Source organism: Flavobacterium sp. PMTSA4, assembly GCF_032098525.1.
Classification (GTDB): Bacteria; Bacteroidota; Bacteroidia; order Flavobacteriales; family Flavobacteriaceae; genus Flavobacterium; species Flavobacterium capsici.
The window spans coordinates 1,384,116-1,499,458 of record NZ_CP134890.1 but is presented as its reverse complement, the minus strand read 5'-3'; the positions used below and the strand labels follow the sequence as shown (position 1 = coordinate 1,499,458).

The window sequence follows — 115,343 nt, the reverse complement described above, 5'->3', positions numbered from 1 at the left end:
AAACCAGTTCATTATTTAACGAATAACGAATTTGCTCAACAAGATTTCCTTCTAAAGCATATTTCTTCATTATCGAATTAACTTCATCAATTGAAGTTTCTCTTCCAAGTTCTAAATTTAAAACTACTAATGAACCATTTGGAACAGGAACACGAATAGCGTTTGAAGTCAATTTACCAGCTAAACTTGGTAAAGCTTTTGCAACAGCACTTCCGGCACCAGTTTCAGTAATAACCATATTTAAAGCTGCCGAACGACCACGACGGTATTTTTTATGCATATTGTCAACCAAGTTTTGGTCGTTTGTATAAGCATGAATTGTTTCGATATGACCTTTAACAACTCCAAGTGTTTCTTCAATTACTGCTAAAACTGGAGTAATTGCATTAGTTGTACATGAAGCAGCAGAATAAATCGTCACATCATCTGGATTGTAATCATTATGATTTACACCATAAACAATATTTGGAACACCTTTTCCAGGAGCAGTCAATAATACTTTTTCAACTCCTTTAGAAGTTAAATGTCTTTTTAAAGCTTCTTCAGTAGTAAAAGCACCAGTATTATCAATCAATAAAGCATCTTCGATACCATATTTTGTATAATCAATTTCTTCTGGAGAATTTGCTGTAATGATATGAACAGTTGTACCATTAATAATCAAAGCATTATTCTCAATATCTGCTTGAACAGAACCTTCAAAATCTCCGTGAACCGAATCGTATCTTAACAATGAAGCTCTTTTTTCCAATAAAACGGCATCGTTTTTATCTCGAGTAACTATTGCACGAAGGCGTAATTGTTGTCCTTTGCCTATTTTACTCATCATTTCACGAGCTAATAATCGGCCAATTCTACCGAAACCATAAAGAACTACATCTTTTGGTTTTAAGTCTTGGAAATTTTTTGCATTTTTTAATTTATCAATTACAAATGCTCTGCTATCATGATATTTTTCATCTTCAAGATGATATTCATAAGTTAATTTTCCGATATCGATTCTTGATGGTGGTAAATCTAAATTTTGAATAGCGCGAGCAACTTCTACAGAATCAAAAACATTAATTGGTTTTTTAACAAATTCAACTGCATATTCATGAAAGTTGATAATGTCGCTGACGTTTCTGTCAATTAATTGATTTCTAAAAAGAACTAATTCAATTGATTTATCATACCATAAATCATTGACGATTTTAATTAATTCTACGCCAGCTTTTCTTCTGTCTGCTTGAAAAGAAAGCTCTTTTTCGTATAAGTTTATTGTACTCATAAAAGGATTAAGTTGTTGTGTTGAAATAATTTTGCCGCAAAAGTAATCATTTGACATATATCACGAAAACGATTTCGCTATTTTTTAACACAAAAAAAACCAGTCCACGAATGAACTGGTTTTAATGAATATTAACCTTTTAAATTTTTTAAATTATGATTTGAATAATTTGACCATTTTTATCAATCATTCTAATATTAGCGCTTCTATTTTCATCTTTTTTGTTCAAGAAAGTTGAAATGGTTTCTACATCAGTAGCTTTAACATTGTCAACCGAAAGAATAATGTTTCCTTTTAATTGATCATAATATGGAGTTAAGTTCTCATTATTGATATCTTTAATTTTTACACCATAATCAATTCGGAATCGTTTTTTATCATTTGCATCAATATTTTCTAATTCTAAACCTTTAAACTCGGTAGTAAATACATCATTTTTAATTAAAGAAACATTCGTAGTTCTTAATTCGCCATCTCTGATAAACGTAACTTTTACTTTGTCGTTTGGTCTTTTTGTACTAATGTATCCAGAAAGTTCCGCGAAAGAACTTATAGATTGATTGTCTAATTTTTTAATGACATCACCCTTTTGTAAGCCAGCTTTTTCTGCACCAGAATTTTTGGTTACTTTATTAATATAGAATCCTTCTGTATCGTTTATACCTAATTCTTTCGAAACTTTACTATTCAACTCTCCACCTTCAACTCCTAAAATTCCACGTTGAACATTACCAAACTCCATGATGTCTTCGATTATTTTACGTGTAATATTGGATGGAACAGCAAAAGAATATCCTGCATAGCTTCCTGTTGGAGAAGAAATCATCGTATTGATTCCAATTAATTGTCCTTTTGTATTAACTAAAGCTCCACCAGAATTCCCAGGATTTACAGCGGCGTCAGTTTGTATGAAAGACTGAATTCCTTTAGTGTCAAAATTTCTAGCTTTTGCAGATACAATTCCTGCAGTAACAGTTGATGTTAGATTATAAGGATTACCAACTGCTAAAACCCATTCACCAACTTTAACTTGGTCTGAATCTGCAAAAGTAGTATAAGGTAATTTTTCATCGGCATCTATTTTTAATAAAGCAATATCCATTTTAGAATCAGTACCAATCAGTTTTGCTTTGTATGATTTATTATTGTTTAAAGTAACTTCCAAATCAGTTGCGTCTTTTATCACGTGATTGTTGGTAACAATATAGCCATCTTCAGAGATGATTACACCAGAACCAGTACCGATTTGCTCTTGTTGTTGTCCGCCGCGCGATCCATAAAAATATTCCATAATTGGATTGTAAACTGTTCTAACAGAAACATTTTTAACGTGAACCACTGTGTGAACTGCGCTTTCGGCAGCTGCTGTAAAATCGATATTTTCAGCGGCTAAACCAACAGTTCTGTTTTGGTTTGGAGTAGCTAATGTTATAATTCCTGATTTATTTTCTTTTTCAAAAAATACTTTGTACGCACCAAGAGTTATTGCACCGCTAAATAAAGAAACTAATAATAAACTTGATATTCTTTTCATATTCATTAAGTATTTATAAAATTATATCATAAAATTAAAATTTTCTATTTATTGAAAAATAGCTTTTAACGGTCGTTTAACAATTTTTAAGTTAATCTTAATAATCGCTATATTTGTGTACTTATTTAAAAAAATGCAACTACAATTTTATAAATACCAAGGAACAGGAAACGACTTTGTAATGATTGATAATCGTCAATTATTTTTTCCAAAAGATGACATCAAGTTGATTGAAAAACTTTGTGACAGAAGGTTTGGAATTGGAGCCGACGGATTGATTCTTTTAGAGAATGATGCCGAAACCGATTTTAAAATGGTTTATTATAATTCTGATGGAAATCAAAGCTCAATGTGTGGTAATGGTGGAAGATGTATTGTAGCTTTTGCAAAACAATTAGGCTTAATTAAAAATCAAACAACTTTCATGGCAATTGATGGTTTACATCATGCTATTATTGATGAAAAACAAATTGTATCACTGCAAATGAAAGATGTGAATGAGGTGAAAATTGAAAGTGACTATATTTTTTTAAATACAGGTTCGCCTCATCATGTTGCTTTAGTAGATGATTTAAAAAATTTCGATGTTAAAAATAGTGGTGCAAAAATTAGATATTCTAATTTATATGGAAAAGAAGGAAGCAATGTCAATTTTGTATACCAAATTAGCGATAATCATTTTGCAGTAAGAACCTATGAACGTGGCGTTGAGGATGAAACTTTTTCCTGTGGAACTGGTGTTACGGCAGTTGCAATTGCTATGAATGCAATTTCGAAAACAAATTCAAACGAAATTGATTTAGACGTTGAAGGAGGAAAATTAAAAGTTTCCTTTTCAAAAGAGAATAGTAGTTTTAAAAATGTTCATTTAATTGGACCAGCAACATTTGTTTTTGAAGGTTTTATTGAAATATGATTACTTTAAAAGGAAATAACATTTATTTACGAGCACTCGAACCAGAAGATTTAGAGTTTATCTATGCAATAGAAAATGATGAAAATATTTGGGAAGTAAGCAATACACAAACTCCATACAGTAAATTCTTGATTCGACAGTATTTAGAAAATGCACACCAAGATATTTATGAAGCCAAACAACTCAGATTAGCAATTTGTAAAAATGAAACTTTAGAAGCTATTGGTTTGATTGATTTATTTGATTTTGATGCAAAAAACAAAAGAGCAGGAATTGGAATTATTATTCAAAATGAAACCGATAGAAACAATGGATTTGGTAGAGAAGCATTATCACTTTTAATCGGTTATTCTTTTAATCAATTGCAGTTACATCAATTATTTGCAAATATTAATACAGAAAACCAACCGAGTATTTCACTTTTTACTACATTTGGTTTTGAAAAAATCGGAATAAAAAAAGACTGGAATTTTACTAACAATTCTTATCAAGACGAAGCGCTTTTTCAACTTATACATAACATAAAATAGTTCTATTTTGAATAGTAAATTAAAGAAAAGTTTAATATTTCTAAGCATAATTGCTTTTTTAGTTGTAGGTTTTCTGTATGTAAAATTTTTTACTAATAATACTAAATTAGACCAAAAAGAGTTTTTTGTAAAAATTCCAACTGGTTCCACTTTTGAAGATGTCAAAAAAATTATTGCTCCTTATGTAAATAATATGAGCAGTTTTGAATTTATGGCAAATCGTCGTTCATATTCAGAAAATGTAAAAGCAGGACGATTTTTGTTCAAACAAGGAATGAGTGCCTTTGACCAAGTTGCTACATTGCGTAGAAATGTACCTGTTGATTTAGCATTCAATAATCAAGAACGACTAGAAAATCTATGTGAACGATTAAGTGCTCAAATTGAACCAGATACAACAAAATTGTTAGCTACGTTTCGTGATACAGTTTTCTTAAAAGAGAATGGTTTTACTAAAGAGAATGTTTTTTCAATGTTTTTACCAAATACGTATCAAGTATATTGGAATATTTCTGCAGAAAAATTCAGAGATAAAATGCTCAAAGAATATAAAAAATTCTGGAATCCAGAACGATTAAATAAAGCAGAATTACTTGATTTGACTCCAGTTCAGGTTATTACTTTAGCATCAATTGTTCATAAAGAAACTGCCAAAAAATCAGAACGTAAAACAGTTGCTGGAGTTTATTTGAATAGATTAAACGAAGGAATGCCTTTGCAAGCCGACCCAACAGTTATTTATGCTTTGAAATTGCGTGACAATGATTTTAATCAAATTATTAAACGTGTTTTGTATAATGATTTGTTTATAAGTTCTCCCTATAATACTTATTTGGTTACTGGTTTACCGCCTGGACCAATTGTAATGCCAGACGTTGATGCCATTGATGCTGTTTTAAATGCCGAAAAGCATAATTATTTATATTTTTGTGCTAGTACTGAGAAATTTGGTTATCACGTATTTGCAGCAACATACGAGCAACATCAAGTGAATGCCAAAAAATATAGCGCTTGGTTAAATAATTTGGGCACTAAAAGATAAAACTTGATTACAGTAAAAAAGATATTTATTCTACTGTTTTTTTGCAGTTTCCAAAACTTATTGGCTCAAAATTCTTTTGAAAATTTTCTAAAACCATCCGATTCATTAAATATAAAAAGAAGAAATGCAGTAGTCATTTCTGAGACGGTTTTAGCTTCTGCAACTTTAGTTGGCTTAAATCAACTTTGGTATGCGGATTATCCAAAATCAAAATTCCATTTTATTAATGATAATGATGAATGGCTTCAAATGGATAAAGTTGGACATGTTTTTTCATCGTATCATTTGGGTAAATTTGGTGCTGATGCTTTAAAATGGTCGGGGGTTTCAAAAAAAAATCAATTGATTTATGGTTCAACTTTAGGGTTAGCTTTTCTAACTACTGTTGAGGTTTTCGATGGTTTTTCATCTAATTGGGGTGCATCTTTTGGAGATGTTTTGGCAAATGTTTCAGGAACTGCCTTATATGTTTCTCAAGAATTGTTATGGAATGAACAAAGAATAACTCCAAAATTTTCCTTTCACAAAACAAAATATGCATCATTTCGACCTGATGTTTTAGGAAGTTCATTAAATGAGCAAATCCCAAAAGATTACAACGGACAAACCTATTGGTTGTCTTTCAATATTCATTCTTTTTTTAAAGGTTCTACTATTCCAAAATGGTTGAATATTGCAGTAGGATATGGCGCAGATGGTATGATTTCAGGTAATGATAACTTTGAAAATTCAGAATTTTATCCAGAAATAGAAAGATATAGACAATTTTACCTCAGTTTTGATGTTGATTTGACTAAAATTGAAACAAAATCACATTTTCTAAAGACTATTTTTACAGTTTTTAATGCAATCAAAATTCCTGCTCCAACGTTTGAAATCAAGGGTTCACAAGGAATCAAACTTCATGCTTTTTACTTTTAAGTGTCTGATAGTCATTGTTATAAAATATTTTGTATATTTGCGCCCGGAAACATCAAGATGGTGACAGCGCTTGGAAATAACAATGAATGATACAAAAAAGTATATTTTACACTTCAATTCTACTAATAGTAGTTTTTATTAGCTCAGGTTTTAAACCATATGATAATCAAATTGACAAATGGTTTGATTTAGATAATACAGATGAAGCATTATACATTTTTCCTTCTCAAAAAAACACAGACTACACTTATTTAAATGCTCCATTCAAAGGGAAGTTTTTTGTTGGCTATAAAGAAGCAATAGGTTTTAAAGAATCTCAAAACAAATATCGAAAAGTAAATACTTTAGGTTATATGGGTAAATATCAGTTTGGTGCTGAAACTTTAAAGTCTATTGGAATTTCAGATAGTTTACATTTTTTAAACAATCCACGATTACAAGAAAAAGCTTTTGTGACTTTGCTTTCTAGAAATAAATTTATACTTCAAGATTATATTAATAAATATGAGGGAAAAGTTATTTCTAATATAAAAATTACCGAATCTGGGATTTTAGCAGCAGCACATCTTGGCGGCGCAGGTTCTGTGATTAAGTTTTTCAAATCTAATGGAGAAAGAAGAGTTAAAGACGAATATGGAACTTCGGTTCGTTCTTATTTGAAAGAATTTGCAGGATATGAAACTAAAAACATTCCAGCCATTAAGAATGCCAAGATTTAAAGATTAAATTTTATGAATAATAAAAATAGTAGGTCGATTGTGTAAATCGACCTTTGTTTTTTTCCAATCAGATATTCTTAAAGTCTTAATATATTCGGTTGGTAATGTAATATCACAAGCAACACAAAGCAATGTGTTTGGTTGTAGAAACTGCAATAAATCATCGATTAATTTATTATTCCGATAAGGTGTTTCAATAAAAAGTTGCGATTGATTTTTAGAAAATGATAACGTTTCAAAATTCTTAATTGCATTCTTTTTTTCTCCTTTATCAATGGGTAAATAACCATTAAATGCAAAACTTTGTCCATTCATTCCGCTTGCCATCATTGCTAAAAGAATTGATGAAGGACCAACTAATGGTACAACTTGAATTCCATTTTCATGAGCAATTTTTACTATTGCCGCTCCAGGATCAGCAACTCCAGGACAACCAGCTTCACTCATTAAACCAATATTTTCACCATTTAAACAAGGTTTAATCATAGCAATTAGTTCAGAATCTTCAGTTCTTTTGTTTAATAACGAAATTTTTAATTCTGCCTGAATTTTTTTTGGTTGAACAGATTTAATGAATTTCCGAGCCGTTTTTTCGTTTTCAACGATATAGGTGTCAATTAATTCTACGGTTCTGTAAACTAAACTAGGTAAAACTTCCTCAGGATTCATTTCACCCATAGTAGTTGGGATTAAGTATAATTTGCCTTTGGGATTCATGAATGTTTTTCAATAAGTTTTTTGGCTAAAATATCACAAGTTTCATCAAGCATTTCATAAACCATATCAAATCCATTTTGTAACCCATAATATGGATCTGGAACATCTACATTATCACCAGGAAATAAATGATTTAATATTAAGTCAACTTTTTCTTTCTGTTGCTCATTTTTTGCTAAACTAATTATATCATCATAGTTAGAATTATCCATAGCAAAGATATAGTCAAACTCTTCAAAATCTCGTGTAGAAAATTGTCTTCCTCTTTGATTTGTTATGTCTAAACCATTTTTTTTAGCAGTTGCAATTGAACGAGAATCGGGTTGTTTATCAATATGATAATTTCCGGTACCTGCGGAATCAACTATGAATTTATCTTTTGGAAGTTTAGATGCCAATAGGCCTTCAGCTAATGGAGAACGACAAATGTTCCCTAAACACACCATTAAAATTTTAACAGCCATTTAAAATATATTTTAAAAAAAAGCGAGTTAAAAAACTCGCTGTTATAAGGATAATTTTTTATGAATATCTTCTACAAATTTTTTAAATTGTTTGTCAGTCGAAACAAGATTGTCTACTGTTTTGCAAGCATGAAGTACAGTTGCATGATCTCTATCTCCAATTTGAGAGCCGATATTTGCCAAAGAAGCTTTAGTGAATTTTTTTGCAAAAAACATAGCTAATTGTCTAGCTTGTACAACGTGGCGTTTTCTGGTTTTAGATTGTAAAGTGTCAATATCTAACTGGAAATAATCTGAAACAACTTTTTGAATGTAATCGATAGAAATTTCGCGTTTGATGTTTTTAACAAATTTCTCAACGATACTTTTTGCCAAATCAAGTGTTACTTCTTTTTTGTTGAAAGAAGATTGAGCTATCAATGAAATAATTGCGCCTTCTAATTCTCTAACGTTTGTCTTGATATTTCTAGCAACATATTCAATAATTTCTTCAGGCATTTCAACTCCATCACGATACAAGATGTTTTTCAAAATTGAAATTCTTGTTTCATAGTCTGGCTGATGTAATTCGGCAGACAAACCCCATTTAAATCGAGACAATAAACGTTGTTCAATGTCTTGCATGTCAACAGGTGCTTTGTCAGATGTTAGAATTACTTGTTTGCCATTTTGATGTAAATAGTTGAAAATATGGAAGAAAACATCTTGCGTTCCTGATTTTCCAGAAAGGAATTGAACATCATCAATAATCAATACATCAATTAATTGATAAAAATGAATGAAATCATTTCTATTATTCTTTTTTACTGAATCAATATATTGCTGGGTGAAAACTTCAGCAGAAATATATAAAACGGTTTTTTCTGGATACTTGTCTTTTATTTCAACACCAATTGCGTGCGCTAAATGCGTTTTTCCTAAACCAACGCCTCCAAAAATTAAAAGTGGATTAAAAGAAGTTCCTCCAGGTTTATTTGCAACAGCCATACCAGCAGAACGAGCCAAACGATTTGAATCTCCTTCTAAGAAATTATCGAAACTATAATTAGGGTTTAATTGAGATTCGATTTTTAAATTTCTAATTCCAGGAATTACAAATGGATTTTTTAATTCAGTACTGATGTTTTTGTATGGTGCATCAACATCTTGAGATTTTATTGGACTTCTGTGCGCACTTGGTAACTGTTCCGTGAAAGGTTGTTTATTACCATAAGTGTTTTCCATTTTGATTTTATAGAGCAACTTTGCGTTCTTACCTAGTTCTTTTGTTAATGCAACTTTCAATAATTTTACATAGTGTTCTTCTAGCCATTCGTAGAAAAATTTGCTAGGAACTTGAATGTAAAGTGCATTGTCTGTAAGTTCAACTGACTTAATCGGTTCAAACCAAGTTTTATACGCTTGTTCTTGAATGTTATCCTTTATGAAGGATAGACAATTTTCCCATACCGATTGCGCAGTTTTGCTCATAAATATTTAATTATAGTATATTTGTTAGGTTATCTTTTACAAAAAAAATCAAGTAGATTTCTATTGCTTTTCGGGGTAACAAATATGTGAATAAATTTCGTTAAAAAAAATTAATTTGGCATTGATTTTTTAAAAATATTATTGTATTGAACGTTTATAAATAGTAAAATTAAAGTAAAAAAATTATGAAAGAACATCAAGTTCAGTTAAGAGTTCGTTATTCAGAAACTGACCAAATGGGAGTGGTTTATCACGGAAGTTATGTGCCTTATTTTGAAATTGGTCGTGTGGAATGGCTTAGAAACAAAGGGATTTCATATAAAGAGCTAGAGGAAAGTGGAATTGCGTTGCCAATAGTTTCCATGCATTTAAATTATAAAAAACCAGCTCGTTATGATGATTTGCTTACCGTAATAACTAGATTCAAAGGACAGAGTTCTGTGAAGGTTGAATTTGATTGTGAAATTCGCAATGAAAATGATGAATTGTTAACAACTGCACATTTTATATTGGTGTTTGTGGATGTAAATTTAGGAAAACCTATTTCGCCACCAAAACACATTATGGAGTTGTTTAATCAAATTTAAATTTTATTAATAGATACTTCAAATAAATTTGAAAAAATGGCGAAAATTATTTCGGCATTTTTTTTCCTAGTTGAAATTATAATTTCACAACTTTCGTTCATTTTTTGAGAAATGTTATCTAAATTTTTTTCTTTAATCACTCGCATCACTTTGTTCATGTTTTTGTAATCAAAAGAAACTTTAAAATTAATATCAATTGTTTTTTCTACTATTTTAGATTCTTCTAATGACATTTGAGCAGCAATTTTATAGGCAGAGATTAATCCTCCAACTCCTAATTTTACACCACCAAAATAGCGAACAATTACAATAAGTATATTAGTCACATCGAATGATTGAATTTGACCATATATTGGCATGCCAGCAGAATTGTTTGGTTCGCCATCATCATTAACTCTATATTGTTTTTCTTCAGTTCCGAGTTGATAAGCATAACAAAAATGTCTTGCACTATGATGTTGTTTTTTTAATTCTTCTAAATATTTTTTAACATCATTTTCTTCAGTAACTGGAAAAGCATATCCAAAAAACTTACTGTTTTTTTCTTTAAAAAGTATTTCAGGTGAAGGTGTGATTATTGTTTTATAGGTATCATCCATAGAAATTGCAAAATACAAAAAACAATAATATTGTATTTTTAATTGATTTTAGAATGGAAATTCTTTTTTCTCAAATAAATCAACAATATCTTCCTGTCCAACTTGCAAATTCCAAACATGCAAACCTAAAGCTGCAGCTGCATCGGTGTTTTCTTTTTTGTCATCTACAAAAAGCGTACGGTTAGGGCTAAGATTGTGTTTATTTATAATAGTTGTAAAAATTTCTTGTTGAGGTTTTCGCATGTGCATTTCATACGAATAATAAACTTTTTCAAAGCAACGATAGAAATCTGAATAAAATGACATCCCAACATTTTCTTCAAAACAATTTATATGTATTGAATCAGTGTTTGTGAGTAAAAAAAGTTGATATTTATTAGAAAGCATTTGTAAAAACTCCAAACGATATAGAGGAAAATCACCAATCAATGAATTCCATGCGGCAATTATTTTTTCATCAGATGCATTTGGAATATATTTTTTAAAACAATCAATAAATTGACTTTCAGAAATATTTCCCTTTTCAAATAAATCATTATGAGCTATTAAATCATCATTTGGACCATCAAGACCTAATTTTTTAAATTCGTCTTTAGATCTTTGTTTCTCTAGATTGATAAAAACATCGCCAAAATCAAAAATAATTGCGTTAATCATGATGGTAAAATGTGGTTAGTTTATCGTTTTTAATATTATTGGTTGCAGATTTTTGTTCAAAAAAAGGAGCTTTGATTCCTTTTTTTATAACCGAACTGCTTTTAAAAACTTTTGCTTCATCCCAAAGATTTGCTTTAATAAAAGTTTCTAAAGTAGTTGTTCCGCCTTCAATAATAACTGATTGAATGTTATGTTTCCATAAAATAGTTGCAATCTTTTCAGCCAGTCTAAAATCAAAGATAGTATTTTCATAAATACAATTTTCACTAGAAGTTAAATTTTCTTGTTCAGTTAATATTATTGTTTTTGTTTGATTATCAAAAACAGAATAATCTTTAGAAATCTTTCCTGTTCTATCTAAAACAATTCGAATTGGGTTTTTTCCTTTCCAATCACGAACATTCAATTTTGGATTGTCTTCTAAAACTGTATTGGTTCCAACTAAAATTGCTTGCTCTTCACTTCTCCATTTATGCACCAATTGCCTCGAAAATTCATTGGTTAGCCAAACTGGTTCTTTTTTTTCTTTTGATATTGGCGCAATAAATCCATCAGCACTTTCTGCCCATTTTAAAATGATATAAGGTCGTTTTTTATTGTAAAAAGTAAAGAAGCGTTTGTTTAATTCCTGACATTCTTTTTCAAGTATACCAACTGTTACTGAAAGATCATTTTCTTCTAATTTTTTCACTCCGTTGCCAGCTACTTTAGGATTTGGGTCAACTGTTCCAATAACTACATTTGGAATTTTGTGTTTGACAATTAAATCTGAACACGGAGGAGTTTTTCCAAAATGACTGCAAGGTTCAAGTGAAACATAAATTGTGGCTTTTGATAATAGTGATTTATCTTTTACGGAATTGATTGCATTGACTTCAGCATGTGCTTCACCAGCTTTTTTATGCCAACCTTCACCAATAATTTTTCCGTTGTAAACAATGACAGAACCAACCAATGGATTTGGATAAGTTGTTCCAAAACCATTTTTAGCTAATTGAATGCAACGTTTTATATAAATTTCGTGTATTTTCACATCACAAAAATAAACTATTACAACGATAATGAGTAAAATCGTAATTAGAGAAATACAATCTAAAGACAACCAGCAAATTGCAGCTGTTATTAGAGAAGTTTTTATTAATGATAATTATCCAAAAACTGGAACTGCTTTTGCTGATAAGCAATTGGATTTTATGTTTGAAACTTACGATAAAGAAAAGGCAATTTATTTTGTAATAGAAAATGATGGAAGAATAATTGGTGGTGCAGGAATTTCTCAACTTGATAATGCTGATTCAAACATTTGCGAATTGCAGAAAATGTATTTCTTAAACGAAGCCAGAGGAAAAGGATTGGGGTTTAAAATTATTCAAATGTGTTTAGAAAAAGCAAAAGAGTTTGGGTTTGAAAAATGCTATTTAGAAACTTTGCCTGAGATGAAAACAGCTCAACATTTGTATCAAAAATCAGGTTTTGAATATATTGATGCACCAATGGGAAATACTTGTCACACAAGTTGTCCTGTTTGGATGATAAAAGATTTAAACGAATAAAATGTTACTCAAAAAATATAAATCAAATTTTATTAAAGAACTTTCATCCATTAATGATGAAATGGAAGCAGAGAGTTTTTTCTATTTAATTTTAGAACATTTTCATCAGCTAAAAAGAATTGATTTAGCAATAAATCCTGATTTTGAAATTTCTGAGAGTGATATGGTTAGATGGGAAAACATACTTGCTGAATTAAAAACTCAAAAACCGATTCAATACATATTAGGCGAAACTGAATTTTATGGATTGAAATTTATGGTTGATGGAAATGTCTTAATTCCAAGACCTGAAACTGAAGAATTGGTTGATTTGATAGTTTCAAGTTTTAAATCACAAACTTCAAAGTTGAGAATTTTGGACATTGGAACTGGTTCGGGTTGTATTCCTATTTCGTTGAAAAAGAATTTACCAAATGCTGAAGTTTTTGCCATTGATGTTTCTGAAAATGCATTAGAAATTGCCAAGAAAAACGCAAAGTTGAATGGAGTAGAAGTGAACTTCATTTTAAAAAATATATTAGAAACAAATGATTTAGAACAACAATTTGATGTTATCGTTTCAAATCCACCGTATGTTAGAATGTTGGAAAAAGAAGAAATTAAGCCTAATGTTTTAGAGTTTGAACCTCATTTGGCGCTTTTTGTTGAAGACAACGATGCGCTGCTTTTTTACAGAAAGATTGCTCAATTGGCAAAGAAAAATTTAACCGAAAACGGAAGTCTTTTTTTTGAAATCAATCAATATTTAGGAAAAGAAACTGTTGAGTTACTAGAAAATTTAGGATTTAAAAATATACTTTTATTGAAAGATATTTACGGAAACGATAGAATGATTAGTTGTGTTATAAACTAATTTTACTCATATCTTAAAGCTTCAATTGGATCTAAATTGGATGCCTTAATGGCTGGATATGAGCCAGAAACAACGGCCACAACAAAGCTAGTTGCAAAAGCTGCGAAAATAGCCATCCAAGGAATTACAAATGTCCATCCAAAAAGCGAGCAAAGTAAATAACCAAAACTTATCCCTAAAATTATTCCCAATATTCCGCCAAGTTGACCAATGATTAAGGTTTCAACAAAAAATTGCCATGCAATAGTAGATTTTTTAGCGCCTAAAGATTTTCTAACACCAATTTCTCGTGTTCTTTCAGTAACAGATACTACCATGATATTCATTAAAGCAATCGATGAACCAAGTATGGTTATGATTCCAATTACCCAAGCGGAAATGTTTAAAACTCCTGTAGTTTCGCCGATTCTATTAATTAAATCATCGCTTCTTGAAATTCCAAAATTATTATCTTCAACTGGATTTAGTTTTCTTATTTGACGCATTGTTATCAATGCTTGGTCTATTGCTGACTCAAGAAATTCTTTGTTTTGTACCATAGAACTTATGGTATAATTAATATTTGGTGCAGAAAACATAGAACGTGCTACTTGAATAGGAATCATCATTCTCAAATCTTGACTGTTGCCAAAAGTGGAACCTTTTTCTTTTAAAACACCAATTACTTTAAATTTTGCACCACGAACAGACAATAATTTTCCGATAGGATTAATATCTTTCAAAAGTCCTTTTGATGCAAAATCAGAACCTACAATACAACTATAAGTATTATTGTCAATGTCAAATTTGTTGAAATTTCTACCTTGTGTAACTTCTAAACCTGAATTTGGAATAAAAAATTCATCAATTCCAACTACAGATATTTCAGGATCGGTTTTTTCGTTTTCAAATTTTACTTCGGCAGCCGATGTTGCATAAAAAGACAACGAAGTGTTAGTAGAGGGAAATTTAAAGTTTTCTTTAAAAGCTTTTGCTTCAGGGTAAGAAATAATAGGGTTTATTTTTTGATTTTCATCACCACCATTTCTTCTGGTGTTAAACTCATACCTATTGATGTTGAAGGTATTTGAACCCATTGAAGCAAAACTCGAATTTAAGTTATACTCTAATGCAGAAACAACACTCAGGATGCAGACCAATGCTGTAATTCCAATTCCGATGATGAAAACCGTCAAAAAAGTTCTCAGTTTTTGGGTTTTGATGGAACTAAAAGCAATTTTAATATTTTCAATAAAAACTCCTCTCATAATTCAATTTGACACGAAAATAATGTTTTTGTTACAAGTTTATCTTAAATCAATTTTAAAAAGGAGTAAAAAATAAGATATTTGCACAGTCAATATCAGATGTTATATGTCAGATGTAATAAATCTAATATCAAACATCTAAAATCTAATGTAAAAAATGGCACAAAAACCAAGTATTCCTAAAGGGACAAGAGATTTTTCACCGATTGAGGTTTCAAAACGTAACTATATTATTGCTGTAATGCGCAAGCATTTTGAAAACTATGGTTATCAACCTATTGAAACACCAAGCTTTGAAAACTCTGATACCTTGATGGGAAAATATGGTGAAGAAGGCGACCGTTTAATTTTTAAAATATTGAATTCTGGTGATTATTTAGATAAAGTTCCTTTTGAAGAACTACAAACAATAAACTACAAACAACTAACCGGTAAAATCTCTGAAAAAGCACTTCGTTATGATTTAACGGTGCCGTTTGCTAGATATGTGGTGCAACACCAAAACGAAATTGAATTTCCGTTTAAACGCTATCAAATTCAACCCGTTTGGCGTGCTGATAGACCTCAAAAAGGACGTTTCAGAGAATTTTATCAATGTGATGCTGATGTGGTTGGTTCTACGTCGTTATGGCAAGAAGTAGAGTTGGTGCAATTATACGACGCTGTTTTTGCCGATTTAGGATTGAAAGGTGTTACCATAAAAATTAATAACCGTAAAATTTTATCTGGAATTGCTGAGGTAATTGGCGCTTCTGATAAGTTGATTGATTTTACGGTGGCATTGGATAAGTTGGACAAAATAGGCGAGGAAGGAGTTAAAAAAGAAATGCTTGAAAAAGGAATATCCGAAACAGCTTTAGAAAAAGTGCAGCCATTGTTTAACTTCACTGGAACAATTGATGAAAAATTAGCAAAACTTTCAGCATTACTTTCTAATTCAAATGAAGGAATGAAAGGAGTTGAAGAGTTGCGATTTATATGTGATAACGTTTCAAAATTAGGTTTACAGCAAGCCAATTTAGACTTAGATGTAACCTTAGCACGCGGGTTAAATTATTATACAGGTGCAATTTTTGAAGTATCTGCACCAAAAGAAGTAGCAATGGGTTCCATTGGTGGTGGTGGAAGATATGATGATTTGACAGGGATTTTTGGTTTAAAAAGCATGAGTGGCGTTGGTATTTCTTTTGGGTTGGATAGAATCTATTTGGTTTTGGAAGAACTGAATTTATTCCCAGAAACAGTTTCAAATACTACGCAAGTTTTGTTTTTAAATTATGGTGAAAAAGAGGCTTTTCAAGCAATGAAAATTATTACTGCCTTAAGGAAGGAAAATATCAAAGCAGAATTATATCCTGATCCTGCAAAAATGGACAAGCAGTTTAAACACGCAGAGCGCAGAGGAATAAAATATGTAGTGAAAGAAACTAATGATTCAATATGTGTTTTAAAAAACCTCCAAAATGGAGAGCAAAAAGAGGTTTCTATTTTAGAATTATCTTCGAGTTTAAAATAAAAAAATCCCTGCCATGGCAGGGATTTTTTAGATTTGGGGCGTCAAAAAAAATTATAAAATACTATTTGATTAGGATTTTCTTGCTAATGTTACCGTTATCGGTAATTACTTTCACGATATAAGTACCAGTGCTCATACCTTTTGTAGAGAATTCAATGTTGTTTTGGTCTTGGTTTTCTACATTCCAAGTTTTTACTTGTTGACCAATCATATTGAATACTAAAACGCTTTTTACAGTTGATTCTAATGAGTTGTTTTTAACGTTAATTGTATTGTTAACAATTGAGTTTGAAACAACAATTTCGCTTGTTTGTTCGTTATCATTAGTTCCTAAAGATGAGCTTCCGTCAGTAAATCTTAAAGAGAAACGATTTTCATATGTTCCAGCAGGAAGATTAATTTGGAAATTTTGATCTTTAATACTGTTGTAAGTGTTAGTCACGTTATCAAAAATGTAAACTTCTTGATTGTTATCTATGTTTATTTTTTGGTCTACCATGAAAGTCACATTTCCAGCTACAGCATTTTTAACTCCTAATGGATAAATGTTGTCAACATTAAAGTAACCTTCACCGCTAATGTTTAATTTATTGGTTCCATTAAGGAAGTACATATCATTTGATAAAGTTTCAATACTTAAAGCATCATATCCATTATCATATCCGCTAGTTGCGTTATCATTCATAAAACCTAATAATATTTGTCTGTGATAGTTGTCAGCAGAGTTATATCCTAATCTGATTTTCATGAATTGCTCTTCTGTGAAATTATCTTCAGAATTATTATTAGCAACATCAGCGTTAGCAAAATTTGTATTATTTGTTCTAAACAAATTAAACGAGTTCGCGTTATCTTCTTTAACAAACAAACGTTGAGAGTTATTGAAAGTAATTGTACCACCAGCTGCAGAACCAGTTACAAAGAAACCTTGTCCAACTGGGATAAATCTTTTAGCAACTTTTGAGCTAGAACCTAATCCGCTTACACCAGCTGGAGCAACTGGAGCAGTTCCGCCTGTTTTGGTATAAGTTGCATATCCTCCTTGATATTCAACTGTATTGTGAGAACTATTTGTACTATAGTGTTCCCAGAAATATAATGTTCCAACAATACTTGAAGCGTTATCATCAATGAATTTATTAGCATCGATTGCAGAAGCATATGGATTACCAGATAGATTCAAGTTATTTGCAGCCACAGGAGAATTTATTGTGCCATTGTTTGGCTTACCAACAAAAGTATAATTTTGGTTAGATGTAGCAGCACTACTTCCTTTTAAAGTATATCCTTGTCCTGCTAATAAACTTCCATTTTGACCTACTGCAGACCAATTTGCATAGTTATTACTGATGTTTTGAAATTTAAAAATCCAGTAACTACTTAATGTGATTGGTGATGTCGCAGAACTATTAATACCAGTTGTCCACAATAAATTTTGAATATTATTTGGGTTTGTACCGTCTTTCATAACACCTGCTACTGTATAACCATGATTGATAGTAGAGTTATTGATTGAACTTACAGGTGAAGACCAATAATTGTAATTAAATTTATTAGATTGACCTTGTTGATCTCTTTCAACAGAACCAGCACTAGTTACATCTAAATCACTATCAGTAGTTTGAACTAATTGAGATTTTCCAACTAAATCAATTTTTCCATCAAGTTTTAAATAATGTGAAACTTCAATTTTAGAGTCATTTGTGGCGCTAATGGTGTTAGAGTTGACTAATAATCCTAATACTACTTTGTTTCCAGATGAATCTAAGTTATGATTTGTTTTTACAATATTCCAATCAATCGGAGTTGTGTTATTAACAATTGATAAACTGTAAGGCATTTGTTGGATACTTCCATTTAACCAACTAGTTGTATCATACCATAATCCGTTAGCAGCGCTTTCATAAGGCTGAGGAGAAGATTGTATAGTGATTGTAGTTTTAGTTGGTAAAAATACATTTCCTCTATTTTTGCTTAGCGAATCATCGTTTATATGAGTTCCTATAAATGAATTCATAGAATAATATGCTTGAAGATTGCTCCAATTTAAAGTACTAACATCATTTTTAGTTATACTATTTGGTATGATTGTTCCTTTAGTAACGCTTCCATCTTGAAGTATTTCTTGATTCATAATAAATCTTACTTCAGTTATTGATAATGCTTTGTTCCAAAGTCTGAATTCATCAATATCACCTTTAAAGTAATTTCTTGTATCAGATTTAGTTCTGTATTCTGCACCAATCGACATATAGTTTGTGTTAGAAGCCGGAGCAGTTGATGCTACAGTTGAATCTAAAACACCATCAATATATAATTTTATTGAACCACTAGAGTAAATGATAGCTACGTTATGCCATTCATTATTTGGTAAAACAGTATTTGAAGTTAATGTTGTTCCACCACTCCAAGAAACGTTTACTTTATTGTTTGATGACAAAAATACTCTATAACCAGTGGTTCCGTTGAATTTTGAAACAATAGTTCTATCATTTGAAAGTGAATTAGCTCCAGTTGGTCTAACCCAAGTCATCATTGTAAAAGGACTGCTTAAATTGTTTACAGCTTCCATTTTCATGATATTTGATGTTCCATCAAATGTTGCATGTCTTGTATATTTACTTTCATGAGCAATTCCAAATGTGAAATATTTGGTTCCATCAAAGTCATAATCAGTTTCTTGTTTAGTACTATTAGTTTTCAAAAATGTCATTTCAAGTCCTGTAGTGAATGAAGCATCGCTAGCAACAACCATTACATAGGCGTCATTTCCAGAAAGAGCAGGTAAATTTGCAAGAGCTGAAGTTAATACTGAAACTTTTGTAGTAGCAACGTCTCCACCAGTTTCAACAATTTTCCATTTTCTGTTTAAAACCTCAGTTGAAGTTGTAACACCTGAAGTACCACCAAATGTGAATATTACTGGAGTTCCTGAATTGTTCATGTTTGCACCATTATCACCCCAAACAAGATATTTTTTATCAGTATCAAATACATTTGTATTTGCTGTATTAGTTGTAGCTACAGTTCCTAATCCAATAGTTACAATTGAATTTGCATTAACACTTTTTGATTGTTTTTGATTAAGCTTTGAAGCATCATCTCTTCCAATTCCGGCAATATCATTGTTAAAACCAGCATTTGTTGATGCATTCCAAATTATAGTTCCATCAGAAGCAAGATAATTCTGTGAAGTACCATTTACTCCTAAAGTTATTCCGTATTTAATTCCTAAATAACTTTCAATTTTAGTTCTTTCAGTTGCATCATTTTTTCTAGAACTGAATGTGATAACTTCAGCAACTCTACCATCTAAACTTCCATCCCAAGCTTCACTTCTTCCTATCCAATATTGACTATCATAAATATTTCTGTGTTTAGAAGCGTTAACTTCAGTAGTTGCAATATTGTTAGAGTTATAATATAACTGCATCCCTGTATTACCGGAATTATTTCTAATGTTAATAATTCCAGGACTATTGTATTGAGTAGTTGTACTAACTTGAGCAGTACCATATGATGTAGTTGTTCCTGAGGTATATGACAATACTTCGTTTGTAAATCTAGTATCAACATTACCATATGAAATTCCAGATTTTGCGTTTTGAGCACATGGTGAACTTTTTCCTCCAAAAACATCCATACTGTTTAATGCAGATGTTACTGTAACATCTGGAATAACCACAACAAAAGTATCTTCTGAATAGTATCCATTAGTTCCTTTTAAATATTGTCTTGAGCTACTTAAATCTGTATAAACTTGAGATGGACTGTTATAAGGGTTTGTAAAATCAACAACGGCATTAAAATTAATATTATAATTTGCATTGTTACGATATACTGGAGCACCAACTGCTGTAGGTTTTATTGCATTTGCACCTTTCGCTTGTGTATACCAAGTTGTTACAGGAGTATTATCGGCAACTGTTGTTGTTCCGTTTAATAAATCTGAACGTAACCATAGTTGTAAATCAGATGTTACTCCACCTGGACCATTTGTAAGAGTAGAAGGTAAAGCATTTACTGGCCATTTAATGATAACTTTTCCATCAGCACCGCGTCCGCCAGTTCCTTGGTTAACACCATTGTTACCATTTCTACGTCCGCCGCCGCCGCCGCCGCCTGGAGCAATTCCTGGAGAACCATCACCATTAGGATTTGTGTATCCATTTCCGCCATTTCCACCACTACATACCGCTATTGCACCTAAACTTGTAACAGCATCAACACCCATATTTTCACCAGCTTCTGCACCAGCACCACCACCACCACCATAAGATCCACTTAAGCCGTTTGCTCCATTTCCACCTCTAGATGTAATATCACCAATAGAACTTGATTCACTACCGCCAATTGCACCTGTTGTAACATTATTAAGTGCAGTTTTCCCCCCTTTTGCTAAAAATGTAGATTGATTAATAAACCATGAATCACCACCGTCCGAAACAGTTGTTGCTCCTAATCCAACATTTACGGTATAAGTATTGCCAGGTATAACTGGTATTGACTTTGCTGAATAAGCGCCACCTCCGCCACCTCCGCCAACGTTACCTATGTTTAATCCATCACCACCTTTTCCACCACCGCCCCAAGCTTCAACAGTAACTTGATAAACACCTGCAGGAACAGTAAATGTGCCAGAAGAAGTAAACGTTTGAGAAGTAATTGCTAAAACTTTAGTAGCTATAGTTGTTGTACATGGTGATGTTCCTGTAGCAGTTAAAGTTAATGTAATACCTCCTTGAGTTAAACTAGTAGTAATATCTGCAGCACTAGGTGTATAAGTACATGCAGTCAATGAATTTGCATTAGTGAAAGTTCCTGTGCCACTTGAAGTCCAAACAATTGAAGTATAATTAGAAGCGCTAGAATTTGCTGTAATATTTACTGTACCACAAGTTGAACAAGTAGCAATATCTGAACCTGCATCAACCATTGGAGCAGATACTAATGTTATTGTTTTAGATGAAGTAATATTTGGACAACTTGAATTTGAAGCTGTAAGAGTAATTATTACACTTCCAGAAGCAATATCAGCTGCACTAGGCGTATAGGTACAAGTTGTCAATGAGTTTTGGTTTGCAAATGTTCCTGTACCATTAGAAGACCAAGTAACTATACTTTGATTTGTTGCACTTGCTCCAGATGTTACATTTATTGATGTATTTGAGGAACATTCTGTAAATGATGCACCAGCAAGGGCAGTCATAGTTTGGTTAATGATTAGATTTTTTGTAGAAGTTGCTGGAGCACAAGGAGCGTTTCCATTAGCAGTAAGTGTTAACGTTACAGTTCCAGCTGAAATATCAGCAGCACTAGGAGTATAGGTACATGTTGTTAATGAATTAGCATTTGAAAATGTGCCTGAACCGTTTGAAGTCCAGATAACTGAATTATAATTTGAAGCACTTGCACCAGTTGTTATATTTACTGCACCACTAGTAGAACAGGTGTTTATAGTTGATCCCGCAATGCTAGTAGGTTGAGAACTAATAGTTAAGGTTTTAGTAGAGGTAGCATCTGCACAACCTGCATTTGAAGCAGTAAGAGTAAAAGAAACACTTCCAACTAAAACATCAGTTGCACTAGGGGTATAAGTACATGCTGTTAAAGAATTTGGATTAGTAAATGTTCCAGAACCATTAGATGTCCAAATAACATTTGTTTGATTGGTAGCACTAGAACCAGTAGTAATATTTATAGAACCTGTTGAATAGCAATTTGAAAAATTTGAACCTGCTATTGCTGTAGGACCAAGATTTATAATTAGGTTTTTAGTTGAACTTACAGAAGTACATGGAGAATTATTGGCTGTAAGTGTTAAAGTCACTATACCCGCTGTAATGTCAGCTGCACTTGGAGTATAGGTACATGCTGTTAAAGAATTAGCATTTGAAAAAGAACCTGTTCCACTAGATGTCCACAAAATAGAAGTATAGTTAGCAGCACTTGAACCTGCTGTTATATTTACAGCACCATTTGTCGAACAAGTATTTATTTGTGTTCCAGCTAGACTTGTAGGAGGAGATTTAATAATAACTGTTTTAGTTGAAGTTGCTTGAGAACATCCTGGGTTTGAAACTGTAAGATAAAAAATTACATTTCCTGTTGATAAATCTGTTGCACTTGGATTGTATGAACAATTATTTAATGAATTAGCATTAATAAAAGTACCAGTTCCGTTTGAAGTCCATGTAACTGATGTATAATTTAATGCAGAAGCGTCAGTAGCAATATTGATATTTCCTGATGTGTAACAAGTTGTAAAATTTGCTCCTGCATACACAACAAGTGGTTGTGTAATGATTAAGTTTTTAGTTGCAGTCACATCTGAACAAGGCGCATTCCCAAAAGCTGTAAGAGTCAAAATAACAGTTCCAACTGAATTATCAGCAGAGCTTGGTGTATAGGTACAATTTGTTAAAGAGGTAGCATTTGTAAAGGTACCTGTTCCATTAGAAGTCCATAAAACAGACGTATAATTAGAAGCACTGGAACCAGCGGTTATGTTAACAGCACCAGAAGATGAACAAGTGTTTATTTGAGCTCCAGCATTAGCTGTAGGAGCTGAAATAATAGTAATAGTTTTATTAACATTTATGTCTGAACAACCTGAATTTGAAGCTGTAAGAGTGAAAGTCACATTGCCTGTTAAAATATCTGTTGCACTTGGAGTGTATGAACAATTATTTAATGAATTAGTATTAATAAAAGTACCTGTGCCATTAGAAGTCCATGTAACAGAAATATAGTTAGATGCAGTTGCATCTGAAGAAATATTAAAATCTCCAGAAGAGTAACAAATTGTGAAATCAGCACCAGCATCAGCTACAATTGGTTGACTAATAGTTAAGTTTTTAGTAGCAGTTATACTTGCACAAGGAGCGTTTCCATAAGTTGTAAGAGTTAAAACAACGCTTCCTGCTGTAATATCATCTGCACTTGGAGTATAAGTACAATCAGTTAAAGAATTAGAGTCAGAAAAAGTACCTGTACCATCAGATGACCATTCAACAGATGAATAGTTGGTTGCATTTGAACCCGCGGTTATATTAACAGCACCATTAGACGCACATGTGTTAATTTCAGTACCTGCATCAACAGTCGGAGATTGGATTATGGTTATAGTTTTAGTAGCATTTACGTCTGAACAACCTGAATTTGAAGCTGTAATTGTAAAAGTTACATTACCTGTTGATATATCAGTTGGACTTGGTGTATATTTACAATTAGTTAATGAATTTTCATTTGTGAATATACCTGTTCCATTTGAAGTCCATATAACTGAAGTATAGTTGGATGCAGTTGCATCAGTTGCAATATTTAAATCCCCAGAAGAGTAACAAGTTGTGTAATCAATACCTGCATCAACTACAACTGGTTGGCTAATAATTAAATTTTTAATAACTGTTGTACTAGCGCAAGGTGAGTTTCCATAAGCAGTTAGAGTTAAAATAACACTTCCTGCTGTAATATCATCAGCACTTGGAGTATAGGTACAATCAGTCAAAGAATTAGAATCAGTAAAACTACCAGTACCATTAGAAGACCATTCAACATAAGAATAGTTAGTTGCATTTGAACCAGCTGTTATGTTAACAGCTCCAGTAGAGGAACATGTGTTAATTTCAGATCCAGCATCAGCTGTTGGAGATGAAATCATAATGACTGTTTTTGTAGAAGTTATGTCTGAACAACCTAAATTTGAAGCTGTAAGAGTAAAAGTTACGTAACCTGTTGAAATATCTGTTACACTTGGTAAATAAGTACAAGTAGTTAATGAATTTTCATTTGTTAGAGTACCTGTCCCATCTGAAGTCCATGTTACTGAAGTGAAGTTAGATGCAGTTGCATCTGTTGCAATGTCAAAATCTCCTGATGTATAACAGGTGTAAAAATTAGCACCAGCATCGGCAACAATAGGTTGACTGATAATTAAATTTTTAGAAGCAGAAGAACTTAAACATGGAGCGTTTCCATAAGCTGTTAGAGTTAAAGTAACACTTCCTGCTGTAATATCATCAGCACTAGGAGTATAAAAACAATCAGATAATGAATTTGAGTTAGTAAAAGTTCCAGTTCCACTTGATGTCCATTCTAAAGATGTATAGTTTGAGGCACTCGAGTTATCAGTTACGTTAATTGATCCGTTCGAAGAACATGTGCTCATTTCTATTCCTGCATTTGCTACAGGTGCATTAACTAAAGTTAAGTTTTTGTTGGATGTTGCATCCGCACAACCTGTGCTTGTAGAAGTCAGAGTTATAGTTATATTCCCAGCAATTATATCATCTGAACTTGGGGTATAGAAACAATTTGTTAATGAATTTGGATTTGTAAAAGTTCCAGTTCCATTTGAAGTCCATGTAACAGAAATATAATTTGAAGCACTTGAACCAGATGTAATTGGAATTAATAAATCTGACGAACAAGCTACTATATTATTTCCTGCATTTGCAGTAGAAGGTAGATTAGCAGTAACACTTGTAGTATTAAATGAATTTATACTGTTACTACAATTTGATGATGAAAGATTAGTAATAGTTATGTTAGTTACACCAATGTTTAAAATAGGAGTAGAAAAAGTACCTGACCCAGGGTTTCCTGCTACGAAATTCATTGTTGAAGTGTTTCCTGTTGAATTTGTAGCTCCACTTAAATTAAAAGTTACCGTGTAAGTTCCTGTTCCTAAATTTGATGAATTTAAATTTACTAATGCAGATGAACCTACACATATAGGACTATTTGATGTCGTTGCATTTGTTAAAGAATATGTTGGACAAGTATAAGTGATAATCATATATCCATTAGCACCATTTCCTCCAGAAGAATTTTTGGTACCACCACCACCACCACCACCATAATTTGTCAATGATGATAAACCAACACCTGTCGGCGAAGTAGTTCCATTACCTCCAGCACCAGCGTTTCCACCTCCAGCACTTCCACCAGTTGGTACAGATCCAATTCCACCATTACCTGAAGTACCAGCAGCTCCACCGCCACCACCACTTCCTTGGCCGTTAAGTCCAGCACCACCAGCACCACCATTAAAAGTAGATCCTGTTCCTCCTGTTCCTCCAGCACCACCATTTGAATAGCCAAATCCACCAATTCCACCGTTTGCAGTAATTGTTGTTGAGCCAAAAGTAGCAGTTGTATTACCACCATTACCACCATTTGGAGACACACTAGATGTAGAACCTAATCCTAATGTACCTATTGTTATAGTGTAGGTTGTTCCGGCTGAAACAGAGATTGAAGTATTTTTTGAAAATCCGCCGCCGCCGCCGCCGCCGCCGCCATCTTTATTTGATGTGCCGCCATATCCGCCGCCGCCGCCAGCTCCATAAGCTTCAACTTGAATTGTACTAACTCCTGCAGGAGGAGTAAAAGTACCTGAAGTTGTGTATATTCTTTGTGTTTGTGTGTATCCAATATTAATTACAAATAATGTAATCAACATTATATACCAATTTTCCAATCTAATTTGCATTTTTTCCATAACTCAAATTTTAAGATATGTTATTTTATTTTGTTTTGACATTTCAAATTTATACAAAACATTAAAAAAATCGACAAAAAGCATTAAAAAATCGATGAAATGCACTTTTAATTAAAATATTTATGATAAATATTACAATAATTAAATATTTTTTTTGAAAGAAATATAGATTAAATGCAAATTTAATCGACAAAATACATCGTTAATGTATTATAATAAGATAAATAGTAAGTAAAAAATGGATATAAAAAAACTCCACCTTAAATTTAAGATGGAGTTTTAATGTAGCGAGAGGGAGATTTGAACTCCCGACCTCAGGGTTATGAATCCTGCGCTCTAACCAACTGAGCTACCTCGCCATTAGTTAGCGGGTGCAAATATAAAATTATTATTAATGGTTGCAAACATTAATTGTGTATTTTTTTTATTTTTAAAAAACGTTTTTTTTTTGATAGATAATTCTATATATTTCCCAAAATTTAAATCAAAGTATGGAAACTAAAATTAGATATGAGTTAGAATTTCCAATAAATTCATCACCTCAATTATTATATCAATATATTTCAAATCCTTCAGGTCTACAAGAATGGTTTGCTGATAAAGTGAATTCGAGAGGAGAATTTTTCACTTTTATATGGGATGATGTTGAAGAATTTGCAAGATTGGCTTCTAAAAAAAGTGGCGAAAAAGTAAAATTTAAATGGGTTGATGAGGATAAAAAAGATACAGACTTTTATTTTGAATTGAGAATATTAGAGGATGAAATTACTAAAGATGTTTCTTTATTGGTTGTTGATTTCGCTCCTGAAGATGAAATTGAGGAAGCAAAATTATTGTGGGAAAATCAAGTTTCCGATTTAAAACACGTGATAGGCTCAAACTAAATTATAAGAATAACTTATATTTGCACCGTTTTGTATTAATTGCAAAGCGGTTTTTTTATGGTAAATTTTAACGGTACATTAGTTGATTCAGATTTTCAAATTTCAAATTCCAATCGTTCTTTTTTATTTGGTGATGGTGTTTTTGAGACGATGAAAGTTGTAAACGGGAAAATACTTTTTTTTGAAGATCATTATTTTAGATTAATGGCTTCAATGAGAATTGTTAGGATGGAAATTCCTATGAGTTTTACATTAGAGTATTTAGAAAATCAGATTATGATTTTAGTGAATGAATTAAATTTGAATAATTCTGCTCGTGTTAGATTCACAGTTTATAGGAATGAAGGAGGTTTTTACAGTCCGCAAACTAACTCAATTTCTTTTGTTATTCAGGCAACTGATTTAGAAAGCAAAGCCTATTTTATTAAAGATAAAAAATTTGAAGTTGATTTATATAAAGATAATCACATTCCAAAACAACTATTATCAACTCTTAAAACTACAAGTAAAATAACTCAAGTTGTTGCTAGCGTTTTTGCTAAGGAAAATGAATTTGATTCTTGTATAATGTTAAACGACGAAAAGAATGTTATTGAAACAATTTCTGGAAATATTTTTATGCTCACTAATTACAGATTAATTACTCCACCAATTTCAGATGGTTGTCTAAATGGAATTATGAGAAAACAAATTATTCAGTTATTGAAATTATTTCCTGAAATTGAATTCAAAGAAGAAAGCATTTCGCCTTTCGATTTGCAAAAGGCAGACGAATTATTTATTACAAATGTGATTGCAGGAATTCAACCTATTTCAAAATATAGAAAAAAAGACTTTGGAAGTGTTTTTTCAGAAAGGCTATTGGAAAAATTAAACCAATCAATATCTATTAATTAAGTATAGGATTTTCTGGAGCATTAGACCATATTAAATAATCACCACCAAGTTCAATAATCTTTTCTTTCCAAAAATCACTAACAGATTTTTTTAAAATTTTGTTTCCGTGATTGTTTTTAATGACAATCCATGAGCTAGCAAGCATTTCATTTTCTAATTGATTGCTTTCCCATCCTGAGTATCCAAGAAAGAAACGGATATTGTGTTTTTTGATTTCGTTGTTGTTGATTAAATTTTTTGTAGTTTCAAAATCACCACCCCAAAATATTCCATTAGAAATTTCAATACTATTGGGTATAAGTTCAGGAACATTATGAATAAAGTACAAATTGTCTTGTTCAACTGGACCACCATTATAAACGGTGAAATTTGAATTTACTTCAGGAATCAAATCATGTATAGAATAATCCAATGGTTTGTTAATGATAAAACCCACAGAGCCATCATTATTATGGTCTGCTAACAATATAACAGAACGATTAAAAGATAAGTCACCAATTATTGAAGGTTCTGATATAAGTAGAGTGCCTTTTTTTAATTTTTCTGAAATCATTTTCCATCAAATTTTGATTAAAATTAGGAAAAAGTATTTGTAAAAGCTAATCAATACCTAAAAAAAACAAAAAAACCACATCAATTGATGTGGTTTTAAAATATTTTTAGTGAAACTAATATTAGTTTACTGCACCATCTAATTCAGCACCAGCTTTAAATTTAACTACATTTTTAGCTTTGATTTTGATAGTTTTTCCAGTTTGTGGATTTCTTCCATCTCTTGCAGCTCTTTTAGATACTGACCATGATCCGAAACCTACTAAAGAAACTCTTCCTCCTTTTTTCAAAGTTCCACTTACATTTCCTAAAAATGATTCTAAAGCCAATTTTGCAGCAGCTTTTGTGATACCAGCGTCAGCTGCAATTGCATCGATTAATTCTGATTTGTTCATAATAATAGTTATTAATTGTTGGTTAAACATTAAGTTATAATAAACAAAATTAATAGGAATTCCTTACCACGCAAGAGATTTGGGGTTTTTTTGACTTTTTTGTTGATAACTTAAAACATTTGTTGATAAACCTATGCTTTTTGTCGATGATTTTGCTTTGACTGCCTTATTTTGCTTGTGCTAGACCAGAAAATTGAATGCCATTTAGCAATTCTGAAGTGTTCATTTTCTTTTTCCCAGGAAATTGTAATGAGTTTATAAAAATAAATCCATTTTTAACGGCAACTTTTATTTCTTTTTTAGATGAAATAATTTTGCCGATTTCTAAATGATGTTTTTCTTCAATATAATTAGCATCATAAATTTTTACGTTCCATTCATTATTTCCATCAACAAAAAAACACCAAGCACATGGATATGGAGATAGTCCTCGAATTAAATTATGAATTTCAGTTCCTGTTTTAGTCCAATCAATTTTACAATTTTCTTTGTTGAGTTTATAAGCAGTTTTTATTCCGACAGTATCTTTTTGAATTGTAGTTTCAATATTTCCATTTTCTATTAATGAAAGTGTTTTTACAACAGCATCACTTCCTAATAACATTAATCTATCATGTAATTCTCCAGCATTTTCATTTGGAGTAATTTCAATTTCTTCTGATAGAATCATTGCGCCAGTATCAATTTTTTCATCAATAAAAAAAGTTGTTACCCCAGTTTTTGTTTCGCCATTAATAATCGCCCAATTTATAGGCGCAGCTCCACGGTAATTTGGCAACAAAGACGCGTGTAAATTAAATGTACCATATTTTGGCATTCTCCAAACTACTTCAGGAAGCATTCTGAAAGCAACAACAACTTGAAGATTTGCATTCAATTTTTTTAATTCTTCCAAAAAACTTTCATCTTTTAGATTTGTTGGTTGCAATAACTTCAAATTATTTTCAAGAGCAAATTCTTTTACGGCTGAGTATTTTATCTTTTGTCCTCGACCAGCAGGTTTGTCAGCAGCAGTAATTACACCAACAACTTCATAATTATTTTTGATGATTGTTTCTAAAATCCCAACAGCAAATTCGGGTGTTCCCATGAAAACTATTCGTAGTTTTTCCATCTATTTCTTTTTTAACGAATATAAATTATTCGGTTTAATCGTTATTATGTCTTCTTCCATTAAAGTTTGTAGTGCAAAAATAACATCATCTTCTTTTGATTTAGTATTCTTTTGAATTTCTCTTGAACTTAAATCATCTTTTTTTAAAAATTCAATGATTTTGGTAATCAAATTTGAATTATCTTTTTTATGGGTTTCTTTGTTTATGCAATAGGAACAAATACCACAATCTTGCTCAACAGTTTCACCAAAATAGGCGAGAAGTGTTTTGTTTTTACATTCTTTATTATTGGTTGCATATTCAATTACAGATTTAAGCTGTTGAATTTTTAAAGAATTAATTTGCTCTAATGATTTGGTAACACGATTAATCGTTCTTTCATCTTCTCTTACTTCATTGAAAGTAATTATTGAATCATTTTTTTTGGAAATTAATTCAATGATGTTTTTTTCTTTTAATTTTTCTAAAAGTCTTAGAACTTTTTCTTCTGATGAATTTGATTTTTTTGAAATCAGTTTAAGATTAAAATTAGTTTGCAGATCATAAATGCCAGGATAGGTTCTTAAAATTGTTAAAATGATTTCTTCATCATTTGAATTCAAACTAATGTATCGAATTAATTCTTTTGAAGATATTAGAAATTGAATTGTTATTTTTTCTGAAAATTCTTGATTGAAAGTAATGATTCCCTGATTGTCTAAAAATTGTAAAGCATTATAAGTTTTCAAAGAAGGTAAATCATATTGGATGCAAAATTGATGAAAATTAAAATTAAATTGTTCATTAATTCCTTCACCATAAGCTATTCTGAGAAAATTGCATAATTTGTTGAAAACCAAATTTAGAAAATCTTTATCCGGTAAAACATAAATGAATTGTGATTCAGCATGAATTAAATCAGATGGGTTTGCTAATAAAACTGCAAATGATTTATCTCCATTTCTGCCTGCACGTCCTGCTTCTTGATAATAATTTTCTAAATTACTTGGTAAATGTAAATGAATTATTGTTTTTACATTGGCTTTGTCAATTCCCATTCCAAAAGCATTTGTAGCAACCATAACTTGAACTTTTTCATTCATCCAAAGTTTCATATGGTTTTCTTTATCTTTTGGAGTTAATCCGCCGTGATAATAGGTAGAAGTAAAACCAAGATTATCTAATTGGTTTGAAATATCAATACATGATTTTCTATTGGTTACATATATAATAGAAGATTCTGGATTTTTTTTTAGGATTTGTTGAGCCAAATATATTTTATCTTCAACTTCAAAAACCATATAAGCCAAATTTTCTCTTGCAAATGATTTTGAAAATATTTGACAATCATTAAGTTCAAGTTTTTCAATAATATCATTTTGAACTCGCTGAGTAGCAGTAGCAGTCAAAGCCAAGAAAGGAATGCTTGGAAAATACTCTTTTAATTGGTTTATTTTTAAATATGCAGGTCTAAAATCATGTCCCCATTGTGAAACGCAATGTGCTTCGTCAATTGCAATTAGATTTAAAGGTAGATTTTTAATGCGTTCCAAAATCCAATCACTTTGCAAACGTTCAGGAGAAATATATAGAAATTTGTAATTTCCATACTGACAATTATCCAGTAATTCTATAATTTCGTTTTCATTTATTCCACCAGTCAAAGCAATTGCTTTTATTCCTTTGTTTTGAAGATTTTGAACTTGGTCTTTCATTAATGCTACCAAAGGAGAAATCACCAAGCATAATCCATCATTAATCATTGCTGGAATTTGAAAACAAATCGATTTTCCTCCGCCAGTTGGCATTAATGCAAAAGTATCTTTTCCTTCAATAACCGAATTGATAATGTCTTCTTGAAGTGGTCTAAAAGAATCGTGTTTCCAATAAAGTTTAAGGATTTCTAATGCTTTAGACATTTATAAAAGATAATTTCTTTGAGTTTATCAAAGCTAATGAAATTTAAAATAAATAAAAGAATAAAATTTAAGACAACTTATTTAAAATAAATTGAATCCTGTCTTCAATAGTGCCGGTTGGGACTTCAATTAATTCGTAGTTGTATTTTTTATAAGTTTCTTTCAGATGGTCGAAAATCAATTTTGCTTGTTCAAAATTTTCATAACGAGCTTCATCACTAATATAAATTTCTTCCCATGGCGGTAACACAAAGATTTTGGAATATTTAATATCAATACAAGCTTGATCAAAAAAAGCTGGGTAACTGTCACCAATATAATGCATATAAGCTAAAATGTCAGGAACACCACGGTCTAAAAAAACAATATCATTTGAATCTTGAATGGCATTTTCAAATTGTTTTTTTCTTCCTTCAAGCAAAAGTTCGCTGAACAAAAGTGGTTTTTCGAGAAATAATTGTTCAATTCCTTGTTTTTTGGCCTCCATAGTAATTTGTCTAGAAATTTCAGGAAAACATGAGTAACCTTGTTCGATTAGTCCATCGATTATAGTTGTTTTTCCAGTTCCTGGTCCGCCAGTAATTACAATAATTTCTTTTTCCAAAATTTTGAAATAAGCCGCAAATTTATTGAAAGTATTTAAAATAACCTTTTTAATACATCGATATATTTTAAAGAAATTAATTTAGGTAAATAATGAGTAATTATTAATTGTAATTCCAAAATAGTATATTTGCGTATAATTACCTCAAATGGATAAGAAAACAGAAGAATTTTACATTAGACTTAAAGAAGAATTAAATAATACTTCCAATTGGCCAAGTGAATATTTATATAAATTTATAGTTCCAACAGATCCCAAAAAAATTGAAGAAGTAGAAAACGCTTTCGATAATATGGGTGCTGTAATACAAACACATCAATCAAAAACTGGAAAATATACAAGTTTATCAGTAAATGTTACAATGAAAACACCTGATGATGTTGTAGAAAAGTATATTGAAGTTTCTAATATTGATGGTATAATTTCACTTTAAAGATGAATCAAAAATATATAAAAGAAAACGCTAATGATGTAGTTCATCATTTAGAATATAATGCAGAACGTCCACATTTAATTATTCCTGAATATGGTCGTCATTTACAAAAATTGATTGATCAGGCAACTGTTATTGAAGATAGAGATGAGCGAAACAAAGCTGCAAATTATATTATTCAGGTAATGGGAAGTTTAAATCCTCATTTACGTGATGTTCCTGATTTTCAACATAAATTATGGGATCAGATATTTATTATGTCTGATTTTAAATTGGATGTAGATTCTCCATATCCAGTTCCAACTCGAGAGGTAATAAATTTAAAGCCTGATAAATTAGATTATCCACAAAAAAACCCAAAATACCGCTTCTATGGTAATAATATTACCTACATGATTGATGTGGCTAACAGTTGGGATGATGGCGATATGAAAAGTGCTTTAATAAAAGTTATTGCAAATCATATGAAAAAATCTTTCCTTAGTTGGAACAAAGATACTGTAACAGATTCAGTGATTTTTGAACACCTTTATGAACTTTCAAAAGGGAAAATAAATCTACTGCAAAGCGATGAAGAATTATTAAATACATCTGATTTGTTGCGAACAAATAAAAAAACTTCTAATAAAAGTAATGTTCAAAATACAAAGAACAAGAATAAAAGTAAAAAACCCTTTCAACGTAAAAACAATTAATAAACTCAGAAATTTTCTTTAAACAAATGGGTACATTCAAAATAGAAGGTGGAATTCAATTAAAAGGTGAAGTACAACCACAAGGAGCAAAAAATGAAGCATTACAGATATTGTGTGCTGTTTTATTAACTCATGAAAAAGTAACAATAAACAATATTCCAGATATTATCGATGTAAATAAATTAATTACATTATTAGGTAATCTTGGAGTAAAAATTCAAAAAAATGGACATGGTTCTTTAACTTTTCAAGCAGATGAAGTAAATGTTGGTTATCTTGAAACAGAAGCTTTCAAAAAAGAAGGCGGAAGTCTTCGCGGTTCTATTATGATTGTTGGACCATTGTTAGCAAGATTTGGAAAAGGTTATATTCCAAAACCTGGTGGAGATAAAATTGGACGTCGTCGCTTAGATACGCATTTTGAAGGTTTTATTAATCTTGGAGCAAAGTTCAGATACGAAAGAGAAGATCATTTTTATGGCGTTGAAAATAAAGGAAGATTAAATGGAACCTACATGTTGCTTGACGAAGCTTCAGTTACTGGAACAGCTAACATTGTTATGGCTGCTGTTTTAGCAGAAGGAACAACAACAATTTATAATGCTGCTTGTGAACCTTATTTGCAACAATTGTGTAAAATGTTGAACTCAATGGGTGCAAACATAAAAGGTGTTGGTTCTAATATGTTAATTATAGAAGGAGTTGAATCACTTGGTGGTTGTACTCACAGAATTTTACCCGATATGATTGAAATTGGTTCTTGGATTGGTCTTGCGGCTATGACAAGAAGTGAGATTACAATTAAAAATGTTTCTTGGGATAATTTAGGAGTTATTCCAAATGTCTTTAGAAAATTAGGTATTACTCTTGAAAGAAGAGATGATGATATTTATATTCCTGCACATACAAAAGGTTATCAAATAAAAACAGATATTGATGGTTCAATTTTAACCATTGCCGATGCACCTTGGCCAGGATTTACACCTGATTTATTGAGCATTGTTTTGGTTGTTGCTACACAAGCTGATGGAGATGTGTTAATTCATCAAAAAATGTTTGAAAGTCGTTTATTCTTCGTGGATAAACTAATCGATATGGGCGCAAAAATTATGCTTTGCGATCCGCACAGAGCTGTGGTTATGGGACATAATTTTAAATCTCAACTAAAAGCAACAGTTATGTCTTCTCCTGATATTAGAGCTGGAATTTCATTATTAATTGCTGCGCTTTCTGCAAAAGGAACATCAACTATTCAAAATATTGAACAAATTGATAGAGGTTACGAACGCATTGATGAAAGACTTCGTGCACTTGGAGCCAACATTGTTAGAGTATAATTATAAAATGTAAAATGTATCTATATCCAAATTTCAATTTAAAGATTGAAATTTGGATTTTTTTTGGACTTTAATAACTTATGGAAACTTACATAATTGTCATTCTTTGTATTGCTTCTTTTTTCTCTGGTTTTGTTGATGCAATTGTTGGCGGCGGCGGATTAATTCAAACTCCAGTAACAATGATTATGCTTCCAAATCTTTCTGTAGCTAATGTAATTGGTAGTTTAAAAATTCCTGCTTTTAGCGGAACTAGTTTTGCAACTTACCAATATTTAAAAAGAGTTGATATAAATTGGCGATTACTTTTATTAATGGCAATTGTATCGTTTTGCTTTGCTTATTTAGGCTCAAATTTACTAACTATTGTAAGCAATGATTTCATGAAGCCTTTGTTGCTGTTAATTTTAGTAGGATTGGCAATTTACACGTTCAGAAAGAAAGATTTTGGACAATTCAGGCATAAAAATTTATCAGCTAATAAACAGTTGTTTTTTGCTTTATTGATAAGCATGCTTGTTGGTTTTTATGATGGATTTATTGGTCCAGGAACCGGTAGTTTCTTAGTGTTAGCTTTTGTTTCTGTTTTAGGCTTCGATTTTCTTCATGCTTCTGCAAATGCCAAAATGGTAAACCTTGCCACTAATTTTGGTTCGATATGTTTATTTGTTTCTAAAGGAAAAATAATTTGGGCAATCGCCATTCCAATGGCTTTTTGCAATGCTTTGGGTGGTTTTTTAGGATCAAAATTAGCCATCAAAAAAGGAAATTCATTTATTAGAATTTTCTTTTTAGCAGTAGTTATTTTGGCATTACTACGATTTGGTTATGATGTTTTCTTTGCTTAAAAACTTAAGCCAAACATAACACCATCACCTTGATAACCGCTTTGATAGGCGCGAATGTAATCAATTCTAAAAATTCTGAATTTACCAAAACCTAGATTACTAAAACCAACTGAAAATTCCTGATATGGATTTCGCTCCGGAATGGCTAGATTTTTAAAGCCAAGCATTAATTTTGATTGGAGTTTGTTTAGCAAAGGAATTTTGTTCATGATATATCCTTTATCATTATGCTCTAAATGAGTTTCAAAATAGCTATCATTAGTACTTGACGAATAATAAGGCAATAAATTGAATGAATTTGTCATATCACCGCGATTAAAATGCGTTTGATTTCCGTTAAAATGTTTATAATCTACAAACGAAATTCCATCGGCATTAAAAAACTTTCCACCTTTAATATTAATCGAAAGTTCGCCTTTGTTACCTAATATTAAGTTTTGAGTAACTCTGGCGGCAATTTTATCAAAATTGTATTGACTTTCATTTCCAGAGAAACCTTTTTCGTAGCCTAAAGAAAGTGTTGGATATTTATCGTTGCTAATGTTGTATTTTCCGTCAGGACGAGTAATGTACTGTTGTCCAAATTTTATTCTCGCACCAACAGTTAGTTTTGCTAAATTATGTTTTTCTAAAGCTGGAATAGAAAAATCAAATGGCAATAAAGGATTGTTTGAAGTATATAAATCATCCGATTTAATTACGGTATAATCGGTTGTGTTATACAGAGGTTTTCGCTCGGAATATTCCAAACCTAAACTCATATTCAACCCATTAAAAACTTCTCTTGAAAAATTAGCAGCAATATAATTTTTCTCATATAATTTCATGAAATTGTTTTTGAAGAAAAGCGTGCTAACTGTATTTACCAATTTAGAAATTGGTTCTTCTCTATTAAATTGTGTAGCAATGTTTCCGCCATAAATAGATAAATACGACTTCGATTTATTGTTTAGTTTAGCAGAAAAATAAGCAGTTGGTCTAAAAGCTTCATCTGAAAAACCATAGGCAACATTTGAACCAAATTGATAATACGTATTTTTATCTTCATTTCTTTTAAAGAACGATAAACCAACACTTGTATTCCAACCTTGAATTGTGTTAAATGAGGTATTCATAATTGGTCCATCATACGTTATTCTCCATTTTTTGAATGAATTTGAATAAGTATATCCATTTAAAACATCCATAAAATGAAACTTATTTCTCTTATCATCAATAGAATCTAAATACACTTGCGATTTCTTTTTTTCTTGTAAAGCATCTTTTTTAGTGTAATCTGTAATTTCTTCTTCGGTTAAAGGAACTGGTCTAATCGTATTCCAAAAAGAATCTTCTTTTTTGTTTGCATTTTCTTCAAAACGCAAAACTTCGGCAGTAAAAGTTTTTTTCTCAAATTTTTCAGGAAACTCAAAATTAGAAAACACATAAGTAAATCTTCCCGATATATTTACACCAAGCATTCCAGCATCAAAATCTAAGGTTTGAGTGTTTTTTGTCCAAATTTTAGTGTTGTTGTTATAACTAAAACTTTGCTTTAGAGTCAAAGTATTCAATGCAGGATTTTGAATTTGCTTTCCAGTAAATGTTACATCAACAGCATAAATTGCATACGAATCATCAACAATATAAATGTATCCAGACATTACAGGTTCTGTAGCTCTTTTTGGAAGTACTTTTATTTTATTAATTTGTTGTCTGTTCTCGGTAAAAAATGAACCTTCAAAAGTATATTTATAATAATTGAAGGCATTATCTGCAATTGGCGATACTACATTGGTGTCAAATTCTAAATAGTTGTCATAAAAATCAAAGTTGGCTGAAGCTGCGTTGTTAAAACTAAAACCATTATCATTTCCACTGACTTTTGAAGCAATAATTACTTCTTTCAATTTGTCTGGTTTTTGAAACGTTACTTTTGAGACAGTTTCTGATAAATACAAAATTCCACTACGAGTTGAATCTATCACTTCATCAAAGAAATCTAATTTTTGACCTAATATTTTTTTAGGCAAATTTTTAACTCTAAAAATTCCTCTTGAATAAAAATCAGCAGTATATCTTGATGCTTTTTCGGTGTTTATCTTTTTATTTTTTATAGCATTTCTAATGATTTCGTCAGCAGGATTAATTCCTTTGTCAATAATAACCTCATTTAGTGTAATGTTTTCTTCAAATAAGGTAACTTCTAAATCAATTGGCATATTTGAAATTTCAACAACTTGCTTTGAAGTTTTGTAACCTAAATATTGGAATAGAATTACATGCTTTCCCGGAGTTTTAATATTTAGTTCAAATCTTCCTAAATCATTAGTAGTTGTTGAATTATATGTGTTTTCTTCAAATATGTTTACAAAAGGCAATGGTTTTCCATCAACGTCTTTAACAACACCTTTTATTTGAGAATGAATAACTAACGAAAAAAAGAAAAGTAATAGCGTAAATTTTAATTTCATATGGCTTTGATTATTTAGATAAACGATTGTAAAGCTAATTCATAACTTTTCATTCCAAAACCAATTATTATTCCTTTAACATTTGGAGATAAAAACGAATGATGTCTAAACTCTTCACGAGCAAAAGTATTTGAAATATGTACTTCAATCACAGGTGTTGTAATTGCTTTCACTGCATCAGCAATACCAACAGAAGTATGAGTATAAGCAGCAGCATTCAATATAATTCCGTCATAACTAAAACCTACTTCTTGAAGTTTATCAATCAGTTCGCCTTCAATATTACTTTGATAATAGTCTAAATCAAATGTGTTATACTTTAATTTCAGTTCTTGATAAAAATCATCAAAAGTTTTGTTTCCATAAATTTCAGGTTCTCTTTTTCCTAATAAATTCAAGTTGGGACCATTGATAATAATTATCTTCATTGTGAGTATTTTTAGTAAAAGTAAAAAACCGCTATCATATTGACAACGGTTTTTAAATTAAAGTATATAAAAGTATGGGGCTAAAATTTGTAACCAACAGAAAATTGTATAACTCTATTGGTAACTTCGGCATCTTTATTAGCTTCAGTCAATCCAAGAACATATCTGCCTTGAACAAAAAAGTGTTCAGTAATATTATAACCTAAACCGCCAGCAAGAGCAAAATCAAACGTTTCACCTTCAAATTGATCCGAAACGCTTTCATTAACTAAGAATGAAAACTGTGGTCCAACTTCTAGACTTAATTTTTTGCTAATTAAATAAAACTTTGCCAAAACCGGAACCGTAAAATAGTTATAATTAATGTCTTTAAATCCTGCCTCATCAATTTTTGTTCCTTGTGATGAATAGAGTAATTCAGGTTGAAGCGATAAGTTTTCTAATAACTTGAGTTCAACTACAGCACCAAAATGAAAACTGGTATAGGTAGAACCACTAATATCATTTCCTTCTAGATTTGAAAAATTGGCACCAGCTTTTAAACCGAACTGAAACATTTGAGCGTTCATGCTTCCAAAGCTAAACACTACTGCTAATAATAAGATTGATTTTTTCATATAGTATTATTTATGTTCTTTAATTAACGTCTCATAGACAATTTTATTGTGATTGTAAATCATAATTAAAGGTTAAAATTGGATTTTTGACTCCAAATCGTTGTGTTTTCTAAAAATAAGGGAATTGTTAATTTAGAGTTGTCTACATGATAAATAATACATTTTCAACAAGATATAAAAACACAATTGTTAATAACCTTGTTAACAACTACAAAAACTGCTATTATTCTCAATAAAGTAAACTTATAACTTTGTTTATATTAATTTTAAAATTAAACAAACATGAAAAAAATTATTTTAACTATGGCAGCGGTATTTGCAATTTCATTTGCAAACGCTCAAGATTCAAAAGAAAGTTCAGAAGGATTTGCTAAAGGAGATTTGTACTTAACAGGTACTGCTGCTTTTGGTTCTGAAAAAACAGGTGATGCAAAAGTAGATGGTTTTACTTTGGCTCCAGGACTTGGTTATTTTTTATCTGAAAATTTAGCTTTAGAAGGTCAATTAATGTTCAATTCTGGTAAAGATGACGACGGCGCAGGTAATGAATTAAAAACTACAGGTTTTGGTATTGCTGCAGGTGTTAAATATTTCTGGACTCCAGCAAGCAAATTTTCTCTTTCTATTGGAGGTAACATTTCTTATATGTCAACTAAAGTTGATAATGGAGCGGGAGATGCAACGTTTAAAGAAATAGGTGTTAATGTACCAGTTGGTTTAAACTACTTCCTTTCAGATAGTTTTGCTTTAACATCTACTTGGGGTGGTTTAGGTTATTCTTCAAATGATAATGGAGGTAACGGAGCTGACAAAACTTCAGGTTTTAGCTTAGGTCTTGATATGTCAACTATTAACTTTGGTTTAATTTACAAATTATAATCTAAAGTAAATTTTTTTAAAACCTCTCAGAAATGAGAGGTTTTTTTGTTGGTATTATTTGTTAATAACCTTGTTAATAACTGCAAAGTGAGTTATTATTCTTATTAAACTAATCTTATAAATTTGTGTTTATAAATTTTAAAATTATAACAAACATGAAAAAAATCATTTTAACAATTGCTGCTGTTTTCGCTTTTGGTGTTGCTAGCGCACAAGATTTAAAGTATGGAGCAAAAGCTGGTCTTGACTTGCTTTCTGCTAAGTATGATGGTGCAGGTAGTGTATCTGCTACAGGTTTCTATGTTGGAGGTTTTGTAGAATTTGGAATAGCTGACAAATTTGCTTTGCAACCAGGGGTTAATTATCATGCAGCTTCAAAAGAGGGAGTTGATTTTAATTATATCAGTATTCCTGTTTTAGCAAAATACAATGTTGCTGAAAAATTCAATTTATTAGCTGGTCCATCTTTATTCTATAGTATGGATTCAGAAGATAATGATAAAACAAGATTTAATTTAGATTTAGGAGCTTCTTATGATATCACTGAAAATCTTTTCGTTGACCCAAGATATTCTTTAGGTTTAACAGGTGATGTTAAAGTTAGTCATTTTTTAATTGGATTAGGATATAGATTTTAATAAAATCTATTATAATTAGTAAAACCTCTCATTTCTGAGAGGTTTTTTTATTGCTTATCATTTTGTTTCTTTGTCAAATGAGTTGGAACAGTTACATCAAAAGTTTTCAAAACTATCTTAAAATTGAACGTGGATTATCAAAAAACACTATTGATAATTACACTTTTGATTTAGAAAAACTGTTATTGTATTTAGAAACAAATTCTATCAATGTTTCCCCAATAAGTATTAGTGACGAAACTATTCAACAATTTATATATTCCATTTCAAAAGTTGTAAATGCTCGTTCTCAAGCAAGAATTATTTCAGGTTTAAAAAGTTTTTTTAATTATTTAATTTTTGAAGATTATAGAAAAGACAATCCTTTAGAGTTGATTGAATCGCCTAGATTAGGTAGAAAGTTACCCGATACATTATCCATTCAGGATATTGATAATTTGATAAAAGCAATCGATTTATCTAAGCCAGAAGGTGAGAGAAATAAAGCCATTATAGAAACACTTTATAGTTGTGGTCTTCGTGTTTCTGAATTAATAAATTTGAAGATTTCTGATTTGTTTTTTGAGGAAGGATTTATCAAAATAACAGGTAAAGGAAACAAGCAAAGATTTGTTCCAATTGCTCCATTGACTCAAAAATTTATTAACTCTTATAAAAATAATATAAGAAACCATTTGCAAATTAACAAAAAATTTGAAGATACTTTATTTTTAAACAGAAGAGGAAATCAACTTACAAGAGCAATGATTTTTACAATCATAAAAGAATTAGCTCTTAAAATTAATCTTCAAAAAAACATTTCACCACACACTCTAAGGCATTCATTTGCAACACATTTGCTCGAAAATGGTGCTGATTTACGTTCAATTCAAATGATGTTAGGACACGAATCAATCACTACTACAGAAATTTATGTTCATTTAGATAGAAGTCATTTGAAAAAAACAATTTATGCATTTCATCCGAGAAAAGTGTAGTTAATCGATATTTTTTATATATTTGGTACGAATTTTACTTTCCCAAAGAGTGAAATTTGAAATTTATAAGATAAACTTAACCATACTATGAAATTATGTTACGAAAACCTTATGAAGAAAAAACCAAGGATATTTCTGGTTTGTTTTTTAAAAAACTAGTTTCAAAAATACCAGATTTATTATTTCAACTTTCGTTGTCACCAAATGGTGATTTGAGTTCACCTTTTTTAAATAAAGCAGTAATTCAATATTTTGAATTATCCAGAGATGAATTAAGAAATTTTGATTTAAGTCAACGTATTCTTGAAAACGACTTTGTTGACTTATTAAATTCAATAAAAAACATTCCTAACGAAACAACTATTTGGACTCATGAATTTAGGGCCATTTTGCCAACAAAAGGACTTCGATGGTTCAAAGCTGTTGCTAACGTTGAAATTGATAGCTTTCAGTTTGTTTCTTTATATGGAAGATTATCTGATATTACTGAAGAGAAACAACGTGAAATTGAACTAAAAATTTCAGAAGAACGTTTTCAATTTGCCATGGAAGCATCGTCTAATGGAGTTTGGGATATCGATATGGTTACCGACAAAGTATTTTATTCTTCTCAATCAATGAAAATGCTAGAATTGGAGGAACAAGATATAATTTCTACACATTTAAAATGGGATGAACGTATTCATCCTGATGATATTGAAGAATATAAATCTCAGTTTCAACTTCATTTAGAAAACAAAACACCATTTTATGAAAATGCGAAACGAATGCTAACCAAATCAGGAAAGTATAAGTGGATTTTAAGTCGTGGAAAGATTATTAAAAGAGATGAAAATGGAAATCCTTTGCGAATAATTGGTACAGATATCGATATTACACATCAAAAAGAAGAAGAGAAAAAACTTTTAAAAAGTTTAGAAATTATAGGTGAACAAAATTCAAGGTTGCTCAATTTTGCGCATATAGTTTCTCATAATTTAAACTCACACACCAGTAATTTTAAGATGCTTTTGGATTTGGTTGAAGATGAGGAAGACGAATGTGTTTTAAAAGAAGTTTTTGGTTATCTACGTACTTCTTCTAACGCATTAAGTCAAACTATTGAACATTTAAAAGAATTAGTTGATGTTAATACAAATATGGTTCACAAAAAGGAAAATTTAAATTTAGATGAATATTTAAATAAAGTTTTAGACATATTGAGCGAAGATATTAATAAAAATAAAGTTAAAATATTTAAGAAAATACCAAGTGAATGTTATATTTCTTTTAACCCATCATACCTTGAAAGTATTTTACTTAATTTTACAACTAACGCTATAAAATATGCGCATCCAGATCGAATTCCTGAAATAAATTATAGTCATTATAACCAAAATGGTTCAACTATACTTGAGATTCAGGATAATGGTTTAGGGATAGATTTAAATAAATATGGAGAAAAATTATTTGGAATGTATAAAACGTTTCATAATAATGAAAACGCACGAGGAATAGGTCTTTTTATCACAAAAAATCAAATTGAATCAATGGGCGGAAGCGTTGAAGTTATGAGTAAAGCAAATCAAGGAACAACTTTTAAAATCTATTTTAATAATGAAGTTTAACGATATTTATGTAGTTGACGATGATAAGGTTTTTCATTTTATTATCAAAAAACTTTTAGAGAACAATAATATAAATGTCAGACCTGATTTTTTTGAAAATGGATTATTGGCTATTAATGGTTTAAAGAAAAAGATAATTCAAGGTGAAAATCTTCCAGATTTAATATTGTTGGATATTAATATGCCAGTTTTAGATGGATGGCAATTTTTAGAAGAATTCAAAGTCCTGAAAAGTAAACTAAATAAAGATGTTATAATTTATATTGTGAGTTCTTCAGATAACAAATCCGATTTAAATAAAGCTAAAACTTTTCAAGATGAGGTAAAAGATTATTATTTGAAACCTATGACTTCCGAAGATTTAAAAGCAATGTTTTCTAATTAAAAAAAGGGATTTCTAATCACAAGAAATCCCTTTTTTTGTATTAATTATTTATTTTATTTCGCAATATTTACTGCTCTAGTTTCACGAATAACAGTAATTTTTACTTGTCCAGGATAAGTCATTTCAGTTTGTATTTTTTGTGAAATTTCAAATGACAGACTTGAAGCCATTTCATCAGATACTTTTTCACTTTCAACAATAACTCTCAATTCTCTTCCTGCTTGAATTGCATAAGCATTTTTCACACCATTGAATCCAAAGGCAATATCTTCTAAATCTTTTAAACGTTGTATGTATGAATCTAAAACTTGACGTCTCGCTCCAGGTCTCGCTCCAGAAATAGCATCACAAACCTGAATAATCGGAGAAATCAAATATTTCATTTCAATTTCATCATGGTGTGCTCCAATTGCGTTGCATACTTCTTCTTTTTCTCCATATTTTTCAGCCCATTGCATTCCTAATAATGCGTGTGGTAAATCGCTTTCTGTATCAGGAACTTTTCCAATATCGTGAAGTAAACCAGCACGTTTAGCTAGTTTGACATTTAAGCCAAGTTCAGCAGCCATAATTCCACAAAGTTTTGCAACTTCTCTCGAGTGTTGTAACAAGTTTTGACCATAAGAAGAACGGAATTTCATTCTTCCCACTACTTTAATCAATTCTGGATGTAAACCGTGAATACCCAAATCAATAACGGTTCTTTTACCAACTTCAGCTATTTCTTCATCAATTTGCTTAGTTGTTTTTGCTACAACTTCTTCAATTCTCGCTGGGTGAATTCTTCCGTCTGTAACCAATTTATGTAATGATAAACGAGCAATTTCTCTTCTAACAGGATCAAAACATGATAAAATAATTGCTTCCGGCGTATCGTCAACAATAATTTCTACTCCAGTTGCAGCTTCAAGTGCACGAATATTTCTTCCTTCGCGACCAATAATTCTTCCTTTTACATCATCAGATTCAATATTGAATACTGACACACAATTTTCGACAGCTTCTTCAGTTCCAACACGTTGAATGGTGTTGATAATTACTTTTTTGGCTTCTTGTTGCGCAGTCAGTTTAGCTTCTTCAATAGTATCTTGAATATGCGCCATTGCTTTAGTTTTAGCTTCAGCTTTTAAGCTTTCTACTAATTGTTCTCTTGCATCGTCAGCAGAAAGACCAGATATGACTTCTAATTGCTCTACTTGACTTTTATGAAGTTTTTCTAGTTCTTGATGCTTTTTATCAAGTAATTCAATTTTGCTTTCGTATTCTTTGGTTTTTGTTTCAAAGTCATCATTTACTTTTTTAGCTTTTGCCAATTCACTTGAAACTTGTGATTCTTTGTCGCGTATTCTTTTTTCTACTTCAGCAATTTTTTTGTCTTTGTTTAAAATCTCTTTTTCGTGCTCAGATTTTAATTCAAGAAACTTTTCTTTTGCTTGCAGAAGCTTATCTTTTTTTATGCTTTCAGCTTCTTGATTTGCTTCTTTTAAAATTGAACTTGCTTCTTTTTTTGCATTTTTAATAAGATTAGAAACATTGCTCTTTTCAAGGAATTTTGCAATTCCAAATCCAGAAGCAATACCAATAATTGCGGCGAGTATAATAAATGTAATTTCCATTTTTTTTGTTATAGTTTAGATATAAAAAAAGCCTACATTAGGTGAATGAATAAACTCGTAAAGACAAGTTTTGAGCTAACTCACTGTTCAAGTTTCCCCGATAAAAGAGGCATGCTTTAGTAGCGATGATTTGCTCATTCTAATTTGTTAGTGTTGAGTTTACCAAATAAAATCTAATGTAGGCAGTGTTTTAATGTTATGTGTAAGAACGTGTTTTTTTATTTTAAGCAAAATCTTTTAATAAATCATTAATTTTTTTCAATTTTTCAAGAGTTTCAGTTCCGTCAATCGTCTTATCCAGTTGTTTTTGTTCTACTTGAGAAGCAAACTGTAAAGCGCACATGGCCAAAACATCTTGTTTATCTCTTACGGCATAGTTTTCCTCGAATTGCTTAATCATTAAATCAATTTTTTTAGAAGCACTTCTCAGTCCTTCTTCTTGCGATGTTTCCACTGTTAGCGGATAAACTCGGTCAGCAATTGATATTTTTATTTTAAGCTTTTCACTCATATTTAATCGGATAGCTGTGCTATGCAGTAATCAATTTCTCTTATTAATGAATTTATTTTAAGCTTTGTATCTCTTTTGTTTTCTTCACTGCCAAGTAATGAATTTGCCATTTTGAGTGATTCGCATTCCTTTTTTAAGGCGTCAATTTCACTTTTTTGATTATTAATGATAGTTTCAGCTTTGTTTAATTCTTCTTTGTGTTGTGCTAAATCATTTTCCAAACTATTTAATTTCTTTAACAGTTTTTCTATTCTAATTTCAACAGAACCAAATATTTCGGCTATTTCACTCATTAAATGATAGAATCCATTTCTTATTTCACAAAGTTAGTATTCTATTTTAGTAATGCAATATTTTTTATTACTTTTTATTTTGAATTAATTAATTGCTTATTATTTAATTAGTTATAAAAATATGATCTTGATGTAAATTTTTACGTACTTTTTATTATTTTAGCTAAAATATTAAGTTATGAAATTTTTTCTTACTTTATTATTGCTGCAAACCTCATTGATCGCTCAGAATAATTATCCAAAAGATTATTTTAAAGCACCACTTGATATTCCATTGCAATTATCTGGAAACTTTGGAGAACTTCGTCCGAATCATTTTCATGCTGGGTTTGATTTGAAAACTCAAAAAAAAGAAGGTTTACTGGTTTTTGCTTCAGCAGATGGATATATTTCCAGAATAAAAATTACTCATGGCGGTTATGGAAAAGCAATTTATATTACTCATCCAAATGGTTTTACAACTGTTTATGGGCATTTGCAATCGGGTTTTGGTAAAATTGAAGAGTTTATAAAAAAAGAACAATACAAGGCAAAATCTTATGAAATAGAAGTTTTTCCATTACCATCAGAATTGATTGTAAAGCAAGGTGAAGTAATTGCTTTGTCTGGAAATACTGGAGGATCAGATGGTCCACATTTGCATTTTGAAATTAGAGATACAAAATCTGAAAAAATAATAAATCCATTATATTTTGGATTTGATTCTGTTATTACCGATACAAAAAAGCCTTTCATAATGGGTTTGTATGCCTATCCAATTGATGAAAATTCAATTATCAATCAAACAAAAAGAACTTTGCTTTTAACATACGATCAATTGCCAAACGGTGATTATGTTGTTGAAAAAATTAATGCAACGGGAAGAATTGGTTTTGGCGTCGTTGTTCAAGATTATGATAATGTTTCTTGGAATACAAATGGTGCTTATAAAATTGAAGCATCGTTAAATGGAAAACTCAGTTTTGGTTATCAATTTGACACTTTTGCATTTGATGAAAGCAAATATGTAAATGCTTTGATTGATTATAAAATGTATAAAACAGAAAGAATAAGAATTCAAAAACTTTTTGCTGTAAATCCATATCCGTTAAGTATTATTAAGTCTGATGAAAATTTTGGTGTAATTAATGTCAATCAAAATGAAAATAAGTCATATAAAATTGAAGTTTCCGATTTTCAAGGTAATATTCTAAAAATTTGTGTTCCCATAAATTACTCTTCTTTGCCAATAAAATTTACAGAATCTCCAAAAACATCAAAATATTTTGTGAAAGCCAATCGTGAAAATATTTTTTCTCTTGAAAATGTAACTGTAACTTTTCCTGAGAATGCTTTTTATGAAGATTTTCCAATGAATTTTGAAGTTAAAAACGGAACAATCTTTTTACATCAAGACATTGTTGCCGTTCAAAATAGTTTCAATTTAAGAATTGAAGATACAATTTCATCAGAAAAAGACAGAGAAAAAATGTTTATTGGGTATTTTGATGGAAAAAAATACATTCATTACACAACAAAAAGGTATAAAAATACGTTCTCTATTTATTCAAAAACTTTAGGTCAATACAAATTGATGAAAGATACTATTTCTCCAAAAATTTCTATTGTAAAAAGTATTGAAGGAAAATGGATTTCCAATCAAAAAAATATTGATTTGACGATTTCAGATGATTTATCAGGTATAAAAACTTATGAAGGTTATCTAAACGGAAATTGGATATTATTTGAATATGAAAGTAAATTGAAACGATTAAGACATTGTTTTGACGACGGAATTGTAGCCGAAGGGAAAAATGATTTAAAAGTAATTGTTACCGATAATGTTGGAAATTCTACTATATTTGAAACACAATTTTACCGAAGTCAAAAACCTTAATGTAATCAATTGAAAACAAAATTTTTAATCTTCTCGCTTTTTATAATTCTAAATAGTTTCTCTGTTTTTTCTCAAAATGCAACTGCAAAAGTTGCTGGAATTGTTTTGGATGAAAACAACAAACCTGTTGAAAATGTCAATGTAAGTTACCAATCAAAATCTTCTATTACTGATAAAAACGGGTTTTATGAAATATCTGTTCCAGCCAACCAAAAAGTCATTTTAATATTTACTCATGTTTCTTTAAAAAGTATCACGGCTTCTATTCAATTAAAAACTAATGAAGAATTTGAGTTTAATGTAATGATGAATGATAAATCAGATCAACTGAATGAAGTTATCATAACAAACGATAAAAGAAGAGTAGAAGGTATTACAATAATTTCTCCCGAATCAATTCGTTTAAATCCTAGCGCAAATGCAGGAATTGAAAGTGTTTTAAAGTCTTTACCTGGTGTAAATTCTAATAGTGAACTAAGTACACAATATGCTGTTCGTGGAGGAAATTATGATGAAAATTTGGTGTATGTCAATGAAATTGAAGTCTATCGTCCTTTTTTAATTCGTTCTGGTCAACAAGAAGGTTTAAGTTTCACCAATACCGAAATGGTTCAGAACGTTGATTTTTCTGCTGGTGGTTTCCAAGCAAAATATGGTGATAAAATGTCTTCAGTTTTAGATATTACTTATCGAACGCCAAAGAAATTTGCATTAGCAGCCGAAGCTAGTTTTCTTGGAGGAAGTTTAACCGCCGATTTTATTTCAAAAAATAAAAAATGGTCAAATATAATAGGAATTCGTTATCGAGATAACTCACTTTTGGTGAATAGTCAGGAAACTCAAACCAACTTTAGACCAACATTTATTGATGTGCAGTCAATAGTCAATTTCAAACCAAATGAAAAATGGTCGTTTAGTTTTTTAGGAAATGCATCCAAAAATAAGTACAATTATCAACCATTAACGCGTCAAACTAATTTTGGAACAATTGATGAACCAATAGCGTTACAAGTTTTTTACGAAGGTCAGGAAAATGACCAATATCAAACTCTTTTTGGTGCTTTTAAAACGGTTTATGAATTGGATAAAAACAATGCGTTCAAGTTTATAAGTTCTATTTATCATACACAAGAACAAGAATATTTTGATATTTATGCACAATATTTTTTAGGCGAAGTTGATACAAATATTGGTTCAGAAACTTTAGGCGAAGTAACTTTTAATCGTGGTATTGGAACTCAATTAAACCATGCTCGAAACGATTTAGATGCTTTGATTGTTAATGCTGAAGTAAAAGGGTCACATGTTTTAAGCAACAAAAAACATTTTATCGATTGGGGAATTAAATACACCAGAGAAAATTTTCGAGATAGAGTAGTAGAATGGGAAGTAATTGATTCAGCAGGATTTTCTATAAATCCACCAATTATTGATATTCCAAACGACCAACCGTATAATCCATATACTGGACCATTGGTACCATATCAAAATATTCGAGCTACAAATTTTGTTGATATCAATAGAATTTCGGGTTATGCACAATGGAGTTTTAAAGATCAGATTGGTTCAGCTGACTATACCTTAAATTTTGGAGTTCGTGCACATAATTGGCAAGTAACAGGAAAAAATATCGCTGATGGAAAAAATCAAACTGTTTTCAGTCCGAGAGCACAATTTTCTTTAAAACCAGATTGGAAAAAAAATATGTTGTTCCGATTATCGCTAGGTTATTATTATCAACCACCATTTTATCGTGAGTTAAGAGATTCGCTTGGTATGGTTCGACCTAATGTAAAAGCACAAAAATCAATACATTATGTTTTAAGTAATGATTTTAAATTTCAAATGTATAATCGTCCGTTTAAGTTAGTGACAGAAGCTTATTATAAATCGATGACTGACGTAAATACGTATACATTAGAAAATGTTAGAATCCGATACCGAGCAGATAATGATGCAGTTGCATATGCTTATGGATTGGATATGCGTTTGAATGGAGAATTTGTTCCTGGAACAGAATCTTGGTTAAGTTTTGGTTATATGCGAACAGAGGAAAACCTGAATGACAAAGGATACATTGCACGTCCAACAGACCAAAGATTAAAATTTGGAGTATTATTTCAAGATTACATGCCAAATCTTCCAAACATGAAATTGTATCTAAATTTGGTTTATAATACAGGTTTGCCTGGCGGTTCGCCTTCTTATGCTAATCCATATGATTATCAGTTGCGTCTTCGCGATTATCGTCGTGCAGATGTTGGTTTTTCATATGTGTTGACAGAAAGAAACAATGAAAGACCTGATGGACATTGGTTGAAAAAATTCAAAGATTTGTCAGTTGGTTTTGAAATCTTCAATTTATTCAACAATCAAAATGCGATTACTAATACTTGGGTTCGCGATGTATATACTAAAAACCAATATGGAATTCCAAATTATATGACTACACGTGTTTTCAATATCAAATTGTCTGCTAGATTGTAGAAATAAATCATTATTTTTGGTATAAATTATTCAAAATGAAAAATTACACTTTATATATTTTGCTTGTTTCAATTGCATTTTTTTCAAGTTGCAAAAAAGAAGAAGAAAAGCCAAAAGTAATTTATGAAACTACCCAAAAAACAACATCTGCAGTGGTTGTTGATACTACAAAAGTTTTAGTTGCTGATTTACCAATTCATATGGATGGAACAAACTATTTGTTGTTTCCAATTGGAGATTTGAATTTTTCAAAACGCATGAATTATGGTTCTAGCTCTAGAAATAATTCCGTGAGTTATACGGTTTCAAATTATGGAGAATATGAAATTACTGGATATTTAAATAACATAAAGTTCAAAGAAATAGGGAAAGACACTATTTATGCTTTAACTGATAAGCCAGTAATTATCCAATCTGCAACCTATTTGAAAGATCATGCTACTAAAAATAAGCAACAATTGTTGGTTTATGTTTTAGAAGATATGGATACTAATAAAGATGCTAAACTTGATGAAAGCGATATAAAATCACTATATATCAGTTCTATTGATGGTAAAAACTTTACCAAATTAAGTACCGATTTTCAAGAACTGATAGACTGGAAATACTTAGAAGCTAACAGTTCAATTTATTTCAGAACAGCTGAAGATACTAATAAAAATGGCGAAATGGATAGTAGCGATAAAATTTACTATTCTAAAGTTAATTTGTTAGACAAAGAATGGAAAGTTGAAACTTATAATCCTGCAGAATAAGCTTTTAATCAAAACTTTGCATCGAAACTAACTTCGAATACATTCCATTTTTAGCTAAAAGTTCTTCGTGCGAACCTTGTTCTACGATTTCTCCTTTTTGCATTACAACAATCACATCTGCTTTCTGAATGGTTGAAAGTCTATGAGCAATTACAACTGAAGTTCTGTTTTGCATCATGTTTTCTAAAGCTATTTGAACCAATCTTTCGCTTTCTGTATCTAAAGCCGAAGTTGCTTCATCCAAAATCATAATAGGTGGATTTTTCAAAACAGCACGAGCAATTGATAAGCGCTGTTTTTGACCACCAGAAAGTTTGTTCCCGCTATCACCAACATTGGTGTTAATTCCTTCAGGTAAATCTTTTACAAATTCATAGGCATTGGCAATTTTCAAGGCATTGATGATTTCTTCATCGGTTGCATCTGGTTTTCCTAATGAAATATTTGCTTTGATAGTATCGTTAAAAAGAATAGAATCCTGAGTAACTAATCCCATCAAATCGCGTAATGACTTCATTTCAATCTCTTTAATGTCAATTCCATCAATAGAAATTTTACCTTCATTAACATCATAAAAACGCGTCAATAGATTTGCAATTGTACTTTTTCCTGAACCAGATTGACCTACCAAAGCAACCGTTTTACCTTTTGGAACTTCTAATGAAAAATTCTTCAAAACATTTTCATCTTCATATCGGAAGTTTATGTTTTCTAAAACAATTTTATCTGTGAATGATTCTTTTTTTAATGCATTAGGATTGTCAGTAATAACATTTTCGACTTCCAAAACTTCAAAAACACGTTCGGCAGCTGCCAAACCATTTTTAACTTGATATGATGCTTTTGAAATTGCTTTTGCTGGAGTTAATATGTTGTATGCTAAGCCTAAATAAACAATAAATAATGCTCCGTTTAATGTTTTATCAACTAAAACTAAATTTCCACCATACCAAAGTAGGATTGCAATAACAACAATTCCCATGAATTCACTCATTGGCGAAGCTAAATTATTTTTTTTACCAATGCTGTTGTCAAGTTTTAATAATCGTGTTATAGAATTGTTGAACAAAGATTTAAAATAGTTTTCGGCATTATAGCTTTTCACCACTTTTAATCCACTTAAAGTTTCTTCTACAACAGAAATTAAATAACCGTTTTCTTGTTGCGCTTTGGTGGATTTTGCTTTTAAACTTTTGCCTATTTTGGATATTACAAATCCAGAAATAGGTATAAAAATAAATACAAAAAGTGTCAACTCAAGACTAATTTTTAACATTGCTATGATAGCAAAAATTATAGTAAGTGGTTCTTTTACAATTAATTCTAAAATTAAAAAGAAAGAATTTTTTACTTCATTTACATCTCCAAGCATTCTTGCCATTACGTCACCTTTTCTTTTTTCAGAATAATAAGAAACAGGTAATTCAATGATTTTTGCAAACATTTTATCTCTCAAATCTTTTAGCACACCATTTTTAATTTTCATTAAATGTTGTGAGGCTAAATAATTGAAAAGATTTTTAAATAAAAATGTGCTGATAACTAATGCAACAGTAAGCAACAAAGCATATTGCGGACCGTTTTCATTAGAAAGTTTAGTGATGTAATATTGTAAATATTGTTTTCCATATTCGCCAATTTTATCAATTCCTGAATAAACAGGAAGCTTTGTAACTGCTTCATTCATCTTGAAAAGTACTTCCATTAAAGGAAATAAAGCAACAAATGATAAGGTTGCAAATAATGCATAAAGCACATTATAAATTACATTCCAAATAATGTGACTTTTAAACTTTAAGGCAAAAGGAATTATTTTTTTGAGATTTTCATCCATTAGTTTAGTTGCATTTCTGCTATTATATTTTCAATTTTTGAATTCAATAAAGTTTCTGCTGACTTTATTTCTTCAACAGAATTAATTTCTGTGTTTATACTAAAGTAGAACTTAATTTTAGGTTCCGTTCCGCTTGGTCGAGCACAAATTTTGCTTCCATCTTCTAAATAATAAATTAGCACATCAGATTTTGGAACAGTCAAATCAAAAGTAATGTTATTCATGAAATCTTTTCCTTCTGACGATTGATAATCTTCCACACAAACCACACGTTGACCATTGATTTCTGAAAGAGGATTTTCTCTTAGATCAATCATCATTTGCTTGATTAAATTGGCGCCTTCGATTCCTTTTTTAGTTAATGAAATTAGATGTTCTTTATAGAATCCGAAATCAACATACATTTGTTGTAAATAATTATATACTGAATTTCCTTTTTCTTTAGCTTGAGCTGCAATTTCACACATTAATAATATTGCGCCTACAGCATCTTTATCTCGAACAGCATCACCAACCATGTATCCAAAACTTTCTTCGCCACCGCCAATAAATTTTAATTCAGGAAAATCTTTGATGAATTTAGCTATCCATTTAAAACCAGTTAATCCAACTTTACATTCTACGTCGTAAGCCGAAGCTAATTCCAACATCATAGGAGTAGAAACAATGGTTGAACCAATGAACTGTTTCCCATCAATTTTTCCAGATTTTTGCCATTGTTCTAATAAAAAATGTGTCATTACTACCATGGTTTGATTTCCATTAAGTAAAATCATTTTTCCTTCATCGTTTCTAACAGCAACACCTAATCGGTCGCTATCAGGATCAGTTCCAAAAACAATATCAGCATTAATTTTATCTGCTAAAGCCAAAGCCATCGTTAAAGCTTCTGGTTCTTCCGGATTTGGAGATACAACTGTTGGAAAATTTCCATCTGGAATAGCTTGTTCAGGAACAATATTTACATCTGAATAACCTGCTTTTTCTAAAACTTTTGGAACCATTTTAATAGATGTTCCATGTAATGATGTATAACAGATTTTTAAATTTTTTCTAGCTTCAGCCGAAGTGTTGAAACTTGCATTTTCAACTGTTGATACTGCAAAAGCTTCGTCAACTGCTAAATCTATATATTCAATCAAGTTCTCGTCTGAATCGAATTTTATTTCGCTGTATTTTAAATTTTCAATAACTTGAATGATTTCAGCATCTTGTGGTGGAACTAATTGTCCGCCATCTTGCCAATACACTTTATAGCCGTTGTATTCTGGCGGATTATGAGAAGCGGTTAAAACAATTCCGGCATGACAATTCAAATATTTTAAAGCAAAAGACAATTCTGGTGTCGGACGCATTTCAGAAAAAAGATAAACTTTAATTCCGTTTGCCGAAAAAACATCGGCAACCACTTTTGCCAAAGTATCACTATTATGACGACAATCGTAAGCAATAACAACTTTTAAATTTTCATTTGGAAAAGATTTTTTCAAATAATCTGAAAGTCCTTGCGTATTTTTCCCTAAAGTATATTTATTAATACGATTGGTTCCAACTCCCATAATTCCTCGCATTCCACCAGTTCCAAATTCAAGATTTTTATAGAAACTCTCTTCCAAATCTTTTGGAGAAGAAGTCATCATTTCTTTAATTGATTCTTGTGTTTTATTGTCAAAAGTTGGTGTTAGCCATTCGTTGACTTTGTCTAAAATGGATTGTTCGATATGCATTTTATATTTTTTAAATGTATTTTTAAACTTCTTTAGAAATTTTATAACGTTCTTCGTTGCTTTTTGTTCTTAGAATAATTTCTCCAAGAAATCCAGCTAAAAACAATTGGGTTCCAATAATCATGGTCGTTAACGCAATATAGAATAATGGATTATTGGTTACTAATATTGTTTGATAACCCGAGTACAATTTTACCAACTTAAATATAATAATTAATGCTGTAGAAATAAAACCTATCAGAAACATTAATACTCCAAATGCGCCAAAAAGATGCATTGGTCTTTTTCCATAACGCGATAAAAACCAAATGGTTATTAAATCTAGAAATCCATTGATAAATCGGCTCATTCCAAATTTTGATTCACCATATTTTCTTGCTTGGTGCTGAACAACTTTTTCGCCAATTTTTCCAAAACCAGCATTTTTTGCTAAAACAGGAATGTATCGGTGCATTTCACCAGATACTTCTATGTTTTTTATAACTATGTTTTTGTAAGCTTTCAAGCCACAATTAAAATCATTCAATTGAACATCAGATGTTTTTCTGGCTGCCCAATTGAATAATTTTGAAGGTAAATTTTTTGATACAACAGAATCGTATCGTTTCTTTTTCCAACCAGAAACTAAATCATAATCTTGATTTATTACCATATTATATAAATCTGGAATTTCATCTGGACTATCTTGTAAATCAGCATCCATAGTAATGATTACATCACCATTTGCTCGGGCAAAACCAGCATGTAATGCTTGAGATTTTCCATAGTTTCTTAAAAAACGAATTCCCTTTACATTTGGATTTTCTTTGGATAATCCATCAATTATGTTCCAAGAATCATCAGTGCTTCCATCATCTATGAAAAGAATTTCATAAGAATAATTGTGAGTTGTCATTACTTTGACAATCCATTGATGTAGTTCGGGTAATGATTCCTGTTCGTTTAATAGAGGAATAACTATGGATAGATTCATTAATAAACTTCTTTATTTTTTGATTTGAAAAATGCAGCCAAAATTAATCCAAAAATTATTGCCCCAACCATTGCTTGCATAATTCCAAATAATTGACCTTTTACAGAAAATTGTGAGCTTTCTTTAATTTTAGTTATGGCTTCATTTATTTGCTCTTGTGGCGTGTTGAATTTCTCCATCATACCAACTTGCATATCTAACATATGTTGTGTTACAACTTCTCTAGCTTCAGTATCAAAAAAGTTAAATAAAAATATGTTAAAAGCTGTAGATATTAAAATTCCAATTACTGCAGAAAGAAAGTAAGTAGTAAAAGCTTCTTTAAAAGTCATACTTCCTTGATTTTCTCTTTTAGATTTTGAAAGTAATAATACTCCAATTATAATCCATACAGCAAGCATTCCAAATCCAATCCACATGTTGACAAATAATTTTAAATCAACTAAATACATTAAAGTAGTTACTGTAATTCCAATTAATCCAGAAATTAATCCAAAATTAATTGCATTTTTTTTAAAGATAGCGTTCATAATTTTATTGGTTTTAATTAATTTTAACAAATATAGTAATTCCGTTATTACTATTACTAAGTAACATTTATTTAAAAAAAGTTACAGTTATACTTGATATTTGAAAAATAGTTGTAAATTTGCACACTTATTTAAAAATAGTAATAACAAAAGCTGTAGCGAGTTGATACCTTTCACAATAAGAAAGCATCAAGACAAACTACTTCAAAAAATAAAAAGATTTACAAAATGAAAAAAGGAATTCACCCAGAAAATTACAGATTAGTAGCTTTCAAAGACATGAGTAACGAAGATGTATTTATTACAAAATCAACAGTAGAAACTAAAGAAACTATTATGCACGAAGGTGTTGAATATCCAGTTTTTAAAATGGAGATTTCAAGAACATCTCATCCTTTTTACACAGGTAAATCTAAACTTATCGATACTGCAGGACGTATTGATAAATTTAAAACAAAATACGCTAAACACGCTAAATAAGAGTTTTCAGTGTTCAAATTTTAGAAAGACCATTCAGTTATTGAATGGTTTTTTTATGCAACAATCTTTCGTAACTTTGGCTCTAAACTTATAACTCAAACCGAAATGAACTATATACTTTTTGACGGGACAGTTCGCAATACATTACTTCCTTTTACTTTTACTCGTCCTGTTGCTGATATTCGAATTGGAATTTTAACTATTCGAGAAAAATGGGAAAAATATTTGGGTTATACAACAACAACATTGACTGAAGAATATTTGTCTGAAAAATTTCCAATGGTTGAGATGGAAGACAATATCATGATTAATGCTTCTTTTTTACCTAATGAGGTTTTATCTGAAATGGTAATCAATTTAGAAAAGAACCAAGCCATATTTAAAGGTGATGAGGTTATTGCTTTTTATACAAATGATGCTCAAGAAGAAGTTGATTTTGATTCCTATGAAATTCTTGAATTTGATGATGAATGTCTAACAGTTCAAAATACTTGGGATATTTTCGCGAAAAATGATGCTGCAATTCGTGAAGATTTTGAATTATTAACAGAAGATAGAAAGTCACAACCAATACCAAAAACAGTTAATGTAATTGCGCCAGAAAATATTTTTATTGAAGAAGGTGCAAAGATGGAGTTTGTGACTTTAAATGCTTCAACTGGACCAATATACATTGGAAAAAATGCAGAAATTATGGAAGGTTCAGTCATTCGCGGTCCATTTGCATTGTGTGAAGAAGCACAAGTTAAGCTAGCAACTAAAATTTATGGAGCTACAACCATTGGTCCACATTGTCGTGTTGGTGGTGAAGTAAATAATTCCGTTATGTTTGGATATTCTAACAAAGGTCATGATGGATTTTTAGGAAATGCTGTTTTAGGCGAATGGTGTAATATTGGTGCCGATTCTAATAATTCAAATTTAAAGAATAATTATGAAGAAGTTCGCCTTTGGAGTTATGAAACAGAAGGTTTTGCAAAAACTGGTTTGCAATTTTGTGGTTTAATGATGGGCGATCATTCAAAATGCGGAATCAATACTATGTTTAATACCGGAACTGTTGTTGGTGTTTCAGCAAACATTTTCGGTTCTGGATTTCCACGTAACTTTGTGCCAAGTTTTTCTTGGGGTGGAAGTTCTGGTTTTACAACTTATTTAACCAAAAAAGCGTTTGAAGTGGCTAAAGTAGTAATGTCACGTCGTCATGTTGAATTTACTGAACAAGATGCTCGAATTTTAGAACATGTCTTTGAAGAAACAAAAAAATGGAGAAAAGAATAATATAATTTTCTAAAATTATTAAGCCATAATTGCAAAAGTAATTGTGGCTTTTTTTATTAACTAATTGTATGTAAATTTGCAATCTCAATTTTTTGACAACGATTTCATCAATTGAGCAAGCTTATGGAAAACAAAAAAAAGGTAGCATTTTACACTTTAGGATGCAAATTAAATTTCTCTGAAACTTCAACTATTGCGAGAAATTTTCAAAACGAAGGATTCGATAGAGTCGACTTTGAAGAAGTAGCTGATATTTATGTAATAAATACATGTTCAGTAACCGAAAATGCAGATAAACAGTTCAAACAAATTGTAAAAAAAGCAATGAAAGTTAATGATAAAGCTTTTGTTGCTGCTGTTGGTTGTTATGCTCAATTAAAACCAGAAGAATTAGCCGCAGTTGATGGTGTTGATTTGGTTCTTGGTGCAACCGAAAAATTCAAAATTACAGATTACATCAATGATTTGTCCAAAAATGATATGGGTGAAGTGCATTCGTGTGAAATTGAAGAAGCCGATTTTTATGTTGGTAGTTACTCATTTGGCGATAGAACACGCGCTTTTTTGAAAGTTCAAGATGGATGTGATTATAAATGTACGTATTGTACCATTCCATTGGCTCGAGGAATTTCTCGAAGTGATACGATGGAAGGTGTTTTAAAAAATGCCAAAGAGATTTCGGTTAAAGGAATTAAAGAAATTGTCTTGACTGGAGTTAATATTGGCGATTATGGAAAAGGCGAATTCGGAAATAAAAAACACGAACATACTTTCTTAGATTTAGTAACCGAATTAGACAAAGTAGAAGGAATTGAACGTTTAAGAATTTCTTCTATCGAACCTAATCTTTTGAAAAATGAAACCATAGAACTAGTATCTAAATCAAGAGCTTTTGTGCCTCATTTTCACATTCCTTTACAATCGGGAAGTAACGATATTTTGAAAAAAATGAAACGTCGTTATATGAAGGAATTGTATGTGGATAGAGTTTCAAAAATTCGTGAAGTAATGCCTCATGCTTGTATTGGAGTTGATGTGATTGTTGGTTTTCCTGGTGAAACCGATGAGCATTTCTTAGAAACGTATAATTTTTTAAACGAATTAGATATTTCTTATTTACATGTTTTTACGTATTCTGAAAGAGATAATACCGAAGCAGCATTGATGACAGATGTTGTTCCGATGAATGTGAGAAACAAACGCAGCAAAATGCTTAGAGGTTTATCGGTAAAAAAACGCAGAGCATTTTACGAAAGTCAAATAGGAACCAATAGAACCGTTTTGTTTGAAAGCGAAAATAAAGAAGGATACATTCATGGATTTACTGAAAATTATGTAAAAGTAAAAACACCTTGGAATCCAGAATTGGCAAATACTTTACATGAAATTAATCTAACCAGAATTGATGAAGATGGAAGTGTTCGTTTGGAGTTTTTGAATGTTGAGGCGTAGTTAGTATTTATACTGAAACTTCAATTTAGTGATTCTATAAACTCCTTCGCTGTATTGTTCAATAAATTCAAAATTATTTCTACCCAATTGATTTAGACTAATAATTTTTTCGGCAGCCATTTCATAGTATAAACCTTTGCCTTCAAGCATGAATTTATTTCCAGTATGACGATATGCAGAGCGAACTAATGTAAATTCAGATAAATTCCAAGTAGTTAAATTGGCGTCAATATGATGTATGTCTGTTACAATTCCTTCGGTAATTTCGGTTTTGGAACCATAATATTTATTTACATCTTCAAAAAACAAAAGGATTGTTGCTATTAATTCTTCTCTATTCATTTGATAAAAGTAAATCAATCCTAAGAATAAAAAAAACCATTTCGTATCTTGAAATGGTTTTTTAATGTTAATTAGATTCTTATTCCCGGCGGAAGTAAATCTTTATAGGCTTTATATTTTCTAAAAAACTTTGTTATTCTTGGATAAATAGGAACAACTTTTAGTTTTCTTTCCTCTGCAATTTCTAAAATGTTTTTAATTAATTCATCTACATATTCTTCGTTATCAAAGTCATCTGGCAAATTAATTCGGGTTAAAAAGATTTTTCGCTCTTGAAATGAATACTCTACAGTTATTAAATTTCCATTTAAATTAGTTTCAAATTGTCTTGCGAAAGCGTTGTCGTGAATTTCCATCATTTGTTGTACTTCCATATTCATCATCAGATTAAAAAAAGAATTTTAATTGAAAAAATTCCAATAAGAATGAACCACAAAGTTACGGCTATTTTGTTGTAAATCAAAACAAATAAAGTTAAAACTAAAATTAATCATTTGGAAACTTAAAATAGAATTACAAATCTTTATTTTTATGAAAATTTTTAAAATGAAAAAAACACAGGTTTATTTTATGCCAGGTTTAGCAGCAAGTCCTGATATTTTTGAGCGAATAAAATTGCCAGAAGACCAATTTGAAATACATTTATTAGAATGGTTTTTACCTAATGAAAATGAAAGTCTGTCAAATTATGCTAAACGAATGGCTGATAAAGTAATTCATGAGAATCCAATTTTAGTAGGAGTTTCATTTGGTGGAATTTTAGTGCAGGAAATGAAACAGTTTTTGAATCCTCAAAAAGTAATTATCATTTCGAGTGTAAAGTCAAATAAAGAGTTTCCAAGAAGAATGAAAATTGCAAAAACAACTAAAGCTTATAAATTAATTCCAATGTCTTTATTTCAAAATATTGAAAATTTGGCCAAATATGCATTTGGAGATTTTATCAAACAAAGAGTAAAGTTGTATGAAAAATTTCTTTCAGTAAGAGATAAAAATTATTTGAGTTGGGCAATTGAAAATGTTATTCTATGGGAACGAACAGAAATTGATAAAGAAATTATTCATATTCATGGACTTGAAGATGAAGTTTTTCCTGTTAAGTATATAAAAGACTATATTCCAGTTAAAGGCGGAACACATATTATGATTTTAAATCGTTATAAATGGTTAAATGAAAATTTGCCTAAAATTATGTTAGATGAATAGCTTTTTTGGACCGATTTTTGTAGTTTTACCTAGATAATTATTAAAATTTTGCCTCATGAAAAAGAACCATGCAGTACTAACAACTATCGGAATTATATTGATTTCTGGAATGTTTATTTTTGCTATTTCTGGTAACGATAAACAAAAAGCAGTTCGCGAAGGAACAGCATTGTATTTTCCAACTGAAATTGATTTTGCTGGTGAACAAACACCATTGAAAATTGCCGATGTAAAAGAAAGATTGGATAAAGAGTTAGTTATAAATGCTAATCTTCATTCATCAACCACTTTGATTTTAAAGAGAGCAAATAGAGCATTTCCTGTAATTGAACCTATTCTTCAAAAATATGGAGTTCCAGATGATTTTAAATATTTAGCAGTTATTGAAAGCGGACTTGTAAACGCAGTTTCTTCTGCTGGCGCACGTGGAGTTTGGCAGTTTATGCCTGATACCGCAAAGGAAAAAGGAATGGAAGTTAACGACTACGTAGACGAACGTTATCATTTAGAAAAATCTACTGAAGCAGCTTGTAAATATTTATTATCGGCAAAGGATAAATTTGGTTCTTGGACTTTGGCGGCAGCTTCTTATAATGGTGGAATGAGTGGAGTTAACAAAAAAATAGAAGAGCAACAAGTAACGAATTATTATGATTTAGCTCTGACGGATGAAACTTCACGTTATGTTTTTAGAATTTTAGCATTGAAAGAAATTATGCAAAATGCAGGAAAATATGGTTTTACACTTTTTCCAAATGAATTGTATACTAAAATTCCAACTAAGAAGATAGAAGTAGATTCAACGATTAATAATTTAGCAACTTTTGCTTTGGGACAAGGTATAAATTATAAAATTCTTAAAATTCACAATCCTTGGTTGCGTGATAAAAAATTAGTTAATCCGTCTAAGAAAAAATACGAAATTGAAATTCCATTAGAAGGTTATTAAAAATAAAAAAATCCCGATTCAACTGAGTCGGGATTTTTTATTTGAACTTTGAAATCAATTAAATTTTCTTCATTTGCTCTTTCATCATTGTAATTTGGTCCTTAAGCATATTTTGTTTGTCAAGTTTTTTTGCTTCGTTTAATAAAGCAGTAGCTTCCATTTTTCTTCGTCTAGACATTGCAATTCCTGCTAAGTTTAATTTTGCAACTGCTAAATCCATGTCCATATTCAAACCAAGTTCAACTGCTTTTTTGAAATATTTCTCAGCTTGAATTAAATTTGTTTGCGATAACATCAAACCATTAAGGTAATTATAATAACCTTGTTGTTTGCGAACTAATGCAGTTTCTGGGTTTTTAATTCGGTCTAACCAAATTTTCGCACCTGGAAAGTCTTGTTTTCTTAGTTTTAAAAAAGCTAATAAGATGTATTCATTTTTATAATAAAGAAAAATTGGGATGAAAGTTAAAAGAATTAGAAATATCCCATTACCAATATTACTTTCTGTAAATTGCCAAATGGCAGCAGCAAAGATTAGAACGGCTAAAACTATTTTAATATTTTTGTGAAACATGATAAAAATTTATTAGTCCGCAAAGGTAATAAAATCAATTAAAAATATTTTTAAAAAAGTACTTGCCAGAAAAAAAAAGGTTTGTATATTTGCACTCGGTTTTGAAAGAACCTACAACAAAGATTTATATACGATTTTAAAGATACTGAACAATGAGCAAAAGAACGTTTCAACCATCGAAAAGAAAAAGAAGAAATAAACACGGATTTATGGACAGAATGGCTTCTGCTAATGGAAGAAAAGTCCTTGCGCGTCGTCGTGCTAAAGGAAGACATAAATTGACTGTATCTTGTGAACCAAGACACAAAAAATAATGAATTTATTTCATCACATATCAAGCCGTTACTTTTATTAGTAACGGCTTTTTTTATAACTTGTTTATAAAAATTGATAAGTTTCAAACTCGTTTTTATATCATTAATAACAAACGAATTAATTTTGAAGCAATCATAAAAACTAAAAGAATACAACTTACAACAACTAACTACAATGCCGAAAGACAATTCAATCAAATCAGTTTTAATTATAGGTTCAGGTCCAATCGTAATTGGTCAAGCATGTGAATTTGATTATGCAGGTTCACAATCAGCACGTTCTTTAAGAGAAGAAGGAATAGAAGTTATACTTATAAATTCTAATCCAGCAACAATTATGACTGATCCATCAATGGCTGATCATGTTTATTTATTGCCATTAACCACAAAATCATTAATCCAAATTTTAAAAGAACATCCTCAAATTGATGCCGTTTTACCAACAATGGGTGGACAAACCGCATTAAACTTATGTTTGGAAGCCGATGAAAAAGGAATTTGGAACGACTTTAATGTAAAAATGATTGGCGTTGATGTTAATGCAATCAACATCACTGAAGACAGAGAACAATTTAAACAACTTCTAGTCAAACTTGGTGTAGGCGCAGCACCAGCTAAAATTGCAACTTCATTTTTAAAAGGTAAAGAAATAGCTCAGGAATTTGGTTTTCCGTTAGTAATTCGTCCATCGTTTACTCTTGGTGGAACTGGAGCTGCTTTTGTGCATACAAAGGAAGAATTTGATGAAAAATTAACCTATGGTTTAGAAATGTCACCAATACACGAAGTGTTGATTGACAAAGCTTTATTAGGTTGGAAAGAATATGAATTAGAATTACTTCGTGATAAAAATGACAACGTAGTCATCATTTGTTCGATTGAAAATATGGATCCAATGGGTATTCATACTGGAGATTCGATAACTGTTGCTCCAGCAATGACTTTGAGCGATACTACTTTTCAAAAAATGCGTGATATGGCCATTTTGATGATGCGTAGTATCGGCAATTTTGCTGGCGGATGTAATGTTCAGTTTGCAGTTTCACCTGATGAAAAAGAAGATATAGTAGCGATAGAAATCAATCCACGTGTTTCTCGTTCTTCGGCATTAGCATCAAAAGCTACGGGTTATCCAATTGCTAAAGTAGCTACAAAATTGGCTTTAGGATACACTTTAGATGAGTTATCCAATCAAATTACTAAATCAACTTCAGCGTTATTTGAACCAACTTTAGACTATGTAATTGTAAAAATTCCACGTTGGAACTTCGATAAATTTGAAGGCGCAGACAGAACGTTAGGACTTCAAATGAAATCGGTTGGTGAAGTAATGGGAATTGGTCGTTCGTTTCAAGAGGCGTTGCACAAAGCGACACAGTCATTAGAAATTAAACGAAATGGACTTGGTGCTGATGGGAAAAGTTATAAAAACTACGAACAAATTATAGAAAAACTAACGAATGCAAGTTGGGATAGAGTTTTTGTAATTTATGATGCCATACAAATTGGAATTCCATTAAGTAGAATTCATGAAATCACTAAAATAGATATGTGGTTTTTGAAACAATATGAAGAATTATATCATTTAGAAAAAGAAATTTCAAAATATAAAGTTGATACTTTACCTAAAGAATTATTGCTTGAAGCCAAACAAAAAGGTTATGGCGACAGACAAATAGCACACATGTTGGGTTGTTTAGAAAGTCAGGTGTACAAGTTGCGTGAAGAAATGAATATCAATCGAGTGTATAAATTGGTTGATACATGTGCTGCCGAATTTAAAGCAATGACACCTTATTACTATTCTACTTTTGAAGCTGAAATAGAAACGGCTGATGGAAAACGATACGTAGATAATGAAAGTATAGTAACCGATAGAAAAAAAGTAGTGGTTTTAGGTTCAGGACCAAACCGAATTGGACAAGGAATTGAGTTCGATTATTCTTGTGTTCACGGCGTTTTAGCGGCTAGAGAATGTGGTTATGAAACGATAATGATTAACTGTAATCCTGAAACCGTTTCTACCGATTTTGATACGGCTGATAAATTATATTTTGAACCTGTTTTCTGGGAACACATTTATGATATTATCAGACATGAAAAACCTGAAGGTGTCATTGTTCAATTAGGTGGACAAACTGCCTTGAAATTAGCTGAAAAATTATCAAAATATGGAATTAAAATTCTTGGAACTTCTTTTGATGCTTTGGATTTAGCCGAAGATAGAGGAAGATTTTCAGAATTATTAGAAGAATTAAATATTCCTTTTCCAAAATTTGGGGTAGCAGAAAATGCGGAACAAGCTTCTGCCTTAGCCGATGTTTTAGATTTTCCATTGCTAGTTCGTCCTTCTTATGTTTTAGGTGGTCAAGGCATGAAAATCGTAATCAATAAACAAGAACTGGAAGAACATGTCATCGATTTGTTGAAAAACATTCCTGGAAATAAATTGTTGCTCGACCATTATTTAGATGGTGCAGTTGAAGCAGAAGCCGATGCTATTTGCGATGGAGAAAATGTGTACATCATCGGAATTATGGAACATATAGAACCATGTGGAGTTCATTCTGGTGATAGTAATGCAACGTTGCCGCCATTTAATTTGGGCGAATTTGTGATGCAACAAATAAAAGATCACACCAAGAAAATTGCCTTGGCTTTACAAACTGTTGGGTTAATCAATATTCAGTTTGCCATAAAAGATGATACTGTTTACATCATCGAAGCCAATCCAAGAGCTTCGAGAACGGTTCCGTTTATAGCAAAAGCATATGGCGAACCGTATGTAAATTACGCAACCAAAGTAATGTTAGGAGTAAACAAAGTAACCGATTTTACATTCAATCCAAAATTAAAAGGATTTGCTATAAAACAACCGGTTTTCTCTTTCAGTAAATTTAAAAATGTAAACAAAGCACTTGGACCAGAAATGAAATCTACAGGTGAAAGTATTTTATTTATTGATGATTTAAAAGACGATCAATTCTATGAATTGTATTCAAGGAGAAAAATGTATTTGAGTAAATAATAAAAAAGAACCGCAACAATTGTTGCGGTTCTTTTTTAAGTTGAAAGTTTAATAAGTTAAACATATTTAAATTGTTTTCTTCCGTCTTGAATTTCAATTTTAGTAATGTCTCTAAAATGTATTTCTTTTGTAATAAATCCGAATATTCTTGATTGGCTCCCAGAAATAGTATTGTTTTCAACTTTAATTTTATCAAAATAGAATACTGATTTTTTGTTATTTGAATAAGTAACTCTCATTTCTATTGAGGGTTTTATTTTTAAAATCACTTCTTTTCCTTCATCATTTTTACATCTAATTTCATTAATAGGGAATGTTTTATATTTACTTATCATCCCATCTGGACTTTTAACTTTTACTTCTTTCCATTCCATTTCCATCATATTTCCAAATTGTTCTTTGAAGCTTTGCAAGGAAATAGTATAAACTTCTAATCCTAAAAATTTTAATATTTTTTTAAATAAACTCATAAATTGCTATTTCTTTTTTACATAAATGTGTTTAATGTTTGAATTTCCAGTTTCTCTAATATCCGTTTCAAACTTGTTTATGCTTTTTATTAGTGGTAAAAGTTTTGGAAAACCATAATTTCTTGGATCAAAATCAGGTTTCTTTTTGAGCATTAAGTTTCCTAAATCACCCAAAAATGCCCAACCGTTTTCGTCTTCTAAATCATTGATGCTATCTGAAAATAATTTAATGATTTTTGGGTCAATTTTACTTAATGGATTAGTCTTTGCTTTTGGTTTTCGGGAAGTTCTTTTAGCATCATTATCATTTATACTTTCCGTTTCTTCTTTCTTTAAAATTTCGATATAGATAAACTTATCACAAGCCGTAATGAATGGAGTTAAGGTTTTCTTTTCACCAATTCCGATAACTTTCATGCCTGCTTCACGCAAACGTGTTGCTAAACGTGTAAAATCAGAATCGCTAGAAACTATACAAAAACCATCAACATTTCCTGTGTATAAAATATCCATAGCATCAATAATCAATGCACTGTCCGAAGAGTTTTTGCCTGAAGTATAACTGTATTGTTGTACTGGTGTTATCGCGTTTTCTAAAAGTACATTTTTCCAACCGGAAACCGTTGGCTTCGTCCAATCGGCATAAATTCGCTTGAAAGTTGGCGTTCCATACTTTGCTATTTCTTCAAACATTTCTTTTACGTTAGCATAAGGAACGTTATCGGCATCAATTAGTACGGCAAGTTTTAGGTCTTTTTTGGTTTCCATGTGTTATTTTTAGAAAATAGTCTTTAAAGGTACTCAAATTTAATTTGAGGTTTATTTTTCCATCAAATCTTTCAAGTGTAATCTCAGTGCAGTTACAGAAATGCTAATTTCCCAAAAAGAAAGTCCAAGCGATATTAATAAGCACAACAAACTTCCAGCAAATAAATAGATTCCAACTACTTGAAAATTTAAAAATAACACAAGCATTGCAAAAACAGATAGAAACAAACATAACACTCCAAAAAGCTGCATGTATCTTATTAGAGAAAGGCGTAAGTTGAGGTTTTTAATTTGAAGAAAGATGTCTTTGCTGTGTTCTTGGTCATACGTTTTCTTCAAGCCACGAACGATTTGTGCTATAGTCAAAAAACGATTGGTATATGCCAATAATATTAACGATGTTGCAGAAAAGAGTAAAGCAGGAGTTTGTATTTCTAGAGTCATTTTTTATTGAAAATTGTGAGTTACGAAGTTCGTAAATTTATTCCAATAAAAAACCTGCAAGTTTTCACTAGCAGGTCTTTTTTCTTTTCTCTTGTTTCTTTCTTACTATTTAATCAACTCAAAACTTCTCTTTACAAAAGCCGTCAATTCTTCGCCTTTCAATAATCCTTGAGAAATTTTGGCTAAATCAAGCGCTTGTTTTACCAAACTTTCTTGAGCCGATTTGTCTTCTGTGTTTAAGATTGTAGAAGCTAACTCAGAATTAGAGTTTACCACCAAATTATACATTTCTGGGAAATTACCCATTCCGAACATTCCACCGCCGCCAGTTTGACTCATTTCTTTCATTCTTCGCATGAATTCAGGTTGTGTGATAATGAATGGAGCCGCTTTGCTATCCATAGCTTCTAATTGAACCGTATAGGTTGTTTTTGGAACTATTTCTTCTAAAACTGTTTTTAACTTAGTTGATTCTTCCTCCGAAAGTTTTGAAATTTGCTCTTCTTCTTTTTGGATTAATTTATCAATATGGTCAGAGTCTACACGAGTGAACGTTAAGTTCTCGTTGTCTGCTTCTAATTTTTGAATTAAATGCGATACGATTGGTGAATCCAATAATAGAACTTCATATCCTTTTTCTTTAGCGATTTCGATATAACCATGTTGTGCTTCCTTGTTTGAAGCGTAAAGAACAACAACCTTTCCGTTTTTATCCGTTTGGTTTGGAGTTATGGCTTCTTTTAATTCGGCTAAGGTGTAATATTTATCATCTACTGATGGATATAATACAAAATCTCCTGCTTTTTCATAGAACTTAGGTTCAGAAAGCATTCCATATTCTAAAACAATTTTGATATCGTTCCATTTTTGTTCAAAATCTTCACGGTTTTCGTTAAATAATGATTTCAATTTATCAGCTACTTTACGAGTGATGTAATTCGAAATCTTTTTTACATTTCCGTCTGCTTGAAGGTAAGAACGTGACACATTCAAAGGAATATCTGGCGAGTCAATTACTCCGCGTAGCATTCCTAAAAACTCAGGAACAATGCCTTCTACATTATCTGTGACAAATACTTGATTTTGGTATAATTGAATTTTATCTTTTTGAATCTGTAAATCCGCAGACATTTTTGGGAAATATAAAATCCCGGTCAAGTTAAACGGATAATCTACATTCAAATGAATGTTAAATAAAGGTTCTTCAAATTGCATTGGATACAATTCATGATAGAACGCTTTATAATCTTCTTCTTTTAAATCTGTTGGTTGTTTGGTCCAAGCTGGATTTGGGTTGTTGATGATGTTGTCAACTTCTTTGTATTCTGTTCTATAATCATCGCCTGCATCTTCAGGTTTTGGAAGCGCTTCTTGCTTAGTTCCAAATTTTATTGGCACTGGCATGAATTTGTTATACTTCGTCAACAATTCACGAATTTTAAATTCTTCTAAAAACTCTAAAGAATCTTCAGCAATGTGAAGAATGATTTCGGTTCCTCTTTCTTTTTTGTCGCTTTCAATCAAACTAAACTCAGGACTTCCGTCACAAGACCAATGTGCTGCAGGTTCATCTTTAAAAGATTTGGTAATAATTTCTACTTTTGATGCTACCATGAACGCAGAATAAAAACCAAGACCAAAATGTCCAATGATACCTGAATCTTTGGCAGAGTCTTTATACTTTTCTAAAAATTCTTCAGCACCCGAAAAAGCGATTTGGTTGATGTATTTTTCTACTTCTTCGGCAGTCATACCCAAACCTTGGTCAATGATGTGAAGTTTTTTATTGTCTTTATCAATTTTAACTTCAATCATCGGATTGCCATATTCTACTTTGGCTTCGCCAATGCTGGTAAGGTGTTTTAATTTTAAAGTGGCGTCTGTTGCGTTTGAAACTAATTCTCTAAGAAAGATTTCATGGTCGCTATAAAGGAATTTTTTGATTAAAGGGAAAATGTTTTCTACCGAAACATTAATTTTTCCTGAACTCATAATTATACTATTTTTAATAATTAAACATTGTTTACTCTTGACTAGCAAAACCAATACCAATACAATTCGATATGACAAATTGACGTAGTAACAATTCTACAACATTTCTTGTAAATATTGTAAAAGGATTGTTAGAATTGCTATTATCTTTGTAGAGTAAAATTAAATTCAACCCGTATGAAAAAAGTTATTTTATTATTAATCTTCTCGATTGCCTTTGTAGGTTGTAAATCGAAATCGGTAACCAATACCAAATTGGATATTAAGTCAGAAGTAGCAATTAAAGGTAATTGGAGTATTACCAGTGTTACTTATCCAGGTTCAGATGTTATCAAAGTAACATCTTTTGATTTGGCAGATTCTAAATGTTTTATTGGAAGTACTTGGAAATTTGTTTCTAACAATAACAAGGGTAACTTTTCTTTAAACAGTGCTAGTTGTACAGCTTATTCTACACCAATTACTTGGTATATTAATAAAGAGGGAAATTTTGTTATGAAAATTTTAGATGAAGCTAAAGCTAAAACCGTTAAGGCAGGTTATATCTTGAAAGTTGCCAATCAAACCGATACATCTTTTCAATTAATAGATAGAATAGATGTTGCCGGAAAAATGACCGATGTTGTGTATCAATTTGTAAAATTAAATTAAGAATCATGAAAAAGTTTACTATTATATTATTAGGAAGTGTTTTTATTTTAGGAAACACATTTACTAGTTGTGAAGCCGTTAAAAACACAAATAAAACACAACGAGGTGCAGCCATAGGTACTGTTGCCGGAGCTGTAATTGGTGGAGTATTAGGTAACAACTTAGGAAAAGGCGGAAACGGTGCTCTTGGAGCAGTTATCGGTGGTGTTGTTGGTGGTGTTGCTGGTGGAGTTATTGGTAACAAAATGGACAAACAAGCCCGTGAAATTGAAACAGCTTTACCTGGTGCACAAGTTGAACGTGTGGGTGAAGGTATTAAATTAGTATTGGGTGAAAATGCCGTGCGTTTTGATACTAACAAATCTACGCTTACAGCTACTGCTAAAGCTAATTTAGACAAATTAGTTCCGGTGTTTAATCAATATCCAGATACGAATATTAATATTTATGGATATACAGATAGCACAGGTACACCTGAGTATAACTTAAAATTATCAGGAGAAAGAGCCGAATCGGTTAAAAATTATTTATCAGGTAAAGGATTATCTTCTTCTCGTTTTGTAACTACTGGTTTAGGTATTGCTGACCCAATTGCTACTAATGAAACCGTAGAAGGTAGAAGTCAAAACCGTAGAGTTGAGTTTGCTATTACGGCAAATGAAAAAATGATTCAGGATGCTAAAAAAGAAGCTGGAAACTAACAGCGAAAGCTTATCTATATATAGTAAAAGACACCTTTTTAGGGTGTCTTTTTTTTTGAAAGAACTTTAACAAAACTTTCTAATTAGTTAATCTTTAAATAGAAGATTGGTTTGTAATTTTACATTACTAATCAATTTGTTATGACTGCAACAAAAAAAGCAAATACAAAAAAAGAAATCGTAGATGATTTACTTATCATTACCCATTTTATGGATGATGTACTTCAAAACAACGAAGAACCAAAAAACGTTTATACCTTTTGTCAAAAGCACCAAATAAAAGAAACTGATTTCTATTCCTTTTTTGGATCCTTTGATTCTTTGAAAGAATTTGTTTGGGAAAAGTTTATAGAAAATGCTTTGACAACTATAAAGAAAGATAAAAATTATGCTTCTTTCAGCGATAAAGACAAATTACTGACTTTATATTTCACTCTTTTTGAAATTCTTACGTTAAACAGAACTTATGTGATGTTTTACTTGAAAGAAAATAGAAATGGGTTGAAAAATTTAAAAGATTTAAAACGTTTCAGAACTCATTTTAAAGATTTTGTGAAAGAAATAATCAGTAAAGAAGATAATCCTGTTCTGGGTAAATTAAACAAAATAAAAGAACCAACGTACTCAGAAGGCGCATGGTTGCAATTTTTATTTTTATTAAAATTCTGGATAGACGATACTTCCAAAGGATTTGAAAAAACAGATGTTTTAATCGAAAAATCGGTAACTACAGTTGTGGGATTATTGGATACAAAACAATTTGAAAACTTATTCGATTTAGGAAAGTTTTTGTGGAAAGAAAAAATGTAATTGCCCATGAAAACTTTAGATAAAATCCCAACGGGAAAAATTGAACGTGCCAGCCAATTGGTGAAAACCGGAATTAAAGTAGGAGGAAACTATGTTGCCTATTATGGCGAAAAAATAGTAAATCCATCTTTAAACCGTGATAAACTCAACGAAAACAATGCCGAAGACATTTATGATGGTTTAAAAAACCTAAAAGGCAGCGCATTGAAAGTTGCTCAAATGTTGAGCATGGATAAAAGCATCATGCCGCAAGCCTATGTGGAAAAATTTTCGCTTTCACAATTTTCAGTACCACCATTGTCGGCGCCATTGGTTAAAAAGACTTTTAAAAAATATTTGGGTAAATATCCCGAAGAAATCTACGATACCTTTACACCCGATGCGGTGAATGCCGCAAGCATTGGTCAGGTGCATAAAGCCACTAAAGACGATAAAACTTTTGCCGTAAAAATTCAATATCCTGGTGTGGCTGATAGCATAAGTTCTGATTTGGCTTTAGTAAAACCTATTGCTACCCGAATGTTCAATCTTCGTGGTAAAGATTCTGAGAAATATTTTCAAGAAGTTGAAAATAAATTATTAGAAGAAACTGATTATACTCTGGAATTAAAGCAAAGTGTTGAGGTTTCTGATTGGTGTAAAAACATCGAAAATCTTCGTTTTCCAAAATATTATCCTGAATATTCTTCAGAGAAGATATTGACTATGGAATGGATAGAAGGCGAACACTTATCGGAGTTTGCAGCTCATAATACCGATAGCGTTTTGGGCGATAAACTTGGGCAAGCTCTTTGGGATTTCTACATGTATCAGATGCATCATTTAAAGCAAGTGCATGCCGATCCGCATCCGGGTAATTTTATCATTGATAAAAACGGTCAATTGGTAGCTATTGATTTTGGTTGTATCAAGCAGGTTCCCGAGGAATTTTACGTTCCCTATTTTGAATTGGCAAAACCCGAAGTTATTGACAATCCGGCGTTGTTTAATGAGAAATTATACGAATTAGAAATTTTGCGTGAAGACGATTCGCCTAAAGAGATTGAATACTTTACCAAAATATTCCATGAGTTGTTAAGCTTGTTTACACAACCTTTCCACGGCGATTATTTTGATTTTTCAGATGAAGATTTCTTTGGTAAGATTGCTCAAATGGGCGAAGAGTTTTCAAAAGATACACAATTGCGAAAAATGAACGGCAACCGCGGTTCCAAACATTTTTTATACATCAACCGAACGTTTTTTGGGCTTTATAATTTGCTTCACGATTTGAAAGCCAGAGTTCACACCAAAACGTTTGAAAAATATATTATTTAATTTTTTAGTTAATTAGGTTAAGTCAGTAAGAGCACATCCTCATCTTTTGAGAATAGTGCTCTTACTTTGTTTATAGACTCTTGATTTTAAGTAGTTTACCTATAAAATGTAACGATTTGTTAAATAAAAATTTAACAAAACATTGTCTATTGTAATTATTAGAATTGATAAATCAATCGTAACTTTGTTATATAAAATTAGACTAATAATCATGATAATCAGTAATTTAACTGATTTAATTTATTACATGCTTTTGAGAAAAGTTTAGTCAGCACTTCTTTTAAAAGAATGATTCATGATTAAAGTTTATTGGTTAGGTTGCAAGAGCGATTTCTCCACGTTTGAGAATATCGCTCTTGTTTTTTTATAAACTTCGTATGTTTGCAGTATAAATAAAAGTATGCTTCGCGTTCAACAAATTCATTTCGCTTATTTAGACAAACCTACTTTAAGTGGCATCGATTTTTCGGTGACACCAGGAACTACTTTGGCTGTTATCGGCGAAAGCGGTTGTGGCAAAAGCACACTTTTGAAACTCATCTACGGGTTGTATGATCTTGACCAAGGTGCTATCTACTGGAACGATACCGAAGTACTAGGACCAAAATTCAACCTCATTCCTGGTATGGAGTTCATGAAATATTTGGCGCAAGATTTCGATTTGATGCCGTTTATTACCGTAGCCGAGAATGTGGGCAAATACTTGTCTAATATTTATAAAGATAAAAAAGACCAACGCGTAGCCGAACTGCTCGAGATAGTTGAAATGAGCGAGTTTGCCAACGTAAAAGCCAAATACCTTAGCGGCGGACAAATGCAGCGCGTAGCTTTGGCTCGCGTGTTAGCATTAGAACCCGAAGTACTGTTGCTTGACGAACCTTTTAGCCACATTGATAATTTTAGAAAAAACAGCCTACGCCGCAAACTCTTTGCTTACCTCAAAGAACAACAAATCACTACCATAGTAGCCACGCACGATAGCACCGATGTATTGTCTTTTGCCGATGAAGTATTGGTGATGCAAAACGGCACTTTGCTAGCGCAAGCAGCACCCAAAAATTTATATCAAAACCCAAGCAATCATTATGTAGCTTCGCTTTTTGGCGATGTAAATACCATTACTCATGACGGTAAAAACCTGTTGCTTTATCCGCATCAGTTGGTAGTTGATAAAAATGGCGCTATACCCGTAACCGTAACCAATGCCTATTACCGAGGAACCAATTACCTTATTGAAGCTACCCATAACGGCAACTTGATTTATTTTGAAAACGATACTGCTTTAGAAAAAGGTATGGAAGTAAGGTTGAATGTGAAGAAAGGATAAAATTAAATAATCTAAAAAAATAAAATTAAAGAAATTTTATTTGAATTTCTTCTATCATAAAATCATATTCGCTTTGAGTAATAATTTCTTCTTTGAGTAACCAGTTCATTCGTTCTATTTCTTTTTTTGGATCATTCTCAAAGTTAATTTTAAAATATCTTTTTCTATAATCTGCTTTTCGCATTTCATAAAAAGTTTTTATAAATTCATCAACCTTTTTTTCATTAGGACTATCAGAAAAAATAAAAACTTGTTGGTCATTATCTAGGCATAAAAGTTTGTATTTTTTTTGATATATATAATAAAATGCAGTCAATGCTGAACCTAATAAAATCAATAAAGTTGCAGAAGCTGAAGAATCATTTAAAGAATCAAATAATAATGCAACTCTAATATATGCCAATACAAACATACTTAATCCTATATATAATATTTTTGGAAATTTTTCTGTATAAATTCGAGTTTCGTTTGAAAATTCATCATAACTAAAAAACGTATTTGTTTCTACATCTAGATCATTAGTATATGTTTCAATGCCAGATTCTGTTAACTTGAATCTGCGCTTTTCATTAAATTTTTTTTGATTTAATTCTAGCATTAGTTTTACTGATTATTATTTCCAAATCTAAAAAATCCGTTCCAATAAAAAAAGGGGGAAATCCCCCTAATTTCAGTAAAAGTATAAAATAGTTTTTTTTAAAGTTTCTCATCAAATAGAGCGGGTTGCCGAGCAAATTGAAAACGTTGCTAACTTAACGCAAAATGGATTAACTATCTATTAAATAACCAATTAATCAATTCACTTTTTTATTCATTTTCACCTCCAAAAAAGTAAGTTTTTCCTCGAGAACAAATTAATTGTTCTCCGTTACAAATAATTTGTTCTCCATTACAAATAATTTGTTCTGCTCCACAAATTACTTTTCGTGCATGAAAAACTACTTTTCGAGTCGGTAAAATAGTTTTTTATAGAGGTAAAATAGTTTTACCATAGTTTAAAACTATTTGTTGCGTTTTGAAAAGTAGTAGTAGTACTAAAAAAATCATTTGTTCAGCGTTCCCAGTAATTTTACGGGCAGAACAAATAATTTTACGAGCAGAACAAATAATTTTACGGGCGCGTAAAATAATTGGGAATGATGGTAAAATAACTTTTCCATAAGAAAAAACTATTTTACGGACAGATAAAATGTTTTTATATCAGGAATAAATTTCTCGAGATATGGAGTGTTTTATTAAACAAAAAAAAGACAGGCAAAAACCTGTCTTTAACTTTGAACTTGAAACTTAAAACTAGTTTTTAAGATATTTTTCCAAAAACTGGTCTTGTTCCCACAGCAGGTGCAAAATGTTGTCTTTGGCAGCATAGCCGTGGCTTTCTTTTGGCAACAACACCAATCGAACTGGAGCACCCAAATTTTTCAACGCTTGGAAATAGCGCTCCGATTGTAGCGTGAAGGTTCCTGGGTTGTTATCGGCATCACCATGAACCAATAGTAAAGGTGTTTTCATTTTATCGGCATTCATAAACGGCGACATGGTGTTGTATACATTTGGCACATCCCAATAATTGCGTTGCTCGCTTTGGAAACCAAATGGCGTTAAGGTTCTGTTATAAGCACCGCTTCGGGCAATACCACACGCAAACAGATTAGAATGCGTCAATAAATTAGCCGTCATAAACGCACCATACGAGTGACCACCAACCGCTACTTTTTTAGGATTGATGTACCCCAAAGCATTCACCGCATTAATAGCTGCTTCACCATTGGCAACCAGTTGTGGGATGAAAGTATCGTTTGGCTCGGTAGTTCCTTCACCAATAATAGGGAACGAAGCATCATCAAGCACCGCATAACCTTTGGTTACCCAATATACGAACGAACCATAGTAAGGAAACGTAAACTCGTTAGGGTTTTTGTTGCTTTGACCAGCCGAGTTTTTATCTTTAAACTCTTCTGGATAAGCCCAAATTAACAACGGAAGTTTTTCAGATTTTTTTACACGGTCATAACCAGCTGGCAAGTACAACGTACCCGAAAGTTCCACGCCGTCATTACGTTTGTATTTAATAACTTCTTTATATACATTTTTGATGCTTTCAAAAGGGTTTTTGAAGTTGGTAATTGGGGTTAATTTACCCGATTTGATGTTTCTGAAATAGTAGTTAGGATAATCGTTTTTAGATTGAATTTGAACCAAAACTTCGCCTTTTTTGAAGTCTTCTATCGATAATAAATCTTCTTTTTTATCATTTAATTTAGAAGTATAAAGGCGTTTTGTTTTCATAGATTTGATGTTGAATTCATCAATAAAAGGAAACTGACCTTCTTTGGTAAATCCATCGCCCATTAAATACATATTTCCGTTTTCGATAGCCAAAACATTGCGGTTGTATTGGTTTCTTTTGGTTTCAAAATTCCCCGGATCAGAATAAATATCTTGATAGTTTCTATCCATCATCACGGTTGCTTTTTCAGCAGGATTTGAAGGATTGAACATATAGGCTTTCATGTTTCGGGTATCGTACCAACTGTCATAAGCAACAGCCAAGTTTTCGTTACCCCAAGTTACTCCGCCATAACGTTGTTTTGTTTTTAACAATGAAGTAGGATTTGCAGCAAATGGCGCATCCCAAGAGAACAATTCGTCTCTATATTCCACCTGATTGGCTTGGTCGCCTTCGTCAAGTGCTACCACATATTGTAACGAGGAAGGTTTGTCGGCACGCCAGTTCATGCTTCTTTTTCCTTTTCGGGTAGAAGAGAAACCTTTGGCTTGAACTTCGGTTAAAGGCACTTCATTTACCACTTTAACTTCTTTTCCGTTTAAATCGTAAACCACAGTTTTTTGAGGAAAACGACTCAAAGGCACGATGTATGAAAACGGTTTGTGGATGGTGGTTATCATTAAATAATTTCCATCAGGCGAAAAGTCTTCACCGGCATAGATATCGGCTTTTTTGAATAATTCCATTTTGCCCGAAAGCGAAACTTTATACAATTCAGAAGTTACCAATGATACAAAATTTGCTTCATCGGTTGGGTTTTTCAATAAATCCTGATAGGTTCTGTTTTGCGATACTTTTCCATCGCTGGTTGAAACCGTTGGTCCGGTTGGTAAATCTTTTTTAACGTCTATTAATGCCGGACGGTTTTTTGGTAATGTTTTTACCAAAAGTGTTTCATTGTCTTTCATCCAACTAATTGGGTTTCCTAAGTTAGCATTCAAAATGGCATCGGTAATTCTTGAAGCGGTTGCAGTGGCAACATCAATTACCCAAAGCTCAACGCCAGTAGCCGTAGTATTGGTAAACGAAATTTTCTTTTCATTTGGCGACCACGAAATGTTGGTAATCTTAGGGTTTGCAGGTAATCCTGTTACTTGTGTTTCTGTTTTATCAGCTATTTTTCGAACTTTCAGGTTATTAATATAAGTAACAGAGCTTGAAATGTTAGTAGTAGGATTGATACGCAAACCACCCAAACGCATTTCATCCTGACTCAATTCGTCCAGAGTTTTATAGGTGTTGCGATACATAAACAGCATGTATTCTTTTTTGGTATCCATTCTAACGCTTGGTGCGCGTTCGTAATCGGCCAAAGCAAGAATTTCAACAGATGGTTTTTGATAGGTTAAATTTTCTTGAGCCGAAAGCTTAAAACAAGAAACAAATAAGAGTAAAAGGAGTGCTTTTTTCATATTTAATGATATTCTTTGGTTAGAAGCCCGAAGATACTATTTACAATCTTAAATTTAAGTTAAGAGATTAATAAAATAGTCTGTCAATGCTACAAGTTTTGGTAAAAATTACTAACTTTATGAGGTTAACTAATAAAATAAAATTATACACATGGGAAAATTTGTAATTTCTACTAGAAAAAATGGTGAGTTTCAATTCAGCTTAAAAGCAGGAAATGGTCAGGAAATTTTAGGAAGCGAAGGCTATACTACCAAAGCAGCTTGTTTAAACGGTGTAGAATCGGTTAGAAAAAATTCGCAAGAAGACAAACGTTTTGATAGACTAGAAGCTAAAAACGGAAAACCATATTTTAACCTTAAAGCGACAAACGGACAAATCATTGGAACTAGTGAAATGTATGAAAGTGTAGCTTCAAGAGACAACGGAATTGAATCAGTAAAGAAAAATGCTCCTGATGCAACTGTTGAAGATACAACCGCTTAAAACTTTTTAAAAGAAGAAAAAAAAACCGATTTATTTAAATCGGTTTTTTTTTGGTCTATTTTCAAAATAATAAATTGTCAATTCTTAAATTATAAGTACCTTGTATTGTTAATTTTTAAAAGATACTTAATTTTGCCTTTCTGTTTTTATTAAATTATTAAAAATATGTTCCACTCAAAAATAGCAGGACTTGGTTTCTATGTTCCTGAAAATATTGTTACTAACGACGATTTATCAAAATTAATGGATACAAATGACGCTTGGATTCAAGAGCGAACCGGTATTCAGGAACGTAGACACGTTGTTAGAGGCGAAGATACAACCACTTCAATGGGGGTAAAAGCAGCCAAAATTGCAATAGAACGTTCGGGAGTTTCAAAAGATGATATCGATTTTATTGTTTTTGCTACGTTGAGTCCTGATTATTATTTTCCTGGACCCGGAGTTTTGGTTCAAAAAGAATTAGGATTAAAAACAGTTGGAGCATTAGATGTTAGAAATCAATGTTCGGGATTTGTCTACGCACTTTCAGTAGCCGACCAATACATTAAAACCGGTATGTATAAAAACATTTTAGTGATTGGTTCCGAAGTTCATTCAACAGGTTTAGACATGACCGATAGAGGTAGAGGTGTTTCAGTAATTTTTGGAGATGGAGCAGGAGCAGCAGTACTTTCAAGAGAGGAAGATTTAAGCAAAGGAATACTTTCTACACATTTGCATTCAGAAGGGCAACATGCCGAAGAATTGGTATTAATAGCACCAGGAATGGGAAAACGATGGGTTACCGATATTATTGCCGAAAACAATCCTGATGATGAAAGTTATTTTCCTTATATGAACGGACAGTTTGTGTTTAAAAATGCTGTAGTTCGTTTTAGCGAAGTGATTATGGAAGGTTTGGAAGCGAATAATCTTCAAGTTTCGGATATTGATATGTTGATTCCACATCAGGCCAATTTGAGAATTGCACAATTCATTCAGCAGAAGTTTAAGTTGACCGATGACCAAGTGTACAACAACATCCAAAAATATGGAAATACTACCGCGGCATCCATTCCAATTGCTTTAACCGAAGCATGGGAAAAAGGAAAAATTAAAGAAGGCGACGTTGTTGTTCTGGCTGCTTTTGGTTCTGGTTTTACTTGGGCTAGTGCTATTATCAAATGGTAGAATTTTGAAATAGAAATAAAAAAAACCGAAGAGAACATCTTCGGTTTTTTTATGATTATATCATTCCGCCACTACTTTGAGTTTCGTTGGCATCTCTTTGTTTACGTTGTAAAGCTCTGTTTTTTCCACCACCAAAGTTGTAGTTGAAACCAACATAAATGGTTCTGCTTTCCCAATTGAAAGAACCTTCTTGTTTGTAAGGTATGCTTCCGTCAAATGCAAATTTCATGGTTTTGAAAATATCATTTGCACGAGCAGTAATAGTTCCTTTTCCTTTTAAGATGTTATATGAAGCACCAAAATCCATTCTGTACATTGGTTTTCTTTCATATTGTAATCCTAAATCAGCACCACGATACATTCCAAAAAGGTTAAAACGAAGTTCTTTTGTTGCTACAAAATTGTGATTCATTCTAATATTGAAAACAGTTACATCCACTTGTGCACGTTCTTGTACGCCAGTATTTCCATTTTCAACTGTTCCACGAACTGTTTTAAAATAAGCATCTGAACTGGCATTTACTGACCACCATTTTGCAAATTTTAAATTAGCAGAAACTTCAACGCCATAAGCTTTATTATTGTCAAAATTGTTGTAAGAAATAATGTCTTGAGCAGGATTATCTGGGTTTTTATAAACGATTCTTCCAATTTCATCATTTATCAAACGATAGAATGTACCAGCGGTAATTGAACCAATCTTAGTAATACGAGTATAGTTTACTTCAAAAGAATTGGTAAATTGTGGTTCTAAAGAAGGATTACCTCTTGATTCAATAAGCGGCGTTGTCCATTCTCTGATTGGACTAATTTGTCCGATACTTGGTCGGTCAACACGTCTTGAATAATTAAAGTTAAACGAATCTTTATCGTTTGCTTTATAATTCAAAAACACAGATGGATAAGCAGTAAATATTTTGTCGGTAATATTGCTTTTATCATTGATGTTTTCAGAAGCATCTGAAGAAGTAACTACTCTTTCAAAATCACCATCAATTTCATATTGTTCAATTCTTACACCAGCTTGCGCGCTCCATTTTTCCCATTGTTTACCAATATTAGTGTAAAAAGAGTGGATGTTTCGGGTAAAATCGAAGTTAGAATTTCCAACACGATTGTATGAACTTGAAGTTTCCGAAACATTTTCATCAAAGTTGTTTTTGATGTTTTGAAGACGCGTTTCAGCTCCTAATTCTAATTTTACAGATTCAGTTAATGGGTTAACATAGTCAACATTTAATTGAAGATAATTAATATCTCTTTGAATGTCATTAAAAGTTAAAGTGTTTGTAATAGGATTTTCTTGAATGTAATTAAATTGTGATTCATCAGGATTATCCGTTTTTGAGTAGTTGGCTTGAAAATCTAAAGTTTCACCTTTTTTAGTAAAATCGTGTTTGTATACAAAGTCATACGTTTGAGTATTGTTCTCGTTATGTTGATCTGTGTATTGATTAGAATCTCTAAGAGCAGCATTTTGATAATCAACTGATGTTACTCCAGCACCACTTGAAAGTGATATGTTTTGGTTGGTATAGATTGAAAATGTATTTTTTTCATCCATATAAAAATCAACTCCGAATTTAAATAAATGAGAAGTGTTTTTATTGTATGAATTAAAATCCTGGCGGTTTTCAAAATTTGGTCGCTCGCTGTTTACATTACCAAAGTTTCTGTTTTTACCATGATTGAAACCATAGTTAGCATAAAAATTAACCTTTCCAACTTTGTAGTTTAAGTTTAATGCTTGATTTGTTTTTGGCGTTACACCAAAAGTTACACCAGAATTAATACTACCATTAAAACCTTCATTTGAGTTTTTATGAAGTATGATATTAATAATTCCGCTCATTCCTTCAGGATTGTATTTTGCAGAAGGATTGGTTATTAATTCTACTTGTTTAATAGACGAAGAAGGAATTTGTTGTAACAATTGAGCAGCGTCAATGTTTGATGGTTTTCCGTCAATTAAAACTCTAACATTGGTGTTACCTCTAAGACTGATTTCTTTGGTTTGTGCATCAACACTAACCGTAGGAACATTGTTCAAAATATCGGAAGCAGTATTACCCGATGCAATAATATCTTTCCCAATATTGATTACTTTTCTATCAATTTTTTGTTCAATAGTTGAACGCTCGCTGATAACTTCAACACCTTTTAATTGAATAGCATCTTCTTCTAATGAAATAGTATTCAAATTAACATTTTGATTGTCTGCTGAAAAAGTAATTTCTCGAGTTATTTTTTTATAACCAATAAATGCTATTTCAACTTTTAATTTTTTTAATGGAATGTCTTTAAGTGCAAAACTTCCATTCTCTCTTGTGATACCACCCGTTACTAATTTGTCATTATCGAAGATAGACACATTGACATATGGCATTGGTTGTTTTAAAGTATTGTCTACAACTATTCCATTCAATGTTCCTGTATTTTGGGCGAACAAAGCAAATTGAGAAATAAATAAGACTAAAAATAATTTTAATTTCATTGATTGATGATTTAGATGATTGTAAGAATACATTATAAATTTTTGTTTACCCATAAGACTATCTTTTGTTTTAAATGTTACATATGAAATAAAAAAACTCCCAAAAAAACTAGAAAGTCCTTTGAGAGTTTTTATACATAGTAGCTATGTAGGTTATCGCTTCATAGAGAAATGGGCTTTAAATTCTCTTGGAATTAAATTTTCATCGGTATAAGAAACTGCGAACCAATAGTCGTCAGAAAATAATAATTTTCCATTATAAGTTCCGTCCCAACCTTGACCGCTTGGTTTAATTTGTTTTAATACCTTACCATATCGGTCATAAATAGTGATTATTGCTGTTGACTGATTACTTAAGTCAGTAATGTTCCATGTATCATTATATCCATCTCCATTTGGAGTAAAGAATTTAGGATAATTGATAACAATAGCTTCTAACGTTGTAATACCACAACCATTTTTATCTCTAACGGTAATTGTGTGTAAACCAGATGTTACGTTTTCAAATATATTACTGTCTTGAAATAATCCACCGTCTAATTGATATTCATAATCACCACCAACTCCTGTTGCAGTTACTATTATATTTTGATGACTAGAAAAATCATCTTCAACTTCATAAGTGATTTCAGCTGGTTCTGATTGTTGAACTACAACTTGTTTTACTTCCGATGTACAACCAGTTGTATTATTTGTTGCTACTAAAGTGTAAGTTCCAGGAGCTGTTGCAGTGTAAGCGCTATATGTACTAACTATTTGACCTGATTCGTTTCTCCAAATAAATGAATGACCAGCATTGCTTAAACCGCTATACATGGTATATGAATTTAATAAAGTACCTGTTTCGTTATCAATACATACAAAACCATCTCTAGGTGTAGGTTCCGGAAGTTTATTAACTATAATAGTAAACGATTTTATATCATAGCAACTTGGAGCTAAAGTATTATTTACTCTAACATAAACTGTTGTAGCTGTTGTAGAAGTTACAGAGTTAGTTTGAGCTAAAGCATCTGAAAGACTTAAATAATAATTGATTGTAAATTCACTACCAGTCTGAGTTCCTAAAACTATAGAATTTAAGTTTGTTAAGTTAAAAGATGTTATTCCATCATTAGTTCCATCTTCATCACAAACTGTTCTTGAACTTACAGGAACTGCATTTGCTAAAGGAGCCGGAACAATAGTTACAACAAATGAACTTTCATCACTACAGCTTGGATTAAAATTTGATTGCCCAAAAATGTAAATCGTTTGACTAGTATTTAGTACTGTTCCTGGATTTAAAATTGTACCAGTTCCATTTGGTCCTGTGTAATATTTTCCAACATTAAGCACTGGTAAAGTATAATTTACACAGATTGTAATATTTGGAAGTTCATCAACATTAAATACATTTACTGAAAAACTTTGTTGACTTGAACAATCAGGCGTAGTGTTGGTATGTGCATAAACATACAATGTTTGAGGTGAAGTTATTTGACTCCCAGCATTTAATAAAGTTCCACTTCCATTTGGTCCTGTATAATAATCTCCAACGGTAAGCACAGGCAATTGATAGTTATTACATGCAGTTACATTTGATATAGGAGCAACGACAGGTGTATTATTAATAGTCACAGTAAACGAGTTTTCGTCAAGACATGAAAAAGCAGTTCTAATTTCAGATTCTTTAAAAACATATATTGTTTGACTAGTAGTTATGGCTGTTCCAGGAAGTAATTCAACTCCAGAACCATTTGGTCCACCAGTTAGAGTATAATATTTATTGTTTTCAGTTAATGAAGGTAGAATATAAGAATCACATGCCGTTACGTTATCAGGTTGATCCGCACTTGTTGAAAAAATATTTATATCAAAACTATTTTGAGCACTACAAGCTGGAGTGGTATTTGAAATTGCGTAAATGTATATTCTTTGACTTGTTGTAATAACAGTTCCTGCAGGTAATAATGTGCCTGTTCCATTTGGTCCTGTATAGTAGTTTCCAACCGATAAAGGAGTTAATACATATTGATCACAAATATCAATATCAGACCTTGAATCTATTTCTGGTAACCCAATTACGGTAACAGTAAAACTATTTTCGTTTGCACAACTAGCATTTAGTCTTTTAAAAATATAAATAGTTTGCGTAGAAATAATAACATCCCCTGCATATAACATTGTTCCATTTCCATCAGGTTCTGTAAAATATTCACCATTGGTTAATGTTGGTAATGTATAGCTTTCACATACTGAAATATCATTTAAAGAATCTATTTGAGGTTGAGCAAAAGTTAGAGTAAAAAACATATTATCTGTACAGTTTGCGCCACCGCTAGTTGTTGGAGCATAAACATAAATTGTTGAATTATTGTTGATAACAGTTCCAGCAGGAATTTGTTGACCTGTTCCCATCGGACCAGTAAAGTAATTTCCGATTGGAAGTTGAGGTAATGTATAACCATTACATTGATCAATATTTGCAGGCTGAGGCATTCCTATTACAACTTTAAATTCATCTTCATCAGAACAAGGTGTTGTTCCAGATGTAGTTGCAAAAACATAAATAGTTTGGGTTGATGTTATTACTGTTCCAGGAGATAATTGATTTCCAGTACCACTTGGACCTGAAAAATAATTGCCAACACTCAAAGAAGGTAATGTATAAGATGAACATTCAAAAACATCATTTCTGTCTCCTACATCTAATCCAGGAACTATAGTTACATTAAAACTTGTATCTACTACACAAATAGGGTCAATTGTAGTTGTAAAATAATAATATATAGTTTGATTACTTGTTATAACTGTTCCTGATGGAATTTCTGAGCCATTGCCTCCAGGTTGTGTATAATATTTACCATATGTAGGTTGATTTAATGTATAACTATTGCAACTTGTTATATCTTCAGGAGTTAATTGATCAACATCAACTATAGTAACTGTAAACGAACTCGATGCACTACATGTATTTGGACCATTTGGTTGGTTAAATATATATATAGTTTGAGTTTCTGTTAAGATATCTCCTGAAAACATTTGTGTGCCTTCTCCGTTTGGTTCTGTAAAATAGTTTCCATTAACTAAAGGTTGTAATGTATAGCTATCACAAACAATCACATTTTCCAATACATCCACATTAGGAATAGGATTGACTATTAAATTAAAACTAGTAATACTAAAACATGAAGGATCATTTGTATTATAAACTCTAACATATATTGTTGTGTTTGTATATAAACCATTTGCAACGTTTCCATTACTAAGAGGGTTTGTTGCATTATTAGCATCATTTAAAGAAGTATAATACTTTACAGTATATATATTTGCAGATTGTCCATTTAAAATAATTGGAGATTGAGGTCTCAAATCAAAGTTTGCATTATTTGAGCCATATGATTTTTCACATTTAACTAAATCAGGAGCTTGGTTTGCAACTGGTGGCGGCGATAATAATAATTGAAATGATTTTACTCTAAAACATAAACTATTTGGCAACTGTATTCTAACATAGATAGTTTGATTACCAGCACTTTCATATTGTAATGGAAGTGGATTTATATTATTATTAGCATCACTTTGTGAACTATGGTAAGTAACCGTTGTTGCTGGATCTAGTCCTTGTTTAACTCTAGTAGTATTAGCACTCAAATCAAAAGTATATGATGCAGCTCCAATATCACATTTATATAAGTTGTTAGGATTTGGAGATGAAATTTGGGGATAAAATTCTATTAAAACTTCATCGGTAAAAGGTTCACAGCTACTAAATATACTTGTATAAGTTACACTGTATGTACCAGTTTGTGTTACATTTAAGCTTGGTTCTGTTTGGCCATTAATTACTACTCCATTTTTTTTCCAAACAAAAGTGTATTCACTAGGGTTTAATCCTGTTTCTAATAAATGTGTTGAACCATAACATATTGCAGTTGAGTTTGCAACAGTCAAGTCTAATCCAAGGACATTTTGACCAATGTTGAAACTATTTGATGATATGTAAATTGATGAATCAGATTGTGGATCCAATCTGTCTGCAATTACTAATTTAATATGGTATGGTACATTTGGTGTTAAAACAGAAGCTGCGGTTAACAATTTAGTTTGACCATTAAAATTTATTGCAGCATTATTTGCATTAGAACCACCGTTAAAACTTCCAAAGAATTGAGCATTTGCTGATGGACAAGATGAGTTATATACAAAATCTCTAATTGTTACTACTGAAATTGGTGTGGTTGTATTTGGAACAACTGCCAAGTTAGTGGTAACGCCAGTATTCATATTTGTTAGTAAGAAAGCGAATGCATCTGAATATTGACATTGGAAGTTTCCATATTCCTCGGAAGCAAATACAAAATCAAAACTAAAGTTTGATGATATTGGTAAAAAATCAAATTCTAAAACTGTAGCATTGGTTGATGTCATTGGAATTCCAGCTGCAGCTAATGTTGCTTCTAAACTAGTATCACCTGTCCAAGCTGTAGAACCATCATTTAATAAAGATGTATTTGGACCTGGAGTGTTAAGTGCATTTCCTGTGCTTAATACAACTCCACTTTGCATTGGGAAATTTGGATTTGAATTTTGGAAAAAACCAATTCCATTGGATGAACCAAAATTTGTTCCTGTTCTCCAGGTAATGTTTGTTGCATTAACACAAGGTGAATTAATTAAAACATTATTTACTAATTGTGGCACAGTGTAAGTAGAAGTACTTACCGTTATTGGTTGAGATAAACCAAGGCTAAAATTTAAAAGAACTAATAATAGTATTAACTTTTTCATAATTTGGGGATTTTGACAGTACAAATATGAATGAAAGTATCGTTAAAAAGCAAAATAAATCGACAAAATGCATTATTATTTATAATTAACATATAAAAAACTTACATTTTATTATTTTTAAAGTTTGGCTTTTATATTTTAAAGCTAAAAATATTTTTATTAATGATTATCTTTGCCGCTTAATTCAGTAATTATGAACCTAAGTACACTTTTATTACCGTATATAAAATCTTCTATTCAAACTATTTTTGATGTTTCAATCGAAAAGATAGAGTTTCAGAATACTAGGAAAGATTTTGAAGGCGATATAACAATGGTTATTTTTCCATTATTGAAAGTTATTAAAGGAAATCCAGTAGAAATTGGAACTAAAATTGGTAATTATTTAGTTGAAAATGTTGCTGAAATAGATAAGTTTAATGTGGTTGCAGGATTTTTAAACATTGTAATTTCTGATAATTATTATGTAAACTTTTTTAATAATATAAACCAAAATACTACTTTCGGATTTGCTTCTACAAGTGAAAATGATAAAGCTGTTATGGTTGAATATTCTTCGCCAAACACTAATAAACCTTTGCATCTTGGGCATGTTCGTAATAACCTTTTAGGATATTCGGTTGCTGAAATTATTAAAGCATCTGGTAAAAAAGTTTATAAAACACAAATTATTAACGACCGCGGAATACATATCTGTAAGTCAATGTTAGCATGGCAAAAATTAGGAAATGGTCAAACACCTGAATCTACGGGATTGAAAGGTGATAAATTGGTTGGGAATTTTTATGTTGAATTTGATAAGCAATACAAAAAAGAAATTTCAGAATTAATTTCTCAAGGAAAAACAGAAGAAGAAGCTAAAAAGCAAGCTCCAGTTATTATTGAAGCTCAACAAATGCTTTTAGATTGGGAAGCTGGAAAGCCTGAAGTTATTGAACTTTGGAAAACCATGAACCAATGGGTTTACGATGGTTTTGCACAAACCTATAAAAATCTTGGCGTTGATTTTGATTCCTATTATTATGAAAGCAATACCTATTTATTAGGAAAAGAAGTGGTTCAGTTTGGTCTTGAAAAGGGAATTTTTGAAAAAGATCCTGATGGTTCAGTTTGGATTGATTTAACCGATGAAGGTTTAGATAGAAAAATTGTTCTTCGTTCAGATGGAACAGCAGTTTACATGACACAAGACATTGGAACAGCTATTCAACGTGTAAAAGATTTTCCCGATGTTGGCGGAATGGTTTATACAGTTGGTAACGAACAAGATTATCACTTTAAAGTATTGTTTTTGATTCTGAAAAAACTAGGCTTTGATTGGGCAGAAAACTTATTCCACTTAAGTTATGGAATGGTAGAATTGCCTTCTGGAAAAATGAAATCTCGTGAAGGAACTGTTGTTGATGCTGATGATTTGATGGAAGAAATGACTTCTACTGCAAAAACAATTTCTGAAGAATTAGGAAAACTTGATGGATATTCGGAAACCGAGAAAGAACAATTATTTAAAACAATTGGACTCGGTGCTTTAAAATATTATATTTTAAAAGTTGATCCAAAAAAACAAATTCTCTTCAATCCTGAAGAATCCGTTGATTTTGCTGGAAATACTGGTCCGTTTATTCAGTATACTTATGCTCGAATCCAATCGATTTTAAGAAAAGCAGATTTTGATTTTAGTGCTAAAAGTTCACTTGAAGTTTTACACGAAAAAGAGAAAGAATTGATAAAACAACTGGAGCTTTTTCCTGAAGTGATTCAAAATGCTGCTCATAACCATAGTCCAGCTTTAGTTGCTAATTATACGTATGATTTAGTTAAAGAATACAATTCGTTTTATCAATCGGTTTCAATTTTAGGAGAAGAAAACCTTGAAAAGAAAATTTTTAGAGTACAACTTTCTAAAAAAGTAGGCGAAACAATTAAGTTAGCTTTTAGTTTACTTGGAATTGAAGTTCCTGAAAGAATGTAATTTAAAAACTTAGTTTAAAACTAAAGTTAGGCGTAAACTGCATTGAATAAGTATCAACACTTTCAATGGAATTATTGCTGCTGTTTACTCTGTAAAATCGGTTGATGCTATTTTTCGTGTTCAAAACGTTAATGATAGAAAAAGCTGTTTGTAAATTAAAATCATCATTAAAATTCCACTTTCTAGAAACCGAAAAATTCATTTGAAAATAGTCATCAAGTTTACTTCTGTTTGGTAAATCGTAAATAATATTAGGATTAGCTTCGGTTACAACCAAATTTAAAGGAGTTGTAATTGGCCTTCCGGTATGATATTTTGAACCAAGAGCAATTTTCAGATTATTCCATTCATAAATAGCAGACCAATTTATTGTATGCATGATTTCAAAATTATTTTGAAAATCTCCATTGGTTAAGGCTTCAAATGAATAATTATTTTCATTAAATGTATAATTAATCCAAGTGTAAAAGTTTCCAAAATTCTTTTGTATCAACAATTCGCTTCCAAAAACAGCGTAACTTCCAGTTGATTTTATAAATTCAAATTGGTTTTGAAATCCTTGACTGCTAGTGGTTATTCCATCAATTTCTTTATAAAAATTATCTAGATTTATTAACCAATTATTCTTTTTAAAAGTAAACCCAATTGAAACTTGTTTGCTTTTTTGAATAGGAATTGATTCATTATTGGCCAATGTCCAACGCCTTTTTTCAATGCCTAAAAAGTCTTGTTGTAAATCAATTATTTGTGAAAGCGTCTGATTTTTAAATTCTCCTAGAATTTCTAGGTTAAAATTACTGCTGATTTTTTGATTAAATTGTAATCTTGGCTCAATTAAAACTACATTAAATTTTTCAAAATAATTTCCTCTAACACCAAGTTTCAATATGCTTTTTTTATTGTTCGATTGAAATGTGCTTTCGGTAATTCCTGCATGAGAAATTAATACGTTTGTAATTTTTCTTGAAAATATTGGAAGGTTAATTTCATCAAAATTGGTAACTCCAATTTCATTTATTTGATAACCAAAACCAAGTTTGAATTTGTTTGAAACTTCATAGTTATGCTGAAGTTTTAATGCTAAATCCAACACTTTATTTTCTTGGTTTAAAGTTTGATTGCTTTCCAAAGTTTGATTTTCAGAAATCAGATTGTAATTAGAAAAACTAGAAATAATTTGTGTCGAATTTTTTTTATTCCAATTAGTTTTCCAAGACAGTGAACCTCCAAAATTTGTTTGTTTCAATTCACTTCTAGAACTATCAGTAGCCGAATATTCTTCAAAATCCAAATGATTTTTTATGGTTATTAAATCTAGATTTAATTCATTTTTTTTGCCAATTTTTTGTTGTAACTGAATTGACGCATCATAAAAATAAAAGTCAACATTGTTGTTATAATCAATAATTTGATTAGTACTTAAATCGGTGATTTCAGTATTTTGAAAAATACGTTTGCTATAATTTTTAAAAGCTGGGGAATAGAAAAAATCAGTAAATGATCTTCTTCCAGAAATGGTAATCGAAGTAGTTTTTGATAATTTTAATTTCTTATAAAACTCAGCGCTAATCATATTTGAACCAATAGTTGTAGATGGTTTTTCGTCATTTTCATTTCTTGATGATAAGATAACTAAACTAGAAACACTTTCTCCAAAAAATGCTGAACTTCCATTTTTAGTAATTGAAATGGTATGCGATAATGTAGGGTTAAATGCCGAAATTAATCCAAAAAAGTGTCCAGTTTGAAACATTCTAATATCATTCCATAGAAATAAATTTTGGTCGTGTGTTCCGCCTCGAACACTGATGTTTGAAATAGTTTCGTCTATACTTAGGATGCCAGGAATTTGCTGCATAGTTTGCAAAACATCCGGTTCAGTCAATCCGGGTAGAATTCCAAAGTTTTGTGGTTTTATAATTATCGAACCATCATTTCTTTTGTAAATACCTGTGGTTAAATATAAACCTGTTTTTACTTCTTCTAATGTTTGAATGATCGGTTTTAAATAAAAATTTGGACAATTTACAACATATAAATCTTCAGGATTTATTTCAAAATTTTCAAATCCTTGATGTTCAATTTTAATAGTATTAGATGAAATTTTTGGCAATTCAAAATATCCATTAGCGTCAGAAAAAGTACTAGTATTTGTGTTTTCTATAATTATTAAGGCATTTTCAATACCAATTTTTGTTTCATCATTAATTAAAAAACCGCACAATGGTTTGTCTAATTTTTTATCATTGGAAATGGTGTAATATTTACTTGAAATTTTATGAAAAGTGAGTTTCGTTTCGTTTGATAAATAATTTAATTTTTGTTCAAGATTTAATTCTTTTTTTGGAGAAATTAATGCAAACAGAATAATTTCATCTTCAATGTAATTGAATTTAACATCATGTTGTTTTGAAATTTCGGATAAAACTTCTTTCAATGGAATAGCCTGCTTTTCTACTTGAGCATAGGAGTAAAAAAGAGAAATTAAAATGCAAAATACACTATGAAATGTTCTATTTCTGAACATTGATTTCGGTTAAAGTAATTTTATTAGCTGTCTTTTTTGCAATTTTTAAGTGATAGGTTTTAGTTAAAATTCCTAAAGCTACATCTAGGTTATTCGATGGAATATTTCCTGAAAAAACCTGTTGGTTGTTGCTGCTGTTTAACTCAATTGTGACATTGTATTTTCGTTCAATTTCCGAAATAATATTTTTTAAATTTTCTTTATAAAATACAATTTCATCATTTATCCATTCGGGTTGATTAATATATGTATTAGGAACATCTAAGCTTTTATCGTTTTCAAAGATTGTTTTCATTCCTTTAGTTAGGATAACAATTTTGTCACGATGTGTTACTTTTACCTTTCCTTCATAGCATGTAACTTCAAAACGATTATTACGTTGTTTGACATTAAATTGAGTTCCTAAAACGGTAACTTTTCCAGCTGTTGTGTTAACTTCAAATTTTTTCCCTTTAGCAACCTTAAAAAAAGCTTCGCCTTCTAATTCTATCAATCTATTGTTTTCCCAATTCCATTTTTTATAACTTAAATTTGAGCCTGAATTTAATATTACTTCAGATTCATCAGGCAAAATCAAAGCGGTTTCTGAACCATTTTCAGCCGTGAAATTAGTATTTGATAAAAAGGTAAAACTAAAATACAACCCTAAGATAATAATAAATAGTGCAGCTATTTTAAAAATCCAATTATAATTTAGATGAACAACTTTTTGTTTTGGAGATGAAAGAATATTGGTTAAAATTTTTTGTTCATCAAAAGCTGGAGTTTCAAGTTGAGCTGAATATTTTTTAATTTTAGAAAAAATAGAAATATCATCCTCGCTGAAATCATTTTTTAATGTTTCATCTGAAGTTTCATTATTGAGCCAATCTGCTAATGGATAATTTTCCTCCATAGATTTGTCTATAAGTTACGTTTATAAAACAGTTTTGTACATTTTTACCCTACTTGAAATTTGAAAATTCTTTTCTCAGTTCAACTAAAGCTGTGTGAATTCGCTTTTCAACAGCTTTTACTGATATATTAAGTTCTTCTGCAATTTCGTTATATTTTTTTCCGTCAATTCTATTCATCAAAAATGTAGTTCTATGAATTTCGTTTAAATTTTCGATGGCTTTTAATAATTTATTTTTGAATTCTTCTTCTTCTAAAAGAAATTCAGGTGATTCATTTGTAGAACTTTTTTGAGCGTAGTTTTGAGAATATTTTAAAGCAACTTTTTCGTGCGCTTTTACATTTAACGAAGCATTATTGGCAATAGTATAAACATATGATTTTGCTTTTTCTATTGGAACATCTTTACAATTCTGCCATAATTTTATAAAAGCATCTTGAGCCAAATCTTCTGCGTGTTTTTCATTTCCAAATTTGTAAAATAAAAAATTACGCAACGACTTTATATTTTTAATAAAAAAATCAGAAAATATACTTTCTTCACAAGTATTTGAAAATGAATTGTTTTCCATTAATTTATTTGACTTTGTTATGTAAAGTTAATTTTTTTTTAAATTTTTGGTAGGGAAAAATACAAATAACTTGTTTAATAGATAAAAGCAATCAATTTAAAAAATGAAAAAATATAGTACAATACTAATATCTTTTATGCTGATAAGTATAATTGGCTGCCAAAAAGAAGAAGAAACCATCATTCAAGACGATACTCAAACTTTTACAAGCAGTTCTACTTTATCGGGTTTACTTTTAAGAACTTCTCAATTTCCAACTGCTTTTGATAATGTTTTGGATAATTCGAGTTGTTTTAGTGTTCAGCTTCCGGTTACAGTGATAGTTAATAATCAGCAAATTCTTGTTTCAAATCAATCAGATTATCAATTGGTTCAAAATGCTATCAACCAATTTTCAAACGATGATGACATTGTAAACTTTGTATATCCAATAACTATAGTTTATCAAAATTTTCAAACTCAAGTTCTTCAAAATTCAAATGATTTAGATGATGTTCTTGATGAATGTGATGAAGATGATGGTTTTGATGAAATAGATTGTATTAACATCAATTACCCGATAGTCATAAATATTTACGACAGTAACAATCAAATTGCTAATACAATAACAATCACAAGCAATTCAATGTTGTTTAATTTTCTTTCTAATACAAATTCAAGCACTTTATTGGCAGTTGTTTTTCCAATTTCAGTAACAAATTCCAATGGTCAAAATGTTGTTATAAATAATAATTCTGAACTCGAGAATTTCATTGAAGATTCTATATCAGATTGTGATGATGATTCTAACGGTGGAAGCAATAATACAACTCTAACAGAAATTTTTACATCTGGTACATGGTACATTTCATATTTTTTTGATGATGTTGATGAAACCAATTATTTTAATGGATACAATTTTACATTTAACAGTAACGGAACCTCATTGGCTGTTAAAAATTCAAATAATATAAACGGTACATGGAATATATATAATGATAGCGGAACCGAAAAAATAGTTTTGAGTTTTGATGGTTCATTGCTTGATGAAATTGAAGATGATTGGAGAATAATTGAATATACACCAACTTTAGTTAAACTAAAACATGTTAGTGGCGGAAACGGCGGAACTGATTATTTGACGTTTACAAAAAACTAAATCATGATTGAATCTAACAAAAAAAATAAAACACATTATCCTATTATCCAATTAATAATTTGGACTGTAATACTAGGATTAACCATTTATATAGTAAAACTTAAATCAAATTAATATTCTAAATTTTAAATCATGAAAAAATTATTTTTAATCCCAATGCTTTTTTGTCTTTTTATGCTAAATGTAGCATCAATGTGTTCTTCAGATGATGATTCAAGCTCATCTTCACAAGATCCAACACCAGTAATAAATGCTGCTTCACAAGGAACTTGGCGAGTAACAAGTTACATAGATTCAGGTAATGATGAAACAAATCATTTTACAGGTTATAATTTTACTTTTGGAAGTAATAACGTGTTAACTGCAACTAATGGAACAAATTCATATTCAGGAACATGGTCAGTTACTTCTTCTGATGATAGTAATGACGATAATCCAAGTAGTGATTTAGACTTTAATATTTTATTTTCTTCTCCTGCTGATTTCGCCGATTTAACAGATGATTGGGATATAGTTACTTACAGTTCTAACACCATATCGTTGATTGATGTTAGTGGAGGAAATGGAGGTACGGATATTTTAGTTTTTACTAAAAATTAATTTTTTTGTTCGTTTAATGATAGTTAGTAAAACCAGCTTTTCAAAGCTGGTTTTTTTATTGAAAATACTTTTTTCTACTTTGCAACTCTGCAACTTAAAACTTATATTTGCACTTCTTAAAAAAAGAAAATTATGTTTAATAATTTAAGCGAAAAGTTAGATAAAGCATTACACGTTTTAAAAGGTCATGGTAAAATTACAGAAGTAAACGTTGCCGAAACCTTAAAAGAAGTAAGACGTGCTTTATTGGATGCCGATGTGAATTTTAAAATTGCAAAAGATTTTACTACTCGTGTAAAAGATAAAGCAATTGGTGAAAACGTATTGACTACGTTACAACCAGGACAATTAATGGTTAAAATCGTTAAAGACGAATTAACCGAATTAATGGGTGGAGACGCAACAGGTATCAATCTTTCAGGAAATCCATCTGTGATTTTGATGTCAGGTTTACAAGGTTCAGGTAAAACTACCTTTTCTGGAAAATTAGCTAATTATTTAAAAACTAAAAAGGGTAAAAAACCACTTTTAGTAGCTTGTGATATTTATCGTCCTGCGGCAATTAATCAGTTGCATGTAGTTGGTGACCAAATTGGTGTTGAAGTTTATTCTGAACCAGAAAATAAAAATCCAGTTCAAATTGCTCAAAACGCAATCAATCATGCAAAATCTAATGGTTTTAATGTTGTAATTGTCGATACAGCAGGTCGTTTAGCTATTGATGAGCAAATGATGAACGAAATTGCTAATGTTCATGCGGCAATTAAACCACAAGAAACATTATTTGTGGTGGATTCGATGACAGGTCAAGATGCGGTCAATACAGCAAAAGCGTTTAATGATAAATTAAATTTTGACGGAGTTATTTTAACCAAATTAGATGGTGATACTCGTGGTGGAGCAGCAATTTCTATTAAATCGGTAGTTGATAAACCAATTAAATTCATCGGAACTGGTGAAAAAATGGAAGCTATTGATGTATTTTATCCTGCTCGTATGGCAGATAGAATTCTTGGAATGGGTGATGTTGTTTCCTTAGTAGAAAGAGCTCAAGAGCAATACGATGAAGAAGAAGCAAGAAAACTTCAAAAGAAAATTGCTAAAAACGAATTTGGTTTCGATGATTTCTTAACTCAAATTCAACAAGTAAAGAAAATGGGTAACATGAAAGACTTAGTTGGAATGATACCTGGTGCTGGAAAAGCTTTGAAAGATGTTGAAATTGAAGACGATGCTTTCAAACATGTTGAAGCAATCATATATTCAATGACTCCACAAGAAAGAAGTAAGCCTTCTATCATTGATATGAAAAGAAAAAACAGAATCGCGAAAGGTTCTGGAAGAAAAATTGAAGAAGTCAATCAATTGATGAAACAATTTGACCAAATGAGCAAAATGATGAAAATGATGCAAGGTTCTGGAGGAAAGAATTTAATGCGCATGATGGGCGGAATGAAAGGAATGAGATAATATAAAGACGCGAATATTCGCGTCTTATTTTTTTATAAAATATAACTACAACACACAACGAATGGAATTATTAGACGGAAAGAAAATCTCTAGTGATATCAAGAAAGAAATCACAGCTGAAGTAGATAAAATGAAAGCCAACGGCGAAAAAGTTCCTCATTTAGCGGCAGTTATTGTTGGGAATGATGGCGCAAGTTTAACTTATGTTGGTAGCAAAGTTAAAGCTTGTGAATTGGTTGGATTTGAATCTACTTTGGTAAAAATGCCAAGCACAACATCGGAAACGGAATTGCTTAAAAAAATCAAAGAGTTGAATGAAAATGATGATATTGATGGATTTATAGTGCAATTACCATTACCTGAACAAATTGATACACAAAGAGTATTAATGGCAATTGATCCAAGTAAAGATGTTGATGGTTTTCATCCTGAAAATTTCGGTAAAATGGCATTAGATATGACTACTTTTATACCAGCAACACCATTTGGAATTCTTGAATTATTGGAACGTTATAATGTTGAAACCAAAGGAAAACATACCGTTGTAATTGGTAGAAGTCACATTGTTGGTAGACCAATGAGTATCTTAATGGGAAGAAAAGGATTTCCTGGAAATTCAACTGTTACTTTAACTCATAGTTATACCAAAAATATTGCTCAAATTACAACACAAGCCGATATTATTATTACAGCACTTGGTGTTCCAAATTATCTGAAAGCCGAAATGATAAAAGATGATGCTGTAGTTATTGATGTTGGAATTACTCGTGTTCCTGATGAAAATGATCCAAGAGGTTATAAAATTACAGGTGATGTTGATTTTGAATTTGTTTCCAAAAAAGCATCTTATATAACTCCAGTTCCTGGTGGAGTTGGACCAATGACAATTGCAATGCTGCTGAAAAATACACTTTTAGCACGCGAACAGAAAAAACTAAAATAATAATCAAATAAATCCTGAATCAATCAGGATTTGTTTTTTTCATTACTACAAGTTGAAATTCCAAAAGGAACATACAAAGGACAAAAACTTACTAAGCTAGTTAAAACAAAAACTACTGCAAAAACTAGCAAAACAAGTCCTAAAGTTCCTGAAATAGTTTCGTTATAATACAAATAAGCTATTACTGCTGCAATTAATAATCTAATTAATTTATCAGCTGAACCCATGTTTTTTTTCATGATAAAACAATTTGTTGGTTAATATAAAATCAAAATTAACCTTTGAAATTAACTTTTATCATGATAAATATCACATTTCTAGATATTTATTTTTTTAAGATATCATCTATAATTTTTAGATGATGTTTTGTGTGAAGTTTTAAAAAATAGATGCTTTGCTTTAAATTAAGCACTCCAAAATATGGATGATTAAAATTGGCGTTTTTATCTAAACTATTTAATTCTGATATAATCTTTTTTGTTGTTTCAAGCTGAGAATTCAAATCATTTAAATCGATAGCTTCAAATGATTGAACTGATTTTGGAGCTTTGCCTTTTCCTCTCGGAATAAAACCTAAAGTGTAAACAAAAAGTCTAGATTTATTAAATTTCCATTTGTATTCTTCAGGATTTGAATTTTTTAAAATATTAATAATGCCAATTAATACTTTTAAACTATGGTCAATATGCCAACCAACATTGCTCTTAGAAATACTTAAATTTTCCTTTTCGTAAAATGAAATTCTAGTTTCTAAAATGGTCAAATATTGATTGAGTTCTTTCATTTGCGAAACTATTTCTTTTTCCCGTTTTTGTAATTTACTTTTTCAATTACTGGTGTTTTTGGAGTTTGTTTTTTTGGAATAGGTTTCTTTTTCGGGAATACAGTTTTTGGTTTTTCGTCTATTTTTTTATTGTTATCAGTATTTGATTTATGACTTTTAATTACTTCTTGTGGATTCTTTGGATTTTCTTTTGTTCCACGAAGGTGAATAACCAATCCATTCAAAAAATTACGTAACACTTGATCACCACATTCCATATATTTTGGATGTTTTTCATCTCGAAAAAAATTACCAAGTTCACCTTTTGACATTCTGAAATCAACCAATTGAAGAATTTCGACAATTTGGTCATCGCGCAATTGAAGTGCTACTCTTAGTTTTTTGAATATATCGTTATTTGTCATTTTTTATGAAATATTGGTGTGTTTAGAATAACCAAAGGTAAGCCTTTTTAAAATTTTCGCGCCATAATTTTTCGTTATGTTGTCCGCCTTTTACAATAACTTTTTTGTTTTTCTTTTTGCATTCACAACGTTTAGTATTCACCCATTTTTCTACATTTCCCATATCTCGAATCACATCATCATCGCCTTCATTGTCACCGCAAAGGAAATAGATTTTAGTATCAAAATCTTTAGTTTTTTCCATTAAAGCATTCAATTCATTTCGACAAAACCAAAATGATGGAGAAAAACAACCTACTTTTCCAAACACATTGGGATATTTTAAAGCTGCATAAAAAGAAACTAAACCACCTAAAGAACTTCCAAAAATAGCTGTGTTTTTGGCATTCGTTTTAGTTCTGTAAATACTATCGATTTTAGGTTTTAAAGTATTTACTATGAAATCTAAATATGCATCAGCATTTCCGCCGTTATACTTTGGATGTTTACATGGCGTTAGTTCATCAATACGTTTTTCGCCTCCATGTTCTATTCCAATAACAATTACTTGCGCATTAATTGAATCTAATGTTTCGTCTACATTCCATTCTCCAATGTATGAAGTTTTTGCATCAAAAATATTTTGAGCATCATGCATATAAATTACTGGATATTTTTTGGAAGAATTAGCATAGTTTTCAGGTAAATTAACCCAAATTTTCTTTGTTGTATTGAGTTGTTTTGCTTCAATTGTGAAGGTTGAAACGTTTTTTGAAGCTGTACTTTCTTGAGAAAATCCAACAAACATATTTAAAAGCAACAGTAAGAGTAAATTCTTTTTCAAGGTATTTGTTTTACTTTTTTAACAAAAAATTATATTTTAGCTAAACTTAAAATTTAAAGATGGAAAATTACGAAGAAAAATTAGCACTATTATCAGAGATGATTTCTTTTTCTGTTGTCGACGGTCAATTGCATAAAAGAGAATATCTTTTTTTAACGATGATTGCTGAAGAATTAGAAATATCGAAAGAAGATTTAAATTCTTTGTTCCATCAAGAAAACAATTCAGTAGTTATAAAGTCTGAATTTGAAAGAATTCAACAGTTTTACCGTTTGGCATTGTTAATGCATTGTGATGGCGTTTTACACGAACGAGAAACTATCAAAATTCATGAAATAGGAATTAATATGGGTTTAAATCCGCATGCTATAAAACGTGTTTTGAAAGCGATGGAACAATCACCAAATAAAATGATTTCTCCTGAATTTTTATTAGAAGTTTTTCAGGAACAGTTGAACTAAAAAAACCTAACAAGCTGTTACACTCATTAGGTTTTCCACTTTAAAACACCCAACTATGAATAAACCTTTAATTTTTAGAAGCAATAAACGTATTTCCGCCTTCAATCAATCTAATGAATTCGGCTTTGTAGCCTTCATCATCGTTAGCTAAACCTTCTTTTGCTAGTTTTTTGATATCGGTTAATGATTTGTTTTTAACCAATTTTGAATCTCTAAGATTTAATCCAAACCATGCCACAGCAGCCGTAAACTTAAAATCATCTGATACATTGTTTAAAGCTTTTGAACTCGAAGCAATAGTATTAATCATTTCGATGCTTTTGTCACCATCAGGTTTTTTATAACGGAATTTGATAGTTGCCAGTTCGTTTTGATAATTGTTGCCTTTGTTTTCTACTTTAGAATATTTGGTAGCTTCCATCGGTTGAAAGTAGTCACATTTTACATTCACAGGAATAATTTCGTATAATGCCGTTACGGTATGTCCGCTACCCAATTCGCCCGCGTCAATTTCGTCATTCTTAAAGTCTTCTGGACGCAGTTTTCTGTTTTCATAACCAATTAATCGATATGCCTGAACAAACGCTGGGTTAAACTCAATTTGAATTTTCACATCTTTAGCAATGGCAAACATTGAACCTTTAAACTCTTTGCCCAAGAAACGATTCGCTTCCTGAATGTTATCAATATAAGCATAGTTTCCGTTGCCTTTGTTGGCCAAAGTTTCCATTTTACTGTCTTTATAATTCCCCATTCCAAACCCCAAACAAGTTAAAAACACTCCCGATTTGCGTTCTTCTTCAATCAAACGTTGCATGTCATTATCAGAAGATGCACCCACGTTAAAATCGCCATCAGTAGCCAATACAACGCGGTTGTTTCCACCTTTGATGAAATGTTCTTTTGCGGTTTTATAAGCCAGCATAATGCCTGCGCCACCAGCAGTGCTTCCACCAGACTGTAATTTGTCTAACGCATCAATAATTGTCATCTTTTTATCGCCCGAAGTAGGAGGTAAAACTAATCCTGCTGCACCAGCATAAACCACTATGGCTACTTTATCATCAGCACGTAATTGGTTTACCAATACTTTCATTGATTCTTTCAACAAAGGCAATTTATTAGCCGAACTCATGGAACCCGAAACATCAATTAAGAATACTAAGTTTGAAGCAGGTAGTTTAGAATCGTCAATGTTTTTGCCTTGCAACCCAATGCGAACTAATTTGTTACTAGAATTCCATGGGCAATCACTATATTCAGAATTGATTGAAAAAGGATGCTCGTCTTTTGGTTGTGGATATTTATATTTGAAGAAGTTCATCATTTCTTCAATACGCACTGCGTCTTTTGGTACTTTTTGTCCGTTGTTGATAAAACGACGAATGTTGGTATAAGAAGCGTTATCGACATCGATAGAAAAAGTAGAAAGAGGCGAAGTTCTAGGGCTTTCAAAAACGTTTTCTACGAATACACCATAATCTTCATCACTTTCATTTATAATAACAGTATCATTTTTAGAAGGATAAATTGGATTGTGACTTTTGTCCTCTTGTTTTAAAGTCGCATAACCTCTGATTTGAATGCTTGAATTGGTTGTTCCAACTTGAATTCCAGCTACCTTTCCATTCAGAGGTTTTGAAACAGAGCCAGTATAAGATTCTTTTGTTTTTATGTCATAGGAAGTAACCACAACTTCTTGCAGCGTTTGTACTCCGTTTAATTCTACATTAATTTTAGAACTATTGCCGATTTTAACGGATTTAGAATTGTAGCCTACATAACTAAATACCAGAGTTTCGCCTTTTGTAGCTTTGATGGAATACTTTCCGTCAAAGTCGGTTTGAGTGCCACGAGTGGTACCTTTGACTACGATTGTTGCACCAGGTAATGGACCTAAATTATCAGAAACTATTCCGGTAATGGTTTTTTGTTGTGCCAAACTAACGATACAAAAAAGCATAGTTATGGCTAATGAAAATGTTTTGAAATTTTTCATGACGTTGATTTTTAAAATGTTAGTACTGATTTGCTACTTTTTGGCAGCGGGTTTACCATCTTTGGTAGTGATGATGACGACACCTTTTTTGCCTTTGTCACCATAAATTGAAGTCGCTTTTTCGTTCTGCAGTATCGAGAGCGATTCAATGTTTTGTTTGTTAAGTGGCGCATAAGGACTCGTTGGATTTGGACCAAAGAGTTCAACTTCGGTATATTCAACACCATTAATGATGTATAGTGGATCGGGTAATACTAGGATATTATCTATTTCACCTGCATCTAATTTTCCAACGGTTTGTTGGTCGGAAACTTTATTGTCAATTACTAGCAAAGGTTCTTCTTTTTTCTCTACTTGTTTGGAATCATTAGACTGTACTGTTTCTGCATTGAAGTATCCTTCGCTACGTCTTACACCACGGGCATTGTCTTTTTGTTTGGTATAACCATTGGCAACTAAAGAAGCTGCAGCTGGTTTTTGAAGTTCAAGAGCATCACTTTCTATTTGAGATTCTTTTGCAGCAACCGCCATTTTTGGAACTAAACTTTTAATAGTGTCCTGCATAACAATGTTGTTAGTTGTGCCAATTTGCTCTTCTAAAATCATTTCGGCATTTGGTTTAATAACCGGATTGCTTTTTTCTTCTGCTGAAACTATGGCTTCGTTTGAAACACTATCGGTAACGGTTTTAAGAGTATCAACAGCAACCATTTCATTAGTAGGCGAAATAACAGTTTTATCCTCTTTCAAGAATTGATAACCCAGCGTTGCCACCAATAGGAGCGAAGCTGCTACAGCCAATTTCTTCCACAATTTGGTTTCTTTGGTAAGTTGTTTGTTGTCGAGTTTACTTTCCACACGATTCCAAACACTTTCCATAGCTGGAAACTCTTTAGTTTCTGCATTTTCAGCCGCCGATTTGAATTGTTCGAATATGTCGTCTTTGTGGTCCATTCTTACTTTGCGTTTTGATAATAGAACTTGTTGATGAGTTCTTTTAATTTTGTTTTGGCAACATTCAACTGCGATTTTGATGTGCCTTCCGATATTTGAAGCATAGCTGCTATTTCTTTGTGTCCGTAGCCTTCAATTACAAAAAGGTTGAAAATGGTTTTGCATCCTTCGGGAATTAAGTCTAAGAGCTTTAATAAATCTTCTTCTTCCAGTTGTGTTGCGGCAACCGTTTCAGGATGCAGATAAACCGATGTGTCTTCGAGATAGAGATTAAAGTTTACATTCCTTTTTAATTGTAGTAAACATTGGTTTACTGTTATCTTTCGTGCCCAAGCTTCAAAGGCATAGTTTTCTTTTAATTGTTCTATTTTAGTAAATACTGTATAAAAGGCATCAGCTAATACTTCTTCTATTTCTTCTTCTTTCTTCAAATAGCGTTTGCAGGTTCTGTATAGCTTTGGTGCCAGGTATTCATAGACCTGTCTTTGCGCATCGCGCTGTTTTTTTCTGCATCCTTGTATTTGAAAATCGTTAATCACAAAAGGTGTTTTTTATATAGAGCACAATTTAATAGAAAAGGTTGGGAAGGAAATGAAATTTTTTTTTAAAAAGTAAATTTAATGAATTCATTTTTTACCATAGCTACGATTCAGCAATAGCTTAAGTTGAAATTTTTCCATAAGTTTACAATTATAAAAATTCAAACTATGCAACATATTAATCCAGATGATTTTAAAGTAACCACTAAAATAAAATTAAACGAAATCCCAACGGAATTAGATATTGACACTTCAAAAAAAGAAGAAGAAACAGCATTAGATGAAGTGCAAATAAAATTGAGTAAAAAACAAGATGCGATGTATGCTCATAATCGTTATGCTTTTCTGATTTGTTTGCAAGGAATGGATACCAGTGGAAAAGATAGTTTGATAAGAGAAGTATTTAAGGAGTTTAATCCTCGTGGAGTAGTGGTTCATAGTTTTAAAACACCAACTTCTAATGAATTGGAACACGATTATCTTTGGCGTCATTACATCGCTTTACCCGAAAAAGGAAAGTTTGCGGTTTTTAACCGAACTCATTATGAAAATGTATTGGTAACACGTGTTCATCCTGAATATATTATGTTTGAAAATCTTCCAGGTGTCGAAAAAGTAGAAGATATTACACCACAGTTTTGGGAAAACAGAATGGATCAAATAAAAAACTTTGAAAAACATATTTCTCAAAACGGAACTAAAATCTTAAAGTTCTATCTTCACATGAGTAAAGAAGAACAACGCAAACGATTATTAAAACGATTAGAAACACCAGAAGACAATTGGAAGTTTTCTACAGGCGATTTAAAAGAGCGTGAACGTTGGGATGATTATATGAAATACTATGAAGAAGCAATTAACAAAACGTCAACTGATTATGCACCTTGGTATATTATCCCCGCAGATGATAAAGGTGTTGCTAGATACATAGTAGCAAAGACAATTTGGCAAGAACTCAATAAACTTAAAGACATAATAGAGCCACAACTTGATGAAAAAGTGAAAGCTAACTTTGATGTATACAAAAAGCAGTTAGAATAAAATTTCAATTACCTTTGCCATCGAAAAATTGCTAAGTGAAATTAACTAATTATACAAAAGAGTTTAGATACAATATGAAACTAGCGTATCCAATTATTTTAGGAATGATTGGTCATACAGTTGTTAGTATTGTAGATAATATTATGGTTGGGAAATTAGGTCCAACTGAATTGGCAGCAGTTTCATTAGGAAACAGTTTTGTGTTTATTGCCATGTCTTTAGGAATTGGTTTTTCAACAGCAATTACACCACTTGTTGCTGAAGCCGATGGTAAAAAAAGCATCGAAGAAGGCAGATTGGCTTTTCATCATGGTTTGTATTTGTGTACCATTTTAGGTAGTGTTTTGTTTGCTTTAATCTACTTCTGCAAACCATTAATTGCTTATATGGGTCAATCAGAAGAAGTAGTTGAGTTGGCAAAACCTTATTTAGACATTGTTGGTTTTTCATTAATTCCTTTGATTATGTATCAAGCCTACAAGCAATTTGCTGACGGTTTGAGTGAAACCAAATATTCAATGTGGGCTACTATTTTGGCCAATGTTGTCAATGTAGTTCTAAATTATCTATTAATTTATGGAATTTGGTTTTTTCCTAAACTTGGAATAGTCGGAGCAGCAATAGGTACTATTGCATCAAGAATTGTGATGCTCATATTTATGCATTACATGATGAATACTAAAACTAAATTTCATCCCTACTTTAAAGGATTTACGCTAAAAGAAATAAAAAAGGAAATCAATATAAAAATCATCCGATTAGGAACTCCATCAGCGATGCAAATGTTATTTGAAGTCGTTTTATTTACGGCAGCAATATGGCTTTGTGGAATTATTGGAGTAACCAGTCAAGCGGCAAATCAGGTTGCTTTGAGTGTAGCTTCATTAACTTTTATGTTTGCTATGGGTTTAAGTGTTACGGCAATGATTAGAGTTGGAAATCAAAAAGGGAAGTCTGATTTTATTGCATTAAGAAGAATAGCGTTTTCTATTTTTTTACTAGCCGTTTTGCTTGAAATAGTTTTTGCACTGCTATTTATTGTTTTCCATGAATATATTCCAAAAGTGTTTGTAAAAAACAATGATGTTATCCATTTAGTTGAAAATGCCGAAGTGGTTTCTATCGCTGCCAAGTTACTTTTGGTAGCTGCTGTTTTTCAAATTTCAGATGGATTGCAGGTTGTAGTTCTTGGAGCATTACGAGGATTACAAGATGTAAAAATACCAATGTATATTACTTTTGTTGCCTACTGGGTTATTGGTTTTCCTGTTTCATTTTATTTAGGACTTTACACAGAATTAAAAGCAGTTGGAGTTTGGATTGGATTGCTTTCAGGATTATCTGCTGCCGCATTATTTTTGTATCTTCGCTTTAATTATTTGACCAAAAAACTAATCACTAATTACTAATCACTATTTACTGAAATGCAATTACCAAAATTTGTTTTAGCTGATAACTCCGAATTTCCAGAAGATATTTTTGTTATCCATTTAGATTTTCCTCGCTTTATTATTAATTTAAAAGATGATGAGGTAGAATTTTTAGAAGATTTAGAAGGCGAAGATGAAACTGAACTTGAAAGTGAGATGGAACATTTAATCACACTAGCAGGTGAGTTTTATGACAAAGAAATGGAACAATACGAAGAATAATTTAAAGGACAATCAAGCCACTTTTAATTGCATAAACGGCTAATCCTATTCTGGTTTTCATTTGGAGTTTTTCACAAACACTATCTCTATAGTTTTCAACAGTTCTTGCGCTGCAACTCATTAATTCACCTATTTCTTTATAGCTTAACTCAGTAGCTACATATTTCAGGAATTCCAATTCTCTTTCAGTAAGTGAGGAATCAATTTTTTTAGATGGTTCGGTTTTTTGACCTATGCTATTAAATATTTTATTGGCGGCCCATTCAGGATAATAAAATCCATTTTTTACCATAGTTAACAATGCTGTTTCTAAATCTGCAGGATAAGTGTTTTTTAAAAGATATCCTTTAGCACCGTTTTTGACCATTTTAATTACACTTTGATCTTCATTTTGCATGCTTAATGCCATGATATAAACATCAGGATGATTTTCAGTCAGCCATTTTGCAGTTTCAAAACCATTCATTATTGGCATACTAACATCAAGAAGAACAATTTTTGGATGATTGTTTTTATCAAGAAATTTTTCTTGAAGTTCTTTGCCATTTTCGCATTCATAAAGCACTTCAAAATCATTGAAGGTGGATATAATGCCACTAAGCGCTTTTGCAATTAGTGTGTGGTCATCAACAATTGCAATAGAATATTTCATAAATACAAATAGGTTAGCAAAAGCTAAAGTACTATTTTATTTAATAAAATTTAAATAGTTATAGGTAATTTTATTATAATTTTTGTTCCGTTACTATCGCTTGATAAAGAAAATTCTCCGCCAATTATTTCACTTCTTTTTTTCATGTTTTTTAAACCAATTCCTTCTGATTTAGTATCATTAATATTAAAACCAGTTCCGTTATCTGAAAGTGAAAGTGTAATTGATTCATTTTCATAGCTTAAGGTAATTGTGATTAAGCTACAATTTGCATATTTCAAAGAATTTTGAATAAACTCTTGACATATTCTTATCAAAACACTTTTAGCATGATAATCAACAGATTTATAATTTCCTTCATTATCAATGACTAATTGAGAATCAATTATCGAATTGATTTTGCTAATTTCTTTTTTCAATAATTCAGGTAACGAGTTGTTTTCTATAGAATCATCGCTCAAAGATTTTGATAATTGTCTTAAATCATTCAAAGAATCATTTAATATTGAATTGACATTGTTCATGCTTTCGTCCTCTGCTGGAATTTTATTAGTATAGATTAATTGTTGGATGTACAAACTTGCTAAAGTTAACTTTTGACCAACATTATCATGTATTTCTCTACCTATTTCCTGCATGGTTCTTTTTTGCATTTCAATTTGAGTAGCAAAAAGTTCTTTTTGATGACGGTCTTTTTCGGCTTGTAGTAGTACTTCATTTTCTTTTTTCTTCCTATTATATTGCCACATATAGGATATGATAGCCACCATAAAAAGAATAAAAAATAAATTAAAAACTAATACTATTAATATGTATTCGGTTTGCTCCATATGAATGCTAAGGTAAAAAGGATATACATAAAATTATTAACAATTAGAAAGAACAGATAATAGTTCATTCTTAAATCTAAATCTTTAATTATTATTCCATAAAAGGAAAAAAAAGGCAACGTTCCAATGTATAATATACTTACGCCTAGATTAATATAAAACATCATGTTTTCTTTGAATTTTATTATATCATCAGATTTGATTTGTTTCATATATTCTAAAAAAACTAATATGCCTAATAGAAATGCACCAATGACATAATTGAATGAATAAAAAGAACTGATTTCCTTTTTAATAAAGGAATGCATTGCAAAAGAAAGCAAGTATAGAAAGCTAAAAACCCAAAAAAGATTTTTCTTCTTTAATGATTTATAGGCATATAACCAGAAAAAAAACATAAATTCAATTGGTATGATCAAGTAGCTACCAAAATAATTGTTGTATTCTTCGAAATATTCAATTATTACATGTAATTGAAAGAATCCTAAAAGAGAAATTAAACCTAGATAATAAATGAACCATTTCCAATAGGAATCTTTAAATTTTTTGAAGTAATAAATGCCTGCTACAAATGAAATTAACTCAATGTAAATTAATGAATAAGCCAAAAATACAACCAGATTTACCATTTGATTTAAATATCATTATTATAAATAATTAAAACCATTCACCTGTTGTTGAAAAAGGAGGAGTCAAAAATCCATGATTCTCCGCCATAATAGCAATTCCAGTTCCAGTTGGTTTTGTGCCATCATAAGTGTTTACATCTGATGGATCAAAATCAAAATTTTCACCATCTATTTCATTGGTAGGTAACGCTATAACGGTATGTAATTTTTCATAATCTTTTGGAACAGTATCCAAATCTGGATTCCAATCTTCCTCTGTTGGATAGGCAGCATAATAAATACGAAGACCTAAATTGCCAACTGGTTTTTCAGGATGACTAGCTATTTCAGTTTCAATTTCGGTTATAAAATCCTTTAGTTCATCTAAAGAAAACCAAACCGAGTGCGCATCAAAAGCCATTGGCCAAGTTTTTGAATCTTCTATTGATTTTAGTTGACGTGTTCTATAATTTTTAATCATTTCGGCAACTAGTTCCATGTTTAAGGTGTGTTTAGGCATGTGTTTTATTATTGGTTAGTGAAGTAAATTTAATCAAAACAAAGTAACAGAAGTTATGTTTATAAAAAAAGGGGGATTTCCCCCTAAAAAAATAGGGGGAAATCCCCCTTAAAATAGGGGGAAATCCCCCTTTTTTTTTTCATTTCAATGTTAGAACTTTGTTTCATCATAAAGTTTTGAGGCAATGTAAACTGATTGATAGAGATTTTTAAAAGACCTGAATTATTGGGTTAGTTGTTTTAAACCTGCTCTTAATTAATTTTTTTGTGGTATTGATTAATAATACTAGAGCAGGTTTTTTTTAAAAATAGTAGTAATTAAAAAATATCAAATTATGAGAGTAGATGTTATCAACGAAAGATGCAGTTTAATGTATGTAAACGAAGTCATTTTTGAAATTACCCCAAAAATCCGCAAAACTATTATACAGGTAATTTCAGAAGAATGTCCCGAAATACCAAGAATTAGAATTGCTTCAATTCTTGATAGAGAGATAAAAAGAACAACTACACCAGTAGTTAGACGAAATTTTTTAGCAACTATTAACTATTCACTACGATAATTATGAACTATTTTATGATAAACTCCACAAAAAAAGCCAAAAGCATTATTACAGCACTAGTAATTGTTGCATTAGCAATAATAGCCTGCGAGCTATATATTGTTTTTAAACTATAAACCAGGAAGCCGAAAAGGGAACATAGAGTAGGCCAATTTTTAAAATATCTATTATGCCATTCAACAATTTAGGCAATCGTCATTTTGATGATACCGACAAAGAAAATGTAAACAATGCGCTGGTTAGTTTAGAAAGCGCACTAGTTGATAAACTAGCCGTTCTGTCTCCCGAAGAACGCCAAAAATTTGGAAGCGTTAACGAGCAAAACAAGCTGATAATTAATAAAGTAAAAGAGTATAACGATAGTCAACCATCCTTAAGCAGCCCAGATATTGAATGGGGAGAGTTTAACAAAGACCACGATACTCGTATATTTCTTCAAAAAACCATTCTAAGAATGCTAGGATTAATTAACGGATTAGAAAACGCTAAAATTCTACACGATTATGATAACTATTCTGCCGCTTTGATGGATTATGATTATGCAAAATACAAATTAGGAACTCAATCAATAGGTTTTCAAACAAAAGTTGACGAGCTAAGTCAATTTTTTGGAGGCGGAAGACCACCAGCAAACCCAACACCAGCCGAAGAATAGGCATAAACCCCATAAAACACGTTTGGAACCCGGATAAACTACGTTTATTAATGTATTTAATTAGGTTCCAAACTATGTTTTATACGTTACACAACCCCAATAACTAGGTTCGAAACCTAATTAAACTACGTCTTTAACCCCATTAACTAGGTTGTTAACCCCAAAAACTAGGTTCGAAACCTAATTAAACTACGTCTTTAACCCCATTAACTAGGTTGTTAACCCCAAAAACTAGGTTCGAAACCTAATTAAACTACGTCTTTAACCCCATTAATTAGGTTATATAACCCCAAAAACTAGGTTAAGAACCTAGTTAAACTAGGTAATTAACGCCAAAAACTAGGTTGTATAACCTATTTTATTATGTTTAGAACCAGCTAAAACCTGGTTAATAACCTGGTAAACCTGGTTCAGAACCTAGTTAAACTAGATTTTCAACGTAAATAACTAGGTTTTTTTAAAAGATTTTTTAAAAAAAATTACTCGAAATACTTCTTCAACAACTCCTGCGCCGCAGCAAATGGCGATATTTGATTAGTTGCTACTTGGGTTTTATAATTTTCTAATGAAGAAGCAATGGATGGATTGGTATAAAAATGGTTTTTCAACTGCTCGTTGATAGTTTCGAGCATCCAGTATTGGTTTTGGTTTTGGCGTTTAGCGTTAAAATAATCATTGTTTTTAACAAGTTCTAAATACTCAGCAATGATGTTCCAAACACTGTCGATACCCGTTTTTTCATAAGCACTACAAGTGGTAACTTTTGGAATCCAACCACTATTTTTAGCAGGAAACAAATGTAACGCTCGGTTAAATTCAGTCTTGGCGAGTTTGGCTTTAGCCACATTGTCGCCATCGGCTTTGTTAATTACAATAGTATCGGCCATTTCCATGATACCACGTTTAATGCCTTGCAGTTCATCGCCAGCACCTGCAATTTTAAGCAGTAAAAAGAAATCGACCATGCTGTGAACAGCCGTTTCACTTTGACCAACGCCAACGGTTTCAATAATAATCGTATCAAAACCTGCCGCCTCGCAAAGAATAATGGTTTCTCGGGTTTTTCGCGCTACGCCACCAAGTGTTTCTCCCGATGCCGACGGACGGATAAAAGCGTTTTCGTCTTTCACCAGTTCTTCCATGCGGGTTTTATCGCCCAATATACTCCCGTGACTGATGGTAGAACTTGGGTCAACCGCAAGTACCGCAACTTTCTTTCCAATGGAAGTTAAATAAGTTCCAAAAGCTTCAATAAAAGTGCTTTTTCCAACGCCAGGAACACCAGTAATACCAATGCGAACCGATTGGTTAGCATATGGCAAACAACCATTAATTATTTCGTTGGCTTTTTCAAAATGTTCAGGATTGGTGCTTTCAATTAAAGTAATGGCTCGGCTCAAAGCTATTTTGTCATGCTGTAAAATCCCTGAAATCAATTCGTTAACGCTGGGTTGTACTTTACGTTTGGCAACAATTTTTTGCAAAGAAGAAGTGCTGATGCTTTCCGGTTGAGGAATACCATCGTTTTCTTTGAGTGCGCTTTTTTTGTTCGATTTCAACGGAAAATGCTTTTGGTAAAAATACAACTTTTTGCAGATAATGTTTATTTTTGTTTAAAATTACCACCATGCAATTATCTAAAGAAATCCTCGAAAAACTAACTACCATTGTTGGCGAAAACTATATATTCACTGATATTGAAACCCGTAATTATTATGGACACGATGAAACCGAAGATTATGTTTTTCCGCCGAATGTAGTGTTGAAACCAGCCAACGCAAAAGAAGTTTCGGAGATTCTTTTAATTGCTAACGACTATAAAATTCCAACCACACCTATTGGCGCACGAACAGGTTTAAGTGGTGGTGCATTATCTATTTATGAAGGAATTGGTCTTTCGATGGAACGATTCAATAAAATCATTGAAATTGATGAACAAAATCTGCAAGTTACGGTTGAACCGGGTGTTATAACGCAAGTATTGAGAGAAACCGTTGCCGAAAAAAGATTTTTCTATCCGGTTGACCCAAGCAGTATGGGAAGTTGTTGGATAGGTGGAAATATTGCTGAAAACTCTGGTGGTGCAAGAGCTGTGAAATATGGGGTTACCAAAGATTATGTACTTAATTTAGAAGTGGTGTTACCAAGTGGCGAAATCATTTGGACTGGCGCTAATACATTAAAAAACTCTACAGGTTATAATCTTACGCAATTGATGGTTGGTAGCGAAGGAACTTTGGGTGTTATAACTAAAATTGTGTTGAAATTATTGCCAAAAGTTTCGCATAACGTATTGATGTTGGTTCCTTTTTATAAAGCACACGAAGCTTGTGAAGCGGTTTCGGCAATTTTCAGAGCAGGAATTGTACCGAGTGCTTTGGAATTTATGGAACGCGATGCGATTGATTGGACTTTGGAATATGTTGATGGAATTAATGTATCTATTAAACCCGAGCATCAAGCACATTTGTTGATTGAAGTTGATGGAAATTACCCTGAAGTTTTAATGCAAGAAGCAGAAAAAATAGTTTCGGTAGTAGAAGGTTTTGAAATAGATGAGGTTTTATTTGCCGATACAGAAGATCAAAAAAACATGCTTTGGAAAATGCGTCGTTCTGTTGCTGAAGCAGTAAAATCGAATTCAATATATAAAGAAGAAGATACCGTTGTGCCAAGATATATGTTACCTGAATTATTAAAAGGCATCAAGCAAATTGGAGCAAAGCATGGTTTTATATCGGTTTGTTATGGTCATGCTGGCGATGGAAATTTGCACGTGAATATCATTAAAGGCGACATGACTGATGATAATTGGCAAACGCAAGTTCCGATTGGAATCAAAGAAATTTTTGAATTGACCGTTGCTTTAAAAGGAACACTTTCGGGCGAACATGGAATTGGTTATGTGCAAAAGAATTTTATGAATATTGCGTTTTCTAAAGTTCATTTAGAATTAATGGAAAGTATTAAGCGTGTTTTTGACCCAAATAACATCTTAAATCCGGGTAAAATATTTCCAGATTATAACTAGTAATAAAAAAATATCCGTCTGTTTGACGGATATTTTTTTAATCTCTTTTCGGATTATTCTTTTTATTTCTTTTGTCCTCTTTTTTTTCTTTTGCAGTTTTAAGCGGTTCTTTTTTAGCCGATTTTTGAATGTCTTTACCTTTTGCCATTTTTTTATATTTGATGATTAAGGTAAAGATACTGACTAATTACCCAATCCAAGTGTGTTTTTGATGTTTTCGTCAAATAAACTATTGAAAGCGTTTAATTGAAAGGCATCGTCTAGGTTGAAAAATTTCCATTCGCCAAAAGTTTCTAGGTCAAAAACGGCTACGTATATGCTTTCTGCTTTAACATTAAAGCTATTTCTATTTGGTTCAAATGTTACGTTTTGCGTTTTTTCTTTCTCTTGTAACCAAGTTTTTTTCTCTTCAGCTTTAACAGAATTTAATTTGTTTTCAAAAAAATAACGTTTCGGATTTCTACTTCTAACTACGCAAAAAGTTTGTTGTCCAATAGTTTTGATTTCGTTAAATAGGAATGGAACTTTTTCTAACTGCAATCGCATTCGGTATTCGGAGTTTTGGTAATCTTGGTCTAGTTTTTCTAAGAAAGCAGTTTCACCTATACTTTCATAAATCTTTGGATAAGTTAAAGATTTGACATCTTCAAAATCCATTAAAAAGATGGCTTGATGAAATTTTGTGGTAGCTTTTTGCAAACTTTCTTTGGTTTGTGAGAAAGAAAGAATAGAAAATAATAGAGTTAAAAGAAAATATTTTTTCATAAATCAATTATTAATTATTCCAAATATAAAAAATCCTCAAAAGTAATACTAATGAGGATTTATATTTATTGGTTTTAAGTAACTTAATCGTGAACCAAAACCCATTCTCCTGAAGCAATCATACTTTCGGCTTTTTTGTATTTCATGCTTTCGGTTTTTCCGCTCATTACATGTTTAATAGTCACAGTATCGTTTCTATTAATTTTTGGAGTTTCACGAACTATGGTTTCTGTTACTTGCGGACGTTGAGATGCAGCTTGACCAGCTTCTCTGTTAGCACTTTCACCACTATTTATTTCTTCTTTTGACTCAGTGTAGTTTTCTTTACGTTTAACTTCACGAGCTTCTTGAATATTGTTGTTCTGTTGAGGTAAATCACCTTTGAATAAGAATGAAATCACTTCTTTATTTACACCATCAAGCATTGCTCTAAACAAGTTGAATGCTTCTAATTTATAAATAAGTAATGGATCTTTTTGCTCATGAACTGCCAATTGAACCGATTGTTTTAGCTCGTCCATTTTACGTAAATGTTTTTTCCAAGCTTCGTCAACAATGGCTAAAGTGATATTTTTTTCAAAATCAGCAATCAATTGTTTTCCTTCGCTTTCAAAAGCTTTTTTCAAGTCGGTAACCACATTTAAACTTTTAATTCCATCAGAAAACGGAACTACAATACGCTCAAATTTGTTTCCTTCATTTTGATATACATTAGCAATAATTGGGAATGCTTCACGAGCACTTCTTTCGGTTTTTTCAGTATAATAAGCCATTGCAGCTTTATATACTTTACCTGTGATTTCCATTTCAGACATTTTTTCAAATTCTGAACTTGAAATAGGAGAAGTTATTGAGAAATAACGAATTAATTCAAATTCGAAATTTTTAAAATCGTTTGTTCCTTTGGTTTCACTTACAATCAATTCGCAAGTGTCGTACATCATGTTAGCAATATCCAATTTCAATCGCTCACCATGTAATGCATGACGACGACGTTTGTAAACTACTTCACGTTGCGCATTCATTACATCATCATATTCCAAAAGACGTTTACGAGTTCCAAAGTTGTTTTCTTCAACTTTTTTCTGTGCACGTTCAATAGATTTGGTCATCATAGAATGTTGAATCACTTCACCTTCTTTCAATCCCATTCTGTCCATAATTTTGGCAACTCTATCAGAACCAAATAAACGCATTAGATTATCTTCTAACGAAACATAAAATTGTGAGCTACCAACATCACCTTGACGACCAGCACGACCACGCAACTGACGGTCAACACGACGCGAATCGTGACGTTCTGTACCAACGATTGCCAAACCGCCAGCAGCTTTCACTTCTGGAGATAGTTTAATATCGGTTCCACGACCAGCCATATTTGTTGCAATAGTTACAACTCCTGGTTTTCCTGCTTCAGCAACAATTTCAGCTTCTTTTTTGTGCATTTTTGCATTCAACACGTTGTGATTAACACCACGCATTTTCAACATTCTGCTCAATAATTCTGAAATCTCAACCGATGTTGTACCAATTAAAACTGGTCTTCCAGCTTGCGATAATTGCGTTACATCTTCAATAACAGCATTGAATTTTTCGCGAACGGAACGGTAAATCAAATCTTCTTTATCATTACGTGCAATTGGCTTATTAGTTGGGATTTCAACAACATCTAATTTATAAATTTCCCAAAACTCACCAGCTTCAGTTACAGCTGTTCCAGTCATACCTGCTAATTTGTTGTACATACGGAAATAGTTCTGTAATGTTATGGTAGCAAAAGTTTGTGTAGCTGCTTCAATGGTTACTTGTTCTTTGGCTTCAATCGCTTGGTGTAATCCGTCAGAATAACGACGACCATCCATAATACGACC

102 protein-coding genes, 1 tRNA gene and 1 other RNA gene (2 of these 104 cut by a window edge) are annotated in these 115,343 nt (G+C 31.3%); 49 read left to right on the top strand and 55 right to left on the bottom strand.

The window, feature by feature from the left end; translation table 11 throughout:
• Both RN605_RS06920 and RN605_RS06915 read right to left on the bottom strand, forming a co-directional pair.
• Positions 1-1,270, bottom strand: partial view of a glyceraldehyde-3-phosphate dehydrogenase gene (locus tag RN605_RS06920; RefSeq protein WP_313323548.1) — the 5' portion only. 179 nt of this gene lie to the left of the window's left edge; only the first 1,270 of its 1,449 coding nucleotides appear in the window; it begins with the start codon at positions 1,268-1,270; the stop codon falls past the left edge of the window.
• A 148-nt stretch (positions 1,271-1,418) separates the two neighbouring features.
• Positions 1,419-2,804, bottom strand: a complete 1,386-nt coding sequence (locus RN605_RS06915; RefSeq protein ID WP_313323546.1) for a trypsin-like peptidase domain-containing protein — start codon at positions 2,802-2,804, stop codon at positions 1,419-1,421.
• A gap of 133 nt (positions 2,805-2,937) precedes the next feature.
• Between RN605_RS06915 and dapF the strand changes: the two genes are divergently transcribed.
• From dapF to RN605_RS06890, 5 genes are all read left to right on the top strand, one after another.
• A complete protein-coding gene (gene dapF, locus RN605_RS06910; protein WP_313323545.1) occupies positions 2,938-3,720 on the top strand; it encodes a diaminopimelate epimerase in 783 nt (260 codons plus the stop codon).
• The gene (locus tag RN605_RS06905; protein ID WP_313323543.1) at positions 3,717-4,250 is read left to right on the top strand and encodes a GNAT family N-acetyltransferase; all 534 of its coding nucleotides are present in this window, start codon (positions 3,717-3,719) and stop codon (positions 4,248-4,250) included. Before dapF ends, RN605_RS06905 begins: the two co-directional genes overlap by 4 nt.
• 7 nt (positions 4,251-4,257) lie before the next feature.
• Positions 4,258-5,292, top strand: coding sequence for an endolytic transglycosylase MltG (gene mltG / locus RN605_RS06900; protein WP_313323542.1), 1,035 nt, complete (start codon positions 4,258-4,260; stop codon positions 5,290-5,292).
• Positions 5,293-5,298: 6 nt separating this feature from the next.
• Positions 5,299-6,213, top strand: a complete 915-nt coding sequence (locus RN605_RS06895; RefSeq protein WP_313325802.1) for a DUF2279 domain-containing protein — start codon at positions 5,299-5,301, stop codon at positions 6,211-6,213.
• Between the two features lie 86 nt (positions 6,214-6,299).
• Positions 6,300-6,932, top strand: coding sequence for a peptidoglycan-binding protein LysM (locus RN605_RS06890; protein ID WP_313323540.1), 633 nt, complete (start codon positions 6,300-6,302; stop codon positions 6,930-6,932).
• Positions 6,933-6,935: 3 nt separating this feature from the next.
• Here RN605_RS06890 and RN605_RS06885 read toward each other — a convergent pair whose 3' ends face one another.
• From RN605_RS06885 to dnaA, 3 genes are read right to left on the bottom strand one after another with little or no spacing between them, the layout of a single operon-like run.
• Positions 6,936-7,649 (bottom strand): SAM-dependent methyltransferase, encoded by a 714-nt coding sequence (locus tag RN605_RS06885; protein WP_313323538.1) that lies wholly within the window; start codon positions 7,647-7,649, stop codon positions 6,936-6,938.
• A complete protein-coding gene (locus RN605_RS06880; RefSeq protein WP_313323536.1) occupies positions 7,646-8,113 on the bottom strand; it encodes a low molecular weight protein-tyrosine-phosphatase in 468 nt (155 codons plus the stop codon). Before RN605_RS06880 ends, RN605_RS06885 begins: the two co-directional genes overlap by 4 nt.
• Positions 8,114-8,155: 42 nt before the next feature.
• Positions 8,156-9,583, bottom strand: coding sequence for a chromosomal replication initiator protein DnaA (gene dnaA, locus RN605_RS06875; RefSeq protein WP_313323534.1), 1,428 nt, complete (start codon positions 9,581-9,583; stop codon positions 8,156-8,158).
• A gap of 185 nt (positions 9,584-9,768) precedes the next feature.
• On the opposite strand from dnaA, the gene RN605_RS06870 reads away from it, so the two are divergent.
• Complete coding sequence (locus RN605_RS06870; protein ID WP_313323532.1) at positions 9,769-10,170, top strand: acyl-CoA thioesterase; 402 nt, start codon at positions 9,769-9,771, stop codon at positions 10,168-10,170.
• Here the strand turns inward: RN605_RS06870 and RN605_RS06865 are convergent.
• Genes RN605_RS06865 through ribD form a run of 3 tightly spaced genes read right to left on the bottom strand, consistent with a single transcriptional unit; the run spans position 10,167 to position 12,459 of the window.
• Complete coding sequence (locus tag RN605_RS06865; RefSeq protein WP_313323530.1) at positions 10,167-10,769, bottom strand: IMPACT family protein; 603 nt, start codon at positions 10,767-10,769, stop codon at positions 10,167-10,169. The genes RN605_RS06870 and RN605_RS06865 overlap by 4 nt on opposite strands.
• A 48-nt stretch (positions 10,770-10,817) precedes the next feature.
• On the bottom strand, positions 10,818-11,426 hold the full coding sequence (locus RN605_RS06860) for an HAD family hydrolase (RefSeq protein WP_313323528.1): 609 nt from the start codon (positions 11,424-11,426) through the stop codon (positions 10,818-10,820).
• Positions 11,419-12,459, bottom strand: coding sequence for a bifunctional diaminohydroxyphosphoribosylaminopyrimidine deaminase/5-amino-6-(5-phosphoribosylamino)uracil reductase RibD (gene ribD, locus RN605_RS06855; protein ID WP_313323526.1), 1,041 nt, complete (start codon positions 12,457-12,459; stop codon positions 11,419-11,421). Before ribD ends, RN605_RS06860 begins: the two co-directional genes overlap by 8 nt.
• Before the next feature lie 28 nt (positions 12,460-12,487).
• On the opposite strand from ribD, the gene RN605_RS06850 reads away from it, so the two are divergent.
• Positions 12,488-12,979 carry a GNAT family N-acetyltransferase gene (locus RN605_RS06850; RefSeq protein ID WP_313323524.1) on the top strand — a complete coding sequence of 164 codons (492 nt, stop codon included), beginning with the start codon at positions 12,488-12,490 and terminating at the stop codon, positions 12,977-12,979.
• Position 12,980: 1 nt separating this feature from the next.
• Positions 12,981-13,832, top strand: coding sequence for a peptide chain release factor N(5)-glutamine methyltransferase (gene prmC, locus RN605_RS06845; protein ID WP_313323522.1), 852 nt, complete (start codon positions 12,981-12,983; stop codon positions 13,830-13,832).
• A gap of 2 nt (positions 13,833-13,834) precedes the next feature.
• On the opposite strand, the gene RN605_RS06840 is transcribed toward prmC, so the two are convergent.
• Complete coding sequence (locus tag RN605_RS06840) at positions 13,835-15,079, bottom strand: ABC transporter permease (protein WP_313323520.1); 1,245 nt, start codon at positions 15,077-15,079, stop codon at positions 13,835-13,837.
• A 157-nt stretch (positions 15,080-15,236) separates the two neighbouring features.
• On the opposite strand from RN605_RS06840, the gene hisS reads away from it, so the two are divergent.
• The gene (hisS, locus tag RN605_RS06835; RefSeq protein ID WP_313323518.1) at positions 15,237-16,595 is read left to right on the top strand and encodes a histidine--tRNA ligase; all 1,359 of its coding nucleotides are present in this window, start codon (positions 15,237-15,239) and stop codon (positions 16,593-16,595) included.
• Between the two features lie 61 nt (positions 16,596-16,656).
• Here hisS and RN605_RS06830 read toward each other — a convergent pair whose 3' ends face one another.
• Together RN605_RS06830 and RN605_RS06825 are read right to left on the bottom strand one after the other, a co-directional pair.
• A complete protein-coding gene (locus RN605_RS06830) occupies positions 16,657-26,100 on the bottom strand; it encodes a LamG-like jellyroll fold domain-containing protein (protein WP_313323516.1) in 9,444 nt (3,147 codons plus the stop codon).
• A gap of 285 nt (positions 26,101-26,385) precedes the next feature.
• Positions 26,386-26,459: transfer RNA gene (locus RN605_RS06825), tRNA-Met, on the bottom strand.
• A gap of 132 nt (positions 26,460-26,591) precedes the next feature.
• Between RN605_RS06825 and RN605_RS06820 the strand changes: the two genes are divergently transcribed.
• Positions 26,592-26,984, top strand: coding sequence for an START-like domain-containing protein (locus tag RN605_RS06820; RefSeq protein ID WP_313323514.1), 393 nt, complete (start codon positions 26,592-26,594; stop codon positions 26,982-26,984).
• 57 nt (positions 26,985-27,041) lie between these two features.
• Positions 27,042-27,881, top strand: a complete 840-nt coding sequence (locus RN605_RS06815; protein ID WP_313323513.1) for an aminotransferase class IV — start codon at positions 27,042-27,044, stop codon at positions 27,879-27,881.
• Here RN605_RS06815 and RN605_RS06810 read toward each other — a convergent pair.
• The 5 genes from RN605_RS06810 to RN605_RS06790 form a co-directional block, all read right to left on the bottom strand.
• Positions 27,874-28,434: a YqgE/AlgH family protein gene (locus tag RN605_RS06810; RefSeq protein ID WP_313323511.1), complete on the bottom strand. Its 561-nt coding sequence runs from the start codon at positions 28,432-28,434 to the stop codon at positions 27,874-27,876. The genes RN605_RS06815 and RN605_RS06810 overlap by 8 nt on opposite strands.
• 121 nt (positions 28,435-28,555) lie before the next feature.
• A complete protein-coding gene (locus RN605_RS06805; RefSeq protein WP_313323509.1) occupies positions 28,556-28,828 on the bottom strand; it encodes an HU family DNA-binding protein in 273 nt (90 codons plus the stop codon).
• A 166-nt stretch (positions 28,829-28,994) separates the two neighbouring features.
• Complete coding sequence (gene fmt / locus RN605_RS06800) at positions 28,995-29,942, bottom strand: methionyl-tRNA formyltransferase (RefSeq protein WP_313323507.1); 948 nt, start codon at positions 29,940-29,942, stop codon at positions 28,995-28,997.
• Positions 29,943-31,841 (bottom strand): ATP-dependent DNA helicase RecQ, encoded by a 1,899-nt coding sequence (locus tag RN605_RS06795; RefSeq protein ID WP_313323506.1) that lies wholly within the window; start codon positions 31,839-31,841, stop codon positions 29,943-29,945. It abuts the gene before it with no gap.
• Between the two features lie 67 nt (positions 31,842-31,908).
• Positions 31,909-32,487: an AAA family ATPase gene (locus RN605_RS06790; protein ID WP_394853513.1), complete on the bottom strand. Its 579-nt coding sequence runs from the start codon at positions 32,485-32,487 to the stop codon at positions 31,909-31,911.
• Between the two features lie 106 nt (positions 32,488-32,593).
• Here RN605_RS06790 and RN605_RS06785 point away from each other — a divergent pair, with 106 nt between their 5' ends.
• The 4 genes from RN605_RS06785 (at position 32,594) to RN605_RS06770 (ending at position 35,758) form a co-directional block, all read left to right on the top strand.
• Positions 32,594-32,878, top strand: coding sequence for a DUF493 family protein (locus tag RN605_RS06785; protein WP_313323502.1), 285 nt, complete (start codon positions 32,594-32,596; stop codon positions 32,876-32,878).
• 2 nt (positions 32,879-32,880) lie between these two features.
• Positions 32,881-33,573 carry a DUF4290 domain-containing protein gene (locus RN605_RS06780; RefSeq protein ID WP_313323500.1) on the top strand — a complete coding sequence of 231 codons (693 nt, stop codon included), beginning with the start codon at positions 32,881-32,883 and terminating at the stop codon, positions 33,571-33,573.
• 26 nt (positions 33,574-33,599) lie between these two features.
• On the top strand, positions 33,600-34,910 hold the full coding sequence (gene murA / locus RN605_RS06775) for a UDP-N-acetylglucosamine 1-carboxyvinyltransferase (protein ID WP_313323499.1): 1,311 nt from the start codon (positions 33,600-33,602) through the stop codon (positions 34,908-34,910).
• Positions 34,911-34,990: 80 nt separating this feature from the next.
• Positions 34,991-35,758 carry a sulfite exporter TauE/SafE family protein gene (locus RN605_RS06770; RefSeq protein WP_313323497.1) on the top strand — a complete coding sequence of 256 codons (768 nt, stop codon included), beginning with the start codon at positions 34,991-34,993 and terminating at the stop codon, positions 35,756-35,758.
• On the opposite strand, the gene RN605_RS06765 is transcribed toward RN605_RS06770, so the two are convergent.
• The 3 genes from RN605_RS06765 to RN605_RS06755 all read right to left on the bottom strand — a co-directional run bounded on the left by RN605_RS06765 (position 35,755) and on the right by RN605_RS06755 (position 39,256).
• Complete coding sequence (locus RN605_RS06765) at positions 35,755-38,211, bottom strand: DUF5686 and carboxypeptidase regulatory-like domain-containing protein (protein WP_313323495.1); 2,457 nt, start codon at positions 38,209-38,211, stop codon at positions 35,755-35,757. The two genes, RN605_RS06770 and RN605_RS06765, sit on opposite strands and share 4 nt — an antisense overlap.
• Before the next feature lie 14 nt (positions 38,212-38,225).
• Positions 38,226-38,639, bottom strand: coding sequence for a type II 3-dehydroquinate dehydratase (gene aroQ / locus RN605_RS06760; RefSeq protein ID WP_313323493.1), 414 nt, complete (start codon positions 38,637-38,639; stop codon positions 38,226-38,228).
• Positions 38,640-38,719: 80 nt separating this feature from the next.
• A complete protein-coding gene (locus RN605_RS06755; protein ID WP_313323491.1) occupies positions 38,720-39,256 on the bottom strand; it encodes a porin family protein in 537 nt (178 codons plus the stop codon).
• A 282-nt stretch (positions 39,257-39,538) separates the two neighbouring features.
• Here RN605_RS06755 and RN605_RS06750 point away from each other — a divergent pair, with 282 nt between their 5' ends.
• The 5 genes from RN605_RS06750 to RN605_RS06730 all read left to right on the top strand — a co-directional run bounded on the left by RN605_RS06750 (position 39,539) and on the right by RN605_RS06730 (position 43,742).
• The gene (locus RN605_RS06750) at positions 39,539-40,135 is read left to right on the top strand and encodes an outer membrane beta-barrel protein (protein WP_313323489.1); all 597 of its coding nucleotides are present in this window, start codon (positions 39,539-39,541) and stop codon (positions 40,133-40,135) included.
• A 155-nt stretch (positions 40,136-40,290) separates the two neighbouring features.
• Entirely contained in the window at positions 40,291-40,773 is a 483-nt protein-coding gene (locus tag RN605_RS06745) for a porin family protein (RefSeq protein ID WP_313323488.1), read from the top strand.
• A gap of 77 nt (positions 40,774-40,850) precedes the next feature.
• On the top strand, positions 40,851-41,750 hold the full coding sequence (gene xerD / locus RN605_RS06740) for a site-specific tyrosine recombinase XerD (protein WP_313323486.1): 900 nt from the start codon (positions 40,851-40,853) through the stop codon (positions 41,748-41,750).
• Between the two features lie 95 nt (positions 41,751-41,845).
• Positions 41,846-43,357 (top strand): sensor histidine kinase, encoded by a 1,512-nt coding sequence (locus tag RN605_RS06735; protein WP_313323484.1) that lies wholly within the window; start codon positions 41,846-41,848, stop codon positions 43,355-43,357.
• Positions 43,347-43,742, top strand: a complete 396-nt coding sequence (locus tag RN605_RS06730; RefSeq protein WP_313323482.1) for a response regulator — start codon at positions 43,347-43,349, stop codon at positions 43,740-43,742. Before RN605_RS06735 ends, RN605_RS06730 begins: the two co-directional genes overlap by 11 nt.
• Positions 43,743-43,795: 53 nt before the next feature.
• Here RN605_RS06730 and rny read toward each other — a convergent pair whose 3' ends face one another.
• The 4 genes from rny to RN605_RS06710 form a co-directional block, all read right to left on the bottom strand.
• Positions 43,796-45,358, bottom strand: coding sequence for a ribonuclease Y (gene rny, locus RN605_RS06725; RefSeq protein WP_313323480.1), 1,563 nt, complete (start codon positions 45,356-45,358; stop codon positions 43,796-43,798).
• 51 nt (positions 45,359-45,409) lie between these two features.
• A non-coding RNA gene (ssrS, locus tag RN605_RS06720) (6S RNA) lies at positions 45,410-45,517 on the bottom strand.
• Between the two features lie 64 nt (positions 45,518-45,581).
• Positions 45,582-45,869, bottom strand: a complete 288-nt coding sequence (locus RN605_RS06715; protein WP_313323479.1) for a cell division protein ZapA — start codon at positions 45,867-45,869, stop codon at positions 45,582-45,584.
• Between the two features lie 2 nt (positions 45,870-45,871).
• A complete protein-coding gene (locus RN605_RS06710) occupies positions 45,872-46,162 on the bottom strand; it encodes a hypothetical protein (RefSeq protein WP_313323477.1) in 291 nt (96 codons plus the stop codon).
• Between the two features lie 178 nt (positions 46,163-46,340).
• On the opposite strand from RN605_RS06710, the gene RN605_RS06705 reads away from it, so the two are divergent.
• The 3 genes from RN605_RS06705 to RN605_RS06695 are packed head-to-tail and all read left to right on the top strand — an operon-like array spanning position 46,341 to position 51,280.
• Positions 46,341-48,038: a M23 family metallopeptidase gene (locus RN605_RS06705; RefSeq protein WP_313323474.1), complete on the top strand. Its 1,698-nt coding sequence runs from the start codon at positions 46,341-46,343 to the stop codon at positions 48,036-48,038.
• Between the two features lie 9 nt (positions 48,039-48,047).
• Positions 48,048-50,525, top strand: a complete 2,478-nt coding sequence (locus RN605_RS06700; RefSeq protein ID WP_313323472.1) for a TonB-dependent receptor — start codon at positions 48,048-48,050, stop codon at positions 50,523-50,525.
• 35 nt (positions 50,526-50,560) lie between these two features.
• Entirely contained in the window at positions 50,561-51,280 is a 720-nt protein-coding gene (locus RN605_RS06695; protein WP_313323470.1) for a hypothetical protein, read from the top strand.
• Between the two features lie 4 nt (positions 51,281-51,284).
• Here RN605_RS06695 and RN605_RS06690 read toward each other — a convergent pair whose 3' ends face one another.
• The 4 genes from RN605_RS06690 to RN605_RS06675 are packed head-to-tail and all read right to left on the bottom strand — an operon-like array spanning position 51,285 to position 56,344.
• A complete protein-coding gene (locus RN605_RS06690) occupies positions 51,285-53,114 on the bottom strand; it encodes an ABC transporter ATP-binding protein (protein ID WP_313323468.1) in 1,830 nt (609 codons plus the stop codon).
• Positions 53,114-54,841 (bottom strand): phospho-sugar mutase, encoded by a 1,728-nt coding sequence (locus tag RN605_RS06685; RefSeq protein WP_313323467.1) that lies wholly within the window; start codon positions 54,839-54,841, stop codon positions 53,114-53,116. Before RN605_RS06685 ends, RN605_RS06690 begins: the two co-directional genes overlap by 1 nt.
• Before the next feature lie 22 nt (positions 54,842-54,863).
• Positions 54,864-55,814 carry a glycosyltransferase family 2 protein gene (locus RN605_RS06680; protein ID WP_313323465.1) on the bottom strand — a complete coding sequence of 317 codons (951 nt, stop codon included), beginning with the start codon at positions 55,812-55,814 and terminating at the stop codon, positions 54,864-54,866.
• Positions 55,814-56,344, bottom strand: a complete 531-nt coding sequence (locus tag RN605_RS06675) for a DUF4199 domain-containing protein (RefSeq protein ID WP_313323463.1) — start codon at positions 56,342-56,344, stop codon at positions 55,814-55,816. Before RN605_RS06675 ends, RN605_RS06680 begins: the two co-directional genes overlap by 1 nt.
• A 228-nt stretch (positions 56,345-56,572) precedes the next feature.
• Here RN605_RS06675 and RN605_RS06670 point away from each other — a divergent pair, with 228 nt between their 5' ends.
• The 3 genes from RN605_RS06670 to mtaB all read left to right on the top strand — a co-directional run bounded on the left by RN605_RS06670 (position 56,573) and on the right by mtaB (position 59,557).
• Complete coding sequence (locus tag RN605_RS06670) at positions 56,573-56,824, top strand: type B 50S ribosomal protein L31 (protein ID WP_313323461.1); 252 nt, start codon at positions 56,573-56,575, stop codon at positions 56,822-56,824.
• Between the two features lie 105 nt (positions 56,825-56,929).
• The gene (locus RN605_RS06665; RefSeq protein WP_313323459.1) at positions 56,930-58,105 is read left to right on the top strand and encodes a GlmU family protein; all 1,176 of its coding nucleotides are present in this window, start codon (positions 56,930-56,932) and stop codon (positions 58,103-58,105) included.
• A 123-nt stretch (positions 58,106-58,228) separates the two neighbouring features.
• The gene (gene mtaB, locus RN605_RS06660; RefSeq protein ID WP_313323457.1) at positions 58,229-59,557 is read left to right on the top strand and encodes a tRNA (N(6)-L-threonylcarbamoyladenosine(37)-C(2))-methylthiotransferase MtaB; all 1,329 of its coding nucleotides are present in this window, start codon (positions 58,229-58,231) and stop codon (positions 59,555-59,557) included.
• On the opposite strand, the gene RN605_RS06655 is transcribed toward mtaB, so the two are convergent.
• Together RN605_RS06655 and RN605_RS06650 are read right to left on the bottom strand one after the other, a co-directional pair.
• Positions 59,558-59,899: a hypothetical protein gene (locus RN605_RS06655; protein WP_313323455.1), complete on the bottom strand. Its 342-nt coding sequence runs from the start codon at positions 59,897-59,899 to the stop codon at positions 59,558-59,560. It abuts the gene before it with no gap.
• A 71-nt stretch (positions 59,900-59,970) separates the two neighbouring features.
• Complete coding sequence (locus RN605_RS06650; protein ID WP_313323453.1) at positions 59,971-60,273, bottom strand: GNAT family N-acetyltransferase; 303 nt, start codon at positions 60,271-60,273, stop codon at positions 59,971-59,973.
• 172 nt (positions 60,274-60,445) lie between these two features.
• Between RN605_RS06650 and RN605_RS06645 the strand changes: the two genes are divergently transcribed.
• Both RN605_RS06645 and RN605_RS06640 read left to right on the top strand, forming a co-directional pair.
• A complete protein-coding gene (locus RN605_RS06645) occupies positions 60,446-61,105 on the top strand; it encodes an alpha/beta hydrolase (protein WP_313323451.1) in 660 nt (219 codons plus the stop codon).
• A gap of 55 nt (positions 61,106-61,160) precedes the next feature.
• The gene (locus RN605_RS06640) at positions 61,161-62,054 is read left to right on the top strand and encodes a lytic transglycosylase domain-containing protein (protein WP_313323449.1); all 894 of its coding nucleotides are present in this window, start codon (positions 61,161-61,163) and stop codon (positions 62,052-62,054) included.
• 58 nt (positions 62,055-62,112) lie between these two features.
• Here the strand turns inward: RN605_RS06640 and RN605_RS06635 are convergent, their stop codons facing one another.
• Positions 62,113-62,628: a DUF2892 domain-containing protein gene (locus tag RN605_RS06635; RefSeq protein ID WP_313323447.1), complete on the bottom strand. Its 516-nt coding sequence runs from the start codon at positions 62,626-62,628 to the stop codon at positions 62,113-62,115.
• A gap of 152 nt (positions 62,629-62,780) precedes the next feature.
• On the opposite strand from RN605_RS06635, the gene rpmH reads away from it, so the two are divergent.
• Together rpmH and carB are read left to right on the top strand one after the other, a co-directional pair.
• Positions 62,781-62,942, top strand: a complete 162-nt coding sequence (gene rpmH, locus RN605_RS06630) for a 50S ribosomal protein L34 (RefSeq protein ID WP_007136275.1) — start codon at positions 62,781-62,783, stop codon at positions 62,940-62,942.
• 175 nt (positions 62,943-63,117) lie between these two features.
• Positions 63,118-65,970, top strand: a complete 2,853-nt coding sequence (gene carB / locus RN605_RS06625; protein ID WP_313323346.1) for a carbamoyl-phosphate synthase large subunit — start codon at positions 63,118-63,120, stop codon at positions 65,968-65,970.
• A gap of 56 nt (positions 65,971-66,026) precedes the next feature.
• On the opposite strand, the gene RN605_RS06620 is transcribed toward carB, so the two are convergent.
• From RN605_RS06620 to htpG, 4 genes are all read right to left on the bottom strand, one after another.
• A complete protein-coding gene (locus tag RN605_RS06620) occupies positions 66,027-66,440 on the bottom strand; it encodes a hypothetical protein (protein WP_313323344.1) in 414 nt (137 codons plus the stop codon).
• Positions 66,441-66,446: 6 nt separating this feature from the next.
• Positions 66,447-67,208 (bottom strand): NYN domain-containing protein, encoded by a 762-nt coding sequence (locus RN605_RS06615; RefSeq protein ID WP_313323342.1) that lies wholly within the window; start codon positions 67,206-67,208, stop codon positions 66,447-66,449.
• Positions 67,209-67,259: 51 nt separating this feature from the next.
• Positions 67,260-67,652 carry a DUF2721 domain-containing protein gene (locus tag RN605_RS06610; protein ID WP_313323340.1) on the bottom strand — a complete coding sequence of 131 codons (393 nt, stop codon included), beginning with the start codon at positions 67,650-67,652 and terminating at the stop codon, positions 67,260-67,262.
• 105 nt (positions 67,653-67,757) lie between these two features.
• Positions 67,758-69,644: a molecular chaperone HtpG gene (htpG, locus tag RN605_RS06605; protein WP_313323338.1), complete on the bottom strand. Its 1,887-nt coding sequence runs from the start codon at positions 69,642-69,644 to the stop codon at positions 67,758-67,760.
• Positions 69,645-69,821: 177 nt separating this feature from the next.
• On the opposite strand from htpG, the gene RN605_RS06600 reads away from it, so the two are divergent.
• The 5 genes from RN605_RS06600 (at position 69,822) to RN605_RS06580 (ending at position 74,450) form a co-directional block, all read left to right on the top strand.
• Complete coding sequence (locus RN605_RS06600; RefSeq protein ID WP_313323336.1) at positions 69,822-70,295, top strand: lipocalin family protein; 474 nt, start codon at positions 69,822-69,824, stop codon at positions 70,293-70,295.
• Between the two features lie 5 nt (positions 70,296-70,300).
• Positions 70,301-70,996: an OmpA family protein gene (locus RN605_RS06595; protein WP_313323334.1), complete on the top strand. Its 696-nt coding sequence runs from the start codon at positions 70,301-70,303 to the stop codon at positions 70,994-70,996.
• A gap of 141 nt (positions 70,997-71,137) precedes the next feature.
• Positions 71,138-71,806, top strand: coding sequence for a TetR family transcriptional regulator C-terminal domain-containing protein (locus RN605_RS06590; RefSeq protein ID WP_313323333.1), 669 nt, complete (start codon positions 71,138-71,140; stop codon positions 71,804-71,806).
• A gap of 6 nt (positions 71,807-71,812) precedes the next feature.
• Complete coding sequence (locus RN605_RS06585; protein ID WP_313323331.1) at positions 71,813-73,123, top strand: ABC1 kinase family protein; 1,311 nt, start codon at positions 71,813-71,815, stop codon at positions 73,121-73,123.
• A 400-nt stretch (positions 73,124-73,523) separates the two neighbouring features.
• Complete coding sequence (locus RN605_RS06580; RefSeq protein WP_313323330.1) at positions 73,524-74,450, top strand: ABC transporter ATP-binding protein; 927 nt, start codon at positions 73,524-73,526, stop codon at positions 74,448-74,450.
• Between the two features lie 25 nt (positions 74,451-74,475).
• On the opposite strand, the gene RN605_RS06575 is transcribed toward RN605_RS06580, so the two are convergent.
• Both RN605_RS06575 and RN605_RS06570 read right to left on the bottom strand, forming a co-directional pair.
• Positions 74,476-75,048, bottom strand: a complete 573-nt coding sequence (locus RN605_RS06575) for a hypothetical protein (protein ID WP_313323328.1) — start codon at positions 75,046-75,048, stop codon at positions 74,476-74,478.
• A gap of 695 nt (positions 75,049-75,743) precedes the next feature.
• Positions 75,744-78,152 (bottom strand): S9 family peptidase, encoded by a 2,409-nt coding sequence (locus RN605_RS06570; RefSeq protein ID WP_313323326.1) that lies wholly within the window; start codon positions 78,150-78,152, stop codon positions 75,744-75,746.
• A gap of 151 nt (positions 78,153-78,303) precedes the next feature.
• On the opposite strand from RN605_RS06570, the gene RN605_RS06565 reads away from it, so the two are divergent.
• Both RN605_RS06565 and RN605_RS06560 read left to right on the top strand, forming a co-directional pair.
• On the top strand, positions 78,304-78,636 hold the full coding sequence (locus RN605_RS06565) for a YegP family protein (protein ID WP_313323324.1): 333 nt from the start codon (positions 78,304-78,306) through the stop codon (positions 78,634-78,636).
• Between the two features lie 165 nt (positions 78,637-78,801).
• On the top strand, positions 78,802-79,809 hold the full coding sequence (locus RN605_RS06560; protein ID WP_313323321.1) for a 3-oxoacyl-ACP synthase III family protein: 1,008 nt from the start codon (positions 78,802-78,804) through the stop codon (positions 79,807-79,809).
• Between the two features lie 55 nt (positions 79,810-79,864).
• Here the strand turns inward: RN605_RS06560 and RN605_RS06555 are convergent, their stop codons facing one another.
• Both RN605_RS06555 and RN605_RS06550 read right to left on the bottom strand, forming a co-directional pair.
• Positions 79,865-82,303: an outer membrane beta-barrel family protein gene (locus tag RN605_RS06555; protein WP_313323320.1), complete on the bottom strand. Its 2,439-nt coding sequence runs from the start codon at positions 82,301-82,303 to the stop codon at positions 79,865-79,867.
• A gap of 153 nt (positions 82,304-82,456) precedes the next feature.
• Positions 82,457-87,076 carry a T9SS type B sorting domain-containing protein gene (locus RN605_RS06550; RefSeq protein WP_313323319.1) on the bottom strand — a complete coding sequence of 1,540 codons (4,620 nt, stop codon included), beginning with the start codon at positions 87,074-87,076 and terminating at the stop codon, positions 82,457-82,459.
• A gap of 193 nt (positions 87,077-87,269) precedes the next feature.
• Here RN605_RS06550 and argS point away from each other — a divergent pair, with 193 nt between their 5' ends.
• Positions 87,270-89,048: an arginine--tRNA ligase gene (gene argS / locus RN605_RS06545; protein WP_313323317.1), complete on the top strand. Its 1,779-nt coding sequence runs from the start codon at positions 87,270-87,272 to the stop codon at positions 89,046-89,048.
• A 1-nt stretch (position 89,049) separates the two neighbouring features.
• Here argS and RN605_RS06540 read toward each other — a convergent pair whose 3' ends face one another.
• The 3 genes from RN605_RS06540 to RN605_RS06530 are packed head-to-tail and all read right to left on the bottom strand — an operon-like array spanning position 89,050 to position 93,041.
• Entirely contained in the window at positions 89,050-91,575 is a 2,526-nt protein-coding gene (locus tag RN605_RS06540; RefSeq protein ID WP_313323315.1) for a TonB-dependent receptor, read from the bottom strand.
• Positions 91,562-92,470, bottom strand: coding sequence for a FecR family protein (locus RN605_RS06535; protein WP_313323313.1), 909 nt, complete (start codon positions 92,468-92,470; stop codon positions 91,562-91,564). The genes RN605_RS06540 and RN605_RS06535 overlap by 14 nt, the downstream gene beginning before the upstream one ends.
• Before the next feature lie 49 nt (positions 92,471-92,519).
• Complete coding sequence (locus RN605_RS06530; RefSeq protein ID WP_313323311.1) at positions 92,520-93,041, bottom strand: RNA polymerase sigma factor; 522 nt, start codon at positions 93,039-93,041, stop codon at positions 92,520-92,522.
• Positions 93,042-93,144: 103 nt separating this feature from the next.
• Between RN605_RS06530 and RN605_RS06525 the strand changes: the two genes are divergently transcribed.
• The 4 genes from RN605_RS06525 (at position 93,145) to RN605_RS06510 (ending at position 97,192) form a co-directional block, all read left to right on the top strand.
• Positions 93,145-94,179, top strand: a complete 1,035-nt coding sequence (locus tag RN605_RS06525; RefSeq protein WP_313323308.1) for a hypothetical protein — start codon at positions 93,145-93,147, stop codon at positions 94,177-94,179.
• A gap of 132 nt (positions 94,180-94,311) precedes the next feature.
• Positions 94,312-94,779, top strand: coding sequence for a hypothetical protein (locus RN605_RS06520; RefSeq protein WP_313323306.1), 468 nt, complete (start codon positions 94,312-94,314; stop codon positions 94,777-94,779).
• A gap of 132 nt (positions 94,780-94,911) precedes the next feature.
• Positions 94,912-96,249 (top strand): signal recognition particle protein, encoded by a 1,338-nt coding sequence (gene ffh, locus RN605_RS06515; protein WP_313323304.1) that lies wholly within the window; start codon positions 94,912-94,914, stop codon positions 96,247-96,249.
• 61 nt (positions 96,250-96,310) lie between these two features.
• Complete coding sequence (locus tag RN605_RS06510) at positions 96,311-97,192, top strand: bifunctional 5,10-methylenetetrahydrofolate dehydrogenase/5,10-methenyltetrahydrofolate cyclohydrolase (protein WP_313323302.1); 882 nt, start codon at positions 96,311-96,313, stop codon at positions 97,190-97,192.
• Between the two features lie 23 nt (positions 97,193-97,215).
• Here RN605_RS06510 and RN605_RS06505 read toward each other — a convergent pair whose 3' ends face one another.
• The 4 genes from RN605_RS06505 to RN605_RS06490 all read right to left on the bottom strand — a co-directional run bounded on the left by RN605_RS06505 (position 97,216) and on the right by RN605_RS06490 (position 99,203).
• Positions 97,216-97,431 (bottom strand): YgaP family membrane protein, encoded by a 216-nt coding sequence (locus RN605_RS06505; RefSeq protein ID WP_313323300.1) that lies wholly within the window; start codon positions 97,429-97,431, stop codon positions 97,216-97,218.
• A gap of 86 nt (positions 97,432-97,517) precedes the next feature.
• Positions 97,518-97,976, bottom strand: coding sequence for a DUF1569 domain-containing protein (locus RN605_RS06500; RefSeq protein ID WP_313323298.1), 459 nt, complete (start codon positions 97,974-97,976; stop codon positions 97,518-97,520).
• Positions 97,977-97,984: 8 nt separating this feature from the next.
• Positions 97,985-98,380 carry a DUF1456 family protein gene (locus RN605_RS06495; RefSeq protein ID WP_313323296.1) on the bottom strand — a complete coding sequence of 132 codons (396 nt, stop codon included), beginning with the start codon at positions 98,378-98,380 and terminating at the stop codon, positions 97,985-97,987.
• Between the two features lie 22 nt (positions 98,381-98,402).
• Positions 98,403-99,203 (bottom strand): alpha/beta hydrolase, encoded by an 801-nt coding sequence (locus RN605_RS06490; protein ID WP_313323295.1) that lies wholly within the window; start codon positions 99,201-99,203, stop codon positions 98,403-98,405.
• Between the two features lie 59 nt (positions 99,204-99,262).
• Between RN605_RS06490 and RN605_RS06485 the strand changes: the two genes are divergently transcribed.
• Positions 99,263-99,664: an excinuclease ABC subunit B gene (locus RN605_RS06485; RefSeq protein WP_313323293.1), complete on the top strand. Its 402-nt coding sequence runs from the start codon at positions 99,263-99,265 to the stop codon at positions 99,662-99,664.
• Between the two features lie 67 nt (positions 99,665-99,731).
• Here the strand turns inward: RN605_RS06485 and RN605_RS06480 are convergent, their stop codons facing one another.
• Genes RN605_RS06480 through RN605_RS06470 form a run of 3 tightly spaced genes read right to left on the bottom strand, consistent with a single transcriptional unit; the run spans position 99,732 to position 103,153 of the window.
• Complete coding sequence (locus RN605_RS06480) at positions 99,732-101,663, bottom strand: vWA domain-containing protein (RefSeq protein ID WP_313323291.1); 1,932 nt, start codon at positions 101,661-101,663, stop codon at positions 99,732-99,734.
• 33 nt (positions 101,664-101,696) lie between these two features.
• The gene (locus RN605_RS06475; protein WP_313323290.1) at positions 101,697-102,617 is read right to left on the bottom strand and encodes a hypothetical protein; all 921 of its coding nucleotides are present in this window, start codon (positions 102,615-102,617) and stop codon (positions 101,697-101,699) included.
• Between the two features lie 2 nt (positions 102,618-102,619).
• Positions 102,620-103,153: an RNA polymerase sigma factor gene (locus tag RN605_RS06470; protein WP_394853508.1), complete on the bottom strand. Its 534-nt coding sequence runs from the start codon at positions 103,151-103,153 to the stop codon at positions 102,620-102,622.
• Between the two features lie 171 nt (positions 103,154-103,324).
• On the opposite strand from RN605_RS06470, the gene RN605_RS06465 reads away from it, so the two are divergent.
• From RN605_RS06465 to RN605_RS06455, 3 genes are read left to right on the top strand one after another with little or no spacing between them, the layout of a single operon-like run.
• Complete coding sequence (locus tag RN605_RS06465) at positions 103,325-104,197, top strand: PPK2 family polyphosphate kinase (RefSeq protein WP_313323286.1); 873 nt, start codon at positions 103,325-103,327, stop codon at positions 104,195-104,197.
• 35 nt (positions 104,198-104,232) lie between these two features.
• Positions 104,233-105,606 (top strand): MATE family efflux transporter, encoded by a 1,374-nt coding sequence (locus RN605_RS06460; RefSeq protein ID WP_313323284.1) that lies wholly within the window; start codon positions 104,233-104,235, stop codon positions 105,604-105,606.
• A gap of 15 nt (positions 105,607-105,621) precedes the next feature.
• Complete coding sequence (locus RN605_RS06455; RefSeq protein ID WP_313323282.1) at positions 105,622-105,849, top strand: hypothetical protein; 228 nt, start codon at positions 105,622-105,624, stop codon at positions 105,847-105,849.
• 1 nt (position 105,850) lies between these two features.
• Here the strand turns inward: RN605_RS06455 and RN605_RS06450 are convergent, their stop codons facing one another.
• The 4 genes from RN605_RS06450 to RN605_RS06435 are packed head-to-tail and all read right to left on the bottom strand — an operon-like array spanning position 105,851 to position 108,459.
• Positions 105,851-106,501: a response regulator transcription factor gene (locus tag RN605_RS06450; protein WP_313323281.1), complete on the bottom strand. Its 651-nt coding sequence runs from the start codon at positions 106,499-106,501 to the stop codon at positions 105,851-105,853.
• 50 nt (positions 106,502-106,551) lie between these two features.
• A complete protein-coding gene (locus RN605_RS06445) occupies positions 106,552-107,331 on the bottom strand; it encodes a sensor histidine kinase (protein WP_313323279.1) in 780 nt (259 codons plus the stop codon).
• Positions 107,307-107,960 (bottom strand): hypothetical protein, encoded by a 654-nt coding sequence (locus RN605_RS06440; RefSeq protein ID WP_313323277.1) that lies wholly within the window; start codon positions 107,958-107,960, stop codon positions 107,307-107,309. The genes RN605_RS06445 and RN605_RS06440 overlap by 25 nt, the downstream gene beginning before the upstream one ends.
• Positions 107,961-107,988: 28 nt before the next feature.
• The gene (locus RN605_RS06435) at positions 107,989-108,459 is read right to left on the bottom strand and encodes a hypothetical protein (RefSeq protein ID WP_313356395.1); all 471 of its coding nucleotides are present in this window, start codon (positions 108,457-108,459) and stop codon (positions 107,989-107,991) included.
• Between the two features lie 334 nt (positions 108,460-108,793).
• Here RN605_RS06435 and RN605_RS06430 point away from each other — a divergent pair, with 334 nt between their 5' ends.
• Together RN605_RS06430 and RN605_RS06425 are read left to right on the top strand one after the other, a co-directional pair.
• Complete coding sequence (locus RN605_RS06430; RefSeq protein ID WP_313323274.1) at positions 108,794-109,021, top strand: hypothetical protein; 228 nt, start codon at positions 108,794-108,796, stop codon at positions 109,019-109,021.
• Positions 109,022-109,190: 169 nt separating this feature from the next.
• Positions 109,191-109,676: a hypothetical protein gene (locus RN605_RS06425; RefSeq protein ID WP_313323272.1), complete on the top strand. Its 486-nt coding sequence runs from the start codon at positions 109,191-109,193 to the stop codon at positions 109,674-109,676.
• Between the two features lie 479 nt (positions 109,677-110,155).
• Here the strand turns inward: RN605_RS06425 and meaB are convergent, their stop codons facing one another.
• The gene (gene meaB, locus RN605_RS06420) at positions 110,156-111,235 is read right to left on the bottom strand and encodes a methylmalonyl Co-A mutase-associated GTPase MeaB (RefSeq protein WP_313323270.1); all 1,080 of its coding nucleotides are present in this window, start codon (positions 111,233-111,235) and stop codon (positions 110,156-110,158) included.
• 68 nt (positions 111,236-111,303) lie between these two features.
• Between meaB and RN605_RS06415 the strand changes: the two genes are divergently transcribed.
• The gene (locus RN605_RS06415) at positions 111,304-112,707 is read left to right on the top strand and encodes an FAD-binding oxidoreductase (RefSeq protein WP_313323268.1); all 1,404 of its coding nucleotides are present in this window, start codon (positions 111,304-111,306) and stop codon (positions 112,705-112,707) included.
• A 183-nt stretch (positions 112,708-112,890) separates the two neighbouring features.
• On the opposite strand, the gene RN605_RS06410 is transcribed toward RN605_RS06415, so the two are convergent.
• Both RN605_RS06410 and secA read right to left on the bottom strand, forming a co-directional pair.
• Positions 112,891-113,472, bottom strand: coding sequence for a hypothetical protein (locus RN605_RS06410; protein WP_313323267.1), 582 nt, complete (start codon positions 113,470-113,472; stop codon positions 112,891-112,893).
• Between the two features lie 83 nt (positions 113,473-113,555).
• A protein-coding gene (gene secA / locus RN605_RS06405; protein WP_313323265.1) for a preprotein translocase subunit SecA crosses the window boundary here: on the bottom strand, positions 113,556-115,343 show its 3' portion. It continues 1,560 nt past the right edge of the window; 1,788 of the gene's 3,348 nt are visible here — the last part of the coding sequence; the start codon falls outside the window, past its right edge — the gene reads right to left on this strand; its stop codon occupies positions 113,556-113,558.

Bases quoted from the DNA above. Each gene is read 5' to 3' on its own strand.
- RN605_RS06640 (WP_313323449.1), top strand. From the start codon at position 61,161: ATGAAAAAGAACCATGCAGTACTAACAACTATCGGAATTATATTGATT.
- RN605_RS06765 (WP_313323495.1), bottom strand. From the start codon at position 38,211: ATGAAATTAAAATTTACGCTATTACTTTTCTTTTTTTCGTTAGTTATT.
- RN605_RS06540 (WP_313323315.1), bottom strand. From the start codon at position 91,575: ATGTTCAGAAATAGAACATTTCATAGTGTATTTTGCATTTTAATTTCT.
- RN605_RS06905 (WP_313323543.1), top strand. From the start codon at position 3,717: ATGATTACTTTAAAAGGAAATAACATTTATTTACGAGCACTCGAACCA.
- RN605_RS06525 (WP_313323308.1), top strand. From the start codon at position 93,145: ATGAAAAAATATAGTACAATACTAATATCTTTTATGCTGATAAGTATA.
- RN605_RS06680 (WP_313323465.1), bottom strand. From the start codon at position 55,814: ATGAATCTATCCATAGTTATTCCTCTATTAAACGAACAGGAATCATTA.
- RN605_RS06565 (WP_313323324.1), top strand. From the start codon at position 78,304: ATGGGAAAATTTGTAATTTCTACTAGAAAAAATGGTGAGTTTCAATTC.
- RN605_RS06555 (WP_313323320.1), bottom strand. From the start codon at position 82,303: ATGAAATTAAAATTATTTTTAGTCTTATTTATTTCTCAATTTGCTTTG.
- RN605_RS06530 (WP_313323311.1), bottom strand. From the start codon at position 93,041: ATGGAAAACAATTCATTTTCAAATACTTGTGAAGAAAGTATATTTTCT.
- fmt (WP_313323507.1), bottom strand. From the start codon at position 29,942: ATGGAAAAACTACGAATAGTTTTCATGGGAACACCCGAATTTGCTGTT.
- RN605_RS06815 (WP_313323513.1), top strand. From the start codon at position 27,042: ATGGTAAATTTTAACGGTACATTAGTTGATTCAGATTTTCAAATTTCA.
- RN605_RS06820 (WP_313323514.1), top strand. From the start codon at position 26,592: ATGGAAACTAAAATTAGATATGAGTTAGAATTTCCAATAAATTCATCA.
- RN605_RS06755 (WP_313323491.1), bottom strand. From the start codon at position 39,256: ATGAAAAAATCAATCTTATTATTAGCAGTAGTGTTTAGCTTTGGAAGC.
- RN605_RS06580 (WP_313323330.1), top strand. From the start codon at position 73,524: ATGCTTCGCGTTCAACAAATTCATTTCGCTTATTTAGACAAACCTACT.
- htpG (WP_313323338.1), bottom strand. From the start codon at position 69,644: ATGAGTTCAGGAAAAATTAATGTTTCGGTAGAAAACATTTTCCCTTTA.
- RN605_RS06415 (WP_313323268.1), top strand. From the start codon at position 111,304: ATGCAATTATCTAAAGAAATCCTCGAAAAACTAACTACCATTGTTGGC.
- RN605_RS06480 (WP_313323291.1), bottom strand. From the start codon at position 101,663: ATGAAAAATTTCAAAACATTTTCATTAGCCATAACTATGCTTTTTTGT.
- RN605_RS06410 (WP_313323267.1), bottom strand. From the start codon at position 113,472: ATGAAAAAATATTTTCTTTTAACTCTATTATTTTCTATTCTTTCTTTC.
- argS (WP_313323317.1), top strand. From the start codon at position 87,270: ATGAACCTAAGTACACTTTTATTACCGTATATAAAATCTTCTATTCAA.
- RN605_RS06430 (WP_313323274.1), top strand. From the start codon at position 108,794: ATGAGAGTAGATGTTATCAACGAAAGATGCAGTTTAATGTATGTAAAC.
- dapF (WP_313323545.1), top strand. From the start codon at position 2,938: ATGCAACTACAATTTTATAAATACCAAGGAACAGGAAACGACTTTGTA.
- RN605_RS06425 (WP_313323272.1), top strand. From the start codon at position 109,191: ATGCCATTCAACAATTTAGGCAATCGTCATTTTGATGATACCGACAAA.
- RN605_RS06610 (WP_313323340.1), bottom strand. From the start codon at position 67,652: ATGACTCTAGAAATACAAACTCCTGCTTTACTCTTTTCTGCAACATCG.
- RN605_RS06870 (WP_313323532.1), top strand. From the start codon at position 9,769: ATGAAAGAACATCAAGTTCAGTTAAGAGTTCGTTATTCAGAAACTGAC.
- RN605_RS06535 (WP_313323313.1), bottom strand. From the start codon at position 92,470: ATGGAGGAAAATTATCCATTAGCAGATTGGCTCAATAATGAAACTTCA.
- RN605_RS06620 (WP_313323344.1), bottom strand. From the start codon at position 66,440: ATGAGTTTATTTAAAAAAATATTAAAATTTTTAGGATTAGAAGTTTAT.
- RN605_RS06510 (WP_313323302.1), top strand. From the start codon at position 96,311: ATGGAATTATTAGACGGAAAGAAAATCTCTAGTGATATCAAGAAAGAA.
- RN605_RS06710 (WP_313323477.1), bottom strand. From the start codon at position 46,162: ATGAGTGAAATAGCCGAAATATTTGGTTCTGTTGAAATTAGAATAGAA.
- RN605_RS06745 (WP_313323488.1), top strand. From the start codon at position 40,291: ATGAAAAAAATCATTTTAACAATTGCTGCTGTTTTCGCTTTTGGTGTT.
- mtaB (WP_313323457.1), top strand. From the start codon at position 58,229: ATGGAAAACAAAAAAAAGGTAGCATTTTACACTTTAGGATGCAAATTA.
- RN605_RS06795 (WP_313323506.1), bottom strand. From the start codon at position 31,841: ATGTCTAAAGCATTAGAAATCCTTAAACTTTATTGGAAACACGATTCT.
- RN605_RS06440 (WP_313323277.1), bottom strand. From the start codon at position 107,960: ATGGTAAATCTGGTTGTATTTTTGGCTTATTCATTAATTTACATTGAG.
- RN605_RS06560 (WP_313323321.1), top strand. From the start codon at position 78,802: ATGTTCCACTCAAAAATAGCAGGACTTGGTTTCTATGTTCCTGAAAAT.
- RN605_RS06520 (WP_313323306.1), top strand. From the start codon at position 94,312: ATGAAAAAATTATTTTTAATCCCAATGCTTTTTTGTCTTTTTATGCTA.
- RN605_RS06495 (WP_313323296.1), bottom strand. From the start codon at position 98,380: ATGACAAATAACGATATATTCAAAAAACTAAGAGTAGCACTTCAATTG.
- RN605_RS06645 (WP_313323451.1), top strand. From the start codon at position 60,446: ATGAAAAAAACACAGGTTTATTTTATGCCAGGTTTAGCAGCAAGTCCT.
- RN605_RS06445 (WP_313323279.1), bottom strand. From the start codon at position 107,331: ATGGAGCAAACCGAATACATATTAATAGTATTAGTTTTTAATTTATTT.
- RN605_RS06915 (WP_313323546.1), bottom strand. From the start codon at position 2,804: ATGAAAAGAATATCAAGTTTATTATTAGTTTCTTTATTTAGCGGTGCA.
- RN605_RS06750 (WP_313323489.1), top strand. From the start codon at position 39,539: ATGAAAAAAATTATTTTAACTATGGCAGCGGTATTTGCAATTTCATTT.
- RN605_RS06785 (WP_313323502.1), top strand. From the start codon at position 32,594: ATGGATAAGAAAACAGAAGAATTTTACATTAGACTTAAAGAAGAATTA.
- RN605_RS06655 (WP_313323455.1), bottom strand. From the start codon at position 59,899: ATGAATAGAGAAGAATTAATAGCAACAATCCTTTTGTTTTTTGAAGAT.
- RN605_RS06890 (WP_313323540.1), top strand. From the start codon at position 6,300: ATGATACAAAAAAGTATATTTTACACTTCAATTCTACTAATAGTAGTT.
- RN605_RS06695 (WP_313323470.1), top strand. From the start codon at position 50,561: ATGAAAAATTACACTTTATATATTTTGCTTGTTTCAATTGCATTTTTT.
- RN605_RS06465 (WP_313323286.1), top strand. From the start codon at position 103,325: ATGCAACATATTAATCCAGATGATTTTAAAGTAACCACTAAAATAAAA.
- RN605_RS06435 (WP_313356395.1), bottom strand. From the start codon at position 108,459: ATGCCTAAACACACCTTAAACATGGAACTAGTTGCCGAAATGATTAAA.
- prmC (WP_313323522.1), top strand. From the start codon at position 12,981: ATGTTACTCAAAAAATATAAATCAAATTTTATTAAAGAACTTTCATCC.
- RN605_RS06810 (WP_313323511.1), bottom strand. From the start codon at position 28,434: ATGATTTCAGAAAAATTAAAAAAAGGCACTCTACTTATATCAGAACCT.
- RN605_RS06885 (WP_313323538.1), bottom strand. From the start codon at position 7,649: ATGAATCCCAAAGGCAAATTATACTTAATCCCAACTACTATGGGTGAA.
- RN605_RS06550 (WP_313323319.1), bottom strand. From the start codon at position 87,076: ATGAAAAAGTTAATACTATTATTAGTTCTTTTAAATTTTAGCCTTGGT.
- RN605_RS06635 (WP_313323447.1), bottom strand. From the start codon at position 62,628: ATGTTTCACAAAAATATTAAAATAGTTTTAGCCGTTCTAATCTTTGCT.
- RN605_RS06730 (WP_313323482.1), top strand. From the start codon at position 43,347: ATGAAGTTTAACGATATTTATGTAGTTGACGATGATAAGGTTTTTCAT.
- ffh (WP_313323304.1), top strand. From the start codon at position 94,912: ATGTTTAATAATTTAAGCGAAAAGTTAGATAAAGCATTACACGTTTTA.
- rny (WP_313323480.1), bottom strand. From the start codon at position 45,358: ATGGAAATTACATTTATTATACTCGCCGCAATTATTGGTATTGCTTCT.
- RN605_RS06455 (WP_313323282.1), top strand. From the start codon at position 105,622: ATGCAATTACCAAAATTTGTTTTAGCTGATAACTCCGAATTTCCAGAA.
- RN605_RS06685 (WP_313323467.1), bottom strand. From the start codon at position 54,841: ATGCATATCGAACAATCCATTTTAGACAAAGTCAACGAATGGCTAACA.
- RN605_RS06805 (WP_313323509.1), bottom strand. From the start codon at position 28,828: ATGAACAAATCAGAATTAATCGATGCAATTGCAGCTGACGCTGGTATC.
- RN605_RS06575 (WP_313323328.1), bottom strand. From the start codon at position 75,048: ATGCTAGAATTAAATCAAAAAAAATTTAATGAAAAGCGCAGATTCAAG.
- RN605_RS06690 (WP_313323468.1), bottom strand. From the start codon at position 53,114: ATGGATGAAAATCTCAAAAAAATAATTCCTTTTGCCTTAAAGTTTAAA.
- RN605_RS06485 (WP_313323293.1), top strand. From the start codon at position 99,263: ATGGAAAATTACGAAGAAAAATTAGCACTATTATCAGAGATGATTTCT.
- RN605_RS06865 (WP_313323530.1), bottom strand. From the start codon at position 10,769: ATGGATGATACCTATAAAACAATAATCACACCTTCACCTGAAATACTT.
- RN605_RS06595 (WP_313323334.1), top strand. From the start codon at position 70,301: ATGAAAAAGTTTACTATTATATTATTAGGAAGTGTTTTTATTTTAGGA.
- RN605_RS06735 (WP_313323484.1), top strand. From the start codon at position 41,846: ATGTTACGAAAACCTTATGAAGAAAAAACCAAGGATATTTCTGGTTTG.
- murA (WP_313323499.1), top strand. From the start codon at position 33,600: ATGGGTACATTCAAAATAGAAGGTGGAATTCAATTAAAAGGTGAAGTA.
- hisS (WP_313323518.1), top strand. From the start codon at position 15,237: ATGGCACAAAAACCAAGTATTCCTAAAGGGACAAGAGATTTTTCACCG.
- RN605_RS06585 (WP_313323331.1), top strand. From the start codon at position 71,813: ATGAAAACTTTAGATAAAATCCCAACGGGAAAAATTGAACGTGCCAGC.
- RN605_RS06475 (WP_313323290.1), bottom strand. From the start codon at position 102,617: ATGGACCACAAAGACGACATATTCGAACAATTCAAATCGGCGGCTGAA.
- RN605_RS06670 (WP_313323461.1), top strand. From the start codon at position 56,573: ATGAAAAAAGGAATTCACCCAGAAAATTACAGATTAGTAGCTTTCAAA.
- RN605_RS06860 (WP_313323528.1), bottom strand. From the start codon at position 11,426: ATGATTAACGCAATTATTTTTGATTTTGGCGATGTTTTTATCAATCTA.
- RN605_RS06600 (WP_313323336.1), top strand. From the start codon at position 69,822: ATGAAAAAAGTTATTTTATTATTAATCTTCTCGATTGCCTTTGTAGGT.
- RN605_RS06715 (WP_313323479.1), bottom strand. From the start codon at position 45,869: ATGAGTGAAAAGCTTAAAATAAAAATATCAATTGCTGACCGAGTTTAT.
- rpmH (WP_007136275.1), top strand. From the start codon at position 62,781: ATGAGCAAAAGAACGTTTCAACCATCGAAAAGAAAAAGAAGAAATAAA.
- RN605_RS06450 (WP_313323281.1), bottom strand. From the start codon at position 106,501: ATGAAATATTCTATTGCAATTGTTGATGACCACACACTAATTGCAAAA.
- RN605_RS06650 (WP_313323453.1), bottom strand. From the start codon at position 60,273: ATGGAAGTACAACAAATGATGGAAATTCACGACAACGCTTTCGCAAGA.
- dnaA (WP_313323534.1), bottom strand. From the start codon at position 9,583: ATGAGCAAAACTGCGCAATCGGTATGGGAAAATTGTCTATCCTTCATA.
- RN605_RS06705 (WP_313323474.1), top strand. From the start codon at position 46,341: ATGAAATTTTTTCTTACTTTATTATTGCTGCAAACCTCATTGATCGCT.
- RN605_RS06590 (WP_313323333.1), top strand. From the start codon at position 71,138: ATGACTGCAACAAAAAAAGCAAATACAAAAAAAGAAATCGTAGATGAT.
- aroQ (WP_313323493.1), bottom strand. From the start codon at position 38,639: ATGAAGATAATTATTATCAATGGTCCCAACTTGAATTTATTAGGAAAA.
- RN605_RS06880 (WP_313323536.1), bottom strand. From the start codon at position 8,113: ATGGCTGTTAAAATTTTAATGGTGTGTTTAGGGAACATTTGTCGTTCT.
- RN605_RS06675 (WP_313323463.1), bottom strand. From the start codon at position 56,344: ATGAACGCTATCTTTAAAAAAAATGCAATTAATTTTGGATTAATTTCT.
- RN605_RS06500 (WP_313323298.1), bottom strand. From the start codon at position 97,976: ATGAAAGAACTCAATCAATATTTGACCATTTTAGAAACTAGAATTTCA.
- xerD (WP_313323486.1), top strand. From the start codon at position 40,851: ATGAGTTGGAACAGTTACATCAAAAGTTTTCAAAACTATCTTAAAATT.
- RN605_RS06850 (WP_313323524.1), top strand. From the start codon at position 12,488: ATGAGTAAAATCGTAATTAGAGAAATACAATCTAAAGACAACCAGCAA.
- RN605_RS06505 (WP_313323300.1), bottom strand. From the start codon at position 97,431: ATGAAAAAAAACATGGGTTCAGCTGATAAATTAATTAGATTATTAATT.
- carB (WP_313323346.1), top strand. From the start codon at position 63,118: ATGCCGAAAGACAATTCAATCAAATCAGTTTTAATTATAGGTTCAGGT.
- RN605_RS06570 (WP_313323326.1), bottom strand. From the start codon at position 78,152: ATGAAAAAAGCACTCCTTTTACTCTTATTTGTTTCTTGTTTTAAGCTT.
- RN605_RS06840 (WP_313323520.1), bottom strand. From the start codon at position 15,079: ATGAGAGGAGTTTTTATTGAAAATATTAAAATTGCTTTTAGTTCCATC.
- RN605_RS06830 (WP_313323516.1), bottom strand. From the start codon at position 26,100: ATGGAAAAAATGCAAATTAGATTGGAAAATTGGTATATAATGTTGATT.
- RN605_RS06615 (WP_313323342.1), bottom strand. From the start codon at position 67,208: ATGGAAACCAAAAAAGACCTAAAACTTGCCGTACTAATTGATGCCGAT.
- RN605_RS06770 (WP_313323497.1), top strand. From the start codon at position 34,991: ATGGAAACTTACATAATTGTCATTCTTTGTATTGCTTCTTTTTTCTCT.
- RN605_RS06665 (WP_313323459.1), top strand. From the start codon at position 56,930: ATGAACTATATACTTTTTGACGGGACAGTTCGCAATACATTACTTCCT.
- RN605_RS06780 (WP_313323500.1), top strand. From the start codon at position 32,881: ATGAATCAAAAATATATAAAAGAAAACGCTAATGATGTAGTTCATCAT.